The 111967-nt window shown below is 71.5% G+C and carries 106 protein-coding genes, 2 pseudogenes and 1 riboswitch (1 of these 109 cut by a window edge); of the genes and pseudogenes, 59 read left to right on the plus strand and 49 right to left on the minus strand.

Going from position 1 to position 111967, the window contains the following annotated elements:
• Nucleotides 1-467: 467 nt before the first annotated feature.
• Nucleotides 468-1109, minus strand: coding sequence for a DNA-3-methyladenine glycosylase (locus tag ACFCXS_RS11440; RefSeq protein WP_376643035.1), 642 nt, complete (start codon nucleotides 1107-1109; stop codon nucleotides 468-470).
• Nucleotides 1110-1253: 144 nt separating this feature from the next.
• Between ACFCXS_RS11440 and ACFCXS_RS11445 the strand changes: the two genes are divergently transcribed.
• The 3 genes from ACFCXS_RS11445 to ACFCXS_RS11455 all read left to right on the plus strand — a co-directional run bounded on the left by ACFCXS_RS11445 (nucleotide 1254) and on the right by ACFCXS_RS11455 (nucleotide 3331).
• Nucleotides 1254-2036: a sporulation protein gene (locus ACFCXS_RS11445; protein WP_234850249.1), complete on the plus strand. Its 783-nt coding sequence runs from the start codon at nucleotides 1254-1256 to the stop codon at nucleotides 2034-2036.
• A gap of 40 nt (nucleotides 2037-2076) precedes the next feature.
• Entirely contained in the window at nucleotides 2077-2616 is a 540-nt protein-coding gene (locus ACFCXS_RS11450) for a YbhB/YbcL family Raf kinase inhibitor-like protein (protein ID WP_376643036.1), read from the plus strand.
• Between the two features lie 208 nt (nucleotides 2617-2824).
• A complete protein-coding gene (locus ACFCXS_RS11455; RefSeq protein WP_351626267.1) occupies nucleotides 2825-3331 on the plus strand; it encodes an HNH endonuclease in 507 nt (168 codons plus the stop codon).
• Nucleotides 3332-3449: 118 nt separating this feature from the next.
• Here the strand turns inward: ACFCXS_RS11455 and ACFCXS_RS11460 are convergent, their stop codons facing one another.
• The 3 genes from ACFCXS_RS11460 to ACFCXS_RS11470 all read right to left on the minus strand — a co-directional run bounded on the left by ACFCXS_RS11460 (nucleotide 3450) and on the right by ACFCXS_RS11470 (nucleotide 5858).
• Complete coding sequence (locus ACFCXS_RS11460) at nucleotides 3450-4400, minus strand: SPFH domain-containing protein (protein ID WP_376643037.1); 951 nt, start codon at nucleotides 4398-4400, stop codon at nucleotides 3450-3452.
• Nucleotides 4401-4533: 133 nt separating this feature from the next.
• Entirely contained in the window at nucleotides 4534-4965 is a 432-nt protein-coding gene (locus ACFCXS_RS11465) for an NfeD family protein (protein WP_376643038.1), read from the minus strand.
• Nucleotides 4966-5060: 95 nt separating this feature from the next.
• Nucleotides 5061-5858 carry an ABC transporter ATP-binding protein gene (locus tag ACFCXS_RS11470; RefSeq protein ID WP_376643039.1) on the minus strand — a complete coding sequence of 266 codons (798 nt, stop codon included), beginning with the start codon at nucleotides 5856-5858 and terminating at the stop codon, nucleotides 5061-5063.
• A gap of 325 nt (nucleotides 5859-6183) precedes the next feature.
• Here ACFCXS_RS11470 and ACFCXS_RS11475 point away from each other — a divergent pair, with 325 nt between their 5' ends.
• A complete protein-coding gene (locus ACFCXS_RS11475; RefSeq protein ID WP_376643040.1) occupies nucleotides 6184-6969 on the plus strand; it encodes a hypothetical protein in 786 nt (261 codons plus the stop codon).
• 249 nt (nucleotides 6970-7218) lie between these two features.
• Here the strand turns inward: ACFCXS_RS11475 and ACFCXS_RS11480 are convergent, their stop codons facing one another.
• The 3 genes from ACFCXS_RS11480 to ACFCXS_RS11490 form a co-directional block, all read right to left on the minus strand.
• Nucleotides 7219-7461 (minus strand): chaplin, encoded by a 243-nt coding sequence (locus tag ACFCXS_RS11480; protein WP_376643041.1) that lies wholly within the window; start codon nucleotides 7459-7461, stop codon nucleotides 7219-7221.
• Between the two features lie 154 nt (nucleotides 7462-7615).
• Nucleotides 7616-8257 (minus strand): response regulator transcription factor, encoded by a 642-nt coding sequence (locus ACFCXS_RS11485; protein ID WP_362243036.1) that lies wholly within the window; start codon nucleotides 8255-8257, stop codon nucleotides 7616-7618.
• Nucleotides 8250-9395 carry a GAF domain-containing sensor histidine kinase gene (locus ACFCXS_RS11490; RefSeq protein ID WP_376643042.1) on the minus strand — a complete coding sequence of 382 codons (1146 nt, stop codon included), beginning with the start codon at nucleotides 9393-9395 and terminating at the stop codon, nucleotides 8250-8252. The genes ACFCXS_RS11485 and ACFCXS_RS11490 overlap by 8 nt, the downstream gene beginning before the upstream one ends.
• A 345-nt stretch (nucleotides 9396-9740) precedes the next feature.
• Between ACFCXS_RS11490 and ACFCXS_RS11495 the strand changes: the two genes are divergently transcribed.
• The 3 genes from ACFCXS_RS11495 (at nucleotide 9741) to ACFCXS_RS11505 (ending at nucleotide 12550) form a co-directional block, all read left to right on the plus strand.
• Entirely contained in the window at nucleotides 9741-10439 is a 699-nt protein-coding gene (locus tag ACFCXS_RS11495) for an SDR family NAD(P)-dependent oxidoreductase (RefSeq protein WP_376643043.1), read from the plus strand.
• On the plus strand, nucleotides 10436-11479 hold the full coding sequence (locus tag ACFCXS_RS11500) for an S-adenosylmethionine:tRNA ribosyltransferase-isomerase (RefSeq protein ID WP_376643044.1): 1044 nt from the start codon (nucleotides 10436-10438) through the stop codon (nucleotides 11477-11479). Before ACFCXS_RS11495 ends, ACFCXS_RS11500 begins: the two co-directional genes overlap by 4 nt.
• 342 nt (nucleotides 11480-11821) lie before the next feature.
• Nucleotides 11822-12550 carry a transglycosylase SLT domain-containing protein gene (locus ACFCXS_RS11505; protein WP_376643045.1) on the plus strand — a complete coding sequence of 243 codons (729 nt, stop codon included), beginning with the start codon at nucleotides 11822-11824 and terminating at the stop codon, nucleotides 12548-12550.
• A 91-nt stretch (nucleotides 12551-12641) separates the two neighbouring features.
• On the opposite strand, the gene ACFCXS_RS11510 is transcribed toward ACFCXS_RS11505, so the two are convergent.
• Nucleotides 12642-15164 carry an FHA domain-containing protein gene (locus tag ACFCXS_RS11510; protein WP_376643046.1) on the minus strand — a complete coding sequence of 841 codons (2523 nt, stop codon included), beginning with the start codon at nucleotides 15162-15164 and terminating at the stop codon, nucleotides 12642-12644.
• Between the two features lie 241 nt (nucleotides 15165-15405).
• Between ACFCXS_RS11510 and ACFCXS_RS11515 the strand changes: the two genes are divergently transcribed.
• Nucleotides 15406-17376: a streptophobe family protein gene (locus ACFCXS_RS11515; protein WP_376643047.1), complete on the plus strand. Its 1971-nt coding sequence runs from the start codon at nucleotides 15406-15408 to the stop codon at nucleotides 17374-17376.
• Between the two features lie 129 nt (nucleotides 17377-17505).
• Entirely contained in the window at nucleotides 17506-18732 is a 1227-nt protein-coding gene (gene serB / locus ACFCXS_RS11520; RefSeq protein ID WP_376643048.1) for a phosphoserine phosphatase SerB, read from the plus strand.
• A 106-nt stretch (nucleotides 18733-18838) separates the two neighbouring features.
• Here the strand turns inward: serB and ACFCXS_RS11525 are convergent, their stop codons facing one another.
• From ACFCXS_RS11525 to ACFCXS_RS11540, 4 genes are all read right to left on the minus strand, one after another.
• On the minus strand, nucleotides 18839-19357 hold the full coding sequence (locus ACFCXS_RS11525) for a histidine phosphatase family protein (protein WP_376643049.1): 519 nt from the start codon (nucleotides 19355-19357) through the stop codon (nucleotides 18839-18841).
• A gap of 65 nt (nucleotides 19358-19422) precedes the next feature.
• Complete coding sequence (locus ACFCXS_RS11530; RefSeq protein ID WP_376643050.1) at nucleotides 19423-19629, minus strand: hypothetical protein; 207 nt, start codon at nucleotides 19627-19629, stop codon at nucleotides 19423-19425.
• Between the two features lie 165 nt (nucleotides 19630-19794).
• On the minus strand, nucleotides 19795-19911 hold the full coding sequence (locus tag ACFCXS_RS11535) for an SGM_5486 family transporter-associated protein (protein WP_268839344.1): 117 nt from the start codon (nucleotides 19909-19911) through the stop codon (nucleotides 19795-19797).
• A 67-nt stretch (nucleotides 19912-19978) separates the two neighbouring features.
• The gene (locus tag ACFCXS_RS11540; protein ID WP_376643051.1) at nucleotides 19979-21325 is read right to left on the minus strand and encodes a CynX/NimT family MFS transporter; all 1347 of its coding nucleotides are present in this window, start codon (nucleotides 21323-21325) and stop codon (nucleotides 19979-19981) included.
• 70 nt (nucleotides 21326-21395) lie between these two features.
• Here ACFCXS_RS11540 and ACFCXS_RS11545 point away from each other — a divergent pair, with 70 nt between their 5' ends.
• Nucleotides 21396-22088, plus strand: coding sequence for a FadR/GntR family transcriptional regulator (locus ACFCXS_RS11545; protein ID WP_376643052.1), 693 nt, complete (start codon nucleotides 21396-21398; stop codon nucleotides 22086-22088).
• Nucleotides 22089-22319: 231 nt separating this feature from the next.
• Here ACFCXS_RS11545 and ACFCXS_RS11550 read toward each other — a convergent pair whose 3' ends face one another.
• The 3 genes from ACFCXS_RS11550 to fabG all read right to left on the minus strand — a co-directional run bounded on the left by ACFCXS_RS11550 (nucleotide 22320) and on the right by fabG (nucleotide 24324).
• The gene (locus ACFCXS_RS11550) at nucleotides 22320-22670 is read right to left on the minus strand and encodes a hypothetical protein (RefSeq protein WP_376643053.1); all 351 of its coding nucleotides are present in this window, start codon (nucleotides 22668-22670) and stop codon (nucleotides 22320-22322) included.
• A gap of 161 nt (nucleotides 22671-22831) precedes the next feature.
• A complete protein-coding gene (fabI, locus tag ACFCXS_RS11555) occupies nucleotides 22832-23599 on the minus strand; it encodes an enoyl-ACP reductase FabI (protein ID WP_344459382.1) in 768 nt (255 codons plus the stop codon).
• Nucleotides 23600-23604: 5 nt separating this feature from the next.
• Nucleotides 23605-24324, minus strand: coding sequence for a 3-oxoacyl-[acyl-carrier-protein] reductase (gene fabG / locus ACFCXS_RS11560; protein ID WP_376643054.1), 720 nt, complete (start codon nucleotides 24322-24324; stop codon nucleotides 23605-23607).
• A gap of 271 nt (nucleotides 24325-24595) precedes the next feature.
• Here fabG and ACFCXS_RS11565 point away from each other — a divergent pair, with 271 nt between their 5' ends.
• A complete protein-coding gene (locus ACFCXS_RS11565) occupies nucleotides 24596-26122 on the plus strand; it encodes a TldD/PmbA family protein (protein ID WP_376643055.1) in 1527 nt (508 codons plus the stop codon).
• A 60-nt stretch (nucleotides 26123-26182) separates the two neighbouring features.
• Here the strand turns inward: ACFCXS_RS11565 and ACFCXS_RS11570 are convergent, their stop codons facing one another.
• From ACFCXS_RS11570 to ACFCXS_RS11590, 5 genes are all read right to left on the minus strand, one after another.
• Nucleotides 26183-27430 (minus strand): tyrosine-type recombinase/integrase, encoded by a 1248-nt coding sequence (locus tag ACFCXS_RS11570; RefSeq protein WP_376643056.1) that lies wholly within the window; start codon nucleotides 27428-27430, stop codon nucleotides 26183-26185.
• Nucleotides 27431-27477: 47 nt separating this feature from the next.
• Nucleotides 27478-27639 carry a helix-turn-helix domain-containing protein gene (locus ACFCXS_RS11575; protein ID WP_376643057.1) on the minus strand — a complete coding sequence of 54 codons (162 nt, stop codon included), beginning with the start codon at nucleotides 27637-27639 and terminating at the stop codon, nucleotides 27478-27480.
• A 20-nt stretch (nucleotides 27640-27659) separates the two neighbouring features.
• Nucleotides 27660-29117, minus strand: a complete 1458-nt coding sequence (locus tag ACFCXS_RS11580) for a replication initiator (RefSeq protein ID WP_376643058.1) — start codon at nucleotides 29115-29117, stop codon at nucleotides 27660-27662.
• A gap of 1082 nt (nucleotides 29118-30199) precedes the next feature.
• Nucleotides 30200-30472 carry a hypothetical protein gene (locus tag ACFCXS_RS11585; protein ID WP_376643059.1) on the minus strand — a complete coding sequence of 91 codons (273 nt, stop codon included), beginning with the start codon at nucleotides 30470-30472 and terminating at the stop codon, nucleotides 30200-30202.
• A gap of 323 nt (nucleotides 30473-30795) precedes the next feature.
• Nucleotides 30796-31977, minus strand: a complete 1182-nt coding sequence (locus ACFCXS_RS11590; protein ID WP_376643060.1) for a helix-turn-helix domain-containing protein — start codon at nucleotides 31975-31977, stop codon at nucleotides 30796-30798.
• A gap of 339 nt (nucleotides 31978-32316) precedes the next feature.
• On the opposite strand from ACFCXS_RS11590, the pseudogene ACFCXS_RS11595 reads away from it, so the two are divergent.
• The 3 genes and pseudogenes from ACFCXS_RS11595 to tyrS all read left to right on the plus strand — a co-directional run.
• A pseudogene (locus ACFCXS_RS11595) lies at nucleotides 32317-32583 on the plus strand (metallopeptidase TldD-related protein); the annotation flags it as partial.
• Nucleotides 32580-33974 (plus strand): metallopeptidase TldD-related protein, encoded by a 1395-nt coding sequence (locus ACFCXS_RS11600; RefSeq protein ID WP_376643061.1) that lies wholly within the window; start codon nucleotides 32580-32582, stop codon nucleotides 33972-33974. The pseudogene ACFCXS_RS11595 and the gene ACFCXS_RS11600, both read left to right, overlap by 4 nt.
• A gap of 56 nt (nucleotides 33975-34030) precedes the next feature.
• Complete coding sequence (tyrS, locus tag ACFCXS_RS11605; protein ID WP_376643062.1) at nucleotides 34031-35299, plus strand: tyrosine--tRNA ligase; 1269 nt, start codon at nucleotides 34031-34033, stop codon at nucleotides 35297-35299.
• Between the two features lie 60 nt (nucleotides 35300-35359).
• Here tyrS and ACFCXS_RS11610 read toward each other — a convergent pair whose 3' ends face one another.
• Entirely contained in the window at nucleotides 35360-35635 is a 276-nt protein-coding gene (locus ACFCXS_RS11610; RefSeq protein ID WP_344459390.1) for a GlsB/YeaQ/YmgE family stress response membrane protein, read from the minus strand.
• 244 nt (nucleotides 35636-35879) lie between these two features.
• On the opposite strand from ACFCXS_RS11610, the gene ACFCXS_RS11615 reads away from it, so the two are divergent.
• Together ACFCXS_RS11615 and ACFCXS_RS11620 are read left to right on the plus strand one after the other, a co-directional pair.
• Nucleotides 35880-36275, plus strand: a complete 396-nt coding sequence (locus ACFCXS_RS11615; RefSeq protein WP_376643063.1) for a DUF3099 domain-containing protein — start codon at nucleotides 35880-35882, stop codon at nucleotides 36273-36275.
• A 238-nt stretch (nucleotides 36276-36513) separates the two neighbouring features.
• Entirely contained in the window at nucleotides 36514-36729 is a 216-nt protein-coding gene (locus tag ACFCXS_RS11620; protein ID WP_376643064.1) for a hypothetical protein, read from the plus strand.
• 59 nt (nucleotides 36730-36788) lie between these two features.
• Here the strand turns inward: ACFCXS_RS11620 and moaA are convergent, their stop codons facing one another.
• The 3 genes from moaA to ACFCXS_RS11635 form a co-directional block, all read right to left on the minus strand.
• Entirely contained in the window at nucleotides 36789-37778 is a 990-nt protein-coding gene (gene moaA, locus ACFCXS_RS11625) for a GTP 3',8-cyclase MoaA (RefSeq protein ID WP_376643065.1), read from the minus strand.
• 171 nt (nucleotides 37779-37949) lie between these two features.
• Nucleotides 37950-39593, minus strand: coding sequence for a cation acetate symporter (locus tag ACFCXS_RS11630; RefSeq protein WP_376643066.1), 1644 nt, complete (start codon nucleotides 39591-39593; stop codon nucleotides 37950-37952).
• Nucleotides 39590-39946: a DUF485 domain-containing protein gene (locus ACFCXS_RS11635; protein WP_376643067.1), complete on the minus strand. Its 357-nt coding sequence runs from the start codon at nucleotides 39944-39946 to the stop codon at nucleotides 39590-39592. Before ACFCXS_RS11635 ends, ACFCXS_RS11630 begins: the two co-directional genes overlap by 4 nt.
• Nucleotides 39947-40198: 252 nt before the next feature.
• On the opposite strand from ACFCXS_RS11635, the gene ACFCXS_RS11640 reads away from it, so the two are divergent.
• The 4 genes from ACFCXS_RS11640 (at nucleotide 40199) to ACFCXS_RS11655 (ending at nucleotide 44994) form a co-directional block, all read left to right on the plus strand.
• Entirely contained in the window at nucleotides 40199-41728 is a 1530-nt protein-coding gene (locus ACFCXS_RS11640; protein WP_376643068.1) for a S8 family serine peptidase, read from the plus strand.
• 56 nt (nucleotides 41729-41784) lie between these two features.
• Nucleotides 41785-43305 (plus strand): S8 family serine peptidase, encoded by a 1521-nt coding sequence (locus tag ACFCXS_RS11645; RefSeq protein WP_376643069.1) that lies wholly within the window; start codon nucleotides 41785-41787, stop codon nucleotides 43303-43305.
• 85 nt (nucleotides 43306-43390) lie between these two features.
• Complete coding sequence (locus ACFCXS_RS11650) at nucleotides 43391-43921, plus strand: hypothetical protein (protein WP_376643070.1); 531 nt, start codon at nucleotides 43391-43393, stop codon at nucleotides 43919-43921.
• A gap of 23 nt (nucleotides 43922-43944) precedes the next feature.
• Nucleotides 43945-44994, plus strand: coding sequence for a CopD family protein (locus ACFCXS_RS11655; protein WP_376643071.1), 1050 nt, complete (start codon nucleotides 43945-43947; stop codon nucleotides 44992-44994).
• Between the two features lie 72 nt (nucleotides 44995-45066).
• Here ACFCXS_RS11655 and ACFCXS_RS11660 read toward each other — a convergent pair whose 3' ends face one another.
• Nucleotides 45067-46200: an FAD-dependent oxidoreductase gene (locus ACFCXS_RS11660; RefSeq protein WP_376643072.1), complete on the minus strand. Its 1134-nt coding sequence runs from the start codon at nucleotides 46198-46200 to the stop codon at nucleotides 45067-45069.
• A gap of 111 nt (nucleotides 46201-46311) precedes the next feature.
• Between ACFCXS_RS11660 and ACFCXS_RS11665 the strand changes: the two genes are divergently transcribed.
• Nucleotides 46312-46998, plus strand: coding sequence for a TetR/AcrR family transcriptional regulator (locus ACFCXS_RS11665; RefSeq protein WP_376643073.1), 687 nt, complete (start codon nucleotides 46312-46314; stop codon nucleotides 46996-46998).
• A gap of 6 nt (nucleotides 46999-47004) precedes the next feature.
• On the opposite strand, the gene ACFCXS_RS11670 is transcribed toward ACFCXS_RS11665, so the two are convergent.
• Entirely contained in the window at nucleotides 47005-47685 is a 681-nt protein-coding gene (locus tag ACFCXS_RS11670) for a lysoplasmalogenase (protein WP_376643074.1), read from the minus strand.
• Nucleotides 47682-48764 (minus strand): sterol desaturase family protein, encoded by a 1083-nt coding sequence (locus ACFCXS_RS11675; RefSeq protein WP_376643075.1) that lies wholly within the window; start codon nucleotides 48762-48764, stop codon nucleotides 47682-47684. Before ACFCXS_RS11675 ends, ACFCXS_RS11670 begins: the two co-directional genes overlap by 4 nt.
• 278 nt (nucleotides 48765-49042) lie before the next feature.
• On the opposite strand from ACFCXS_RS11675, the gene ACFCXS_RS11680 reads away from it, so the two are divergent.
• The 5 genes from ACFCXS_RS11680 to ACFCXS_RS11700 all read left to right on the plus strand — a co-directional run bounded on the left by ACFCXS_RS11680 (nucleotide 49043) and on the right by ACFCXS_RS11700 (nucleotide 53946).
• Nucleotides 49043-50050, plus strand: coding sequence for a DEDDh family exonuclease (locus ACFCXS_RS11680; protein WP_376643076.1), 1008 nt, complete (start codon nucleotides 49043-49045; stop codon nucleotides 50048-50050).
• A 97-nt stretch (nucleotides 50051-50147) separates the two neighbouring features.
• Entirely contained in the window at nucleotides 50148-50381 is a 234-nt protein-coding gene (locus ACFCXS_RS11685; protein WP_078615365.1) for a hypothetical protein, read from the plus strand.
• A gap of 49 nt (nucleotides 50382-50430) precedes the next feature.
• On the plus strand, nucleotides 50431-51225 hold the full coding sequence (locus ACFCXS_RS11690) for an SURF1 family protein (protein WP_376643077.1): 795 nt from the start codon (nucleotides 50431-50433) through the stop codon (nucleotides 51223-51225).
• 178 nt (nucleotides 51226-51403) lie between these two features.
• Complete coding sequence (locus tag ACFCXS_RS11695) at nucleotides 51404-53185, plus strand: glycoside hydrolase family 15 protein (RefSeq protein ID WP_376643078.1); 1782 nt, start codon at nucleotides 51404-51406, stop codon at nucleotides 53183-53185.
• Between the two features lie 5 nt (nucleotides 53186-53190).
• Complete coding sequence (locus tag ACFCXS_RS11700) at nucleotides 53191-53946, plus strand: SDR family oxidoreductase (RefSeq protein ID WP_376643079.1); 756 nt, start codon at nucleotides 53191-53193, stop codon at nucleotides 53944-53946.
• A gap of 103 nt (nucleotides 53947-54049) precedes the next feature.
• Here the strand turns inward: ACFCXS_RS11700 and amaP are convergent, their stop codons facing one another.
• The 5 genes from amaP to ACFCXS_RS11725 are packed head-to-tail and all read right to left on the minus strand — an operon-like array spanning nucleotide 54050 to nucleotide 56420.
• Complete coding sequence (gene amaP / locus ACFCXS_RS11705; RefSeq protein WP_376643080.1) at nucleotides 54050-54637, minus strand: alkaline shock response membrane anchor protein AmaP; 588 nt, start codon at nucleotides 54635-54637, stop codon at nucleotides 54050-54052.
• On the minus strand, nucleotides 54634-55329 hold the full coding sequence (locus ACFCXS_RS11710; RefSeq protein ID WP_376643081.1) for a DUF6286 domain-containing protein: 696 nt from the start codon (nucleotides 55327-55329) through the stop codon (nucleotides 54634-54636). The genes amaP and ACFCXS_RS11710 overlap by 4 nt, the downstream gene beginning before the upstream one ends.
• Entirely contained in the window at nucleotides 55326-55709 is a 384-nt protein-coding gene (locus ACFCXS_RS11715) for a hypothetical protein (RefSeq protein WP_376643082.1), read from the minus strand. Before ACFCXS_RS11715 ends, ACFCXS_RS11710 begins: the two co-directional genes overlap by 4 nt.
• Complete coding sequence (locus ACFCXS_RS11720) at nucleotides 55706-55894, minus strand: hypothetical protein (RefSeq protein ID WP_376643083.1); 189 nt, start codon at nucleotides 55892-55894, stop codon at nucleotides 55706-55708. The genes ACFCXS_RS11715 and ACFCXS_RS11720 overlap by 4 nt, the downstream gene beginning before the upstream one ends.
• Before the next feature lie 49 nt (nucleotides 55895-55943).
• Nucleotides 55944-56420 carry an Asp23/Gls24 family envelope stress response protein gene (locus ACFCXS_RS11725; RefSeq protein WP_376643084.1) on the minus strand — a complete coding sequence of 159 codons (477 nt, stop codon included), beginning with the start codon at nucleotides 56418-56420 and terminating at the stop codon, nucleotides 55944-55946.
• A gap of 83 nt (nucleotides 56421-56503) precedes the next feature.
• Here ACFCXS_RS11725 and ACFCXS_RS11730 point away from each other — a divergent pair, with 83 nt between their 5' ends.
• Nucleotides 56504-57226, plus strand: a complete 723-nt coding sequence (locus ACFCXS_RS11730) for a nucleopolyhedrovirus P10 family protein (protein WP_376643085.1) — start codon at nucleotides 56504-56506, stop codon at nucleotides 57224-57226.
• Between the two features lie 195 nt (nucleotides 57227-57421).
• On the opposite strand, the gene ACFCXS_RS11735 is transcribed toward ACFCXS_RS11730, so the two are convergent.
• The 3 genes from ACFCXS_RS11735 to ACFCXS_RS11745 form a co-directional block, all read right to left on the minus strand.
• Complete coding sequence (locus tag ACFCXS_RS11735; protein WP_376643086.1) at nucleotides 57422-58225, minus strand: enoyl-CoA hydratase/isomerase family protein; 804 nt, start codon at nucleotides 58223-58225, stop codon at nucleotides 57422-57424.
• Nucleotides 58226-58373: 148 nt separating this feature from the next.
• The gene (locus tag ACFCXS_RS11740) at nucleotides 58374-58592 is read right to left on the minus strand and encodes a helix-turn-helix domain-containing protein (RefSeq protein WP_010037790.1); all 219 of its coding nucleotides are present in this window, start codon (nucleotides 58590-58592) and stop codon (nucleotides 58374-58376) included.
• A gap of 352 nt (nucleotides 58593-58944) precedes the next feature.
• Nucleotides 58945-60543, minus strand: a complete 1599-nt coding sequence (locus tag ACFCXS_RS11745) for an ABC-F family ATP-binding cassette domain-containing protein (protein WP_376643087.1) — start codon at nucleotides 60541-60543, stop codon at nucleotides 58945-58947.
• Nucleotides 60544-60816: 273 nt separating this feature from the next.
• On the opposite strand from ACFCXS_RS11745, the gene ACFCXS_RS11750 reads away from it, so the two are divergent.
• Complete coding sequence (locus tag ACFCXS_RS11750; RefSeq protein ID WP_376643088.1) at nucleotides 60817-61233, plus strand: VOC family protein; 417 nt, start codon at nucleotides 60817-60819, stop codon at nucleotides 61231-61233.
• A gap of 19 nt (nucleotides 61234-61252) precedes the next feature.
• On the opposite strand, the gene ACFCXS_RS11755 is transcribed toward ACFCXS_RS11750, so the two are convergent.
• From ACFCXS_RS11755 to ACFCXS_RS11765, 3 genes are all read right to left on the minus strand, one after another.
• The gene (locus tag ACFCXS_RS11755; protein WP_376643089.1) at nucleotides 61253-62653 is read right to left on the minus strand and encodes a hypothetical protein; all 1401 of its coding nucleotides are present in this window, start codon (nucleotides 62651-62653) and stop codon (nucleotides 61253-61255) included.
• Between the two features lie 267 nt (nucleotides 62654-62920).
• Nucleotides 62921-64048, minus strand: coding sequence for an alpha/beta hydrolase family protein (locus tag ACFCXS_RS11760; RefSeq protein ID WP_376643090.1), 1128 nt, complete (start codon nucleotides 64046-64048; stop codon nucleotides 62921-62923).
• Between the two features lie 137 nt (nucleotides 64049-64185).
• The gene (locus ACFCXS_RS11765) at nucleotides 64186-64938 is read right to left on the minus strand and encodes a class II aldolase/adducin family protein (RefSeq protein WP_376643091.1); all 753 of its coding nucleotides are present in this window, start codon (nucleotides 64936-64938) and stop codon (nucleotides 64186-64188) included.
• 285 nt (nucleotides 64939-65223) lie between these two features.
• On the opposite strand from ACFCXS_RS11765, the gene ACFCXS_RS11770 reads away from it, so the two are divergent.
• From ACFCXS_RS11770 to cobC, 15 genes are all read left to right on the plus strand, one after another.
• Nucleotides 65224-66504 carry an anion permease gene (locus tag ACFCXS_RS11770; protein ID WP_376643092.1) on the plus strand — a complete coding sequence of 427 codons (1281 nt, stop codon included), beginning with the start codon at nucleotides 65224-65226 and terminating at the stop codon, nucleotides 66502-66504.
• Nucleotides 66505-66536: 32 nt separating this feature from the next.
• Entirely contained in the window at nucleotides 66537-66758 is a 222-nt protein-coding gene (locus tag ACFCXS_RS11775; protein WP_059422310.1) for a hypothetical protein, read from the plus strand.
• A gap of 119 nt (nucleotides 66759-66877) precedes the next feature.
• Nucleotides 66878-67036: riboswitch (cobalamin riboswitch) on the plus strand.
• Between the two features lie 99 nt (nucleotides 67037-67135).
• Complete coding sequence (locus ACFCXS_RS11780; RefSeq protein WP_376643093.1) at nucleotides 67136-68107, plus strand: cobalamin biosynthesis protein; 972 nt, start codon at nucleotides 67136-67138, stop codon at nucleotides 68105-68107.
• Nucleotide 68108: 1 nt separating this feature from the next.
• Nucleotides 68109-69617 carry a cobyric acid synthase gene (locus ACFCXS_RS11785; RefSeq protein ID WP_376643094.1) on the plus strand — a complete coding sequence of 503 codons (1509 nt, stop codon included), beginning with the start codon at nucleotides 68109-68111 and terminating at the stop codon, nucleotides 69615-69617.
• On the plus strand, nucleotides 69614-73279 hold the full coding sequence (gene cobN, locus ACFCXS_RS11790; protein ID WP_376643095.1) for a cobaltochelatase subunit CobN: 3666 nt from the start codon (nucleotides 69614-69616) through the stop codon (nucleotides 73277-73279). Before ACFCXS_RS11785 ends, cobN begins: the two co-directional genes overlap by 4 nt.
• The gene (locus tag ACFCXS_RS11795) at nucleotides 73276-75273 is read left to right on the plus strand and encodes a putative cobaltochelatase (RefSeq protein ID WP_376643096.1); all 1998 of its coding nucleotides are present in this window, start codon (nucleotides 73276-73278) and stop codon (nucleotides 75271-75273) included. The genes cobN and ACFCXS_RS11795 overlap by 4 nt, the downstream gene beginning before the upstream one ends.
• A complete protein-coding gene (gene cobO, locus ACFCXS_RS11800) occupies nucleotides 75273-75881 on the plus strand; it encodes a cob(I)yrinic acid a,c-diamide adenosyltransferase (RefSeq protein ID WP_376643097.1) in 609 nt (202 codons plus the stop codon). The genes ACFCXS_RS11795 and cobO overlap by 1 nt, the downstream gene beginning before the upstream one ends.
• On the plus strand, nucleotides 75878-77263 hold the full coding sequence (locus ACFCXS_RS11805; RefSeq protein WP_376643098.1) for a cobyrinate a,c-diamide synthase: 1386 nt from the start codon (nucleotides 75878-75880) through the stop codon (nucleotides 77261-77263). The genes cobO and ACFCXS_RS11805 overlap by 4 nt, the downstream gene beginning before the upstream one ends.
• A complete protein-coding gene (cobI, locus tag ACFCXS_RS11810) occupies nucleotides 77260-78009 on the plus strand; it encodes a precorrin-2 C(20)-methyltransferase (RefSeq protein ID WP_376643099.1) in 750 nt (249 codons plus the stop codon). The genes ACFCXS_RS11805 and cobI overlap by 4 nt, the downstream gene beginning before the upstream one ends.
• A 59-nt stretch (nucleotides 78010-78068) precedes the next feature.
• A complete protein-coding gene (gene cobM, locus ACFCXS_RS11815; RefSeq protein WP_376643100.1) occupies nucleotides 78069-78887 on the plus strand; it encodes a precorrin-4 C(11)-methyltransferase in 819 nt (272 codons plus the stop codon).
• Nucleotides 78884-80122 carry a precorrin-6y C5,15-methyltransferase (decarboxylating) subunit CbiE gene (gene cbiE / locus ACFCXS_RS11820; RefSeq protein ID WP_376643101.1) on the plus strand — a complete coding sequence of 413 codons (1239 nt, stop codon included), beginning with the start codon at nucleotides 78884-78886 and terminating at the stop codon, nucleotides 80120-80122. Before cobM ends, cbiE begins: the two co-directional genes overlap by 4 nt.
• The gene (gene cobJ, locus ACFCXS_RS11825; RefSeq protein WP_376643102.1) at nucleotides 80119-81810 is read left to right on the plus strand and encodes a precorrin-3B C(17)-methyltransferase; all 1692 of its coding nucleotides are present in this window, start codon (nucleotides 80119-80121) and stop codon (nucleotides 81808-81810) included. Before cbiE ends, cobJ begins: the two co-directional genes overlap by 4 nt.
• The gene (locus ACFCXS_RS11830; protein WP_376643103.1) at nucleotides 81807-82394 is read left to right on the plus strand and encodes a precorrin-8X methylmutase; all 588 of its coding nucleotides are present in this window, start codon (nucleotides 81807-81809) and stop codon (nucleotides 82392-82394) included. The genes cobJ and ACFCXS_RS11830 overlap by 4 nt, the downstream gene beginning before the upstream one ends.
• Nucleotides 82391-83320 carry a sirohydrochlorin chelatase gene (locus ACFCXS_RS11835; protein WP_376643104.1) on the plus strand — a complete coding sequence of 310 codons (930 nt, stop codon included), beginning with the start codon at nucleotides 82391-82393 and terminating at the stop codon, nucleotides 83318-83320. Before ACFCXS_RS11830 ends, ACFCXS_RS11835 begins: the two co-directional genes overlap by 4 nt.
• Nucleotides 83310-84365: an Rv2231c family pyridoxal phosphate-dependent protein CobC gene (gene cobC / locus ACFCXS_RS11840; protein ID WP_376643105.1), complete on the plus strand. Its 1056-nt coding sequence runs from the start codon at nucleotides 83310-83312 to the stop codon at nucleotides 84363-84365. Before ACFCXS_RS11835 ends, cobC begins: the two co-directional genes overlap by 11 nt.
• Nucleotides 84366-84562: 197 nt before the next feature.
• Here the strand turns inward: cobC and ACFCXS_RS11845 are convergent, their stop codons facing one another.
• Complete coding sequence (locus ACFCXS_RS11845) at nucleotides 84563-85654, minus strand: amidohydrolase family protein (protein ID WP_376643106.1); 1092 nt, start codon at nucleotides 85652-85654, stop codon at nucleotides 84563-84565.
• 134 nt (nucleotides 85655-85788) lie between these two features.
• Between ACFCXS_RS11845 and ACFCXS_RS11850 the strand changes: the two genes are divergently transcribed.
• The 6 genes from ACFCXS_RS11850 to thpD all read left to right on the plus strand — a co-directional run bounded on the left by ACFCXS_RS11850 (nucleotide 85789) and on the right by thpD (nucleotide 91019).
• Nucleotides 85789-86889, plus strand: a complete 1101-nt coding sequence (locus ACFCXS_RS11850; protein WP_376643107.1) for a pyridoxal-phosphate-dependent aminotransferase family protein — start codon at nucleotides 85789-85791, stop codon at nucleotides 86887-86889.
• A gap of 57 nt (nucleotides 86890-86946) precedes the next feature.
• Nucleotides 86947-87483 carry a DinB family protein gene (locus ACFCXS_RS11855; protein WP_376643108.1) on the plus strand — a complete coding sequence of 179 codons (537 nt, stop codon included), beginning with the start codon at nucleotides 86947-86949 and terminating at the stop codon, nucleotides 87481-87483.
• 339 nt (nucleotides 87484-87822) lie between these two features.
• Nucleotides 87823-88329: a diaminobutyrate acetyltransferase gene (gene ectA / locus ACFCXS_RS11860; RefSeq protein ID WP_376643109.1), complete on the plus strand. Its 507-nt coding sequence runs from the start codon at nucleotides 87823-87825 to the stop codon at nucleotides 88327-88329.
• A 59-nt stretch (nucleotides 88330-88388) separates the two neighbouring features.
• Nucleotides 88389-89660 (plus strand): diaminobutyrate--2-oxoglutarate transaminase, encoded by a 1272-nt coding sequence (ectB, locus tag ACFCXS_RS11865; protein WP_376643110.1) that lies wholly within the window; start codon nucleotides 88389-88391, stop codon nucleotides 89658-89660.
• Between the two features lie 44 nt (nucleotides 89661-89704).
• Nucleotides 89705-90103: an ectoine synthase gene (locus ACFCXS_RS11870; RefSeq protein ID WP_003989364.1), complete on the plus strand. Its 399-nt coding sequence runs from the start codon at nucleotides 89705-89707 to the stop codon at nucleotides 90101-90103.
• Nucleotides 90104-90110: 7 nt separating this feature from the next.
• Nucleotides 90111-91019 carry an ectoine hydroxylase gene (gene thpD / locus ACFCXS_RS11875; protein ID WP_376643111.1) on the plus strand — a complete coding sequence of 303 codons (909 nt, stop codon included), beginning with the start codon at nucleotides 90111-90113 and terminating at the stop codon, nucleotides 91017-91019.
• A 250-nt stretch (nucleotides 91020-91269) separates the two neighbouring features.
• Here the strand turns inward: thpD and ACFCXS_RS11880 are convergent, their stop codons facing one another.
• The 5 genes from ACFCXS_RS11880 to ACFCXS_RS11900 all read right to left on the minus strand — a co-directional run bounded on the left by ACFCXS_RS11880 (nucleotide 91270) and on the right by ACFCXS_RS11900 (nucleotide 95987).
• The gene (locus ACFCXS_RS11880; protein WP_376643112.1) at nucleotides 91270-92322 is read right to left on the minus strand and encodes an aminotransferase class V-fold PLP-dependent enzyme; all 1053 of its coding nucleotides are present in this window, start codon (nucleotides 92320-92322) and stop codon (nucleotides 91270-91272) included.
• A gap of 96 nt (nucleotides 92323-92418) precedes the next feature.
• Complete coding sequence (locus ACFCXS_RS11885; RefSeq protein WP_376643113.1) at nucleotides 92419-93135, minus strand: DsbA family oxidoreductase; 717 nt, start codon at nucleotides 93133-93135, stop codon at nucleotides 92419-92421.
• A gap of 74 nt (nucleotides 93136-93209) precedes the next feature.
• Nucleotides 93210-93704 (minus strand): GNAT family N-acetyltransferase, encoded by a 495-nt coding sequence (locus ACFCXS_RS11890; protein WP_376643114.1) that lies wholly within the window; start codon nucleotides 93702-93704, stop codon nucleotides 93210-93212.
• Between the two features lie 45 nt (nucleotides 93705-93749).
• On the minus strand, nucleotides 93750-94358 hold the full coding sequence (locus tag ACFCXS_RS11895) for a DUF1349 domain-containing protein (protein WP_376643115.1): 609 nt from the start codon (nucleotides 94356-94358) through the stop codon (nucleotides 93750-93752).
• 99 nt (nucleotides 94359-94457) lie between these two features.
• Nucleotides 94458-95987: an aldehyde dehydrogenase (NADP(+)) gene (locus tag ACFCXS_RS11900; protein ID WP_376643116.1), complete on the minus strand. Its 1530-nt coding sequence runs from the start codon at nucleotides 95985-95987 to the stop codon at nucleotides 94458-94460.
• 132 nt (nucleotides 95988-96119) lie between these two features.
• Between ACFCXS_RS11900 and ACFCXS_RS11905 the strand changes: the two genes are divergently transcribed.
• The 6 genes from ACFCXS_RS11905 to ACFCXS_RS11930 all read left to right on the plus strand — a co-directional run bounded on the left by ACFCXS_RS11905 (nucleotide 96120) and on the right by ACFCXS_RS11930 (nucleotide 101231).
• Nucleotides 96120-96893: an IclR family transcriptional regulator gene (locus tag ACFCXS_RS11905; RefSeq protein ID WP_376643117.1), complete on the plus strand. Its 774-nt coding sequence runs from the start codon at nucleotides 96120-96122 to the stop codon at nucleotides 96891-96893.
• Between the two features lie 3 nt (nucleotides 96894-96896).
• Entirely contained in the window at nucleotides 96897-97370 is a 474-nt protein-coding gene (locus ACFCXS_RS11910; protein WP_376643118.1) for a GNAT family N-acetyltransferase, read from the plus strand.
• 88 nt (nucleotides 97371-97458) lie between these two features.
• On the plus strand, nucleotides 97459-97773 hold the full coding sequence (locus tag ACFCXS_RS11915; protein WP_376643119.1) for a hypothetical protein: 315 nt from the start codon (nucleotides 97459-97461) through the stop codon (nucleotides 97771-97773).
• Entirely contained in the window at nucleotides 97770-99038 is a 1269-nt protein-coding gene (locus tag ACFCXS_RS11920) for a sensor histidine kinase (RefSeq protein WP_376643120.1), read from the plus strand. Before ACFCXS_RS11915 ends, ACFCXS_RS11920 begins: the two co-directional genes overlap by 4 nt.
• Nucleotides 99035-99697: a response regulator gene (locus tag ACFCXS_RS11925; protein WP_376643121.1), complete on the plus strand. Its 663-nt coding sequence runs from the start codon at nucleotides 99035-99037 to the stop codon at nucleotides 99695-99697. The genes ACFCXS_RS11920 and ACFCXS_RS11925 overlap by 4 nt, the downstream gene beginning before the upstream one ends.
• 76 nt (nucleotides 99698-99773) lie before the next feature.
• Complete coding sequence (locus ACFCXS_RS11930; RefSeq protein WP_376643122.1) at nucleotides 99774-101231, plus strand: peptidoglycan D,D-transpeptidase FtsI family protein; 1458 nt, start codon at nucleotides 99774-99776, stop codon at nucleotides 101229-101231.
• Nucleotides 101232-101339: 108 nt separating this feature from the next.
• Here the strand turns inward: ACFCXS_RS11930 and ACFCXS_RS11935 are convergent, their stop codons facing one another.
• The gene (locus ACFCXS_RS11935; protein ID WP_376643123.1) at nucleotides 101340-102797 is read right to left on the minus strand and encodes an NCS2 family permease; all 1458 of its coding nucleotides are present in this window, start codon (nucleotides 102795-102797) and stop codon (nucleotides 101340-101342) included.
• Between the two features lie 270 nt (nucleotides 102798-103067).
• Between ACFCXS_RS11935 and ACFCXS_RS11940 the strand changes: the two genes are divergently transcribed.
• The 3 genes from ACFCXS_RS11940 (at nucleotide 103068) to ACFCXS_RS11950 (ending at nucleotide 105438) form a co-directional block, all read left to right on the plus strand.
• Entirely contained in the window at nucleotides 103068-103667 is a 600-nt protein-coding gene (locus ACFCXS_RS11940) for a SigE family RNA polymerase sigma factor (RefSeq protein ID WP_376643124.1), read from the plus strand.
• On the plus strand, nucleotides 103664-104521 hold the full coding sequence (locus tag ACFCXS_RS11945) for a hypothetical protein (protein ID WP_376643125.1): 858 nt from the start codon (nucleotides 103664-103666) through the stop codon (nucleotides 104519-104521). Before ACFCXS_RS11940 ends, ACFCXS_RS11945 begins: the two co-directional genes overlap by 4 nt.
• A gap of 83 nt (nucleotides 104522-104604) precedes the next feature.
• Complete coding sequence (locus ACFCXS_RS11950; RefSeq protein WP_376643126.1) at nucleotides 104605-105438, plus strand: pectate lyase; 834 nt, start codon at nucleotides 104605-104607, stop codon at nucleotides 105436-105438.
• A 220-nt stretch (nucleotides 105439-105658) separates the two neighbouring features.
• On the opposite strand, the pseudogene ACFCXS_RS11955 reads toward ACFCXS_RS11950, so the two are convergent.
• Nucleotides 105659-106810 (minus strand): annotated as a pseudogene (locus ACFCXS_RS11955) (right-handed parallel beta-helix repeat-containing protein); the annotation flags it as partial.
• Between the two features lie 256 nt (nucleotides 106811-107066).
• Between ACFCXS_RS11955 and ACFCXS_RS11960 the strand changes: the two are divergent.
• On the plus strand, nucleotides 107067-109283 hold the full coding sequence (locus tag ACFCXS_RS11960) for a family 43 glycosylhydrolase (RefSeq protein ID WP_376643127.1): 2217 nt from the start codon (nucleotides 107067-107069) through the stop codon (nucleotides 109281-109283).
• A 7-nt stretch (nucleotides 109284-109290) separates the two neighbouring features.
• Here ACFCXS_RS11960 and ACFCXS_RS11965 read toward each other — a convergent pair whose 3' ends face one another.
• The 3 genes in view from ACFCXS_RS11965 to ACFCXS_RS11975 are tightly spaced (at most 38 nt apart) and all read right to left on the minus strand, a layout consistent with a single transcriptional unit that may run on beyond the window.
• Nucleotides 109291-110403, minus strand: a complete 1113-nt coding sequence (locus tag ACFCXS_RS11965) for a chondroitinase-B domain-containing protein (protein ID WP_376643128.1) — start codon at nucleotides 110401-110403, stop codon at nucleotides 109291-109293.
• 38 nt (nucleotides 110404-110441) lie between these two features.
• Complete coding sequence (locus ACFCXS_RS11970) at nucleotides 110442-111599, minus strand: dienelactone hydrolase family protein (protein WP_376643129.1); 1158 nt, start codon at nucleotides 111597-111599, stop codon at nucleotides 110442-110444.
• Nucleotides 111586-111967: the end of a polysaccharide lyase family 1 protein gene (locus ACFCXS_RS11975; RefSeq protein ID WP_376643130.1), read on the minus strand. It continues 884 nt past the right edge of the window; the window shows 382 of its 1266 coding nt (coding positions 885-1266); its start codon lies beyond the right edge, outside the window; the stop codon is at nucleotides 111586-111588. The genes ACFCXS_RS11970 and ACFCXS_RS11975 overlap by 14 nt, the downstream gene beginning before the upstream one ends.

The raw sequence follows: 111967 nt of genomic DNA on the forward strand, positions 1-111967 counted from the left end.
CTGGCGTTGACTTTTGGCACGCTGTTGAGTTCTCAAGGAACGGTCGCTTCCTTTGTACTCACCCTCTCGGGCTTTCCTCCGGGCGCTTCCCTTCGGTCTTGCGTTTCCGACTCTATCAGATCTTTCCGACCCGATTTCCTCGGTGCTTTCCAGGTTCCCGCTTCCGCGTTTCCCTTTCCGGCGGTTCCGACTTTACCAGATCCTTTTCCGATCCGATTCCCTGTCGGTGGGATTTGCCGTTCGGCCCGGGCTTTCGCTCGTCGGCCTTTCGACATTCACTACGTTAGCGGATTCCCCTTGCAACTCATAATCGAGTCTGTCGGCGCCGAATTCAGGCATGCGGGCACGTCGAATTCGCCCCTGCTGAGGGGAGTCACTAGGTAGTTGGTTTGGCCGCTTCCGGCTGCTGGCGATCGCCATACCCGGTTCAACGGCTCGGGCTACATTACGCACCTCGGCAGGGCGCGTCAACTTCGGCGGCGCCTCGGGACATGGGCTCGATACGGGCTCACGGTCGGGTCGTCGGCGACCCAGAAACGCCAGGGGTGCACGGCACCCTCGCCGCCGACGCCGGTCCGGGGTCCGTTGAGCACCTGGTCGGAGGGCACGGGCGTGCCGGTCAGCATGCGGAGCGGAGTGTCTTCGGAAGTGCACGCGTCCGTGCCGTCCAGGGAGCGGTCCACGTTCAGGGCGGTGGCCAGACGGGCCGGTCCTTTGGCCAGTTCCTTGTCGTTACGGGCCGAGAGTCGACGGGTGCGGGCCAGTTCGGCGCCCTCGACGACCTCGCCTGCGCGGAGCAGGACCGCACTCGCCTTCCCCTCGGGGCCGCAGACCAGGTTCATGCAGAACCACATGCCATAGGTGAAGTAGACGTACACGTGTCCGGCCGGGCCGAACATCACGTCGTTGCGGGCCGTGCGGCCGCGATAGGCGTGGGAGCCGGGATCGTCGGCGCCGTCGTAGGCCTCGACCTCGGTGAGGCGGAGCGCGATCGGACCGTCCGGGGTGCTGCGTACCAGGATGCGGCCGAGGAGGTCGGGGGCGACATCGAGGACGGGCCGGTCGAAGAACTCCCTGGACAGGGGCGTACGGTCAGGGGTCGCGATCATGGCGTCCGAGGGTACTGGAGATGGGTGGTGCCGCGGGGTGGCCGCCGGGCACCGGCCTTGCCAGGGTGAGGCATGGAACCGGCCACGGCCGGATCGCGTTTGTATGGATCAAGGATCCACCCGTTGTGGGCGAGAGGGAGAGACATGGCGTTCAAGAAGCTGCTCGCGAGCCTGGGGGCCGGCGGGGCTTCGGTCGAGACGGTGCTGCACGAGGTCAACGTCGTCCCGGGCGGTGTCGTCCAGGGTGAGGTGCGTATCCAGGGCGGCTCCGTCAACCAGCAGATCGAGGGGCTCTCGGTCGGGCTGCAGGCCAAGGTCGAGGTGGAGAGCGGCGACCAGGAGTACAAGCAGGACATCGAGTTCACGAAGTCGCGGCTGGGTGGCGCGTTCGAGCTTCAGGCGGGCGCGGTGCACGCGGTGCAGTTCGGTCTCGAGATCCCGTGGGAGACGCCGATCACGATGATCGACGGTCAGGCTCTGCGCGGCATGAACATCGGGGTGTCGACCGAGCTGGAGATCGCGCGTGCGGTGGACTCCGGTGACCTGGACCCCGTGAACGTGCACCCGCTGCCGGCGCAGAAGGCGATCCTCGACGCGTTCATCCAGCTGGGCTTCCGGTTCAAGAACGCGGACATGGAGCGCGGTGTGATCCGGGGTACGCGGCAGCGGCTGCCGTTCTACCAGGAGATCGAGTTCTACCCGCCGCAGCAGTACCGCGGGCTGAACCAGGTCGAGCTGAGCTTCGTCGCCGACCAGAACGCCATGGACGTGGTGCTGGAGATGGACAAGAAGCCGGGGCTCTTCAGCGAGGGCAGCGACACCTTCCGCTCCTTCCAGGTGGGTCTGAACGACTACCAGGGGACGGACTGGACCGCGTACCTGAACCAGTGGCTGTCGGAGGTCGGCAGCAAGCGCAACTGGTTCTAGGCTCGGGGGCGACTGCACAAAACGATCAGGAGGTACCGAGGTGACCGAGCTCAAGCGGCGGCCGCTCCCCCACGACTTCCATCCGCCCGTCGCGTCGTTCACGGTGACGAGCGAGGACATCGAGGAAGGCGCGACGCTCAAGGACGCTCAGGTGCACGCGGCCGGCAACACTTCGCCGCAGCTGCGGTGGGAGGGTTTCCCGCCCGAGACCAAGAGTTTCGCTGTGACCTGCTACGACCCCGACGCCCCGACGGGCAGCGGTTTCTGGCACTGGGTGCTGTTCGACATCCCGGCGTCGGTGACCGAGCTGCCGGTGGGTGCGGGCAGTGGCAGGTTCGAGGGTCTGCCGGAGGGCGCCGTGCACGCGCGCAACGACTACGGCGGCAAGGAGTTCGGCGGGGCCGCGCCGCCTCCGGGGGACGGTCCGCACCGCTACGTCTTCACGGTGTACGCCGTGGATGAGGAGAAGCTCGGACCGGACTCGGACGCGTCACCCGCCGCGGTCGGCTTCAACCTGCGGTTCCACACGATCGGGCGGGCCCAGCTGATCGGTGAGTACGAGGTGCCCGCCGAAGGCTGAGCAAGCCGCCCGAAATCCCGGCGTTCATGGAACGTTTGCCCGCTCCTGGTCTTGGAATTGATCAGGAGCGGGCATTTTTGTTGCCGGGGGCCGCGGGGGTCACCCCCCGTGAGAGCAGCAGATATTGCGTTGTCCATCTCGGCGTGCCCGGCCAGAGTTGATCCCAGCCCGCCAGGGGGTGGGCCGGTGCACGGGAGGTGGGCTGGTTATGCGGGACACGCTGGTGCTGAACGCGAGCTTCGAGCCGCTGTCGACGGTGACGTTGAACCGAGCCGTCGTTCTGGTGCTCCAGGACAAGGCCGTCGTCGAGCAGGCCCACCCCGAACTGCGGATGCGGGGAGCCGCGGTCGACATACCGGCGCCTCGGGTGATCAGGCTCTGCCAGTACGTACGGGTGCCGTTCCGAAGACGAGCGCCGTGGTCGAGGCGGGGTGTGCTGGTCAGGGACCGGCACCGGTGCGCGTACTGCGGGAGGCGGGCGACGACCGTCGACCACGTGGTGCCGCGGTCGCAGGGGGGTCAGGACACGTGGCTGAACACGGTGGCATCGTGTGCGGAGGACAATCACCGGAAGGCGAATCGGACTCCTGTCGAGGCGGGTATGCCGCTGCTCCGGGAGCCGTTCGAGCCGACGCCGGCTGATGCGATGCTCCTGGCTCTGACACAGGATGACTTTGCGGCGCTGCCGGATTGGCTGGCGCTGGACGCGGCGTGACCGGTCGCCGTGGGGCCCTGGTGGTTCGTCGGCCGCGGGTTGAGTGTGGTTGTTCGCGCAGTTCCCCGCGCCCCTGAAAGGAAGGGGGGTCGCGGGGAACGTTGCGTGGTTGGTGCTGTCAGTCGATCGACGGCTTTTCGCGGCGTTCCTGGGCGGGGACGCCGCCTCCGCCGTTGCCGCCGGAGCCGCCGCCGATGCCGCCGAAGTTGCCCATGGCGCCGGAGAGGCCCTTGAGGGCGTCGCCGATTTCGCTGGGGACGATCCAGAGCTTGTTGGCGTCGCCTTCGGCGATCTTGGGGAGCATCTGGAGGTACTGGTAGGACAGGAGCTTCTGGTCCGGGTCGCCGGCGTGGATGGCCTCGAAGACCGTCCGGACGGCCTGGGCCTCGCCCTCCGCGCGCAGGGCGGCGGCCTTGGCCTCACCTTCGGCGCGCAGGATCTGGGACTGCTTCTCGCCTTCGGCGCGCAGGATCTCGGACTGCCGGACACCTTCGGCCTGGAGGATCGCGGCGCGCTTGTCGCGGTCCGCGCGCATCTGCTTCTCCATCGAGTCCTGGATGGAGGTGGGCGGTTCGATCGCCTTGAGCTCGACGCGGTTGACGCGGATGCCCCACTTGCCGGTGGCCTCGTCGAGGACTCCGCGCAGGGCCGCGTTGATCTCCTCGCGGGAGGTGAGGGTCCGCTCCAGGTCCATGCCGCCGATGATGTTGCGGAGCGTGGTGACGGTGAGCTGCTCGATCGCCTGGATGTAGCTGGCGACTTCGTAGGTCGCGGCCCGGGCGTCGGTGACCTGGTAGTAGATGACGGTGTCGATGTTCACGACCAGGTTGTCCTGGGTGATCACCGGCTGGGGCGGGAAGGGCACGACCTGTTCGCGCAGGTCGATGCGGTTGCGGATGGTGTCGATGAACGGGACGACGATGTTGAGGCCCGCGTTGAGTGTCCGCGTGTAGCGCCCGAAGCGCTCGACGATGGCCGCGCTGGCCTGTGGGATGACTTGGATCGTCTTGATCAGGGCGATGAAGACCAACACCACCAGGATGATCAGGACGATGATGACCGGTTCCATCGTCGTTCCCCGTGTCCCTTCTCCGCTTCGGCGTCTTCGGCAGATCTTATGGTTGTCGAAGATCTTGCTGGTCGAGTCTGACAGACCGTCGCGTGGCTGGCGAGGAGTTCCGCCCCCGTTACGTCCTGCGAGGTCACATGACGATCGCGGTGGCTCCTTCGATGTCCACGACATCCACTTCCTGGCCTGCTTCGTAGGCGTGGCCGGTGTCGAGAGCGCGGGCCGACCAGACCTCTCCGGCGAGTTTGATCCGGCCGCCGGAGCCGTCGACGCGTTCCAGGACGACGGCCTGTCTGCCCTTCAACGCGTCGACGCCGGTGGCGAACTGGGGTCGCTGGGCGCGGTGCCGGTTCGCGATGGGCCGTACGACGGCGATGCCCGCGGTCGAGATGACGGCGAAGACCGCGACCTGGGCGACGGCTCCGCCGCCGAAGACGCCGGTGACCACCGCCGCTGCGATGGCGCCCACCGCCAGCATGCCCAGTTCGGGCATGGCGGTCACCACGAGCGCGATGCCGAGCGCTGCCGCGCCGATCAGCCACCACAGCCAAGCGTCGATGTCCACCTGGTCATGGTAGGTCCGCGGACCGTGTCGACGACAGGGCGCCCGTGGTGTGAAATCCCGTTCTTACCCTGGGAATTGCGCGTTGGCGGGCCGGGTCAGGACAGCGGGAGGCCCTGGGCGGTCCAGCGCTCGCCCGACTGTTCGACGACGAGCGGGAGGCCGAAGCAGAGGGAGAGGTTGCGGGAGGTGAGTTCGAGCTCCAGCGGTCCGGCGGCGAGGACCTTGCCCTGGCGGATCATGAGGACGTGGGTGAAGCCCGGGGGGATTTCCTCGACGTGGTGGGTGACCATGAGCATCGAGGGGGCGATGGGGTCGAGGGCGAGGCGGCCGAGGCGGCGGACCAGGTCCTCGCGGCCGCCGAGGTCGAGTCCGGCGGCGGGCTCGTCGAGCAGGAGCAGCTCGGGGTCGGTCATCAGGGCGCGGGCGATCAGGGTGCGCTTGCGCTCGCCCTCGGAGAGCGTGCCGAACCGGCGCTCCAGGTAGTCGCTCATGCCGAGGCGGTCGAGGAAGGCGCGGGCGCGCTGCTCGTCGATCTCCTCGTAGTCCTCGTGCCAGGTGGCGGTCATCCCGTACGCGGCGGTCAGGACCGTCTCCAGGACCGTCTGGCGCTTGGGGAGCTTCTCGGTCATGGCGATGCCGGCCATGCCGATGCGGGGGCGCAGCTCGAAGACGTCGGTGCCGGGCCGGCCGAGGGTCTCGCCGAGGATGGCGGTGGTGCCCGAGCTGGGGAAGAGGTAGGTGGAAGCGAGGTTGAGGAGGGTGGTCTTGCCGGCGCCGTTCGGGCCGAGGATGACCCAGCGCTCGCCCTCCTTGACCGACCAGGAGACCTGGTCCACCAGAGCCCGGCCCTCACGGACCACGGATACGTCCTGAAGCTCCAGAACATCGCTCATGAGCGCGTTGTCTCCCCTTGCAGTGTGGCCGGTCTCGGCTGTCGCGTAAGCCTGTGGCTCGGTCCGCCGCGCCGGTGGGCGCAGCCCTCCATGAAATCTACGCCACCGGTCGACCGGGGCATTCCCTCGGGCCGGTCCTTGGAGGGGGCAAGGGTTCTTCTGATGGATTCCGCGGGAGGAGGAGCGGCGTTCGGTGCGTGGTCTCGGCGTGCCGGGCGGAAGCCCTCGTAGCGGAGCTACTAGGGCTTTTGTCCGGTGCGGTGAGAGTGCGTACCGGGCGTCGCGACGCCGCGGAGATCCATCAGAAGAGCCCTAGGGTGGAGGCATGCTCTCGGAACCACGTGCTGGACGTCTCGCAGCTTGGGGAAATGCCCTTTTGGCCGGACTTGTCTCACCGGACGACGCGGTTCTCGCCATCGTCGGCGAGGACGCGGTGCACCGGGTGGAGGGGCTGCCGGGTGAGTCGGGTCAGGTCGGGCTGACACTCGCGCTCGGGCGGTTGCGGACGCTCGGGGTGAGCGGGCTGCGGGTGGCGTTGCCCGCGCCGGGGCATCCGCTGGGGCTGAGCGGACCGCCGGAGTTCAACGCGCGGGCGCTGGAGGCCGAGGAGGCCGTGGTCTGTCACGGGGCGGCCCACGGCTTGGTGCCGGACGTGTACGAGGCCGGACCGGTGGGTGTGCAGGTCGAGGTGGTGTGGCATGTGCTGCCCGTGCGGGAGGCGCCGCCCGCGGATGTGCCGTCGCTGAGTGAGGCGGAGCGGGAACTGGCGGAGGCACTGCGGGAGGCGACCGAGGTGTTGACGCGGCTGGATGTAGCCGGGTCGGGGCCGGTGGCGGAGGCGGCGATCGATGCGTACCGGGCGCGGGCCGAGCAGGGTCGGGAGATGCTGGCTCCGGGGTATCCGCCGCGGGCGGTCCGGGTGCTGGAGCTGGCGCAGCGGGTGGGGACGCTGATCGCCGTGGCGACGGAGAGTGGGCACGGGGGTGCGGTGAGTTCGTCCGAGATCTCGGCGCGGCGGGAGGCGTTGCGGCCGGTGGAGCGGACGGCTCGGCGGGCGCAGGTCGCGGCGTACAACTCCGTTGTGGAGGAGCGGGAGCGGGGGGTGCGGTGACGGTTACCTGTGTGGTGCTCGGCGTGGGTGCTGGGGGCTGGTGGGTGCGCAGCCCGGTGTAGCGGGGTGCCGCTGCGCCCACCCTCCCCCAGGCTCTCGGCTTCGCTCAAGCAGAGGGGACCCCCATCGCCCTTGGCGGCACGCATCCCCGCAGCTAGGCGGTTGCGCACGCCCGTTGCCATGCCGAACGGCCTCCCGGTGGGGGCCGGGAGGCCGTTTCACCTCCGGCTCGGAGACGGAGGTGGGGCGTCAGTGGTTGACGGCGAGGTTGCCGAAGGCCGGGTTCAGGATGCCCACGACGTTGATGCTGTTGCCGGACACGTTGACCGGGACGTGCACCGGGGCCTGGACGACGTTGCCCGAGCCGACGCCCGGGGAGCCCACGGCCTGGCCGTCGGCGTGCGCGCTGGTGGCGGAGGCCATGCCCGCGCCGGCGGCCAGCAGGCCACCCGTCACCATCGTCACGGCCGCTGCCTTCTTCAGGTTCTTCACTTCTGAGCCCTCCTAGCGATTGCCGCGGCAGGCGCCGCAGCACGCTCTGGAGAACGGCGGAGATCCGTCGAGGTTGCGCCATCCGGGGGACGTTCCCACGACAGTATGAATCTCGGTCCGGAACGCAACCTTCCGCGTTGCCGTGGGGTGAGCGTCAGCCGGTCACGCCATGGCGAACGGCCCACAGAGCGGCCTGCGTTCGGTCGGACAGGTCGAGCTTCATCAGGATGTTCGACACGTGGGTCTTGACCGTCTTCTCGGACAGCACCAGCGCGCGGGCGATCTCCCGGTTGGAGCGGCCGTCCGCTATGAGGCCGAGGACCTCACGCTCCCGCTCGGTGAGCGAACCGGCCCGTGTGGTGCCCGTGTTGGTCTCCTCCTGCGCCAGCAGCGCGCCGGCGACCTCCGGCTGGAGGAGGATGTGCCCGGCGTGGACCGAGCGGATGGCTCCGGCGAGGGCGTCGGGGTCGACGTCCTTGTACACATACCCGGCGGCGCCCGCGCGCAGGGCCGGGACCACCGTGCGCTGTTCGGTGAAGCTGGTGACGACCAGCACACGTGCGGGGTTGTCCAGCTCTCGGAGTCTGCGCAGGGCGTCGACGCCGTCCATGCCCGGCATCTTGACGTCCATGAGGATGATGTCGGGCTTCAGCTCCTCGGCGCGGTCCACTCCTTCGGCGCCGTCCGCCGCCTCTCCGACGACCTCGATGTCGTCCTGCACTTCGAGGAAGGTGCGCAGGCCCCGGCGGACGACCTGGTGGTCGTCGACGAGCAGCACCCTGATTGCGTCAGCCACCGGGGACCTCCATCTCGATCACGGTGCCCTTGCCGGGCGCCGATTCCACGGTCAACGTGCCGCCGGCACCGCTCGCCCGGTCCCGCATCGAGACCAGGCCGAGGTGGCGTCCCGCGCGGCGGACCGCGCTCGGGTCGAAGCCGCTCCCGTCGTCCGTGATCCGCAGGACGGCTCCGCCGCCGCGGCGGTCCAGGGTCACGTCGACGTGGCCGGCGCCGGAGTGGCGAAGGGCGTTGTGCAGGGCTTCCTGGGCCACGCGCAGGAGGGCTTCCTCCTGGGAGGCGGGCAGGGCCTTCACTCCGTGGCCGGCGAAGGTGACACGGGCGCTGTGGGCCCGGTCGAGGACCTGGATCTGCGTGCGGAGGGTGGCGACGAGGCCGTCCTCGTCGAGGGCGGCGGGGCGCAACTCCACGACGGCCGCGCGCAGTTCGTCGGCCGCCTCGGCGGCCAGGACGGCCACCTGCTGGAGTTCGCCCTTGGCGCGGGAGGGGTCGCGGTCCACCAGCCGGGCCGCGGCCTGGGCGGTCAGGCGCAGGGAGAACAGCTTCTGGCTGACCGCGTCGTGCAGTTCGTGGGCGAGGCGGGAGCGCTCCTCGGCGATGGTGAGTTCACGGCTGCGTTCGTAGAGGCGGGCGTTGGTGAGGGCGATCGCGGCGTGCTGGGCGAGGATGCCGAGCAGTTCCTCGTCGTCCTCGGTGAAGCCGCAGCCGCCTTCGGGCCGCTCGCAGTTCTTGTTGGCCAGGAACAGTGCTCCGATGACCTCGTCGCCGTCCCGGATCGGCAGGCCCAGGAAGTCGACCAGGTCGGGGTGGGCCTTCGGCCAGCCCTCGAAGCGGGGGTCCTGGCGGACGTCGGCGAGGCGCTCGGACCTGGCCTCGTGCAGCATCGCGGCGAGGATGCCGTGCTGGCGCGGGAGGGGGCCGATGGCCTTCCACTGCTCCTCGCTGACGCCGTCGACCACGAACTGGGCGAAGCCGCCGTGGTCGTCCGGGACGCCCAGTGCGGCGTACTGCGCGTCGAGCAGCTCGCGGGCCGAGGCGACGATCGTCTTGAGGACGTCGCGCACCTCGAGGTGCCTGCTCATGGCCAGCAACGCGGAACTGACCGCGGCGAGGCCGGACCGGGGGCCGTGACTCATGACCTCACGGTACCGGCGGGCTGTGACAGCGCGGATCGGACCGCCGGCGGCGGGGCGCCCGGTCGGTGGGCCCAGGTCGCGCGGCCGAGAGGCCGGACCCCGAGGCCCACCACCCGGTCGGTGGGCCTAGGTCGCGCGGCCGAGAGGCCGGACCCCGAGGCCCACCACCCGGTCGGTGGGCCCAGGTCGCGCGGCCGAGAGGCCGGACCCAGGGGCCCGGGTCCCGGGGCGCCGGGCCCGCGACGTAGGGCGAAGGGACCCGGTGGAGTGCGGCCGGCGTCCGAAGCGGTCCGGGCGGGCCCGTTCCTAGGTTGAGGGCAAGCGATCACGACGAGGGAGCTGACCATGCCGGTTGCGATCATCACCGGGGCCTCGAAGGGCCTGGGCCGTGCCCTTTCCGAGGCTCTGGCCGGGCGGGGCTGGGACCTGGTGCTCGACGCCAGGGGGGCCGGGACGCTGGCGGACACGGCCGAAGCCCTGTCCGCGCACGGGACACGGGTGACAACCCTGCCCGGGGACGTCACGGACGCCGTTCACCGTTCGGAGCTGGTGGCGGCGGCCCGGCGGCTGGGCGGGGTCGACCTGCTGGTGCACAACGCGAGCGCGCTGGGTGCCGAGCCGCTGGTCAGGCTGGCGGAGCTGCCCGTGGACGGGCTGCGCCGGGCGCTGGAGGTGAACCTGGTCGCGGGGCTCGGCCTGGTCCGGGAGGCGCTGCCGTTGCTGCGGGCCGCGCGCGCGGGCGCTGTCGTCGCGGTCAGCTCGGACGCGGCCGCCGAGGCGTACGAGACCTGGGGCGGGTACGGGGCGTCCAAGGCGGCCCTGGACCATCTGATGGCCGTGCTCGCCGTGGAGGAGCCGGGGCTGCGGGTCTGGGCGGTGGATCCCGGGGACATGGCCACGGACCTGTACGCGGCGGCCGTACCGGACGACCGGGAGGCGCGGCCCGAGCCGGCGACGGTGGTGCCGGCGTTCCTGCGGCTGCTGGACCAGCGTCCGGCGAGCGGGCGGTACGCGGCTCCGGCGCTGCTGGACGAGGCCCGATGACACTGCGGGTGCGGGTGCCGGAGGAGCTGTCGGCGCGGGTGCCGGTCGAGCAGCGGGGCCCGGGGCTGGAGCGGGACGCCGTACGGATGCTGGTGTCGCGGGGCGCCGAGGTGGCGCATCACACGTTCCCTGAGCTGCCGGGGCTGCTGCGGGCCGGGGACCTGCTCGTGGTCAACACCTCGGCGACGCTGGCGGCGGCCGTGGACGGCTGGACCGGGCACGCGCGCGTGGTGGTGCATTTCTCGACGCGTGGGGACGACGGCCGCTGGGCGGTGGAGCTGCGGGAGCCCGACGGGCGGGGCACCACGCGTGCGCGTGCGGGCGGGCCCGCGGGCAGGGAGGTGTGCCTGCCGGGGGGTGTGCGGCTGGTTCTGGAGGAGCCGCTGAGCGGGCGGAGCGAGCGGCTGTGGTGGGCGCGGGTGTCGGGGGCCGGGGTGCCGGGGCTGCTGCGGGAGTACGGGCGGCCCGTTCGCTACGCCTACACGGAGCGCGACCAGCCACTGTCCGTCCACCAGACGGTGTTCGCGCTGCCGTCGGCGGACGGGACGGGCAGTGCGGAGATGCCGAGCGCGGCGCGGCCCTTCACGGCACGGACGGTGACGGAGCTGGTGAGCCGGGGGGTGCAGTTCGCGCCGGTCACGCTGCATACGGGGGTGGCCTCGGCGGAGGCGCACGAGCCGCCGTACCCGGAGCGGTTCGCGGTGCCGGAGCCGTCCGCGCGGCTGATCAACGCCGCGCGCGCCGGTGGGGGCCGGGTCGTGGCGGTGGGGACGACCGCGGTGCGGGCGGTTGAGTCGGCGGCGGGCGCGGACGGCGCCGTGCGCGCCGTTGCGGGGTGGACGGATCTGGTCGTCACGCCGGAGCGCGGGGTGCGGGTGGTGGACGGGTTGCTGACCGGGCTGCACGAGCCGGAGGCCTCGCATCTGCTGATGCTGGAGGCGGTCGCGGGGCGGGTGGCGGTCGAGCGGGGATACGAGGCCGCGCTGCAAGGCCGCTACCTGTGGCACGAGTTCGGGGACGTGCACCTCGTGCTGCCCTGAAAAGGCCTCACACAGAGCATCGCTTGTGCAACGCGTCGTAAGACTGATCTCAGGGCGATGTGAGCCCTCGCATAGGACCCACGTCACGTACGAAAGTGCGTAGGAGACAAAGCCCCACCTTTTGAGCGGCGCAGACGGCCCAGTCTGCCCCGATTTGACCCTCCCTGATCCACTATCTCCTTTCGTACGTCACACCTTTGCCACGCCATTTTGCGGCCGCTAAGAATTGCTGACGTCGCTCAGCGCCGTGGGTTCACCTCCGCGGCGTTCGTGTCGGAAACACACCGAGTCCAACGCCGGACGCCGAGCGACTCCCGCGCTATTCGAAGAGGTCCACGCAGCATGCCCAAGAACATCTTCAGCCGTGTTCAGAGTCGTAGCCTGACCCGTCACCACAAGATCGCCATGGCGGGTGTCGCCACCCTCGGCGCCGCCGCCATCGGGTTCTCCGCGGTGCCGAGCGGTGCCTCGACCAAGACCACGACCGAGGCCGCTCAGCCGGCTGCGGTGGCGTACAGCAACCAGCAGATCAAGGACGTCAAGGCGAGCGTCACGGACCAGATGGCCGGCGCCACCCTGAAGGCCGAGCAGATCGCGGCGCAGAAGAAGGCCGCCGCCGCGACCGCCGCCAAGAAGAAGGCCGCCGCCGCGGCGGCGAAGAAGAAGGCCGAGGCCGCGCGCCAGGCCAAGGAGGCCGCGAGCCGCGCCGCCAAGCGCGCCGAGGCCAAGAAGGCCGCCGTCAAGACCTACCCGAACAACCTCGACGGCTGGATCCGCGAGTCGCTCGCCATCCTGAAGAAGCACGACATCCCGGCGTCCTACGACGGCATCCACCGCAACATCATCCGGGAGTCCTCGGGTAACCCGAAGGCGATCAACAACTGGGACATCAACGCCATCAACGGCATCCCGTCGAAGGGTCTGCTCCAGGTCATCCCGCCGACCTTCAAGACCTGGCACGTCCCCGGCACGTCCTGGAACATCTACGACCCGGTCGCCAACATCACCGCCGCCTGCAACTACGCGGCCGACAAGTACGGCTCGATGGACAACGTCGACAGCGCGTACTGAGGTCGGCGCGGACCTCTGCTCGCTGTACGGAACGCCGAAGGGCGGCACCCACCTGACGGGGTGCCGCCCTTCGGGCGTCGTGGAGCGGGGACTACTTGCGCATGACCTCCGGCTCGTGGCGACGCAGGAAGCGGGCCACGAAGAAGCCGCAGATCACGCCGAGGACGAGGAGGGCGCCCATGTCCATGGCCCAGGCCCCGACCGTGTGCTCCCACAGCGGGTCGTTGTCTCCGGCCGTCTCGGGCGGGCTGATCTTGTTGAAGTCCAGCGTGGCACCGGAGGCGGCGACCGCCCAGCGCGACGGCATCAGGAACGAGAACTGGTTGACGCCGATCGAGCCGTGCAGAGCGAACAGGCAGCCGGTGAAGACGACCTGGATGATGGCGAACATCACCAGCAGCGGCATGGTCTTCTCCGCGGTCTTCACCAGCGAGGAGATGATCAGGCCGAACATCATCGCGGTGAAGCCCAGCGCCATGATCGGCACGGAGAGCTCCAGCAGCGTGGCGTTGCCGAAGACCAGGCCCTCCTCGGGGATCTCCCGGCTGGAGAAGCCGATCACGCCGACCAGCAGGCCCTGGAGCACGGTGATCATGCCGAGCACGAACACCTTGGACATCAGGTACGCCGAGCGCGAGAGGCCGGTCGCGCGCTCCCGCTCGTAGATGACCCGTTCCTTGATCAGCTCTCGGACCGAGTTCGCCGCACCGGCGAAGCAGGCGCCGACCGCGAGGATCAGCAGGACGGTGGTCGCCGTGCCGTTCGGGATGATCCGGCCGGTCTGCGGGTTGGCCGGGTTCGGCAGCAGGCCCCGGTCGGCGTCGATGAGCAGACTGACCGCGCCGAGCACGGCCGGCAGGATCACCATCAGGGCGAGGAAGCCCTTGTCGGAGGCGATCACCGAGACGTAACGCCGGACAAGCGTGACGAACTGCGACATCCAGCCCTGCGGCTTCGGCGGCTTCATTGCCTGCATCGGCGGAACCTGTACGGACTGCGGAGCGACGGCGTCGATGTCCGCGGCGTACATCTGGTAGTGCTGCGAGCCCTTCCAGCGGCCCGCCCAGTCGTAGTCGCGGTAGTTCTCGAAGGCGGAGAAGACATCGGCCCAGGTGTCGTAGCCGAAGAAGTTCAGCGCCTCGTCGGGCGGGCCGAAGTAGGCGACCGAGCCGCCCGGCGCCATCACCAGCAGCTTGTCGCAGATCGCCAGCTCGGCCACCGAGTGGGTGACGACCAGGACCGTGCGGCCGTCGTCGGCCAGGCCGCGCAGCAGCTGCATGACGTCGCGGTCCATGCCCGGGTCGAGGCCGGAGGTCGGCTCGTCCAGGAAGATCAGCGACGGCTTGGTGAGCAGTTCCAGGGCGACCGAGACACGCTTGCGCTGGCCGCCGGACAGGGACGTGACCTTCTTGTCCTTGTGGATGTCGAGCTTGAGCTCGCGCAGCACCTCGTCGATGCGGGCCTCGCGCTCGGCACCGGTGGTGTCCGCCGGGAAGCGCAGCTTGGCCGCGTACTTGAGGGCCTTCTTGACGGTCAGTTCCTTGTGCAGGATGTCGTCCTGCGGGACCAGACCGATGCGCTGGCGCAGCTCGGCGAACTGCTTGTAGAGGTTCCGGTTGTCGTACAGCACCTCGCCCTGGTTGGCGGGGCGGTAGCCGGTGAGCGCCTTGAGCAGGGTCGACTTGCCGGAGCCGGAGGGGCCGATGACCGCGATCAGCGACTTCTCCGGGACGCCGAAGGAGACGTCCTTGAGGATCTGCTTGCCGCCGTCGACCGTGACGGTCAGGTGACGTGCGGAGAAGGACACCTCACCGGTGTCGACGAACTCCTCGAGCCGGTCGCCGACGATGCGGAACGTCGAGTGGCCCACGCCGACGACATCGGCCGGTCCGAGCAGTTGCGAGCCGCCCTTGGCGATCGGCTGGCCGTTGACGTACGTGCCGTTGTGGGAGCCGAGGTCGCGGATCTCCATGCGCCCGTCGGGCGTCGCGTGGAACTCGGCGTGGTGCCGGGAGACCTGCAGGTCGGAGACGACCAGCTCGTTCTCCAGGGCACGGCCGATGCGCATCACGCGGCCGAGGGAGAACTGGTGGAACGTGGTCGGGCTGCGGTCGCCGTGGACCGGCGGAGCCCCCGCGGCACCGCCGGAACCCTGCTGCTGCGGAATGTGCGCGGCCTGCTGCGGCTGCTGCCAGCCGGCCTGGGGGGCCTGCTGCTGCGGCGGCTGCTGGGCCGGAACCTGCTGACCCCAGCCGGGGTTCGCGCCCTGCGCCGCGTACGGCTGCTGCTGGGGCTGGGCCTGCGGCGTGGCGACGGAGGCCGCGGCGCCGGACAGGTTCAGGCGCGGGCCGTCGGTCGCGTTGCCCAGATTGACGGCCGAGCCGGCGCCGAGCTCCATCTGATGGATGCGCTGGCCCTGCACGAATGTGCCGTTGGTGCTGCCGTGGTCCTCGATGACCCAACTGCGGCCGTTGAAGCTGACCGTGGCGTGACGCCAGGAGACCCTGGCGTCGTCGAAGACGACGTCCCCCTGCGGATCACGTCCGAGGGTGTATGCCCTGGACGGATCGAGCGTCCAGGTACGTCCGTTTGATTCCAGTACGAGTTCCGGCACTCCATGCCCCACTGAGTTGTCCCCCGAGTTACCCCCGACATGGGGAGTCTAGGGATGTCGAACATCGGGGGGAACTATTTCAGTAGCGGCCCCCTGACCGAAAGTCGGGCCTTGTGAAGACCGCGTTCGGACGCATCGGCGGATTCCGTTGACGGGGTTGAAACCGGGCCGGAGAGTGGTATTTCGACGCGAGGGGGACATGCGTGGTGTTCCCGTCGTGCAGCGGATCGGGGGGTCTGCCATGAGTGCTGCCGCAGGGGCCGGGACGGCGAAGGGTCACGGGCGCGTGCCGTGGGGGGACGTGCTGGTGTCCGCCGTGGCCGCCGTGAGCTGGGCGTTGATCGGAATGGCGGGGACGGCGGCGCTGGGGTTGCGGCTGCTTCAGGCGGACACCGCGGGGTCGTTGGGACCGATGACCGCGGCAGTGGTGGCCCTCGGGGCGGGTGGTTCGGTCACGCCGTCCGGGGATGTGTCGGTGTTCGGCCTGTCGGGCGCCGAGGCGGACACGGCCATCGAGATCACGCCACTGGGGGTGAGCCTGGTCGGGGCGGTGCTGCTGGCCTGGTTCTTCCTGCGGTCCCTGCGCGGGGCGGGAGTTGTGATCGCACCGTCCGAACTGCTCGCGCGGGCGGGGTCGGTGGTGGTGCTGTTCGTGGCGATGCTGGGCGGGCTGGCGTGGGCGGGGCACGACGTCATCACGATCGACGGGGGGTCGCTGGGGCTGGACGACGTCACCGGCGGGAGCGGCAGCGTGCAGATCCCGGGGCTCGGGGACATCGGGGGGCTGCTGCCGGACCGGCTCGGCGACCTGGTCGACGCGCAGGCCGCCGTCGGCTTCACGGTCGACACCGCCCCGACCCTGCTCGGTGGGTCGGGCTGGTCGGCCGGGGTCCTCCTCGTCGCCCTGCTGGCCTCGCGCCGTACGCCGTTGCCGCGGGGCTGGGAGACCGTGCACCGGGCCGTGCGGCCGGCCGTGTCCGCGCTGGTGACCGTGCTGCTGGTGGCGGTGGCGGCGGGATGCGCCGCGGCGGCGTACGCGGCGGTCGGCGACGGCCATCCCCGGCGCATCGTGGGTGCGGCGCTGCTCGGGGCGCCGAACGGGGTGTGGCTGGGGGTGCCGCTCGGTCTGTTCGTGCCGTGGGACGGTCGCGCGACGGGTGAACTGACCCGGTTCCTGCCCGGCCCCCTGGACGAGCTGCTCGGCGCCGGGGCCGACCGGCCGGTGACGCTGGGCCGGCTGGCCGAACTGGACGGTCGGGTGTGGCTGCTGGGGGTGGCGGCGGCGCTGATGATGCTGCTGGCGGGCGTGCTGGCAGCGGTACGGACGCCGGTCGGGGCGGCGGACGGCACCCTTCGTTTCGCCGGGCGGTGTGCGCTGGGGGTGGGTGTCGCGACCGCCCTCGCCCTGCCTTTGCTGGCCTGGCTCACGGACGTGTCCGTGACCGCGTCCCTGTCCGTGCTCGGCTTCGACGCCTTCGGTGCGGGCATCCAACTGCACGGCGACCTCGGCGCGGCCCTGCTGCTGGGCGGAGTGTGGGGCGCGGGGGCGGGAGCGGCCGGGGCGCTGCTCGCGTGGGGGTGCGGTGCTGCGGGGCGCAGGGCTACGGCGTCGGCTCGGGGTGAGGGGCCGGCCGGAGCCGGTGGGGCAGCGGGGTCGCCGGGCACGGTGTGGGCCGGGCGCGAGGCTCGGGCCGGAGAAGCCGGGCAGGTGCGGGCCTGGGGTGCCTCCGGAGCGGCGGGGCGAGGCGATGGGGCCGGGCAGGGGTGGCCGGGGACCGGCGGCGCGGTGCCACCCGGATACGCCGCCGGGGCCGGGCAGCCCGGGGAGCGAGGCGGGTGGGTGCCGCAGGGTGAGGGGGCCGGGCCGTACGCGCCCGGTATGCCGTACCGGCCGCCCGATCCGGGCACCAACCCCTACCTCCGGGTGCCGGAGGAGCTGCGCGAGCCGCGGGACGCACGGCCTCCAGGGGCGGAGCGCCCCTCCGGCGCCGAGCCCGGGCCCGGGTGCGACGCCGGCCGGGACGACGAGCCCCCGGCCCCGGGCGACGTCTACAGCGCGCCCACCGTCGTACGGCCGGTAGGGCCGCCACCGCGTGGCCCGCGGCAGTCGCCCGGGCCGCGCAACGGCAACGGGCCGCCCGCGCGTCCGGACGACGGCCCGCCGCCTCCCCCGCCCCCGCCCCCGCCGCGGAAACCGCGGGGCGGGAGGTGACCGGTGAAGGCGCTGGGCACCGAACCGGTACGTAGAATTCACGTCATCCACGCGCCATGCAGTGTTCGTTGTCCGCCAGACGGACCTCGGGGGTGACAGGTGCCGCGCGCCGGATACGGTGGAACCACCATGAGCGCTTCGCAGACCTCGTCTTCCGACGTCCCTGCCGACGTCCCCACCCTCCTTGTGAAGATCTTCGGCAAGGACAGGCCGGGCATCACCGCCGGCCTCTTCGACACCCTGGCCGCCTACTCCGTCGACGTCGTCGACATCGAGCAGGTCGTCACCCGTGGCCGGATGGTGCTGTGCGCGCTCGTGACCGAGCCGCCCCCGGGCGTCGAGGGAGATCTGCGGGCGACCGTCCACAGCTGGGCCGAGTCGATGAAGATGCAGGCGGAGATCATCTCCGGCCTCGGCGACAACCGGCCGCGCGGTCTGGGCCGCTCCCTGGTCACCGTCCTCGGGCATCCGCTCACCGCCGAGGCGACGGCCGCGATCGCCGCGCGGATCACGAAGACCGGCGGGAACATCGACCGTATCTTCCGGCTCGCCAAGTACCCCGTGACCGCCGTCGAGTTCGCCGTCTCCGGCGTGGAGACCGAGCCGCTGCGCACCGCCCTGGTGACCGATGCCGCGCGGCTCGGTATCGACGTGGCGGTCGTCGCCGCCGGTCTGTACCGGCGGGCGCAGCGCCTGGTCGTCATGGACGTCGACTCGACGCTCATCCAGGACGAGGTCATCGAGCTGTTCGCCGCGCACGCCGGCTGCGAGGACAAGGTCGCCGAGGTGACGGCGGCCGCGATGCGCGGGGAGCTGGACTTCGAGCAGTCCCTGCACGCGCGCGTGGCGCTGCTGGAGGGGCTGGACGCCTCGGTCGTGGACAAGGTGCGCAGCGAGGTGCGGCTGACACCGGGCGCCCGCACCCTGATCCGTACGCTGAAGCGGCTCGGCTACCAAGTGGGCGTGGTGTCGGGTGGATTCACCCAGGTCACGGACGATCTGAAGGAGCGGCTCGGGCTGGACTTCGCCCACGCCAACACCCTGGAGATCGTCGACGGCAGGCTGACGGGCAAGGTCACCGGCGAGATCGTCGACCGTGCGGGCAAGGCGAGGCTGCTGCGCCGGTTCGCGGCGGAGGCGGGTGTGCCGCTGTCGCAGACGGTGGCGATCGGCGACGGCGCCAACGATCTGGACATGCTGAACGCGGCCGGTCTCGGTGTCGCCTTCAACGCCAAGCCGGTGGTGCGCGAGGCCGCGCACGCCGCGGTGAACTTCCCCTTCCTCGACACGGTCCTGTACCTGCTGGGCGTCACGCGCGAGGAGGTCGAGGCGGCGGACACCCTCGACATCGTCTGATCGCCTTCTCGACTCGCGTCGATCCGACCAGGAGGGGCCCGTCGCCGCACCGGCGCCGGGCCCCTCTGTCACGTGGTCATGCGGTCACGCGGTCACGCGGAGGTCGTCACTCGGCCGGCGCCCAGTAGTCCCGCAGCGTGGCCACACCCGGCTCCAGGCTCTTCCACGCGCCGCCGAACGACAGCACGGCGAAGGCGGCGGCCGGGAAACCGCGGCGGGTCATGCGCTCCCTGGCCTCGTCCTCGCCCGAGCCCGCCAGGATGTCGGCGAGTCCCTGGATCCCCGGGTTGTGCCCGATCATGAGGACGTTCTGCGCGTCGTCGGGGGTCTCGTTGAGCAGGGCGATCAGCTCGCCCGGCGAGGCCTCGTAGATCCGCTCCTCGTAGACGGTTTTCGGCCGCTGCGGGAACTCCTGGACGGCGAGCTTCCATGTCTCCCGGGTCCGGACCGCGGTGGAGCACAGCGCCAGGTCGAAGGCGATACCGGTGTCGGTCAGCCTGCGCCCGGCCTCCGCCGCGTCCATTCGGCCCCGGTCGGCGAGGGGACGCTCGTGATCGGTGACCTGTGGCCAGTCGGCTTTCGCATGGCGGAAGAGGACAATCCTGCGGGATTCTGCGACGCTCATGAGATCCAGCTTCGCATGAAACACGCCACCTGGCGCAGGGAGTTGACCACCGGCTTCGGCCGTGATCAGCGGGCTGTCAGCTGCTGGATCCGCTCGAAGAGGTGGGTGATCACCGGCTCACCGGTGGCCGCGTGCGCGTCGGAGGGGTTCAGGATCAGGGCGAGCAGCGCGGAGAAGGCGAGCACGGGCAGGGCGAGAGCCCACCAGGGCAGCCGCCCGGCGGCACCGGCCCGGGTCGCCGGGTGGAGCCGGGTGTGCGTAGGGGCCGACATGGGTGCCTCCGCTCTTCGAGTGGTCGGTGACCGTCCCGCGGTCACACACTTGAAGCTACGGAATCAGCGGCAGCCGACCCATCCGGTGATCCACCCACTTGACCCTGACCCTCACCCCCTAGGGGACAGGGGGGTTACCCCCACCCATGGCCGGGCGGGCGCCGGTCATGGCGAGGCGATGGTCGCGATGACGGCGATGACGACGAAGATCGCGAAGAAGGCGCCGAACACGAGCAGCATCTTCTTCTGACCGTGCTGGGGATTCGGGTCGAGCACTGGCATGGGGAAAGTGTCCCACCCCGGCGGATGCCGGACGCCGCGGGGGTGGCCTCCCTCCCCCGGGCGTGGCTCAGCGGGCCGCCTCGTCCTCCACCGTGCGGTCGCGGCCGGCCAGGAAACCGACGGCCATCTGCGGGATCATCAGGGCGCTCATCAGCGCGATCGGCAGGCCCCAGCCGCCGCTGTGCTGGTAGAGGACGCCCACCAGGAGCGGTCCGGGGATGGAGATCAGATAGCCGGTGCTCTGTGCGAACGCCGACAGCTGGACCACGCCCGGGCCGGTCCTGGCCCGCATGCCGACCATGGTCAGGGCGAGCGGGAAGGCGCAGTTGGCGACGCCGAGCAGCAGGGCCCAGGCCCAGGCACCGGCTGCGGGCGCGAGGTACAGCCCGGCATAGCCGGCGAGGCCGCACAGTCCCAGGGCCAGCACGATCGGGCCCTGGTGGGGCAGCCGGGTGGCCAGGCGGGGTATGACGAAGGCGAGGGGCACGCCCATCACCATGGTGACCGCCAGCAGCAGCCCAGCGGTGCCGGCGGGCACACCGGCGTCCCGGAAGATCTGCGCCATCCAGCCCATGGTGATGTAGGCGGCGGTGGCCTGGAGCCCGAAGAAGACGGCCAGGGCCCAGGCGGTCCGGCTCCGTGCCATACGCAGCCGAGGCGTCTCCACGCGCGCGTGCTCCGTCGGAGCCGGAGCCGGGCTCCGCGTCGGCGTCGCCGCCTCTGCGGCCTCCTCCCCCGCCCCGGGTGGCGTGACGTGTCCCCGGACGAAGGGCAGCCACGGCAGGACGGCCGCCACGGCCAGCCCCGCCCACAGGGCCAGGCCGGTCTGCCAGCTGCCGCCGAGGGCGTCGGTCAGGGGCACCGTGACCGCGGCCGCGACGGACGTGCCGAGGGCGAGGGCCATCGAGTACAGGCCGGTCATGGAACCGACGCGGTCGGGGAACCAGCGCTTGACGATGACCGGCATCAGGACGTTGCTGACCGCGATACCCATGAGGGCCAGGGCGCTCCCGGCCAGGAAGCCGGGCGTGCCGCCGGCGAACGGGCGTATCAGCAGGCCGGTGGCGATGGCGGCCATGCCGGCGCACACCACCGCGCCGGGCCCGAAGCGGCGTGCGAGCCGGGGGGCCATGACGCCGAAGACGGCGAAGCACAGCGGCGGCACCGAGGTGAGCAGCCCGGCGACGCTGCCGCTCATGCCGAGCCCGTCGCGGACCTCTTCCAGGAGGGCGCCGAGGCTGGTGATGGCGGGACGGAGGTTCAGCGCGGACAGCACGATGCCGAGGACGAGCAGTCGCGTCGTCCACGCGCGCGGGGAGGCGCCGCCCGGTGTCCCGGGCTCGCGCGTGGCCGGGCTGCGTACGGTCGGGGGTGTTGTCGTCCGGGTTTCCTCACGAGGCATGAGACCCATCATAGAATCATAGGATGATTGACTGTCCACTCCCTGGCTGCCCCCGGGCGCCCCGGTCGTGCGAAGGTGTGCCATGCCCTTGAGCCATCCCCGTCGCTCGGCCCTGTCCGAGCAGGTCATCGCCGCGCTGCGGGCCCAGATCACCTCGGGCGAGTGGCCGGTCGGATCCCGGATCCCGACCGAGCCGGAACTGGTCGAGCAGCTCGGTGTCGCCCGCAACACGGTCCGTGAGGCCGTGCGCGCCCTGTCGCACAACGGGCTGCTGGACATCCGCCAGGGTTCCGGCACGTACGTCGTGGCGACGAGCGAGCTGGCGGGCGTGATGCAGCGGCGGTTCGCCGAGGCCGACCCCCGGCACATCGCCGAGCTGCGCTCCACGCTGGAGTCGGCCGCCGCCCGGCTGGCCGCCGAGCGGCGTACGGAGAAGGACCTGAAGCAGCTCGACGCACTGCTGCTGCGGCGCGAGGAGGCCTGGGAGTCGGGCGACAAGGAGGCGTTCGTGACCGCGGACGCGACCTTCCACCTGGCCGTGGTGTCGGCCTCCCACAACGATGTCATGACGGCCATGTACGCGGATCTGGGCGAGGTGCTGCGGGACTGGCTGCGCGAGGACGTCGGCGAGAGGCTGACCCCGGAGACGTACATGGACCACGGGCGGCTGCTGGAGGCGATCCGCGCGGGCGAGACGGACACGGCAGCCGCGGAGGCCGCCCGCTACCCGTTCCTGTGCCGCCCGGGCGGGATCGGCTCGCCCAGCCGCGACTGACCCACACGTCGACGTCAGCTCCCCGCCGGTGACCGACCCACACGTCCGGCTCAGCACCCCCGCCGGTGACCGACCCACCCGTCGGCTCAGCACCCCCGCCGGTGACCGACCCACCCGTCGGCTCAGCACCCCCGCCGGTGACCGACCCACCCGTCCGGCTCAGCTCCCCCGCAGGTAACCGACCCACCGTCCGGCTCAGCTCCCCCGCCGGTGACCGACCCACCGTCCGGCTCAGCTCTCCCGCCGGTGACCGACCCACACGTCGGCGACTTCTTTCCAGCACCGTCCCGTCAGCCGCACCGTCTGCGCGGGGCCGGCCTCGATCGGAGCGCTGTCGGTGTCGATGTCCCACCAGCGCGCGCACTCCACGTGCAGGCTCACACGGTCGGTCTCCGGATACGGGTTGTGGCAGTACACGAGCACCTTGGAGCCGGTCACACGGATCCGGCAGGCCGCGCCGAACGGGTCCGGGGACGCGCGCTCACCGGCGGGCACGCGCGCGTGGGGCACCGCCTCGTACGCCAGGGTCAGCAGCAGCACGACGGCGAGGGACACTGAGGCCGTTCGGCGGGACAAGCGCACAAGGGGACCTCCTCGGCCGTGCTGGGGAGGGGCTCGCGTGGTGAACGCGTACTCAACAGTGCCCGGTCAGAGGCCTCCCCCGCCCGGCCGGCTGAGCCGAACGGGCGACGCCCCGCTCCCCGCGCGCGGCGGGAGACGGGGCGTCGGAGACGTGCGGGAGATCAGGCTCCGATGGCGTGCAGACCGCCGTCGACGTGGACGATCTCGCCGGTGGTCTTCGGGAACCAGTCGCTCAGCAGGGCGACGATGCCGCGGCCGGCCGGCTCGGGGTCCTTAAGGTCCCACTCCAGCGGGGAGCGGCTGTCCCACACCGAGGCCAGCTCGCTGAAGCCCGGGATGGACTTGGCGGCCATGGAGCCGATCGGGCCCGCCGAGACCAGGTTGCAGCGGATGTTCTGCTTGCCCAGGTCACGGGCCATGTAGCGGCTGGTGGCCTCCAGCGCGGCCTTGGCCGGGCCCATCCAGTCGTACTGCGGCCAGGCGAACTGCGCGTCGAAGGTGAGTCCCACGACGGAACCGCCGTTCTGCATCAGCGGCAGGCAGGCCATGGTCAGCGACTTCAGGGAGTACGCCGAGACGTGCATGGCGGTGGCGACGGACTCGAACGGCGCGTTCAGGAAGTTGCCGCCGAGGGCGTCCTGCGGGGCGAAGCCGATGGAGTGCACGACACCGTCGAGGCCGCCCAGCTCCTCGCCGACGAGGTCGGCGAGCCGCCCGAGGTGCTCGTCGTTGGTCACGTCCAGCTCGATGACCTTGGTGGGCTTGGGGAGCTTCCTGGCGATGCGCTCGGTCAGCGTGGGCCGCGGGAACGCGGTGAGGATGACCTCGGCGCCCTGCTCCTGGGCCAGCTTCGCGGCGTGGAAGGCGATGGAGGCCTCCGTCAGCACACCGGTGATCAGGATGCGCTTGCCCTCGAGAATTCCGCTCATGGTGATCAGTGACCCATTCCCAGTCCGCCGTCAACGGGGATGACGGCTCCAGTGATGTACGAGGCGTCGTCGGAGGCGAGGAACCGCACCGTCGCGGCGACCTCCTCGGGCTGGGCGTACCGGCCGAGCGGAACCTGCTTCACGATGTTCTCGCGCTGCTCGTCGGTGAGCGCCTTCGTCATGTCCGTGTCGACGAAGCCGGGTGCGACGACGTTGAAGGTGAGGTTGCGCGAGCCCAGCTCACGGGCGAGGGAGCGCGCGAAGCCGACCAGGGCGGCCTTGGAGGCGGCGTAGTTCGCCTGGCCGGGGCCGCCGTACAGACCCACGACCGACGAGATGAGGACCACGCGGCCCTTCTTGGCGCGCAGCATGCCGCGGTTGGCGCGCTTGACGACGCGGAAGGTGCCGGTGAGGTTGGTGTCGACGACCGAGGTGAAGTCCTCCTCGGACATGCGCATCAGGAGCTGGTCCTTGGTGATGCCGGCGTTGGCGATGAGGACCTCGACGGGGCCGTGGGCCTCCTCGATCTCCTTGTAGGCCTGCTCCACCTGCTCGGCGTCGGTGATGTCGCACTTGACGGCCAGGCAGCCCAGGTCCGCCAGGGCGGCCGGCGGCTCGCCCGAGCGGTACGTGATGGCGACCTTGTCGCCGGCATCGGCGAAAGCGCGGGCGATGGCGAGGCCGATGCCCCGGTTGCCTCCGGTGACGAGAACCGAGCGGCTCAACGGATCACCCTTTCGATAGCGGTCTGGATATCCGCCCTGGCACCTGGACGACAGGCGGTGATGACAGGCGGCTTCCTCGAAAACCTATCGGTCCGGGCAGGCCCGCGGACAATCGGGCACCGACAGTGGCGTAGGGGACTACCTGTCGGGTCTCTACAGAAAGCCGCGAACCCGGCTCGGGAAAGTCGTGGCCCGCGCGGTGGATGGGCGACATGATCGGAGCAGTCACGACGCACGGCAACCACGGTCACCTCGACAGAAAGAGACGGCGGTGCCTCATACCATCGACGAGGCCTTCACGGCCCTCCCCCTACGCGCCCTCGCCGACGCGGCCCTCGCACGCGCGCGTGCGCTGGGCGCCGAGCACGCGGACTTCCGGTTCGAGCGGGTGCGGGGCGCCTCCTGGCGGTTCCGGGACGCCAAGCCCGCCGGGTCGTCGGACACCACCGACCTCGGGTACGCGGTGCGGGTGGTGCACGGCGGTACGTGGGGCTTCGCGTCCGGCGTCGACCTCACCATGGACGCCGCCGCCAGGGTCGCCGGGCAGGCGGTGGCGATGGCCAAGCTGTCCGCCCAGGTGATCAAGGCGGCGGGGTCGGACGAGCGCGTGGAGCTGGCCGACGAGCCGGTGCACGCCGAGAAGACGTGGATCTCGTCGTACGAGACCGACCCCTTCTCCGTGCCCGACGAGGAGAAGGCCGGGCTGATCGCCGAGTGGAGCGCGCGACTGCTGGCGGCCGACGGGGTCGACCACGTGGACTCCTCGCTGCTGACGGTCCACGAGAACAAGTTCTACGCCGACACCGCCGGGACCGTGACCACGCAGCAGCGGGTGCGGCTGCACCCGGTGTTCAACGCGGTGTCGGTGGACGAGTCGAGCGGCGAGTTCGACTCCATGCGCACCCTCGCGCCGCCGGTGGGACGCGGCTGGGAGTACCTGACGGGCACCGGCTGGGACTGGGAGGGCGAGCTGGAGCGGATCCCGGAGCTGCTCGCCGAGAAGATGCGCGCGCCGAGCGTGCGCCCCGGCCTGTACGACCTGGTCGTCGACCCGTCCAACCTGTGGCTGACCATCCACGAGTCGATCGGGCACGCCACCGAGCTCGACCGGGCGCTCGGCTACGAGGCCGCCTACGCCGGCACCTCCTTCGCCACGTTCGACCAGCTGGGCAAGCTGCGCTACGGCTCCGAGCTGATGAACGTCACCGGTGACCGCACCGCCGAGCACGGCCTGGCCACCATCGGGTACGACGACGAGGGTGTCGCCGGCCAGTCCTGGGACCTGGTCAAGGACGGCACCCTCGTCGGCTACCAGCTGGACCGGCGGATCGCGAGGCTGACCGGCTTCGCACGGTCCAACGGCTGCGCCTACGCCGACTCCCCCGGACACGTGCCGGTGCAGCGCATGGCGAACGTGTCGCTGCGGCCGGACCCGGCGGGGATGTCGACCGAGGATCTGATCGGCGGCGTGGAGCGCGGCATCTATGTCGTCGGCGACCGGTCCTGGTCGATCGACATGCAGCGCTACAACTTCCAGTTTACGGGTCAGAGGGCATACATGATCCGGAACGGCCGCCTTGAAGGGCAGGTTAAGGACTTTGCATATCAGGGGGTCACCCCCCAGTTCTGGGGCTCCATGGAAGCAATCGGAGGCCCCCGGACTTACGTACTAGGAGGGGCCTTCAACTGCGGAAAGGCCCAGCCGGGGCAGGTCGCTTCCGTGTCGCACGGATGCCCGTCCGCATTGTTTCGGAGTGTGAATATTCTGAACACTGCGAACGAGTCCGGCCGCGCCTGAGAGGTCGGCCGATCCGGCCCGAAATCTGCACCAGGTCGACATGCGATCACAGCGAACCACCTACGCCACGTCGTCCCAGTCCTCGATGTCGTCCTCAGAGGGCGTCAGCGAGGGCGGGACGATGAGTCCCTTGAAGGGCTCCAGCTTCAGTCCCAGACGGTTGTGCATCGTCCGGGCGCCACGGTCCATGGCCCGGCGGACAAGGTGGCCGTACACCAGCTCTGTGGTCCGAGTGGTGCGGTGACCGACCCAGGCCGCCACCTCGAAGAGCGGGATGTGAGTGTGGATGGCCTCGGAGACGAAGAAGTGCCGGAAGCTCTTCGGGGTGTACTGCGGAGTCCCGGCCAGCTTGGCCGCCGCCTTGAACTGGTCCAGGAACCAGTCATACGAAGGGTGGCGGTCGTTCAGCCGGGGGGATTCGAAGAACCAGCCCCGATCTCCCCACGTCCCGAACGCGTCAATGTGATCGTTGAAGATCTCGTTGATTGATTCGGGTACCGGAGTCTTGCGAGCCTGTTCGAAGGCACGATGTTTCGTGCCCCGCTTCACACCGCGCCTATAGCCGGAGATCTCTTGGCAGCCATAGGCCGAGACCTGGTGATCCACGGCGAGTACGCTTCGCTCCCAATTCATTGACTCGTCAGAGAGTGCCAGAGCCTCCCCCGGGCGCACGCCACAACCCGCCATGGCCCAGAAGCCGGCTCGGATCAGCTTCGGAGCTTCCGCGATGATTCCAAGCACCTCTTCCATGCTCGGGATGTCTTGGTCGGTGACGGGGGTGAGTTGCTGCCCCGAGCGCCGACGCGGATTGGCTTTCTTACACGGATTACGGCCGATGATTTCGGCGGCTACCGCGTAGTTGAAAACGGACGACAGGACGTTCTTGCGTCCATTGATTCCGGTTTCCTTGTAGCCGCGTTCCTTCTGGTCCGCCTCCCATTCCAGAATCGTCGTAGGGGTGATACTGCCGATGGGTTTGTTCCCGAAGAAAGGGCCGTAGTGGTTGTCATAGACGCTCTGGTAATTCCTCTTTGAGGACTCTTCCAGAGTTCCCGCCTCAACCCACTCGTGCCACACCTGCTCGAACGTCCGCTGTCCCGCCTTGGGGTTGATGTAGGTCCCCAAGTCCTTGTCCCGCTCGACCTTGACCGCGAACGCTTCCGCGTCTTCGAGCTTCTTGAAGGACACCTGTCGGGGCTTGCCTGCCCTGCCCCCGGGCTCCCGGTACGTCACCCGGTACGGCTTGTGAGGGCACGCGGGTTTCTTGCGCCGGGGGCAGGAGCAGTCTTCCTTCTTGATGGTCGCCACGCGTGTTAACCCTTCACATGTTGATTGGTCGGTGACTGATCGTCAGCCTACCCTTGCTGCATACGCTCCTCAACCCAGGTGTGCAGATCACGAGTTCGGAACCGGACATGCTTGCCGACCTTGAGGAACGGGATGCCCCAGCGCCGGTACGAGTCCATGAGGACACGCTTGGTCACTCCGAGTTCCGCCGCTGCCTCATCCGGCGTCATGAGCAGGTTGCTACCGCCCCTCACAGCTCCCACCCCCGCCCCTCGTCCTCTATCGCTTCCCGAGCGAGTTGGCGGCTCATGACGTGGTCTTCTGCGATTCCGGCAGCGACCAGGGAAGCGCCGGCGGTGTAGCCAGAGCCGACGAAGCGCCAGTTCGAGTCCGTGACGACGGCAGGACTGTCGGTCGGTTCTGTATCGCCACGCCGGTACTCGGCCCGCGCCTCGCGAAGGGCCATGTACGTGGTGGAGTAGCGGCGGGATTTGGTGAGGATGTGCCCCCGGTAGCCGAGCGTGTGAGCCCAGGTGCGCAGCCAGAGGTGTTCGAGTTCCGGCAGGCCGCCCAGGCGCCAGCACGTAGCCATCAAGGCCCGCACGTGCGGCGTGACAACGGCCGCATGGATGTCGTCCAGGCTGGCGACGCGGTAGTCCAGTCCCGCGCCGGTTTCGGCTGTTCCCTTGGAGACGTACTTGGCCACGTAGGCAGCGACCGCGTCATCAGTGGGTCCCTCGTCATCGGCGAAGGACCAGATGGGCCGTACGGACAACTGTGCGCCGAATACGAGGAGTTCGGTTCCGTAGGCGTCTGATTCCGGGACGCGCACGTTCGCCGATGCGGCAGCCGTGTGTACGGCGTCGGTGAGCAGTTCGGCCGTGGCCCAGTCGGGGGAAGGGTCGCCGGGACCTGCCGGACCGTCCAGGCGTACCACCCCGTGGAAGTGGATGGCTGCGCGCTTTTGGTACTCGGCGACCTTGGCGAAAGACACCACCAGGTGGTCACGGAGCTTCGAGCGCGGGATCCCTGCGGCGGAGGCGAGGTGCCGCCGTACGGCGGTGGTGAACCGGTCCCACAGGCGCCCGGTGTGCGCGTGCCACAGCACGTGGGCCACGTGGTCGTAGCAGTCCGGGCACAGGGGACGGCCCAGCGCCGTGTCATTCTCGGCGTGCACCAGGCCGCAGCCGACCGGGCGCCCGTGTTGGCACTCTCCACCGTCCCGGCGCGGTCGGCATCGCTCACCGTCGAGGAAGCGATGGACCGACCCGAATGAGGGCGCCGTCAGCGTGACGAACAAGCGGGGCTGATTGCGCACCGCATCGGGCACGTTCTTGCCACCGGTCAGGCCCGCGCGGATCAGCTGATAGGTGTCGCCCGCATGCAGATAGGAGCACGGCTCGCAGACCGACGTACGGCGGTTGCGGCAGCGCACGGCCAGCCGCTCACCCGGCTCCCCGGCAGTCGAATAGGAAGAGATCAGCTCACCCGTCAGCGCATCGCGGGTGCCTGTGGAGCCGGACAGATAGATCGGATGGGCACAGCCCCCGATTGCCTTGATCTGCTCCAGCCAACGCGGAAATAGGGGGTCGTTTGCCAGACGGATGATATCCCGATCGGCATCGGAGAGCGTCCGCAGACGCTTTTCACGCTCCAGGTCAGCGGAGCAGATATTCGAAGTGGTCACCTCGTGCGAGGTGTTGAACACAGGGCACCTCCAAAACGGACGGACAGGGAGGAGCACGAGCAGAGACGTAGGCGTGAGTCATGTCTGAAATCTCCTTGGCTTTGACTTAGCTTGAATTGATGCAGAGTCAGAAATGAGAGCGTGTGTCGAGGCAGCGTGAGAGAGCACGAAGACAAAGAAGGCAGAAGAAGGCTGAAGGCGTGATATCTGCTGAAGAAAGTCTGTGTCTATGTCTGTGTCTGAGATTCGCTGAAAGAAGGCTCGCCGCTCGAACGCCCATGATCCCAGAGGCACCCGGGGGACGCCAACGAATTACGGCCGCAGGCAGAGCACTTGAGGCCCGGCCGGAGAGAACCCCATGGGGACCGTGCCGGGCTGCCTGGGGAGTCTGGTCAGCCGGTTGCGCCCCGGACCATGCGCCCAGCGGGAGACGGAAGCGGGCAGCGGTGCGGGGCAGGTGTCGGAATCTGTCTTCACTTCCTCCAGGCGCGCCTTCGGCGCGCCGTCGGGGCGGCTTGCCGCACCCCGGCCCGGCATGCGGCCTTCGGCCGGTCCGGTCCGGGGCGCCGCCGCCCCGGCGCACACCGGGCGACCCGAGAGCGTGAGCCAGCTCCTCACAGCCCACCTTGCCCGCCCAGTCCCCGTGGACTCATGGACCGTGACTCACGCCCTCCAGACGCCCACGGCACCGATCCGGCCCACGGTGTTCACCGACCAGCATCAGGCCCGCTACGGCCACGCGTGCGCATCCTCGTGCCCCCAGAACAGGCCACACTGCGCAAACCCTCTGTGGCTGGGGCCGACGGCCTCCGAGGATTTTAGGCAGCCACCATGGGGCGAGCCTCGAAGAACAGGGGGCCGATCGGGCTATTGCGGGCAGGTCCAAAGACTGCCCGATCCCCTGGCGAGCGTAAGGCCCCCTGTTCACTCGCCCCATGGCAGCTCCAGCCCAAAATCCTCTACGGCCGGCGGCGTGCCCACAGTGCGCTATCACGGACCACAGGCCCAGACAGCAGAGAGCCCCGCCCATGCGCCGGGGGGAGACGCACAGACGGGGCAGCCGACTCGCTGAGCTTGATTCGCCGTCCTCAGCGAGCCGGGGTCTATTCCTCGCGACTCACGCAGGTGTGATCGGTCACGACACGGCCGTCCGGCGCCGTTTGAACGTGCGCAGGTGACGCCATCAGATGCGCCGCTACCTTCTGCACCACGTCAGCGTTCCACGTCCCCAAGGCCACCATCGGACGCCCGTCCGGCGCTACGCGCGGAGCCAGCCAGCCAAGGTCCCGCTTCGGAATCCCGATCGCCAGCAGTGCCTGACACAGCGCCTCATGCGCGTCAGCAGCGGCCTTCTTGCTGCTCTTGTAGATCTCCATGGGGATCACTGCCCCGCCTCCCTCGGCGCGCAGGCCGTGTGCCAGTAGGCCACGATCGGAGACGAGTCCCGGCGAGCCAGCATCCCCCGACGACAGCTCTCAAGGCTCTTGATCGGCTTTCCGCACGCCGGGCACGTCTCACCAGCCGGGGCGTAGGTCGTGTACTCCCACTGTCGCGCGTCGGCATCGACCGTGGTCGTGCTCTCACGGACAGCTGTCTCTTCTGCTCTACCTTGGGTCGCCATAGATATGACGCTATGTAACGGTAGGAACACACCTCAATGGCACTTTGATGGGGGGCTAGCCCGAAGTGCCACACCGAGTCACACCGGTACGCCGATCGCGTCAGCCAGGTCCCGCATCTCCTGCGTGAGGGTGCGCCGACTCGCGATCACTCGGCCGAAGATGTCCCGCGCGTAGCGTTGGTTAGGCAGCCACTGTGGAGCGTCCGCGCGGATGCCCTGCAAGACCTCAACCGTCTTCGCGTAGTCACGCGAGCGGGCATGCGCCTCCGCCACGTCCAGGAGGTGACGGTTGCGGTTGTTGGAGGTGGGCCGCATGCCGCTGGTCGGGATGCGCTTCGAGAGCTTGAGCACCAGGTCAGGCTTGTCGACGATCATGGCATTCTCGGCCCGCTTCAGAGCCACCGTGACCGGTCCGAACGCCTGCAAGAAGTCGTCGCGAGGGGCGAACTCCCGCCCCATCGCGACGGCCGCCGAGTTGGCGTAGCGCAAAGCGTCTTCGGCCTCTCCAGGCCGGTTGTCCCGGATTGCAGCAGCGGAGGCCCGCAGCAGCAGCCAGCCCCAGGCGCTCAGCTCCGCCGGGGTCGCCCGCGAAATTCGGGGCTCGACCTCATCCGCCCACCGCGTTGCCAGCTCCCGCGCCTCAGCCAGCCGACCGCGCCTCAGCAAGAGCCAGCATTGTGTGCTCACCGTCGCCGCCGCCTGTAGCCGATCCGACGACTCCTCCAGTGACCGGGACAGTGCGATGTCGGCCGCCTCGAACTGTCGAGTCTGCGTGAGCAGCCAGCCTGTGAGCTGTGAGAGCCGGAGACGTACGGCCCGCCCCTCTGGGCCACTCTCGGCGATCAGATCAGCATCCCGCAGCAGGGGCGGAAGGATCACACTCAGCTCTGCGAAGCGATCACCGGAGAAGAGCGGCAGGGCTGATTCCAGCGCGTCCCGCACACCGCCCACGGTCGGCTCTTCCGTCGCACCGTCCGCCCGTACCGGAGCCACGAGCGCACGCCGGACAGCCTCCCAACGATCACCAGCGCCAGGCGCCGTCTCGGGATCTTCCTCATGATCAGCAATGAGGTTCGTCGTCGGCACCCGCAGTGCCGTCGCCAGCCGACGCGCAGTCTCCAGGCGCGTGTCAGCCCGCTCCCCCTGCTCCAGCTTCCGAATCAAGGAAAGGGACACGCCTGTCTCGCTCGCTAGCTGACGCTGCGTCATGCCACGCCGCTTGCGCACTTCCTGAAGCCGCTTGCCAATGTCGGCACTCATGATTCGAGCGTACGGCGCCCGCCGTCCGTCCGGGCAGCCTTCACCGCTCGTCACTCCCGCAGGCTGCCTTGTCACGCGACTGGAGAGTCTGAGGTCAGGGCGATATCCGCATCCCAGTCCGGAGCACCGATGGGTAGTCTCTGATCCGATCTGGAGCCAGCCTCCAGGACCCACGCCAGGTAGCCCCGAGGCAGGTCCCGTAGGTCGACACCAGGTCATCACCAGACCCCGTACAGTCCGGTTTCACCCCGTATGAACAGGGATTGAGGGCAGACCGTGAATAACCGCCTGACCTGCACAAACGCCGATCAGAGAGGTATGCCCCCTGACCCTGCGGTGAACTTCCAGTTCACCGGGCAGCGCTTCTACCGCATCGAGAACGGGCGGCTCGCCGGGCAGCTGCGCGATGTCGCCTACCAGGCGACGACCACCGACTTCTGGGGGTCGATGTCCGCGGTGGGCGGGCCGCAGACCTATGTGCTCGGCGGCGCCTTCAACTGCGGCAAGGCCCAGCCGGGGCAGGTCGCGGCCGTCTCGCACGGCTGCCCCTCTGCGCTCTTCAAGGGCGTCAACATTCTGAACACCACGCAGGAGGCCGGTCGATGAGCCCTCTCACGAGCAAGCCGCACGAGGTGGTCGAGCGGGCCCTGGAGCTGTCCCGGGCGGACGGCTGTGTCGTCATCGCCGACGAGCAGTCCACCGCCAACCTGCGCTGGGCGGGCAACGCGCTGACCACGAGCGGCGTGACGCGCGGGCGCACGCTCACCGTCGTCGCCACCGTCGACGGCAAGGAGGGCACCGCCTCCGGGGTGGTGTCACGGTCCGCCGTGACACCCGACGAGCTGGAGCCCCTGGTGCGGGCCGCCGAGGCCGCCGCGCGCGGCGCCGGGCCCGCCGAGGACGCGCAGCCGCTGGTCACGGGCGTGACGCAGTCGCCGGAGTTCACGGAGGCACCCGTCGAGACCTCCTCCGCCGTGTTCGCCGACTTCGCTCCGGCGCTCGGCGAGGCCTTCGCACGCGCGCGTGCGGGCGGCCGCGAGTTGTACGGCTTCGCCAACCACGAGCTGGTGTCGTCGTACGTCGGCACGTCCACCGGACTGCGGCTGCGGCACGACCAGCCGAACGGGACGCTGGAGCTGAACGCCAAGTCGCCGGACCGGACCCGGTCCGCGTGGGCCGGGCGCTCCACGCGGGACTTCAAGGACGTCGACCCGGCGGCCCTGGACGCGGAGCTGGCCGTGCGCCTCGGCTGGGCCGAGCGGCGCGTGGAGCTGCCCGCCGGGCGCTACGAGACGCTCCTGCCGCCGACGGCCGTGGCGGACCTGCTGATCTACCAGATGTGGTCGGCGTCGGGCCGGGACGCGGTCGAGGGGCGCACGGTGTTCTCCAAGCCGGGCGGGGGCACGCGGGTCGGCGAAAGGCTCACCGACCTGCCGCTGACCCTGCGCAGCGACCCGAACGAGCCGGGCCTGGAGTCGGCGCCGTTCGTGATCGCGCACTCCTCCGGGGGCGACCAGTCTGTGTTCGACAACGGGCTGCCGCTCGCTCCCACCGAGTGGATGCGCGAGGGCGAGCTGCGGCACCTGACGACCAGCCGGCACAGCGCGGGCCTGACCGGCCTGCCGGTGGCACCCGGCATCGACAACATCGTCCTGGACGGGGGCGAGGACCGTTCCCTGGAGGAGATGGTCGCGAACACCGGGCGCGGGCTGCTGCTGACCTGCCTGTGGTACATCCGCGAGGTCGACCCGGCGACGCTGCTGCTGACGGGACTGACCCGGGACGGCGTCTACCTCGTCGAGAACGGCGAGGTGACGGGCGAGGTGAACAACTTCCGGTTCAACGAGTCGCCGGTGGGGGTGCTGGGCCGGGCGACGGAGGCCGGGCGGACCGAGAAGACGCTGCCCAGGGAGTGGAGCGACTGGTTCACCAGGGCGGCCATGCCCGCGCTGCGGGTCCCGGATTTCAATATGAGCTCTGTCAGTCAGGGCGTATAACCTCGTAGGCGGCTGTCACCCGACTGCCCGAAGATCATCGAGGAGACACGAGAACCGTGACGGACATCGTCGACGAGCTGAAGTGGCGCGGGCTGTTCGCCCTGTCCACTGACGAGGACGCTTTGCGCAAGGCGCTCGCGGACGGTCCCGTCACGTTCTATTGCGGCTTCGACCCGACGGCACCGTCGCTGCACGTGGGGCACCTGGTGCAGGTGCTCACCGTGCGCCGGCTCCAGCAGGCCGGTCACCGGCCGCTGGCGCTGGTCGGCGGTGCCACGGGCCTGATCGGCGACCCGCGCCCGACCGCGGAGCGCACGCTGAACGACCCGGAGACGGTCCGCGGCTGGGTCGACAGGCTGCGCGGCCAGATCGAGCCGTTCCTGGACTTCGAGGGCGAGAACGCGGCCGTCATGGTCAACAACCTCGACTGGACGGAGAACCTCTCCGCGATCGAGTTCCTCCGCGACATCGGCAAGCACTTCCGCGTCAACAAGATGCTGACGAAGGACTCCGTGGCCCGGCGCCTGGAGTCCTCCGAGGGCATCAGCTACACGGAGTTCAGCTACCAGCTGCTCCAGGGCATGGACTTCCTCCAGCTCTACCGGCGCTACGGCTGCACGCTCCAGCAGGGCGGCAGCGACCAGTGGGGCAACCTCACGGCGGGCCTGGACCTGATCCACCGCCTGGAGCCCGACGCGACCGCGCACGCGATGGCGACGCCGCTGATGACCAAGGCGGACGGCACGAAGTTCGGCAAGACCGAGGGCGGCGCCGTCTGGCTCGACCCGGAGATGACCACGCCGTACGCGTTCTACCAGTTCTGGCTGAACGTGGACGACCGGGACATCTCGAAGTACATGCGCATCCTGTCCTTCCGCTCCCGCGATGAGCTGGAGGAGCTGGAGCGGCAGACCGAGGAGCGTCCGCAGGCCCGGGCCGCGCAGCGTGCCCTCGCCGAGGAGCTGACGACGCTGGTGCACGGCGCCGGCCAGACGGCCGCCGTGATCGCCGCGTCGAAGGCCCTCTTCGGGCAGGGCGAGCTGGCGGAGCTCGACGAGCGGACGCTGGCCGCGGCCCTCTCCGAAGTGCCGCACATCCAGGTCGCCGAGCTCGGCCCGGCCGTCGACCTCTTCGCCGAGGTCGGCCTCGTGGCGAGCAAGTCGGCCGCGCGCCGCACGGTCAAGGAGGGCGGCGCCTACGTGAACAACGTCAAGGTCGCCGGCGAGGACGCCGTCCCCGCGAAGGAGGACCTGCTGCACGGCCGCTGGCTGGTGCTGCGCCGGGGCAAGAAGAACCTGGCCGCGGTCGAGGTCACGGGCGGCTGAGAGCGCACGGCGAAGGGGGCGGTCTCCGTTCGGAGGCCGCCCCCTTCGCCGTGCGCCCCGTCATGCCCTGCTCCTGTCTCCTCTGGCCGCCGTCCAGGCCCGGTCGCCCAGACCGACGAGGATGATCGCCATCACCAGCTGGAAGACGTGCCGCCACCAGTCGATTCCCGATGTGGCGTCGACGCCGGCCGCCCGGGCGATGGCGTTGCCGGCGATGCCGCCGATCATGCCCAGGATGACGGTCAGCCACAGGGGAAGGTGTTGCTTGCCCGGAATGATCGCCTTCGCGATCAGACCGAGTACCAGTCCTACGATGATCGCCCACAACCAGCCCATCACTGCCTCCTCGTGCGGCTCGACGTGAGCACTACGGCCAGTGTCGGCCCAGTTGCCGTACGCCGCATGCCGACGCGGACCGTACGCGGGACGGCGCAGGCCGTTCGCCCCGCGGTGCGCAACCCGGTCTCGTGGCGGGCGCAACCGCGGCGTAACGTAAGAGCTGTCCCGGTCAGGTTCCCCGGCCGGCCGGGGACGGCCACGGGGCGGGTGAGAGTCCGATACGGGCGGATGGTGGAATGCGATGCGGAAGCAGCATGGCGGCGGCAACGTCCAGGTTTTCCGGATCACCGGCGCCCGGACGGGGCTGCAGGAGGACGTACGCGGGCGGCAGCGCCGGTACGTGATCTCGATGACGGTCCGCACGATCTCCGTGATCCTCGCGGCCACCCTGTGGAACGTCGAACGGCACGTCGCCATAGTGGCGTTGGTGCTCGGGCTGGTGCTGCCGTACGTCGCGGTGGTGATCGCCAACGCCGGGCGTGAGAATGCGCCGTCTCTGCCGTCGACGTTCGTGGTGTCGCGGTCGCGTCCGACGATCGCCCCGCCGGGTACGGGTGACGGGTCGGAGGAGTCGGTTGCGGAAGATGCCGTGCCCGGGCCGGGGGCGGGTGCGCGGAGCGAAGCGCACGAGCGTTAGGCGCGTCCCGGCGCCCTTCGGCGGGAGAACGCACCGGAGCGGGAAGGGAAGTCAGCTTCCCGCCAAGCTCAAGAAAAGCTCAGATCAATCATGTTGTTCCAGTGCCGGGGTCGGGGTTACCCGTGACATACTTCGTACGCGCTCCGCATCCCCCGTCGGAGCGACGGACCGACGCCGGGCAGCTCCCCCCGTGGCTGCTCGGCGTCGCCTTTTCTGTGTGCTGTGGTGAGACGAACCTGTGAGTGACGAGACGCCCATCTGTTCCGCGAAGGGCTGCCGTGTCGACGCCGTGTGGGTACTGGCGTGGAACAACCCGAAGATCCATACGCCGGAGCGGCGCAAGACGTGGCTGGCCTGTGAGGAGCATCGCGAGCATCTGTCGCAGTTCCTCGGGGTGCGCGGGTTCTTGAAGGACGTGGTCCTTCTGAAGGAGTGGGAATTGCGGGACGTGTGACGCTTCCGGGTGCGGGTGCGTCGTGGCTTGTCGCGCGGCCCCCGCGCCCCTGAGTGTCTCTACCCGCCGATCGCCGACATGGGCCTGGTCGGCTGTACGAACGTCGGGTCGTCCAGGCCCGCTCCCGCCTTCTTGCCCCACATCGCCAGGCGCCAGATGCGGGCGATCTCCTCGTCCGGGGCGCCCGAGCGCAGCGCGGCGCGCAGGTCCGTCTCCTCCTGGGCGAACAGGCAGGTGCGGACCTGTCCGTCGGCCGTGAGGCGGGTGCGGTCGCACGCCGCGCAGAAGGGGCGGGTGACGGAGGCGATGACGCCGACGACATGCGGGCCGCCGTCCACCAGCCAGCGCTCCGCCGGGGCCGAGCCGCGCTTCTCCTCGCCCTCGGCGGTCAGCTCGAAGCGGGTGCGCAGGGAGGCCAGGATGTCGCCGGCCGTGATCATGCCGTCGCGCTTCCAGCCGTGCTGGGCGTCCAGCGGCATCTGCTCGATGAACCGCAGCTCGTATTCGTGCTCCACGGCCCAGGCCAGCAGGTCGGGGGCCTCGTCGTCGTTGAGCCCGGGCATCAGGACGGAGTTGACCTTGACCGGGGTCAGGCCCGCGTCACGGGCGGCGTACAGGCCCTCGATGACGTCCTTGTGGCGGTCGCGGCGGGTGAGGGTCTTGAAGACGTCCGGGCGGAGCGTGTCCAGGGAGACGTTGACCCGGTCCAGGCCCGCCTCCTTCAGGGCGGCGGCCGTGCGCTTGAGGCCGATGCCGTTGGTCGTCAGCGACATCTGCGGGCGCGGCCCAAGAGCGGCGACGCGCTCGACGATGCCGACCAGGCCCGGCCGCAGCAACGGCTCGCCACCGGTGAAACGGACCTCCTCGATGCCGAGGGAGGTGACCGCGATGTCGATCAGGCGGACGATCTCGTCGTCGGTGAGCAGGTCCGGCTTGGCCAGCCACTGCAGGCCCTCCTCGGGCATGCAGTACGTACAGCGCAGGTTGCACCGGTCGGTCAGCGAGACCCTCAGGTCGGTGGCCACCCGGCCGTAGGTGTCGATGAGCACGTGGGCCCCCTCCCTCGTCGCGGATCACGCGTGCGGCTCTGCTTGTCCGGCACCTGTGAGCCTACGTGACCCCACCGGCAACGCCACAGACCCGATCCCACGACGCGGAACGCGGCCGGGCCGCGGGTACCTGGAGGTTCCTACGACACGGCCGCGCGGGTGGAGTGGTGCTCAGTGGGCTCCGGTGCCGGTCAGGGACCGGACCTCCAGCTCCGCGTACTTCTTGGCGTCGGGCTCCTCCTTGGACAGGACCGTGCCGAGCCAGCCCATGAGGAAGCCGAAGGGGATGGAGATGATGCCCGGGTTCTTCAGCGGGAACCAGGCGAAGTCGACCTCGGGGAACATCGCCTTGGGGTCGCCGGAGACGACGGGCGAGAACAGCACCAGGCCGACGGCGACGATCAGACCACCGTAGATCGACCAGAGCGCGCCCTGGGTGGTGAAGCGCTTCCAGAACAGGCTGTAGAGGATCGTCGGGAGGTTGGCGGAAGCGGCGACCGCGAAGGCGAGGGCGACGAGACCGGCCACGTTCAGGTCGCGGGCCAGGGCGCCGAGGCCGATGGAGACGACGCCGATGAAGACGGTCGCCCAGCGGGCCGCGCGGACCTCCTCGGCGCCGGAGGCCTTCCCCTTGCGGATGACGTTGGCGTAGATGTCGTGCGCGAAGGAGGACGACGAGGCCAGGGTGAGGCCGGCGACGACGGCGAGGATCGTGGCGAAGGCCACCGCCGAGATCGTGGCGAGCAGGATCGCGCCCCACGTCGAGTCGACACCGCCCAGGTGCAGGGCGAGCAGGGGTGCCGCCGTGTTGCCGGACGGGTTGGAGGCGATGATCTCCTCCTGCGAGATGAGCGCGGCGGCGCCGAAGCCGAGCGCGATCGTCATCAGGTAGAAGCCGCCGATGATGCCGATGGCCCAGTTCACGGACTTACGGGCGGCCTTGGCGTCGGGAACGGTGTAGAAGCGGATCAGGATGTGCGGCAGGCCGGCGGTGCCCAGCACCAGGGCGATGCCCAGGGAGATGAAGTCCAGCTTGGAGGTGCCGGTCGCGCCGTACTGGAGGCCGGGCTCCAGGAAGGCCGCGCCCTTGCCGCTGTTCTCGGCGGCGGTGCCGAGCAGGTCGGAGATGTTGAAGTTGAACTTCAGCAGCACCAGGAAGGTGATCAGGATGGTGCCGCCGATGAGCAGCACGGCCTTGACCATCTGGACCCAGGTGGTGCCCTTCATGCCGCCGATGGAGACGTAGACGATCATCAGGAGACCGACCAGGGCGACGATGAGGATCTTGCCGGCGTCGGAGGTGATGCCGAGCAGCAGCGAGACGAGGACGCCCGCTCCGGCCATCTGCGCGAGCAGGTAGAAGATCGACACGACGATCGTGGAGGTACCGGCGGCGGTGCGCACGGGGCGCTGGCGCATGCGGTACGCGAGGACGTCGCCCATGGTGTAGCGGCCGGAGTTCCGCAGCGGCTCGGCCACCAGGAGCAGGGCGACGAGCCAGGCGACCAGGAAGCCGATGGAGTACAGGAAGCCGTCGTAGCCGAAGATGGCGATCGCGCCCGCGATGCCGAGGAACGACGCGGCGGACATGTAGTCGCCGGAGACGGCGAGTCCGTTCTGGAAGGCGCTGAACTGGCGGCCGCCGGCGTAGAAGTCGGCGGCGTCCTTGGTCTGGCGGCCCGCCCAGATGGTGATGCCGAGGGTCGCGAGGACGAACAGCGCGAAGAGGGTGATGATCAGCGGGCGGTGCTCGCTGGCCTCGTTCGCGGCGAGGAAGTGCTGCTGGGCGAGGACTGTCTGCGGTACGGAGCTCATGCGCCGCCCTCCATCCGGGTCTTGATGGCCTCGGCCTTGGGGTCGAGCTTCGCGGCGGCGTGCCGCGAGTACCACCAGGCGATGAGGAACGTGGTGACGAACTGGGCGACGCCGAGGACGAAGGCGACGTTGATGTTGCCGAACAGCTTGGTGCCCATGAAGCCGCCCGCGTAGTTCGAGAGCAGGACGTACAGCAGGTACCAGGCGATGAAGCCGACGGTCAGCGGGAAGGCGAAGGAGCGGTAGGAGCGGCGCAGTTCACCGAACTCCGCGCTCTCGTGCACCTCGGCGAACTCCTCGGGTGAGGGGAGCTTGTGTTGCTCTTTCGAGGGGGGCGGTGCGTCGGTGGCCACGAAAGTCTCCTCGTAAGGACGGCAGCGGTTGTGAACGTGGGCGGAGGCGCGTGTCCTCGCGCTCCTTGTTCAACGTCACGGCGGCGCGGGAGAACCGGTTCAAACGCCCGGCGTTGTTTCCGAAGTCGTTTCGACAAAGCGTTGCTGGCCAGCGAGAGGCCGGGATAGCTTCACCCTGCACCACGTCATGTACCTGCCCGGGCACCACCTGTGTCTCGGGCCGGTTTCGTTTCCGGAGGATGTGGAGACCCCATGTCTCACTCGCGTTCCAGACGCCGGCTCGCTCTCGCCGTGCCCGTCGTGCTGTCCCTGACCGCCTCGCTGGGCTTCCTGCCCGCCGCCGCGTCGGCGGCTCCGCAGGCGGAGCCGTCCGTCCGGACGGCGGACGGGCCCAAGCTGGCGTACGTCGTCAACACCAAGGTGGACCGCCACGCGATCGCCTCGGTGAAGAAGGCGGTCGGGAAGGCCGACGGCTCGGTCGTGGCCGCCTACGAGCGGATCGGCGTGCTCGTCGTCCACTCCTCGAACCCCGGCTTCGCCCAGGAGATCCGCAAGGTCCGCGGGGTGCGGTCCGCAGGCGCGACACGGACCACGCCGCTGGCCCCGGCGGGGACGAAGGAGGAGGGCGCGGTCGAGTACCTGACGGCCGCCCAGGCGAAGCGCACCGAGGCCGCCTCGGCGACGACGCCCGAGAGCGAGCCCCTGGAAGCGGACCAGTGGGACCTGCGCGCGATCGGCGCCGACAAGGCCGCGCGGATCGACCCGGGCAGCCGCAAGGTGACCGTCGCCGTGATCGACACCGGCGTGGACGACACCCACCCCGACATAGCCCCGAACTTCTCCGCGTCCCAGTCCGCCAACTGCGCGGGCGGCAAGCCCGACACCAGTGAGGGCGCCTGGCGGCCGTACACCGCCGAGGACTACCACGGCACGCACGTCGCGGGTGAGATAGCCGCCGCCCGCAACGGCGTCGGCGTCGCGGGTGTCGCTCCCGGCGTGAAGGTGTCCAGCATCAACGTGACCGACCGGGCGAACGGCCTCTTCTACCCGGAGAGCGTCGTGTGCGCGTTCGTGTTCGCCGCCGACCACGGCGTCGAGATCACGAACAACAGCTACTACGTCGACCCGTGGCTGTACAACTGCATGGACGACCCGGACCAGCGGGCCATCGTCGACGCGGTCAACCGGGCGCAGCTGTACGCGCAGAAGAAGGGCACACTGAACGTCGCCGCGGCGGGCAACTCCAACCACGACCTGGACTCGGACGCGATCGTCGACGACTCCAGCCCGGACGACTCCACGCCGGTCGAGCGCACCATCGACCCGCACGAGTGCTTCGACGTGCCGAACCAGCTGCCGGGTGTCGTCACGGTGAGCTCGACGGGCGTCGACAACGTCAAGTCGTACTTCTCGACCTACGGCAAGGGCGTCGTCGACGTCGCCGCGCCGGGTGGTGACCGCCGCTACCAGATCCCGGACACGCCGTCGAAGGACGGCCGCATCCTGTCCACCCTGCCGGGCGGCACGTGGGGCTTCCTGCAGGGCACCTCGATGGCCTCGCCGCACGCCTCCGGCGTCGCCGCGCTGCTGAAGTCGAAGCACCCCTGGGCGTCTCCGGCCCAGTTGCAGGCGCTGCTGAAGGCGCAGGCCGACGAGACCGCCTGCCCCGCCTCCTACGACCAGGACGGCGACGGAACGCAGGACGCGGTGTGCAAGGGGGGCAAGCGTCTCAACGGCTTCTACGGCCACGGCATCGTCAACGCGCTGCGCGCGGTCAAGTGACCCGGCCCGCCCTCGAGACCTTCGCACGATCAGCTCGTGCACGAACTGGAGACAGCATGACTGCGCCGTACGCGCGCCACCGTCGCGCGGTCGCGATCCCGGCCGGGATGGCCGTGGCCACGGCCCTCGCGTTCCTGCCGAACACCGCGGCCTCGGCCACCGAGGAGGCCCCGGCCCCCACCGCGGCCGAGGCGACCTCGCTCAGTTACGTCGTCAACGTCAAGCCTGGGCACGGCACTTCGGCACATGTGAAGAAGGCCGTCGCCAAGGCGGGCGGCACGATCGTGACGTCGTACGACCAGATCGGCGTCCTCGTCGTCCACTCCTCGGACGCCGGCTTCGCCAAGACGATCCGCACGGTGCGCGGCGTGCAGTCGGCGGGTGCCACGCGGACCGCGCCGCTGCCCTCGGCGTCGACGGGTGACCTGGGCGCGCCGAAGGCGCTGAGCGCGGCCGAGGTCGCCGCGGCCGACGCCCCCGCCGGGCAGGACCCGCTGCAGCCCCAGCAGTGGGACCTGCCCGCCATCAAGGCGGACAAGGCGCACGAGAAGACGCTGGGCAGCAAGAAGGTCACGGTCGCCGTGATCGACACCGGTGTGGACGACACCCACCCCGACATCGCGCCCAACTTCGACCGCAAGGCGTCGGTCAACTGCGTGTCGGGCAAGCCGGACACGGCCGACGGGGCCTGGCGGCCGGGCGCCGCGGAGAGCCCGCACGGCACCCATGTCGCCGGCGAGATCGCCGCCGCCAAGAACGGCGTCGGCATGACGGGGGTCGCGCCCGGGGTGAAGGTCTCCGGCATCAAGGTGTCCAACCCGGACGGCTTCTTCTACACGGAGGCCGTGGTCTGCGGCTTCGTGTGGGCGGCCGAGCACGGGGTCGACGTGACGAACAACAGCTATTACACGGACCCCTGGTACTTCAACTGCACGAACGACCCGGACCAGAAGGCGCTGGTGGACGCCGTCGGCCGGGCCTCGCGGTACGCGGAGAGGAAGGGCGCGGTCAACGTCGCGGCGGGCGGCAACGAGAACTACGACCTCGCCTCCGACGAGATCACCGACCCGTCGTCCCCCAACGACAGCACCCCGGGCGACCGGGTCGTCGACCCCTCGAAGTGCCTGGACATACCGACCCAGCTGCCGGGTGTCGTCACGGTCGCCTCGACGGGCGCGAAGGGCATCAAGTCGTCCTTCTCCAACCACGGGCTGGGCGTCATCGACATAGCCGCCCCGGGCGGCGACTCGACCGCCTACCAGAAGCCGGACGCGCCGGCCACGAGCGGTCTGATCCTGGGCACGCTGCCGGGCGGCAAGTGGGGCTACATGGCCGGTACGTCGATGGCGTCCCCGCATGTCGCGGGCGTCGCCGCGCTCATCAAGTCGACGCACCCGCACGCCTCTCCGGCCCTGGTGAAGGCCCTGCTGTACGCGGAGGCCGACGCCGCGGCGTGCACGGACCCGTACGACATCGACGCCGACGGCAAGATCGACGCGGTGTGCGAGGGCTCGAAGAACCGCAACGGTTTCTACGGCTGGGGCATCGCGGACGCGCTGGACGCGGTCACCAAGTAGAGCAAGTAGAGCTCGTGTGAAGGTGATCCGGGCCGGGCGGGGTACCCGTCCGGCCCGCTTCATGCCTGCGGCAGGATTCCTTGTCATGGACGTGTACGAGGATCCGGCGACCTGGACAGCCCGACCCGTGCGGCCGCAGTGGCAGTTGGCCCTGCGGTTCGCCGGCAGTGTGGTGTGGTTCCCGGTGGTGTGTGTGCTGTGGGCGGCGGTGTTCGCCGTGTTCCTCGTCGTCGGCATGTTCGCGGAGGTCGTCACGACCTTCAGCAAGACCCTCGAACGCGGCTACCTCGACACGCTGGGCTGGACGATGGACCGCGTCGGATGGCTGGCCTCCTGGTGCGTGTCCTGGCGGGAGCTGCGCCACGAGGGCGACGTCGCGTACTACAAGGCGCGCGTGGAGAAGGTGGTGGGCAAGTGGACCGCCAAGGCCTCCGCGCCGATCGAGCCGAAGAAGCCGAGGCCGCCCGTGGAGTGTGCGATACCCATGCGGCACTACCGGGGGGTCGGCGGGTGGTACGTCGCGGAAGTCGCGCTCGCGCAGGGGTGGGAGCTTCGGCCGACGGACGAGGACAAGGAGGTACGGCTGCGGTGGGCGGCCGCGTCCCGGGTTGATTGAGTACGGCCGACTTGCCCGGCTGTATGGAGGTTGGTGAAGATCCTGGGGTGACTTCGCCAAGACCGATACCCGGGGTGACCGATTCGCGCGGCCCGCTGCGGCCCCCCGGTGCGGGCCGGGCCGTCGCCGTCCTGGTGCTGGTGACACTGGCCGCGCTGACCCCGCTGCTCGGCCCGTCCGCCGCGCTGCGCGGTACCGGGGAAGCCGAGGCGCCCGGCGCCGGCGGTATCGCCCTGCTGCGCACGGTGCTGTTCGCGGCGCTGTGCATACCCGTCGGCGAACTGTTCGTGAACCGGCTGGCGCGATCGCTGCCCGGCCCGGAGGCCGCTCCCCCGTCTCTGCCCCGCAGCTGGTCCCCCTTCTCGGCCGCCGCCGGATTCGTGGCCGCCCTCGGGCTCGCCGCCGTCGTGGCCACCGGCAACCTCGTGCCGGGCGGCGGGGCGCACATCGACGCCGGGGGGCTCTACGCCTCCCGGGACGGCAAGCTCGCCCTGCTGGAGGTCAACGCGTTCCTGGTGGCGGGGCTGTGCGCCGTGTCGCGCCGGCCGGTCACGCAGGTGTGGCCGGCGGCCGCCGTGATCGTCGCCGAGGCACTGCGCGCCCACCCCACGACCGAGCACACCCCGCTGATCGGCGCCGGACTGACGCTGGTTCACCTGTCCTGCGCGGCGCTGTGGGTGGGCGGCCTGGTGCACGCGCTGCGCGTCCTGCGGCTGTGGCGCGGCCGTCCCGACCCGGCGGCGGGAGCGGCTCTGCTGGGCCTCTACGCGCGCGTGGCGGTCGTCCTGCTCGCCGCCCTCACCGCGACGGGAGTGTGCAGCTCCCTGCGCCGGATGCCGCCGGAGACGATCCTGGAGCAGCTGACCGGGACGGCGTACGGGCGCACGCTGCTCGCCAAGGTGCTGCTCGTGGCGATCGTCGCCGCCCTCGCGGTGTGGGCCCGGCGACGGCTGCGCCGGGCCGCCGACCCGCTGACCGCGTGCACTCCGGCCCGGGCGGAGGTCGTCGCCCTGGGCCTGGCGGTCGCGGTGTCCGGGGTTCTGACGGCGCTCCCGGTGCCCATCCGCTGGTGAGGGTCGCGAAACGGCGCGCGGACCGCGATGTGCACTGCGCCGATGGCCTGTCGCTGCGCGCGGAGGCGGAATTCAGGCCTCCTGTGCGGCGCCGGTCATCAGGGCGAGCACGCTGTGCGGCGCGTGGTCGTCGATCATGAGCCTGTAGAAGCCGTCGTCGTCCGCTTCCACATCGGCGGCCCGGGCGAACATGGCTTGTTCGTGGGCGGCGAGGGCGGCCTCCGCATCTCCGGGGTGCGCCGCGAGGGCCCGGCCGAGTTCCGCGCCGTCCTGCATGGCCAGGTTGGCACCTTCGCCGTTCGGCGCCCGCAGGTGGGCGGCATCGCCGATCAGGGTCACCCCCCGTACGCGGTCCCAGCGGTGTCCGGCCGGGAGCGTGAAGACGGGGCGCAGGACCGGCGGGGTGTCGCTGTCGGTGATCAGGGCGGTGAGTTCGGGAGCCCAGCCGTCGAACTCCTTCGCGACCCGTTCGGTGAAGACCGCGGCATCGGTGGTGTCCAGGTCGGCGAACCAGTCCTGGGGCTTCCTCAGTTGCGCGTAGGTGTGCAGCGTTCCGCCGCCCTCCCGGTGGGCCAGCAGCCCCCGGCCCGGCGCGAGCGCGAACAGCGAGCCGGCTCCGACCGCCTCGGCGGAGGCGCAGTGGCGGGTTCCCGCGTCGAAGAGGAACGTCTCCACGCTGCAGACGCCGAAGTACCGCGGAGCGGCCGTGGAGAGCAGCGGCCGTACGCGCGACCAGGCGCCGTCCGCACCGACGAGCAGGTCCGCGACCACGGTGGTGCCGTCGGCGAAGCCCACCCGGTGGCGGCCGTCGGCGAGGGTCCGCACGGTTGTGGCCTTGTGGCCCCAGCGGACGGTACCGGCGGGCAGGGAGTCGAGCAGCATCTGCCGCAGCGCTCCGCGCGGTACCTCCGGGCGCTCACCGGTTCCGGTGTCGGGCAGGTCGAGCAGCACGTCGCCCGCCCGGTCCATGACCCGGTACGCCTCGCGGCCGGGCAGGACCAGCTCGCGGAACTCCTCGATCAGCCCCGCCGCTTCCAGGGCGGCCTGCCCGCTGCGGGGATGCAGGTCGAGCAGGCCGCCCTGGCGGCGGGCGTCCGGCGCGCGCTCCGCCTCGTGGACCGTGGCCGGGATGCCGTGCACGTGCAGGATGCGGGCCAGCGTCAGGCCGCCCAGACCTGCGCCGACGATGGTGACCGGTGTCGTCATGGTGTCCTCCCCATCCCCTTCGCGGGGTGTAGCGGCATCCTCGTTGGATCGCCACTCCAATCACGCTAACACGGAGTTGGATCGACGCTCCATCCGTGGGATGCTGGGGTCATGGAGCAGAGAGCGGCGAAGGGGTCCGCGCGGGCCCCGCGGCGGACGGACGGTCTGTCGAGGAAGCTGATCATCCGGACCGCGATCGAGATCCTGGACAGCGGCGGCGAGAAGGCGCTGACGCTGCGCGCGCTCACCGTGCGCCTGAGCACCGGCTACGGGGCGATCTACCACCACGTCGCGGACAAGAGCGATCTGCTCGCCACGGCCACGGACGACGTCATCACCGGCGTGCTGTCCGGCGCGGTCGCCGACGCGGACCCCCGCACCGGTCTGCGCCGCCTCGCCCTCGGCCTGTTCGACGCGATCGACGCCCACCCCTGGGTGGGGGCGGAACTCTCCCGCCGGCCGTGGCGGCCCGCACTGCTGGACTTCTACGAGAGCATCGGCCGGCTGCTGGACGCCCTCGCCGTTGCGGAGGAGGCCCGCTTCGACGCGGCCGGCGCGCTCGTGAACTACGTTCTCGGCGTCGCCGCCCAGAACGCCGCTAACGCGAGGCTGCTCGCGGGCGGCGACACGGACCGGGAGACCTTCCTGGAGGACGCCGCCGCGCAATGGGCGCAGATCGACCCCGCCCGGTACCCGTTCGTGCACGCGGCGGCGGCCCGGCTCGGTGAGCACGACGACCGCGAACAGTTCCTCGCCGGAGTCGACATCTTCCTCGCCGGTATCGCGACCCTGCGCTAGCGGACCTCAGACGGCGCGCATCTCGCCGTACGTGACGGCCGGTGCCCTGCGGGCATGGAGCGCCCCGAGCGTGCCGACCGTCAGCAGGGTCTGCGCGGCGATGTACGTGAGCATGATCCAGAAGTCCGGCGCGGGCAGTTGCGGCCACCCGGCCACACCGGTCGCGATGAGCGTGTCGGACAACAGGAACAGCGCCCCGCCGAGCCCCGCGAAGAGACCGATCCGGATGGCGGACCGGTAGGCCATGGCGGTGAGCAGGAGGCTGTAGCCGGCGACCGGCACACGCAGGTCAGCGGGCAGGTCCGGCCAGAGCAGCGCCACGGTCGTCACGAGGGCGGCGGCGTAGCCGAGGGCCAGGACGCCCGCACGCGCGCGTGGGACCGCGTTCCGGCTGCCGTACGTCGCGAAGAGCACGAGCCAGCACACGTGGCCCGCCGCGAAGGAGGCCATACCCGCGAGGAAGGCCGGCTCGGCGTCCGACAGCAGCAGGACGTCGCCGCCCCAGCCGAACAGCAGGGCGGCGAGGAGCGGTCGGGGCGCCTTGCGCAGGGCGGCCCACAGGGCCAGGAGCGGCATCAGCAGGGGCTTGGCGACGGTGTGCCCTGCGTCGGCACCGGTCGCGAGGCAGACGAGGTCGACGAGGACGGCGAGGCCGAAGGCGGCCAGGAGCAGACGCGAGCGGTTCACGCCGACGCGCTCTTCCCGGCCGGAGCGGTCCCGGCCGGAGCGGTCCCGGCCCCGGCGACCGGTACGGCCGCGGGGTCCGGTACGGCCGCGGGGTCCGGTACGGCCGCGAGGTCCAGGGTGCCCCCGGAAACCGGCCCGCTCCCGGAAACGGGCGCGGTCGTGTCGGGCGGGGACGGAGCCGGGGCGGTCGCGTCGGCCGGGGACGGGGCCGGGGCGGCGGTCGGCGACGGAGTCGGCGCGGGAGTCACCGGTCCCGGTCCCCAGCCCGGTCCGCGGAACACGCGCCCCGCGCGCTCGCGCCAACCGCGGGCCGCTCGCAGGTCCTTGGCGATGGCCACGTACTCGTGCGTGGCGACCTTGAGCAGGTTGTACGTGGTGATGTTCTTGGTCAGTCCGTACCGCGGCCGCTCGGTCTCCGCGACGAAGGACCCGAACAGCCGGTCCCAGACGATGAGGATGCCGCCGAAGTTGCGGTCCAGGTAGCCGCCCTGGGAGGCGTGGTGGACACGGTGGTGGGAGGGGGTGTTGAAGACGAACTCGAACCAGCGGGGCATCTTGTCGATGCGCTCGGTGTGGATCCAGAACTGGTAGACGAGGTTCGCGGAGGAGCAGAACGCGAGCGCGGCGGGGTGCACGCCGACGGCGACGAGGGGGACGTAGAACGGCCATACGGTCAGGGTCGTCCACGGCTGGCGCAGCGCGGTGGTCAGGTTGAACTTCCGGCTGGAGTGGTGGACGACGTGGCAGGCCCACAGGATGCGGACGACGTGGTGGCCGCGGTGGGACCAGTAGTAGAAGAAGTCCTGCCCGAGCAGCATCAGCGGGACGGTCCACCACAGCACGGGCACACGCAGCGGCGTGAGTTCGTAGAGGGCCGTGTAGATCGCCAGGATCGGGATCTTCCACACGAAGTCGAAGGCGAGGCTTCCGAGCCCCATGCCCACGCTCGTCGCGGCGTCCTTCGCCTCGTAGCCTTCCGCGTCCTCGTCGGGATGGAGGCGGTAACTCACCATTTCGACCACGGTGAGCAGCACAAAAGCGGGGACGGACCACAGCACGACATCGGGCAGGTTCGGCATGCAAGCACCGTAGGACCGGAGTCCCGCCCCGGCCAGACGTTGTTACCCACAAGTATTACCGACGGTACACGCTTGCTTCTTGGCGATCTCCGCCAATCCGGTACGGGGCGAATTCAGACATCGGGCAGGGAGACGCCCGGCTGATCGACTGAGGACCGATCAGACGTACACCCCTCGAACGGACAGACCGGACAACACGCCTGAGGGGGTGTCGGAAGGGCCCGGCCGGCACACCTGACGGACGGCGGTGTCAGTCGCGGCCCGTATCCTCAGTGACCATGCTGGAAGACCTGACGACCGCAGTGTTCTCGGCCACGCCGTGGCCGGCCGCGTATCCCAAGGGGTACGCGGTCGTTGACGTGGAGACCACGGGCCTGGCCCGGGACGACCGCATCATCTCCGCGGCGGTCTACCGGCTGGACGAGCGCGGCGAGGTCGAGGACCACTGGTACACGACGGTCAACCCCGAGCGCGACCCGGGCCCCGTGTGGATCCACGGACTGACGAGCGAGGCGCTCGAGGGGGCGCCCCTCTTCCCGGACATCGCCGAGGAGTTCACGGCCCGGCTGGCGGGGCGGGTGCTGGTCGCGCACAACGCCGTCTTCGACTGGCAGATGATCGCCCGGGAGTACGCGCGCGCCGAGCGCGAGGCGCCGGTGCGCCAGCGGCTGTGCACCATCGCGCTCTCCAAGGAACTCGGCCTGCCGTTGCCCAACCACAAGCTGGAGTCCCTCGCGGCACACTTCGGCGTCGTCCAGCAGCGGGCGCACCACGCCCTGGACGACGCGCGCGTGCTGGCGGAGGCGTTCCGGCCGAGCCTGCGGGCGGCGGCGGCGAACAACGTACGGCTGCCGTTGCACGAGTGCCGGCCGCTCACCGAGTGGGCGGACCGTCCCGCCGCACCCCGCATCGGGCAGCAGGCCGGCCCCGGAGGAGGGGGCTACGGCGGCTACCGGCCGAGCAGTTGGCGCCCGTCCCGCAAGCGCCCGGCCTGCCCCTACCCCAACCCCGGGCGCTACGAGGCGGGCGGGCGGCTCAAGCAGGGCATGCGGGTCGCCTTCTCCGGTGACACCTCCACCGAGCGGGACCTGCTGGAGGACCGTGCGGCCGAGGCCGGGCTGCACGTGGCCACGAGCCTGTCCCGCCTGACCAGCCTGCTCGTCACGAACGATCCGGACTCGGGCACCTCCAAGGTCGTCAAGGCCCGGCAGTTCGGCACGCCGGTCGTGGACGAGGCGGCCTTCGGGCAGCTCCTCGCGGATGTGGAACCGGCGTCCCAGGCATGACCCACCCCGCAGGGGTGACCGTACGGACGGGTGATTGCCGGGCGACTCGCCCGGCGCCCGCTCGCTCGCACGGGGGCGACGGCTCACCCTGTGGCGCATGGCGACCTGTGAGGTATGTGGCAATCAGTACGGAATGACCTTCGAGGTGCACGCGCAGGGCGCGGTGCACGTCTTCGACTGCTTCTCCTGCGCGATCCACCGCATGGCCCCCATCTGCGAGCACTGCCGGGTGCAGATCATCGGTCAGGGTGTCGAGGTCGAGGGCCACTGGTACTGCGGCGCCCACTGCGCCCGCGCGGAGGGAAAGGCAGGAATTGTCGACAAGGTCTGAACCCGCACCCGACTGAATGCACCCCACGACCGAGTTGTACGGTCGTGGGGTGTACCGCTTCCTGATGTCCCGGCAGTGGGTGATCCTCACGCTGATCGCCCTGCTTCTCATCCCCACGATGATCAGGCTGGGCATCTGGCAGATGCATCGCTACGAGGAGCGCACCGCCCGGAACCAGCTGGTCACCGATGCGCTGTCGGCCGACCCGGTGCCCGTGGAGAAGCTGACCGCCCCAGGGCACACCGTGACCAGCGCCGAGCGGTACCGCACGGTGACCGCGAAGGGCCGCTTCGACACCGAGGACGAGGTCGTCGTCCGGCGCCGCACCAACTCCGACGACGAGGTCGGCTACCACGTGCTCACCCCGTTCGTCCTCGACGACGGCAAGGTGCTGCTGGTCAACCGGGGCTGGATCCCCTCCGACGGCCCGAGCCAGACGACGTTCCCGAAGGTTCCCGCGCCGCCGAGCGGCGAGGTCACCGTCGCGGGGCGGCTGATGCCCGACGAGACGACCGCGGCGAGCGGCATCAAGAACCTCCAGGGCCTGCCCGACCGGCAGATCATGCTGATCAACAGCGAACAACAGGCCCGGCGCCTGGACGCCGGCGTCCTCGGCGGTTACATCGCCCAGACCTCCCCCGAACCCAGGGGCGACGTCCCCGAGCTGCTGGGCAACCCCGGCAAGGAGGACGCGGCGCTGAACTACGCGTACGCCATCCAGTGGTGGCTGTTCTCCGCGGCCGTCCCGGTCGGCTGGGTGGTCCTGGCCCGCCGCGAAGCCCGTGAGCGGGCCCAGAAGGCGGCTGCGGAATCCACGACGGAGTCCGAGCCGGCAGCGATGTAGGAACCGCAACCCGGCGCCGGTCAGACGGCGTGCGACGCCCCGCGCGACGCCATGGCCGGCGGCCGTGTGACCCTCGGCCGCACCCGGCCCGGCACCGGCGGCGCCTGCCACCCAGGACACATCACTCCCCCGGCCCCCGCCCTGATTGCCGCGCCGACTTGCCGGGAACCCGCACTGGGTGCCCAGCATCGAGGACTACGCGCTCATCGGCGACGAACAGACCGCGGCCCTGGTCGGTACGGACGGATCCGTCGATTGGCTGTGCCTGCCCCGCTTCGACTCGGCCGCCTGCTTCGCCAGACTGCTCGGCGACGAGGACAACGGCTTCTGGCGTATCGCCCCCGTGGGGGCGGACCGCTGCACCCGGCGCGCCTACCGCCGCGACACCCTCGTCCTGGACACCGAGTGGGAGACCGGGCAGGGGGCGGTCCGGGTCACCGACCTGATGCCCCAACGCGACCGCGCCCCCGACCTGGTGCGTGTCGTCGAGGGCCTCGACGGCGAGGTCACGCTGCACAGCGTCCTCAAGCTGCGCTTCGACTACGGCTCGATCATCCCCTGGGTGCGCAAGGCCGACGGCCACCGCGTCGCGGTGGCCGGACCCGACTCGGCATGGCTGCGCAGCGAGCCCGAGGTGACCAGCTGGGGCGAGGACTTCGGTACGCACGCCGAGTTCACCGTCAAGAAGGGGGAAAAGGTCGCCTTCGTCCTGACCTGGCACCCCTCCCACGAGGACCGCCCACCGCTCGTCGACCCGTACGACGCCCTGCGCCACAGCGTGGAGGACTGGCGGACCTGGGTGTCGCGCTGCCGCTACGAGGGGCCGTACCGGGACGCCGTCGTCCGCTCCCTGATCACCCTCAAGGCGCTCACCTACGCCCCCACGGGGGGTATCGTCGCCGCCCCCACCACCTCGCTGCCCGAGGAACCGGGCGGGGTGCGCAACTGGGACTACCGCTACTGCTGGCTGCGCGACTCCACCCTCACCCTGAACGCGCTGCTCGCCGCGGGTTACCAGGAGGAGGCGGAGGCCTGGCGGAACTGGCTGCTGCGAGCGGTCGCGGGCGACCCGGCGGACCTGCAGATCATGTACGGCGTGGCGGGCGAGCGCCGGCTGCCCGAGTTCGAGCTGCCGTGGCTGTGCGGCTTCGCCGAGTCCGCCCCGGTACGCGTCGGGAACGACGCCGTGAAGCAGCTCCAGCTGGACGTCTACGGCGAGGTCATGGACTCCCTGTCGCTCGCCCGCGAGTCGGGCCTGTCCGCCCAGCCGGACGTGTGGGCACTGCAGACGGCCCTGCTGGACTTCCTGCGCACCCACTGGCAGCAGCCGGACGAGGGGCTGTGGGAGGTGCGCGGCGGCCGGCGCCGGTTCGTGCACTCGAAGGTGATGGTGTGGGTGGCCGCCGACCGTGCCGTACGCACCCTGGAGCGCCATCCGGAGCTGGACGGCGACCTGGACGGCTGGCGCGCGCTGCGCGACGAGGTGCACGAGGAAGTGTGCGAGAAGGGCTACGACGCGGAACGCAACACCTTCACGCAGTCCTACGGCTCACGCGAACTGGACGCCGCACTGCTGCTCATCCCGCGCGTCGGATTCCTGCCGCCGGACGATCCACGGGTGATCGGCACGATCGACGCGGTCCGCGAGGAACTGTCCCGTGACGGCTTCGTGCGCCGCTACAGCACGGACGACACGGGCATCGACGGGCTGCCCGGCGGCGAGGGCGCCTTCCTGGTGTGCTCGTTCTGGCTGGCGGACGCCCTGTTCATGACGGGCCGCACGAAGGAGGCCCGGGAGCTGTTCGAGCGGCTGGCGGGGCTCGCCAACGACGTCGGGCTGCTGTCCGAGGAATTCGACCCGGTGACGGGACGGCACCTCGGCAACTTCCCGCAGGCGTTCAGCCACATCGGGCTGGTGAACACCGCCCTCGCCCTGTTCGGTGAGGACGGGGCAGGATAGGGACCATGGATCTTGGACTGAAGGACCGGGTGTACGTCGTCACCGGAGCCACGCGGGGCCTCGGCAACGCCACCGCGCGGGAGCTCGTCGCGGACGGGGCGAAGGTGGTCGTCTCGGGGCGTGACGAGAAGAGTGTCGCCGAGGCGGCCGCCGAGCTGGGGCCGAACGCGGTCGGGGTGGCCGTCGACAACGCCGACCCGGAGGCGGCGGCCCGGCTGATCGCGGCCGCACGGGAGAACTTCGGCCGTTTCAACGGTGTCCTCGTCAGCGTGGGCGGGCCGCCGGCCGGGTTCGTCGCGGACAACACCGACGAGCAGTGGCAGACGGCGTTCGAGTCGGTGTTCCTCGGTGCGGTGCGGCTGGCCCGCGCCGCCGCGGCCGAGATGGAGGCCGGGGGCGTCATCGGGTTCGTGCTGTCCGGGTCCGTGTACGAGCCGATCCCGGGGCTGACCATCTCCAACGGGCTGCGGCCGGGGCTCGCGGGATTCGCCAAGTCGCTCTCCGACGAGCTGGGGCCACGCGGCATCCGGGTGGTCGGTGTCCTGCCCGGGCGGATCGACACCGACCGGGTACGGCAGCTGGACGCGCTGTCGGCGGATCCCGAGGCCACCCGGGCGGCGTCGGAGTCGCGAATTCCGCTGCGCCGGTACGGGGCGCCCGAAGAGTTCGGACGGGTGGCGGCGTTCTTGTTGTCGCCGGCCGCTTCCTACCTGACCGGAGTGATGGTGCCCGTCGATGGTGGAGCGCGCCACGGGTTCTGACCGTTGACGCCCGCGGGTCGCGGGGGCTGGTCGCGCCCACGCGGCGGAGCCGCGTGTCGATCCAGCCCCGCGCCCCCCTGGGGCGTGTCCCTGAAGCGTGTCCTCAACTCACTCTCTCTGCGCCGTGCTTGACGCCCCGCAGGCGCACCTCCGCCGGAAGGGACTCAAGACCCGCCGATGTCTTCGCGTGGGCCAGGGCGCCGGTCGTGAAGTCGGTCAAGGCCGTTCCCGGATCGACATGCGGCTCCAGTGCGAGGCGTACGTGGGCCTCGGGGGTGCTGCGCCCGCCCTTCAGGTGGGCCTGGGCTCCGTCCACGCCGTCGATGTGGTCCGCCTCCTGGGTGAGGGCGCTCTCCAGGGCCCGGCCGCGCAGGAGCGCGCCCTCGCCGTCGCCTGTGTCGACGAGGACCTCGGCCAGACGGCGCCGGCGCAGGACGGCGACGAGCCACCACAGGGCGAGCAGCAGCAGGACCGCGAGGGCGGCGATGACGACCGGCCACCACCAGCCGTCGTCACGCCAGCGGGTGCGCTCGGCGTTGCTCAGCAGCACGTCGTGCTTGCTGTCGTGGATCCACCACGAGGGCGCCGAGACGCCGAGACCGACGGCGAGGACGGAGCCGCCCAGCACCAAGAGGATCAGGCCCACCAGGCCGAGGAACACACGGTTGACGATCCCGAGCACCGCTCTCACTCCTTCCGGCCGGGGCGCCGGACACGCACCGACAGCGACGGCGGCCGGGACAGCCCCAGTCCGCGGACCGCGTCGGTGAGTACGTCGTCCAGATCGGTTCGTACATCGTCCGCTTCCCTGAAGTGCGACACGGCGCGGACGTCCGCCCGCCTCCGGCGCACCCGTACCCGTGCCGACTGCACGCCGGCCACCTCCATGGCCCGGTCCCGCAGCGCGGTGGCGGCGGCGTCCCGGTGCAGTCCGGCGCGGACCTCGGCGTGCGTGCGCCGCATCGGGAGCACGTTCCGCAGGCCGGGTGTGGCCGCCAGGATCAGCAGCCAGAGCCCGAGGACCGCGGCGATCCCGGCGCCGACCAGCACCCAGGTGTCGTCCAGGGGCCGTTCGGCGAGCTGCTGGGCCAGTTCCCGGCGCCAGTACATGCCGGGCCGGCCGGCGCGCACGGAGACGATGTCGTAGAGGAACAGCCCGACGAGCCCCAGAAGCAGCAGGGCGACGATGCCCGCGGGGATGCGGCGCGCCGACCAGAAGCGGCCCTCGCGGCCGCCCTTGCCCTCGAGTTCGGGCGGTGGCCCGGAGGAGGGCGACGACTCGTCCCGGTCGGGTCCGTCGCCGTTCTCCGTCTCCTGTTCGTCGAGGACGGGCAGGCGCTGCGTGCTGTCCTCGGGGGGCTGAGTGCCCTGGGGTTCGCTCATTGCGTCCTCCCCTCTACCGCGCGGAGCGCCGCGTCCAGGTGCAGCCGCTCCACCTGGACGACGACCTCCGGCACCTGCATGCCCGCCAAGGCGCTCACCTGCTCGACGACTCGGTGACGCACCTCGCGGCAGCGGGCGCCGATGTCGCAGGGGTAGCCCAGTTCGAGCTGGATCCGCACGTGCGCGACCTCGCGGTGGACGACGACGGACGCGGAGGGCCGGCCGATGCCGGCCGGTAGCGTGCCGACGGCCTCGTGCGCCGCCTGCGAAGCGATTTTCGCGACGACCCGGTCGGCGATCCGCGTCGCGCCGCGCTCGCCCGCCGGAACGACGGTCAGGGGTCTGTCGAGCTCGCCGGCCCCCGTACTCACGGGCGTCACCGCCGCCGTTCACGTTCGCGAGGACGGAAGAAGTCGCCGAACTCCAGGTCCCCGTCCACGAACCGGCCCACGACGAAGCCGACGGCGCCCAGTGCCGCCACCAGCAGGAAGGCGCCGAATCCGCCGAAATATCCGGCGAAGGCCAACGCCATGCCGGCGATCATGCCGACCACGGCCATGCTCATGCGCTCCTCAGCTCCTCAGCCGCTGTGTCGTTGTCCGATGACCCGTGCCTCACTGGATTCGGCGCTCCGGTTCCTCTTCCTCTTCGTCGGGCAGCTTCACGTCGCTCACCGCGATGTTGACCTCGACGACCTCCAGCCCGGTCATCCGCTCCACGGCGGTGATGACGTTCTCCCGTACGTCGCGGGCCACATCGGCGATCGACACGCCGTACTCGACCACGATCTCCAGATCGAGGGCCGCCTGCACTTCGCCGACCTCGGCCTTCACCCCGCGGCTCACTCCCGACTTCTGGCCGCCGGGCACGCGGTCGCGCACTGCTCCGAACGTGCGGGACAGGCCGCTGCCCATGGCGTGCACACCGTCGACGTCGCGTGCGGCGAGGCCGGCGATCTTCTCCACGACACCGTCCGCGATGGTCGTCCGCCCGCGGGAACCGGCGTCTCCCCCGCTGTGCTTGGCCAACGGGCTTCTGCGTACCGCCGCGGTCTCGGTCTCCCCGCCCCGGTTCTGCGTGATGTCAGTCATCGCCGTACGTCCTTTTCGTCGTCCTTCGACCACGGTATGCATGGTTGCGTGGAAGCGCGCCTTTGATGCGGCAGGCTGGAGTAATGACGGCCGAACGATGGGCACAGGCAGTGAGACATCAGCTGGGAATCGGCAGGCTTCTGCCGTTGGGTGACGCGCGGGACGGCGCATGGATCGCGGAGCGGGCAGTCGAGGCGGTGCTGCGGAGCGCGGTGTGGGACGCGCCGGGACTGCGCCTCGACGCGCTCCGAGTCGAGGTCGCCGATGCGGCGGACACCGCGGAGCCGGCCGTACCCGCTCCACCGAGTGCTCTGCCGCCCGGTCCGCTGCGGGTGACGGCGGAGTTCGCCGCGACGGCCTCACAGCCCCTGCCGGCGACGGCGGCTCTGCTGCGGGAGACTCTGGCGGCCGCGGCGACCCGGCGGCTCGGGCTGACGGTGACGGAGGTGGACCTGCGGGTGACGGGGCTGCTGGACGAGGAGGGGCCCGGGGAAGCCGGGATTGCCGCACGCCTTCCCGCGCCCCCGAGTGCCGCGCCGGCCGGGGGCGACGACGAGGGCCGGGTGGCCGCCGCTGCGCTCGGCGTCCCGGGTGTGCTCCATCTGACCGGCACGCTGGGCCACCCCGTGCACATCGAGCTGTTGTTCCCCGAGGGCGCCGCGCTGCCCCACCGCCATGTCCGGCTGGAGCTGGCGGTGGGTTCGGACCAGCGGGCCCGGGACGTGGCCCGCGAGGTCCGGACGACGGTCAGGCGGACGCTGTCGGATCACCCGACGGTGGCGGTCGTGGTGAGCGCGATCGGCTGACCGCGTCTCCGCTCCCGGCCCGGGGTGCCTGCCGCGGGGCCCGAGGGCGGGACCGCCCCGGTCCCGGCCTGGGCGGTGCCGCGGGGCCCGAGGGCAGCGGCGGCCTGTCGGCGCGCAGGCCGCCGGTGAACGGGACGCCGGCGGCGGACGGCCGGGGCCGGTCGTTCACCTGGCGAGGCTCCTGCCCCGCGCGGCTCAGTCCTCGACGCCCGCGAGGTCCCGCAGCCTGCGGGCCTGCGACTGGCGCTCGGCCGCGCGCTGCTCCTCGTACGTGCGGTCCTGGGCACCGCGCAGCAGGGCCTTGGTCTCGATGACCGCGTCGCGGGGGGCGGCGAGCACGGCCGAGACGAGGTCGCGGACCGTGTCGTCCAGCTGACCGGCGGGCACGGCGAGGTTGGCCAGGCCGGTGTTCACGGCTTCCTCGGCCGTGACGAAGCGCCCGGTCACGCAGATCTCCAGCGCGCGGGCGTAGCCGACGAGTCCCACCAGCGGATGCGTGCCCGTCAGGTCGGGCACGAGTCCGAGGCTGGTCTCGCGCATGGCGAACTGCACGTCGTCGGCGACGACGCGCAGATCGCAGGCGAGGGCGAGCTGGAAGCCCGCCCCGATGGCGTGCCCCTGGACGGCGGCGACGGAGACGATGTCGCTGCGCCGCCACCAGGTGAACGCCTCCTGGTATTCGGCGATGGTCGCGTCCAACTCGGCGTCGGCGCCGCGTGCGAGGTCGATGAACGACGGTTCGCCGTCGAAGCCCTCGGGCGTGAACGCCTGTCGGTCGAGCCCGGCCGAGAAGGACTTGCCCTCGGCCCGCAGCACCACGACGCGGACGGAGCCCGGCAGCTGCCGCCCGGCCTCGGTCAGCGCGCGCCACAGAGCGGGGCTCTGCGCGTTGCGCTTGTCCGGGTTGGTCAGCGTCACCGTGGCGATCGTGTCGTCGACGGTGAGCCGTACGCCGTCCTTGTCGAGTACGGGAACGAGGTCCTTGTCGGGCGAAGCCATGGGACGCCTCCGATGTGTGCGGTCCTACGAGCCCGTACGACGGCTGCGCCGTCGTGTCGGGCCACGCTTAAGTGACTGCACAGTAACCACCCGGCCGATCAGTCGACCGACCGGGTGGCCACCATCGGAGCCGAGGGGCCACCCGGGGTCAGGCCGTGGCCTTTTTGCCCCGGGTCGCCCCGCCACGCCCTCGCAGCGTGACGCCCGACTCACTGAGCATGCGGTGCACAAAGCCATACGAGCGGCCGGTCTCCTCGGCCAACGCCCGGATGCTCGCACCGGCGTCGTACTTCTTCTTCAGGTCTGCCGCGAGCTTGTCGCGCGCGGCGCCGGTCACCCGGCTGCCCTTCTTCAGAGTCTCGGCCACCCGTGCCTCCTCATGGGAAGTGCGCTCTGGTCTCCTCATGATCACCCCTCCGGGCCGTCCTGGCCACCCATTCGGCAAGGTCCGTGAGACAAGGTTGTGACGACGGGAGCACATCCCCACATCCGGAATGCCGAATTCCGAAGAGTCGTGTCCGTACGACCGAATGGATTGTTCCGGAAAATGCCAGGTCAGAAAGGCGGCGCGGCCGAGCCCGGCAGAATCGGGGGCTCGGCCGCGAAATCGATGTAGGACACACCTCGGTACGAGGAGATCTCACACAGATGATGGATCACCGCTAGGCCGAATGATCCATACGCCGTTGATCACGTATTCGATCAAGCGCCGGTGTCGCTCAGGCCAGGGCGACGAGATCCGCGTAGTCGGCGCCCCACAGGTCCTCGACGCCGTCCGGCAGCAGGATGATCCGCTCCGGCTGGAGCGCCTCGACCGCGCCCTCGTCGTGCGTGACGAGGACGACAGCGCCCTTGTAGGTGCGCAGCGCGCCGAGGATCTCCTCGCGGCTGGCGGGGTCGAGGTTGTTGGTCGGCTCGTCGAGGAGCAGCACGTTCGCCGAGGACACCACGAGGGTGGCGAGGGCGAGGCGGGTCTTCTCACCGCCGGAGAGGACACCGGCCGGCTTGTCGACGTCGTCGCCGGAGAACAGGAACGAGCCGAGCGTCTTGCGGACCTCCACCAGGTCCAGGTCGGGGGCGGCGGAGCGCATGTTCTCCAGGACCGTGCGCTCCGGGTCGAGGGTCTCGTGCTCCTGCGCGTAGTAGCCGAGCTTGAGGCCGTGGCCCTCGATGACCTTGCCGGTGTCGGGCTGCTCGGCCCCGCCGAGGAGGCGGAGCAGGGTCGTCTTGCCGGCGCCGTTGAGGCCCAGGATGACGACGCGGGAGCCCTTGTCGATGGCCAGGTCGACGTCGGTGAAGATCTCCAGCGAGCCGTAGGACTTCGACAGGCCCTCGGCCATGAGCGGGGTCCGGCCGCACGGGGAGGGCTCGGGGAAACGCAGCTTGGCGACCTTGTCGGACTTCCGCTCGGCCTCAAGGCCGGCCAGCAGCTTGTCCGCCCGGCGGGCCATGTTCTGGGCGGCGACGGTCTTGGTCGCCTTGGCGCGCATCTTGTCGGCCTGCGAGTGCAGCGCGGAGGCCTTCTTCTCGGCGTTCTGCCGCTCGCGCTTGCGGCGCTTCTCGTCGGCCTCGCGCTGCTGCTGGTAGAGCTTCCAGCCCATGTTGTAGATGTCGATCTGGGCGCGGTTGGCGTCGAGGTAGAACACCTTGTTGACGACCGTTTCGACGAGCTCGACGTCGTGGGAGATCACGATGAAGCCGCCGCGGTAGGTCTTCAGGTAGTCGCGCAGCCAGACGATCGAGTCGGCGTCGAGATGGTTGGTGGGCTCGTCGAGCAGCAGGGTGTCCGCGTCGGAGAAGAGGATCCGGGCCAGCTCGATACGGCGGCGCTGACCGCCGGAGAGGGTGTGCAGGGGCTGGCCGAGCACCCGGTCGGGCAGGTTGAGCGCGGCGGCGATGGTGGCGGCCTCGGCCTCGGCGGCGTACCCGCCCTTGGTGAGGAACTCCGTCTCCTGACGCTCGTACTGCTTGAGCGCCTTCTCGCGGGTGGCGCCCGTGCCGTTGGCGATGCGCTGTTCGTTGTCGCGCATCTTGCGGAGCAGGACGTCCAGGCCGCGCGCGGACAGGACGCGGTCGCGGGCGAGGATGTCGAGGTCGCCGGTGCGGGGGTCCTGCGGGAGGTAGCCGACCTCGCCGGAGCGGGTGATGGTGCCGCCGGCGGGGATGCCCTCGCCGGCCAGGCACTTGGTGAGGGTGGTCTTCCCCGCGCCGTTGCGGCCGACCAGGCCGATGCGGTCGCCCTTGGCGATGCGGAACGAGGCGTTTTCGATGAGGACGCGGGCACCGGCGCGCAGCTCGATACCGGAGGCGGAGATCACGGACAGACTCCAGGGCGGATACGGGGGCGGGATGGACGAATCAGGGGGTGCCGCGCGTAGCGCGCCGTTGGAAGGGCGGCGGCGGGCGACGGGCGGACGTTCCCGCCGTCTAATGCGCGAGGAGAATGGCCATGGGGGACAGTCTAACGGGGGCGTGCAACCACTTTTTCTGTGTGCGGGTGTTCGATCACCGGCGGGCCGGACCCGGGGCCGTTGCCGGTGGCCGGTGGAACACTGAGGGGGACGGCCCCGGGACCCGAGGAAGTGATCGCCATGGCAGGCACGTCCGGCGGACGTCCGAGCGTCTTTCCGACGCTGTTGTACGCGGACGCGAAGGCGGCGATCCGGCAGCTCACGGAGGCCTTCGGCTTCACGGAGCTGTCGGTGTACGAGGGCGAGGACGGCTCGGTGCTGCACGCCGAGCTGGCCCAGGGCAACGGCGCGGTGATGGTCGGCACCAAGGGCCGGGGCGGCCTGTTCGACACCGCCATGAAGAACGCGGGCACCACGGGGGTGTACGTGGTGGTGGACGACGTGGACGGGCACCACCGCCACGCCGTGGAGCACGGCGTGGAGGTGGTGATGCCCCCGACGGACCAGGACTACGGCTCGCGGGACTACATGGCCCGGGACCTCGAGGGCAACGTCTGGAGCTTCGGGACGTACGCGCCGGAGATCACGACGGGCTGACGCCCAGGCCCGGCGGGCCCTAGTTGCCGCCGGTGTGCACCTGGAAGGCGGCCCGGCGGACCGCCTTGGCCAGGGCCGGGTCGGGGTGTGCGGCGGCGAGGGCGACCAGCACCTGCACGGTGCGCGGGTGCCCCACGGCGCGTACCTCGTCAAGGAGCCTCGGGATGGTCGGCTGCACCGCCGACTCCAGGTGGCGCACCAGCAGCGGGGCCTCACCGTGGTCGGCGACGGCGGCGGCGGTGTCCACCCACAGCCAGGTCGCCTCCTCGCGGGTGAGGACCTCGTGGGCGTCCTCGGGGTCGGCGCCGTCGTGCTCGGCCAGCCACAGCAGCGCGTACGGCCTGAGCGTGGGCTCGTCGAGCACGCCGCGGACGTCCGGCTCGGCGGGGGCGCCGACCACGCGCAGCGCCTCGAAGGCGAGGCCGCGCAGCAGGGCGTCCTCACCCCGGGCGGCACCGAGGAGTTCGGTGACGGCGCTTTTGACCGGGCGGGCGGCGAGCCAGGCGCGGTACTCGGCGCGGGCCGCGTTCGGGCGGAGCTGGGCGCAGCCGCGGAGCATGTCGTCGGCGGCCTGCTCGATGTTCCCGGCGGGGCTCTGCGCGGCGACGCAGATCTGCTCCAGCTTGACCCAGACGGCCCAGTTGCCGAGCGGGGTGAGGGTGGCCTGGCCGTCGCCGTAGGTGAGGGCGCCGACGGAGGCGAGGGCACGCAGGGCCCAGTCGAGCAGCGGCGCGAGCGGGGCGTCGGTGGGCTCCGGTTCGGCCGGCGGCTCGGGCTGGGGGCCGTAGGGGATCTCGCAGCGGGCGGTCCGCAGCTCGGTGACGCGCTGCTCCAGGAGGTCGAGGAGCTGCTCCATGGGGACGGGCCCGGCGGACAACTGGAGGAAGGAGAGCGCCTGCGGCATGGCCGAGACGACCTCGGCGACGGCGGCGGGCTCGTGCTCCGCGGGCTCCGGGTGGGCGAGCGACCAGGCGTCGAAGAGCGCGACCCAGCCGCGCAGCACGGCGCTGTCGTCGCGGTCCCAGGCGCGCAGCCGCCAGCCGGGGCGGGCGCTGTCACCGTGCACCTCGACGAGGCCGGCGAGGCGGGCGGTGTCCCAGTCGGCTCTGACCTGAGCCGGGGTCAGGCCCAGATCGCGGGCGGCCCGTTCGGCGGTCGCCTCGGAGAGGGTGGCCTTGCCGTCGTCGGTGGCGCTGTCCCGGCCGGGGCCGAGCGCCGCGTCCGCCCAGCGGGCGACGCGGGCCGCGTCGGCAAGACCTGAGCGAGCCATTCTGGCCAGCTCCGCCGGTGCCGGGGTGCCCTCCGGGGGGCGCGGCGCGGGGCGGCGCGAGCGCCGCTGGTTCATCGCTGGAGGGGCGGCGGCCAGGGGTCGCGGGCGGACGAGTCGGAGCCTGGAGTCGCGCGGGATACGGGACGTCACGGGGGCAGTCTTCCGGTTGACGGTCCGAAAACCCAAACGGAATGTCACGGCGGGCGACGGGGATGGCCAACGCACCGGCTCCCGGGAGTGGTCGTAGGCCGGGAACCGGCCAGTGGTACGACGCTAAACGGAATCGTGGCGACCGGTCCGCGGGGAGCGGCGGAAGAGGTGGTTGAGGGGTGGTTGCGACGGGACGAAGGGGGCGTGAACGCGGGGTGGGTGCCAGTGCGCCGGAGGGGGCGCGTCGGCGGGTGTCCCCCGGAGGCGTCACACAAGGGGCGTCAGGAAGCGCCGGAGCGCCTCCTCGTAGCCGTCCGGGTCGGCGTTCCACATGGCGCCGTGGGGGGCGTCGGCGACGGTGCGGAGGGCGACCAGGTCGGGGCGGGCCTCGGCGAGCCGGCGCGACGGCTGCCAGGGGGCGACGGTGTCGTCCGGTCCGTGGAGCACGAGCGCCGGGACACGCAGTCCGCCGGCCGGGACCGTGCCCGCGCCGCGGTCGCCGGTCAGACCGGTGCGGCCCTGGGCGGCACGGACGGCGAGGGGCAGCAGCGCGCCCGGGGTGCGGCGGGCCGAGGCGAGGGCGCGCAGGGTGGTCTCCCAGTCGAGCACCGGGGAGTCCAGCACGAGCCCGCAGACGCGGTCGCGCAGCCCCGAGTGCGCGGCGGCCCTCAGGGCCATGGTGGCGCCGGTGGACCAGCCGTGCAGCACGACCTGCCGGGCCCCGTAGCGCACGGCGTAGCGGATGGCCGCGTCGAGGTCGCGCCACTCGGTCTCGCCGAGGTGGTTCAGGCCGTCGGGCGGGCGCGGCGCGCCCAGGTCGCCGCGGTAGGCGAGGGCGAGCACCGGGAAGTGGCTGCGGTGCAGGAATCCCATGACGTTCAGGGCGAGTTCCCGGGTGGTGCCCAGGCCGTGCACGGCGATCACCCAGGTGGTGCGCTTGCCCGGCACGAACCACGCGGGCAGGGCGCCGAGTTCGCCGGGGACGTCGACGTCGGCGTGTTCGAGTCCGAGGGCGGTGCCGGGGTTGCCGACGTACACGTTCGGCGTGAGCCAGACCTTGTCCCCGGACCTCAGCGTGCCGTGCGTGACGCCCTCCAGGCGGCGCACGACGGTGTCGGCGGGATGCTGGGTGCCGGTCACGACGGGGCCGACGACGGCGTGGGAGCCGTCGCCGGACAGGCCGTAGCGGCCGGGGCGCAGGGCGGCGAGGTCCCGGGTGAGGCGGATCTGCCCGGCGGCGGTGCCGTGCACGGTGAGCCGGGGCTCGGTGGGCAGGGGCCTGCCGGGGGGCGCCTTGAGTGCGGCGTCGCTGGCGAGCCGGCCGGCGGCCACAGCGGCGGCACCGGCCCCGATCACGGCGGTGACGGCAGCGGCCGTCGCTCTGACAGTGCGCACGGCACCAGTGTCCCGGCGGACGGCGGGGGCGACCAGTGGGGCGGAGCCGGGGAGTGATCTCCGCCGTCCCGGCGTGCGGCCCGGGCGGCCGGTGGGGCCGGGCCGGGTCGTGGGTCCGCGGCGGTCGTGCGGAAGGCTCAGCCGCGCTGGCCGTAGCCGCGCAGGCGCTCCTCCACCTCCGTCAGCTGCTCCCGGGACAGCAGGCTCGGGGTCAGGCCGGGCACCGAGGAGGCGGTGAGCCACAGGCGGCACATCCACTCCAGCTGGGCGGTGCGGTCGTAGGCCTGGGCGAGGGTGGTGCCGTGGGTGAGGGTGCCGTGGTTCCGGAGCAGGCAGCCGGAGCGGTCGGTGAGGGCCCGGAGCATGTTCTCGGCCAACTCGTCGCTGCCGTAGGTGGCGTAGGGGGCGACGCGGACGGGGCCGCCGAGCGCGGCGGCCATGTAGTGGATCAGCGGCAGCTCGGTCACGAGCGTCGAGACGGCCGTGGCGTGCACGGCGTGGGTGTGGACGACTGCCAGCGCACCGGTCGTGCGGTAGACGGCGAGGTGCATGGGCAGCTCGCTGGTCGGGACGAGGGTGCCGAGGACCTGCCGGCCGTCGAGGTCGACGCCGGTCACGTCCTCCGGCGTCAGCCGGTCGTAGGGGACGCCGGACGGCGTGACCAGGACGGTGTCCCCGACGCGCACCGAGACGTTGCCGGACGTGCCGACGACGAGTCCGTCCGCGACCGTCCGGCGGGCCGTGGTGACGAGGTCGTCCCAGGCACGGGACTCCTCGGGGCGCGCGGCCCGACGGCGCGGCTCCCCCGCACGCGCCGCGCCCCCCTGCACGTCCGCCGCGTTCCCCCGCACGTCCGCCGTGCGCCGCTCGTCGCCCCGCTGCTCAGCCATGCCGCGATCCTGCCAGGCGGCGCTTCGCGGCGCCGCGGAAGGCGGGGGCTTCGTACACAACGGAGGCGTCACCCGGCCGGGTGACCGGAACCTCTTCGAGAGGCCGCTCGATCGGGTCAATCGGTTCGCCTGCGGCGGCCGGTCCCCGGGGCCCCGGGACGCCGCCCCGGGGCGGAATCCCGACCGCCCGTTGCGGTCACCCCTGCGCCCCTCCCAGTTCATCTTCCGTTCACCCAGGTTCCCTACGTTCATCGAGCCAACAACCTCGAACGATTGCCTGGGTAAATGGAAAGCTTCTCGCTGATCCTCGCGATTGTGGTGGTAACCGCACTCGCGTTCGATTTCACGAACGGTTTCCACGACACCGCGAACGCGATGGCCACGACCATTTCCACGGGCGCCATGCGGCCCAAGGTTGCGGTGGCCATGTCCGCGGTCCTCAACCTGGTCGGCGCCTTCCTGTCCGTCGAAGTCGCCAACACGATCTCCAAAGGCCTCGTCGACGAGGCCGGCATCCGTCCCGAGGTCATCTTCGCCGCCCTGGTCGGCGCGATCCTCTGGAACCTGCTGACCTGGCTGGTCGGTCTGCCCTCCAGCTCCTCCCACGCCCTCATGGGCGGTCTGATCGGCGCCACGATCGCCTCGGCGGGCGTCGGCGCGGTGCACGGGGACGTGCTGGTCACCAAGGTGCTGATCCCGGCGATCGCCGCCCCGCTGGTCGCGGGCATCGCGGCGATGCTCGCCACACGGCTGACGTACTCCCTCGGCAGCAAGACCGACGGCAACGCGTCCAAGAAGGGCTACCGGGTCGGCCAGATCGCCTCCGCGGGCCTGGTCTCGCTGGCCCACGGCACCAACGACGCGCAGAAGACGATGGGTGTCATCACCCTCGCCCTGGTCGCCGGCGGGGCCGTCGCGCCCGACTCGGACCCGCCCATGTGGGTCATCCTCTCGGCGGGTCTCGCCATCGCGCTCGGCACCTACCTGGGCGGCTGGCGCATCATCCGCACCATGGGCAAGGGACTGACCGAACTCCAGCCGCAGCAGGGCTTCGCCGCCCAGACCTCCGCGGCAACCGTCATCCTGGCCTCCTCGCACATCGGTTTCTCCCTCTCCACGACGCACTCCGTGTCCGGTTCGGTGATGGGTGCCGGGCTCGGCCGCAAGGGCGGCGTGGTCCGCTGGTCCACCGCGACGCGGATGTTCGTCGCCTGGGGTCTGACGCTCCCGGCGGCGGCCCTGGTGGGTGCTCTCGCCGAGTACGTCACCGGCTTCGGCAGCTGGGGCACCGCGGTGGTGGCCGTCTTCCTCATTGCCTCCAGCGCGGCGATCTGGAAGCTGTCGCGGCGTGAGGTCGTCGACCACACCAACGTCAACGACACCGAGGACACCGCGGACGCGGAGCCGGCCGGTGTGGTGACCACGGCGATCGCAGCGGTCACGCCGCCCCCGGCGGCCGGCACGGCCACGGCCACGGCCTCGGCCTCGGCCTCGGAGGACCCGGTCCCCTCGTTCCCGTCGCAGGCCACCGCCGAGCGCACGCCGACCACGCCCACCACGGTCTGACCGGCCACCGGTTACAAGGAAGAGTCTCCGATATGAAGATCGACTGGGCGGCCCTCGGCTCCGTCTTCGGCGTCAGCCTCGTGGTCACCGTGGCCCTCGTCGGCCTGTTCACCCTCGGCATCACCGGCCTGTCGCGCCGCGAACGGGCAGTGGCGCAGGGCGGGTCCGCGGGACTCGCGGTCACCGGCGCGTACGCGTGCTTCGCGGCGTGTGCGGCGGCCGTGGGGTACGGGATCTATCTGATCGTGGCCTGAGGGCCCGACCGACCGCACGTCGTGTCCGCCGGGCGGCACGGGACTTCGCTCCTGTGCCGCCCGGTCGTCGTGTGGAGGCAGGGGCGGTGTGGGGTTCTCCACACTCTCCCCCCGCAGGTCAACGGCAAGTTGACGGCGGTTCCCGGCCATGGTGGACTGCCGGGGCCAGTACGGCGGCAGGAGAGGAAGCCGGTGCGAGTCCGGCGCGGTCCCGCCACTGTCACCGGGGTAGCAATCCCCGGGAGCCAGGAACTCTCACCGCCGGTCTCGTCGAACCAGGGCGTGGACACCCTGAGTGAGGACACATATCGCCATGCGCGGCTGCCGATCGAGGTTCAACACCCCACCCCTGCCCGCCCTCCTGGCCGGCTGAGCCCATGGGTGCCGGTCGCGTCTTCGCGTACGGCGCCGCCGCCGGTCTGATCGGTGACCTGCTGCTCGGTGATCCTCGCCGGGGGCATCCGGTCGCCGCGTTCGGGCGGGCCGCGAGTGCCGTGGAACGGGTGTTGTGGCGGGACCACCGCGGGTGGGGCGCGCTGCACACCGCCGTGTGTGCCGGCGGGGCCGTCGCCCTCGGGTCCGTCGCCGCGCGTGCCGTGCGGCCGTCCGCCGTCGCCTCCGTCGCGCTGACCGCAGCCGCCACCTGGGCCGTCGTCGGGGGCACGTCGCTGGCCCGGGAGGCACGGACCATCGGGCGTGCCCTGGAGGCCGGGGACGTCGAGGCGGCCCGGGCCCGGCTGCCGCATCTGTGCGGGCGGGACCCGCAGGCCCTGGACGCCGACGGCATGGCCCGGGCCGTGGTCGAGTCGGTCGCCGAGAACACCTCCGACGCCGTCGTGGGAGCGCTGGTGTGGGGGGCCGTCGGCGGAGTGCCGGGGCTGCTCGGGTTCCGGGCCGTCAACACCCTGGACGCCATGGTCGGGCACAAGTCGGCCCGGTACCGCCGGTACGGGTGGGCTTCCGCGCGGCTGGACGACCTCGCCGGGTGGCCGGGAGCGCGGCTGACCGCCGTGCTCGCCACCCTGGCCGGTCCGGACCCGCGGGGGGCCGTGCGGGCATGGCGGGCCGACGCGGCGAAGCATCCGAGTCCCAACGCCGGGCCCGTGGAGGCCTCGTTCGCGGGGGCGCTCGGGGTGCGGCTGGGCGGGACGCTCTCGTACGGCGGGCGGGTGGAGCATCGGCCCGTGCTGAACACGCAGGGGCGGGCCGTCGGCACGCACGACGTCGAACGGGCCGTGCGGCTGTCGAAGCGCGTCACCTGGCTCGCGCTCGGGGTGTGCGCCGGAGCGCGGTTGCTCAAGAGTGCGCAGTCGCTCAAGGGTGCGCGGTCGCTGAAGAGGGGGAATTGACATGAGCGGTGGGCTTCTCGTCGCCGGAACCACCTCCGACGCCGGCAAGAGCGTCGTGACCGCCGGGATCTGCCGGTGGCTGGTGCGGCAGGGCGTCAAGGTCGCGCCCTTCAAGGCGCAGAACATGTCCCTGAACTCCTTCGTGACCACGGAGGGGGCCGAGATCGGGCGGGCTCAGGCCATGCAGGCGCAGGCCTGCCGGGTCGAGCCGACCGCGCTGATGAACCCGGTGCTGCTCAAGCCCGGTGGCGAGCAGAGCAGTCAGGTCGTGCTGCTGGGCAAGCCGGTCGGGGAGATGAGTGCGCGCGGCTACCACGGCGGCCGGCAACAGCGGCTGCTGGGGACGGTGCTGGACTGCCTGGAGCAGTTGCGGGGCACGTATGACGCGGTGATCTGTGAGGGGGCCGGTTCTCCCGCCGAGATCAATCTGCGGCGGACGGACATCGTGAACATGGGGATCGCCCGGAACGCCGGGCTGCCCGTGCTCGTCGTCGGCGACATCGACCGGGGCGGTGTGTTCGCCTCGTTCTTCGGGACGGTGGCACTGCTGTCGCCCGAGGACCAGGCCTGTGTCGCCGGGTTCCTCGTCAACAAGTTCCGCGGTGACGTCTCCCTTCTGGAGCCGGGCCTGGACATGCTGCACGGGCTCACGGGGCGGAAGACGTACGGCGTGCTGCCGTTCCGGCACGGGCTCGGGATCGACGAGGAGGACGGGCTCAGAGTCTCCCTGCGCGGGACCGTGCGGGAGTCCGTCGTCGCCCCGCCCGTCGGAGAGGACGTGCTGCGCGTCGCGGTCTGCGCCGTGCCACTGATGTCCAACTTCACGGACGTGGACGCGCTGGCCGCCGAACCGGGCGTCGTGGTGCGGTTCGTGGACCGGCCGGAGGAACTGTCCGACGCCGACCTCGTCATCGTGCCCGGCACCCGCGGGACGGTACGGGCGCTGGAGTGGCTGCGGGAACGGGGGCTCGCCGAGGCCCTGGCCCGCCGGGCCGCCGAGGGGCGGCCCGTCCTCGGTATCTGCGGCGGCTTCCAGATCCTCGGCGAGCACATCGAGGACGACGTCGAGAGCCGCCGAGGGCACGTCGACGGGCTCGGGATCCTGCCCGTGCGGGTGCGGTTCGCCCGCGAGAAGACCCTCACCCGGCCGCAGGGCGAGGCCCTCGGGGAACGTGTCGAGGGATACGAGATCCACCACGGGGTCGCCGACGTCCAGGGAGGCGCCGCCTTCCTGGACGGCTGCCGGGTCGGCCAGACCTGGGGCACGCACTGGCACGGCTCACTGGAGTCGGACGGCTTCCGGCGGGCCTTTCTGCGCGAGGTGGCGGCCGCCGCGGGCCGCCGCTTCGTGCCCGCGCCGGACACCTCGTTCGCCGCGCTGCGCGAGGAGCAGCTCGACCGGCTCGGCGACCTGATCGAACAGCACGCGGACACCGACGCGCTGTGGCGGCTCATCGAGTCCGGCGCGCCGCAAGGACTGCCCTTCATTCCACCGGGAGCACCCGCATGAGCACAGTGTTGTTGTTGTCGACCGCCGACACGGACCTGCTGGCGGCCCGGGCCGCCTCCGGTGCCGACTACCGGATCGGCAACCCGACCCGCGTGGACGTCCGGGAGGAGCTGCCCGCCCTGCTGGACGGGGCGTCCGTCGCCGTCGTCCGGCTGCTCGGCGGCAAGCGGGCCTGGGAGGACGGGCTCGCCGCGCTGAAGGCCTCCGGCGTCCCCACCGTGCTGCTCGGCGGCGAGGCCGTGCCGGACGCGGAGCTGATGGCCGAGTCGTCCGTCCCGGCCGGTGTCGTGGCCGAGGCGCTGAAGTACCTCGTGGAGGGCGGCCCGGACAACCTCACCGAACTCGCCCGGTTCCTCTCGGACACCGTGCTGCTGACGGGCGAGGGGTTCGACGAGCCGCGGAAGATGCCGGAGTACGGCGTCCACGGCGAGCGGGAGCTCGTGCCGGGCCGTCCGACCGTCGGCGTGCTCTTCTACCGGGCGCACGAGCTGAGCGGCAACACCGGATTCGTGGACACCCTGTGCGACGCGATCGAGGCGCGGGGCGCCAACGCGCTGCCCGTGTACTGCGGTTCGCTGCGCGGGGCGGACGCGGGCCTGTACGAGATCCTCGGCCAGGCGGACGCCCTGGTCGCCACCGTCCTCGCCGCGGGCGGCACGCACGCCTCGCAGGCCTCGGCGGGCGGCGACGAGGAGGCCTGGGACATCGGCGCCCTCGCCGAGCTGGACATCCCCGTGCTCCAGGGCCTGTGCCTGACGTCCTCGCGGCAGGCCTGGGCGGACTCGGACGCCGCCCTCTCCCCCATGGACGCCGCGATGCAGGTGGCCATCCCGGAGTTCGACGGGCGGCTGATCACCGTGCCGTTCTCCTTCAAGGAGCGGGTCGACGACGACAAGGCCGACGTGCCCGTCTACGTCGCCGACCCGGAGCGTGCGGGACGCGTCGCCGGCATCGCCGTACGGCACGCGCGGCTGCGGCACAAGGAGAACGCCGAGAAGAGGCTCGCGCTGGTCTTCACCGCCTACCCGACCAAGCACTCGCGGGTCGGCAACGCGGTCGGGCTCGACACCCCGGCCTCGGCGGTGCGGGTGCTGGACGCGCTGCGGGACGCCGGGTACGTCGTCGAGGGGCATCCGGACGAGGGTGACGAGCTGATCCACCGGCTCATCAACGCCGGTGGGCACGACGTGGAGTGGCTGACGGAGGAGCAGCTGGCCGCCGCGCCCGCACGGGTGCCGCTGGCCGACTACCGGGCGTGGTTCGAGAAGCTCGACCCGGAGCTCAAGGACGCCATGACCGAGGCGTGGGGCGAGCCGCCGGGCAGTCTCTACGTCGACGGCGACGACATCGTCCTGGCGTCCCTGCAGTTCGGGAACGTCGTCGTGATGATCCAGCCGCCCCGCGGCTTCGGCGAGAACCCGATCGCGATCTACCACGACCCGGACATGCCGCCGTCGCACCACTACATGGCGGCCTACCGGTGGCTGGAGAACAGTTTCGGCGCCGACGCCGTCGTCCACATGGGCAAGCACGGCACCATGGAGTGGCTGCCCGGCAAGGGCCTCGGGCTCAGCGGGGGCTGCGCCCCGGACGCGGTCCTCGGGGACCTGCCGCTGATCTACCCGTTCATCGTCAACGACCCGGGTGAGGGCACGCAGGCCAAGCGGCGCGGGCACGCCACGGTCGTCGACCACCTCGTGCCGCCGATGGCCCGCGCCGACACCTACGGCGACCTGGCCAAGCTGGAGCAGCTCCTCGACGAGTACGCCCTCGTCTCCGACCTGGACCCGGCGAAGGCCCCGACCGTGCGCGCCCAGATCTGGACGCTGGTGAAGGCGGCCGAGCTCCACCACGACCTGCATGTCGACGAGCAGCCGGACGACGCGGAGTTCGACGAGTTCGTCATGCACATCGACGGTTATCTGTGCGAGATCAAGGACGTGCAGATCCGGGACGGACTGCACATCCTGGGCGGCGGTCCGGTCGGTGAGCCGCGCGTCAACCTCGTGCTGGCCGTGCTGCGCGCCTCGCAGGTGTGGGGCGGTCAGGCCAACGCGCTGCCCGGGCTCAGGGCGTCGCTGGCGCTGCACTTCGGGCTGGTGGAGAAGGAGCTGCTGGCCGAGCCGGGCGCTCCGGTGAAGGTGCCCGTCGAGCTGACGGACCTGGTGGACGGCCCGGCCCGCAGTGCCGCCGACGCGATCGACCTGCTGGAGCAGCTGTGCCGGCGGATCGCGGAGGGCATGGAGGAGCGCGGCTGGGCGGTCGCGGAGAGCGCGCCGCTGGTCCGGGAGGTCCTCGGCACCGAACTCCCCGACGCGGTCGCCGTGCTGGAGTTCGCCTGCACCGAGGTCGTGCCCCGGCTGGAGAAGACCACCGACGAGATCGGGCACATCCTGCGGGCGCTGCGGGGCGGTTACGTCCCGGCCGGCCCGTCCGGTTCGCCGACCCGCGGGCTGGTCAACGTCCTGCCGACGGGCCGGAACTTCTACTCCGTCGACCCCAAGGCCATCCCGTCCCGGCTGAGCTGGGAGGTCGGGCAGTCACTCGCGGACTCGCTGGTGCAGCGGTACCTGCAGGACACCGGCGAGTACCCGACGTCCGTCGGCCTGACGGTGTGGGGCACCTCGGCGATGCGCACCCAGGGCGACGACATCGCCGAGATCCTGGCGCTGCTGGGCTGCCGGCCGGTGTGGGACGACGCCTCGCGGCGCGTGACCGGGTTCGAGGTGGTCCCCCTGGCGGAGCTCGGCCGGCCGCGCATCGACGTGACGGTCCGCATCTCGGGCTTCTTCCGGGACGCGTTCCCGCACGTCGTGGGGCTGATCGACGACGCGGTGCGCGCGGTGGCCGAGCTGGACGAGCCGGCGGAGTCCAACTACGTCCGGGCCCACGCCGACCAGGACACCGCCGAGCACGGCGACCGCCGCCGGGCCACGGCCCGCATCTTCGGCTCCAAGCCGGGGGCCTACGGGGCCGGTCTGCTGCCGCTGATCGACGCCCGCAACTGGCGCTCCGACGCGGACCTCGCCGAGGTGTACGCGGTGTGGGGCGGCTACGCCTACGGGCGGGGCCTCGACGGGCGGGCCGCGCGCGGGGACATGGAGACGGCGTTCAAGCGGATCGCCGTCGCCGCGAAGAACGTCGACACCCGTGAGCACGACCTGGTCGACGCCGACGACTACTTCCAGTACCACGGCGGCATGGTCGCCATGGTGCGGCACCTGACGGGCGAGAGCCCCGAGGCGTACGTCGGCGACTCGGCCACCCCGGATCAGGTGAAGACGCGCACGCTCGGCGAGGAGACGCACCGCGTCTTCCGCGCCCGTGTGGTCAACCCGCGCTGGATGGCGGCCATGCGGCGGCACGGCTACAAGGGCGCCTTCGAGATGGCGGCGACCGTGGACTACCTGTTCGGGTACGACGCCACGGCCGGGGTCGTGGACGACTGGATGTACGAGAAGCTCAGCGCCGAGTACGTCTTCGACCCGGAGAACCGGGACTTCATGAAGAAGTCCAACCCCTGGGCGCTGCGCGGCATCACCGAGCGGCTGCTGGAGGCCGCCGACCGCGGCCTGTGGGCCGAGCCGGACGCGGACACGCTGGAGCGGCTGCGCGCCACCTATCTGGAACTCGAAGGCGACCTGGAGGGCGACGAGAAGTGACCACCCCCTTTCCGTTCACGGCCGTCGTCGGCCAGGACGACCTGCGGCTCGCGCTGCTGCTGAACGCGGTGTCCCCGGCGGTCGGCGGTGTGCTGGTGCGCGGCGAGAAGGGCACGGCCAAGTCGACGGCGGTGCGGGCGCTGTCGGCGCTCATGCCGACGCTGGACGTCGTCTCCGGCTGCCGCTTCTCCTGCGACCCCGGCTCCCCCGACCCCGGCTGCCCGGACGGGCCGCACGAGCCGGGGGCGTTCGAGACCCGGGCGGCGCGCATGGTCGAACTGCCCGTCGGCGCCTCTGAGGACCGGCTGGTCGGCGCACTGGACATCGAGCGGGCGCTCTCCGAGGGCGTGAAGGCCTTCGAGCCGGGCCTGCTGGCCGACGCGCACCGCGGGATCCTCTACGTCGACGAGGTCAACCTCCTCCACGACCACCTGGTCGATCTGCTGCTGGACGCGGCCGCGATGGGCGCCTCGTACGTCGAGCGCGAGGGCGTCTCCGTGCGGCACGCCGCGCGGTTCCTGCTCGTCGGCACCATGAACCCCGAAGAGGGCGAGCTGCGGCCGCAGTTGCTCGACCGGTTCGGGCTGACCGTGGAGGTCGCGGCCTCGCGGGAGCCCGACCAGCGGGTGGAGGTCGTCAGGCGGCGCCTGGCCTACGACGACGACCCGGCCGCGTTCGCCGCGCGCTGGGCCGAGGAGGAGGCCGCCGTACGGGCGCGGATCGTCGCCGCCCGGGAGCTGCTGCCGTCCGTGCGGCTGGGCGACGGGGCGCTGCGGCAGATCGCGGCGACCTGCGCGGCCTTCGAGGTGGACGGTATGCGCGCCGACATCGTGATGGCGCGGACCGCCACCGCGCTGGCGGCCTGGGCCGGGCGCACGGACGTGCTCGCCGAGGACGTCCGGCAGGCGGCGCTGCTCGCGCTGCCGCACCGGCGGCGGCGCAACCCCTTCGACGCGCCGGGGCTCGACGAGGACAAGCTCGACGAGACCCTGGAGGAGTTCGGCGGCTCGGACGACGACGATCCCGACCCTGACCCGGGGCCGGACGGGCCCGGCGGGGGCGGCGGACAGCCGGAACCCGACGACGCGCCCCAGGGCGACGGCGACACCGCGGCCCGGCCCGAGGCCGGCGAGGGCGGGCAGCCGCAGCCGTCGGGCGCCGGCGAGCAGTCGCCCGCACGCGCCTCCGAGCCGTTTCGCACCAAGGTGCTGAGCGTGCCCGGGATCGGCGAGGGTGCCGCCGGGCGGCGCTCGCGGGCGCGGACCGAGCACGGGCGGACGACCGGGGCCCGCCGGCCCCGGGGCGCGCTCACCAAGCTGCACCTGGCGGCGACCGTGCAGGCGGCGGCCCCGCACCAGCGGGCGCGCGGCCGGTCCGGGCCGGGCCTGGTGGTGCGCCGGGACGATCTGCGGCAGGCCACCCGCGAGGGGCGCGAGGGCAATCTCGTGCTGTTCGTCGTGGACGCCTCCGGGTCGATGGCGGCACGGCAGCGGATGAGCGCCGTGAAGGGCGCCGTGCTGTCGCTGCTGCTCGACGCCTACCAGCGGCGCGACAAGGTGGGCCTGGTGACCTTCCGCGGCACGGACGCGGAGGTGGCGCTGCCGCCGACCTCGTCGGTGGACGCGGCGGCGGCCCGGCTGGAGACGCTGCCGACGGGCGGGCGTACGCCGCTCGCCGCGGGGCTGCTGCGGGCGCACGACGTGCTGCGCGTGGAGCGGCTGCGCGATCCCGCGCGGCGGCCGCTGGTCGTGCTGGTGACGGACGGGCGCGCCACCGGCGGCCCCGAGCCGGTCGCTCTGGCCGGGCGCGCGGCGCGGCTGTTCGCGGCCGACGGTCTCGCCTCGGTCGTCGTGGACTGCGAGTCCGGACCGGTGCGGCTGGGGCTCGCCGGGCAGCTCGCGGGTGAACTGGGCGGCACCGCCGTGACATTGGACGAGCTGCGGGCGGACAGCATCGCCGGGCTCGTGAAGGACGTGCAGAGGAGGGCCGCGTAATGCCGCAGGGACAGCCGAGTGTGGTGCCGGACGACGGACTGACGACCCGCCAGCGCCGGAACCGGCCGCTGGTCGTCGTCCACACGGGCGTCGGCAAGGGCAAGTCCACCGCCGCCTTCGGGCTCGCGCTGCGGGCCTGGAACCAGGGGTGGCCGATCGGGGTGTTCCAGTTCGTCAAGTCGGCGAAGTGGAAGGTCGGCGAGGAGAACGCGCTGCGGGTGCTCGGCGCCTCGGGCGAGGGCGGGTCCGTCGACTGGCACAAGATGGGCGAGGGCTGGTCCTGGGTGCAGCGCGACATCCAGGGTGACAACTCGACCAACGAGGAGAAGGCCCGGGAGGGCTGGGAGCAGGTCAAGCGGGACCTGGCCGCCGAGACGTACAAGCTGTACGTGCTCGACGAGTTCGCCTACCCGATGCACTGGGGCTGGGTGGACACGGACGAGGTGATCTCCGTGCTGCGGGACCGGCCCGGGACCCAGCACGTCGTCATCACCGGGCGGAACGCGCCCGGGAAGCTCGTGGACTTCGCCGACCTCGTGACCGACATGTCCAAGGTCAAGCATCCGATGGACGCGGGGCAGAAGGGCCAGAGGGGCATCGAGTGGTGAGTGCTTCCGTCCCACGGCTGGTCATCGCCGCGCCCTCCTCGGGCAGCGGCAAGACCACCGTCGCCACGGGGCTGATGGCCGCGTTCGCCGCGCGGGGGCTCGCCGTGTCCCCGCACAAGGTCGGGCCGGACTACATCGACCCCGGGTACCACGCGCTCGCGACCGGGCGGGTGGGACGGAACCTCGACGCGTACCTGTGCGGGCCCGAGCTGGTCGGGCCGCTGTTCCTGCACGGGGCCCAAGGGTGTGACATCGCCGTCGTCGAGGGTGTGATGGGGCTGTACGACGGGGCCGCGGGCGAGGGGGAACTCGCCTCCACGGCTCATGTCGCGAAGCTGCTCGGGGCGCCGGTGGTGCTGGTCGTGGACGCGTCGTCGCAGTCCCGGTCGGTGGCGGCGCTGGTGCACGGGTTCGCCTCGTGGGACCCCCAGGTGCGGGTCGGGGGCGTGATCCTCAACAAGGTCGCCTCGGACCGGCACGAGGAGCTGTTGCGGGAGGCGTTGGATCAGGCCGGGGTGCCGGTGCTGGGCGCCTTGCGGCGGGCTGCGCAGGTGTCCACGCCCTCTCGGCATCTCGGTCTGGTTCCTGTGGCCGAACGGCAGGGTGCGGCGGTCGAGGCGGTTGCTGCGATGGCCGCGCAGGTCGTGGACGGTTGTGACCTGGGGGCGTTGGAGGCGCTGGCACGTGCTGCCGGTGCCGTACCAGGGGGCTCCGCCCCCTGGACCCCCGCCTCGCCCGCCCACCACCCGACACGGTCGGATGAAGCGGACGAGCAGCGCGCGCCCGTCGTCGCCGTCGCCGGTGGGCCCGCCTTCACCTTCTCCTACGCCGAACACACCGAACTTCTCGCCGCCGCCGGGGCCGACGTCGTCACCTTCGACCCCCTGCGGGACGAGGAACTGCCCGGCGGGACCGCCGGGTTGGTGATCGGGGGCGGGTTCCCCGAGGTGTACGCCTCGGAGCTGTCCGCCAACGAACCCCTGCGCAAGGCCGTCGCCGAGCTGGCGGGAAGCGGTGCTCCCGTCGCCGCCGAGTGTGCCGGGCTGCTGTATCTGTGCCGGGAGCTGGACGGGCTGCCGATGTGCGGGGTGCTGGACGCCGGGGCGCGGATGACCGAGCGGCTCACGCTGGGCTACCGGGACGCCGTGGCCGTGGGCGACAGTGTGCTCGCGGCGGCCGGGACACGGATGCGGGGGCACGAGTTCCACCGGACCGCCGTGGAGCCCGGCTCGGGGGCGGAGCCCGCCTGGGGGGTCCGTGGGCCCCGGCCGCGGGTCGAAGGTTTTGTACAGCGCGGTGTGCACGCGAGCTATCTGCACACGCACTGGGCGTCCGAGCCCGGTGTCGCCCGTCGGTTCGTGGAGAGGTGCCGGACGTCATGAGCAGCAGGCTGGTCGGAGTCGGGGTCGGGCCCGGGGATCCGGAGCTGGTGACCGTCAAGGGCGTCAACGCCCTGCGGGAGGCCGAGGTCGTGGTGGTGCCCGTGATGGCCGCGCCCGACGGAAAGGACGGCGGGGAGCGCGGCCGGGCCGAGGCGACCGTGTTGCACTACGTGCCCGAGGAGAAGGTCGTCCGGGTCGTGTTCGCGCTGAACGAGCGCAGCGACCGGGCCCGGCGCGAGGCGGCCTGGGACGCGGCCGGCGAGCGGGTCGCCGAACTGCTGCGGCGGCACGCCTCGGTGGCCTTCGCGACCATCGGCGACCCCAACGTGTACTCGACGTTCACCTACCTCGCACAGACCATCGCCGAGCTCGTGCCGGGGACCGTCGTCGAGACGGTGCCCGGGATCACCGCCATGCAGGACCTCGCCGCCCGGTCGGGGGCCGTGCTGACCGAGGGCACCGAGCCGCTCACGCTCGTGCCCGTCACCGCCGGGTCGGCCGTGCTCAAGGACGCGCTGGCCGGACCCGGGACCGTGGTCGCCTACAAGTTCGGGCGGCAGGCGCACGAGGTCGCCGAGGCGCTGCGCGAGACCGGGCGGCTCGGCGACGCCGTGTGGGGGTCGGCGCTCGGCCTGCCGGAGGAGTCCGTACGCCGGGCCGCCGAGCTCGACGACACGCCCCTGCCCTATCTGTCGACGCTCATCGCACCCGCCCGGCGCGAGGGCGGACGGGGCGGAAAGCTCTGACGCAGCCCGTCCGCCCCAGCCCCGCCCCCCTTCACCCCTTGCACGAGAGGACCCATCCCATGGCCGACGCCCCCGCCGGCAAAGTGACCTTCGTCGGCGCCGGCCCAGGCGCCGCGGACCTTCTGACGTTCCGCGCCGCGCGTGCCATCGCCGAGGCCGACGTCGTGATCTGGGCGGCCAGCCTGGTCCAGGAGGAGGTCCTGGAGCACGCCCGCGAAGGCGCGGAGATCCTCGACTCGGCGACCATGTCCCTGGAGGACGTCGTCGCCGTGTACGAGCGGGCCCGCGCCGAGGGGCTGAAGGTGGCCAGGATCCACTCCGGTGACCCGGCCCTGTGGGGCGGCACCCAGGAGCAGGTCGACCGCTGTGCCGAGCTCGGCATCGCGACCGAGATCGTGCCCGGGGTGTCCTCCTTCTCGGCCGTCGCGGCGCTCGCCCAGCGCGAGCTGACCATCCCGGAGGTCGCGCAGTCGGTCGTGCTGACCCGGCTCGGCGGCGGCAAGACGCCCATGCCGCCCGGCGAGGAGGTCCGGGAGTTCGCCAAGCACGGCACCACCATGGCGGTGTTCCTCTCCGCCGCCCGCAGCGGGCAGCTCGTGCGGGAGCTGCTGGAGGGCGGCTACCCGACGTCGACGCCGGTCGTGGTGGCGTACCAGGCGACCTGGCCGGAGGAGCTGGTCGTGAGGTGCACGATCGGCACGCTGGAGGAGACGGTCAAGGAGCACAAGCTCTGGAAGCACACCCTGTTCCTGGTCGGCCCGGCGCTGGACGCGCACGGCACGCGCTCGCACCTGTACCACCCGGGTCACTTCCACGGGTACCGCAAGGCCGACCCGGAGGCCCGCCGGGCGCTGCGCGAGCGGGGAGCGAATACGTGATCACGGTGGTCGGCACGGGGACGGGGGCGGCGCCTTCCGACGACGTCCTCGCCGGTGCCGAGCTGGTCGTGGGCGGGCGGCGGCATCTCGACGCCGCCCGGCCGCCGGAGACGGCCGAGCAGGTCGTGCTCGGGCCTCTCGCGCCGGCCCTCGACACCATCGGCGAGTACGTCGCGAAGGACCGTCCCGTTCTGGTGCTGGCCTCCGGCGACCCCGGCTTCTTCGGGATCGTGCGGGTGCTGGCGGAGCGGTTCGGGCCGCAGCGGCTGGACGTGCGGCCCGGGGTGTCGTCGGTCGCCGCCGCGTTCGCGCGGATCGGGCTGCCGTGGGACGACGCCGTGGTGGTGAGCGCCCACGGGCGGGAGCTGCGCACGGCCGTGAACGTGTGCCGGGCGCAGCCGAAGACGGCCGTGCTGACCGGTCCGGGCGCGGGTCCGGCGGAGCTGGGTGCCGCCTTGCGCGACGCGGCGCGGGTGCTGGTCGTCGCGTCCGGGCTCGGCTCGGACGCGGAGCGCGTGGAGCGGGTGACGCCCGCCGAGGCCGCTGCCCGGGACTGGGGCACGGCGGTGAACGTGGTGCTGTGCCTGGACCAGGCGCGGGAGCTCGGCCCCGTGCGGACGGTCGCGGGGCCCGGGGAGCGGCCCGCAGGCTGGGCCCTTCAGGAGGCGGGTTTCGCCCACCGGGACTCGATGATCACCAAGTTCGAGGTGCGGGCGCTGGCCCTCGCACGGCTGGGGCCGCGCCCGGGCGACCTGGTGTGGGACGTGGGCGCGGGCTCGGGGTCCGTGGCCGTGGAGTGCGCGCGGCTCGGTGCGGCCGTCACCGCCGTGGAGAAGACCGCGGACGGCGTGGAGCGCGTCCGCGCCAACGCCGCCGCGCACGGCGTGGACGTGCGGGTGGTGCGGGGCGCGGCACCGGAGGCGCTGGCGGAGCTCGCCGAGGAACCCGACGCCGTGTTCGTGGGGGGCGGCGGGCGCGAACTGCCCGCGATCGTCGCCGCGTGCGCGCGGCGTGCCCGGCGCACGGTGGTCGTCGCCATGGCGGCGCTCGACCGGGTGCCTGCCGCGCGCGAGGCCCTGACGAGCGCGGGTCTCACCTGCGACGGCGTGCTCCTGCAGTCGTCGCGGCTCACGCCGCTGCCCGGGGACGTGACCCGGCTCGCGGCGACCAACCCCGTTTTCCTGCTGTGGGGCGTCCGGCCCCCGGCAGCTGTCGAAGAAGGAGTCACCCAGTGATCGGCCTCATTTCCGCCACCGCGGCGGGAGCGGCTGCCCGGGACCGGCTGGCCGCCGCGTGGCCGGACCGCACCCGGGTGTACGAAGGTCCCGTCGGGGACGCCGTACGGACCGCGTTCGCGCAGTGCGAGCAGCTCGTGTGCTTCCTGGCGACGGGCGCGGTGGTGCGGCTGGTGGCGCCGCTGCTGTCCGGCAAGACCGAGGACCCGGGCGTGGTGTGCGTCGACGAGGGCGGGCGGTTCGCCGTGTCCCTGCTGGGCGGGCACGCGGGCGGCGGCAACGAACTGGCCCGCGAAGTGGGTGACCTGCTCGGTGCCGAACCGGTCGTGACGACGGCCACGGACGCCGTGGACCTGGCCGGCCTGGACACCCTCGGCCTGCCCGTGGAGGGCGATGTCGCCGGGGTGTCGCGGGCGCTGCTGGACGGCGAGGCCGTGGCGCTGCGGGCCGAGGTGGCCTGGCCGCTGCCGCCGCTGCCGGTGACGGACGAGGGGGCGTACACGATCCGGCTCACCGACCGGCTCGTGGAGGCGGCCGGGCGCGAGGCCGTGCTGCGTCCGCCGACCCTGGTCGTCGGGGTAGGGGCGTCCAGGGGCGCACCTGTGGAGGAGGTCCTCGGGCTGGTCGAGGAGGCCCTGCGGGAGGCCGGGCTGTCGGTGGCGTCCGTCGCCGGACTCGCCACGGTCGACGCCAAGGCCGAGGAGGCCGGCATCGTCGAGGCCGCGCGGCGGCTCGGGGTGCCGCTGGTGACGTACTCCGCGCAGGAGCTGGCCGGGGTCGACGTGCCCAACCCGTCCGACGCGCCGCTCGCGGCCGTCGGCACCCCGTCCGTGGCGGAGGCCGCCGCGCTCGTGGGCGGAGGCGAACTGCTCGTCCCCAAGCGGAAGTCGGCCGCGAGCCCGGCGATGGCGACCTGTGCCGTCGTACGGCGGCCGGGGCGCGGACGGCTCGCGGTGGTCGGGCTCGGCCCCGGCGCGCGGGACCTGCTCACGCCCCGCGCGAAGGCCGAACTGCGGCGCGCGTCCGTGCTCGTGGGACTCGACCAGTACGTCGACCAGATCCGTGATCTGCTGCGGCCCGGCACCCGGATCCTGGAGTCGGGGCTCGGCGCCGAGGAGGAGCGGGCGCGCACGGCGGTCGAGGAGGCCCGCAAGGGTCAGGCCGTCGCGCTGATCGGCAGCGGGGACGCGGGCGTCTACGCCATGGCCTCCCCCGCGCTGGCCGAGGCCTCCGACGACATCGACGTGGTCGGAGTGCCCGGGGTGACGGCGGCGCTCGCGGCCGGTGCGATCCTGGGCGCCCCGCTGGGCCACGACCACGTGTCGATCAGCCTGTCCGACCTGCACACGCCGTGGGAGGTCATCGAGCGGCGGGTGCGGGCGGCGGCCGAGGCGGACATCGTGGTCACCTTCTACAACCCCCGTTCGCGCGGCCGTGACTGGCAGCTGCCCAAGGCGCTGGGCATCCTCGCCGAGCACCGGACACCGCAGACGCCGGTCGGTGTCGTGCGCAACGCCTCGCGGCCGGACGAGTCCAGCCGGCTCACCACCCTGGGCTCCCTCGACCCGGCCACGGTCGACATGATGACGGTCGTGACCGTGGGCAACACCGCCACCCGGGACATCGCGGGCCGCATGGTGACCCCGCGCGGCTACCGCTGGCAGACAGCGCAGGAGGGCGCCGAGTGAACCGCGTCGTCCATCCCATCGAGGTGGAGTCCTACCGGCGCATGCGCGCCCGGCTGGACACCTCGCACTTCCCGCCGCTGACCCGGGCGGTCGTGGAGCGGGTCGTCCACTCCGCCGCCGACCTCGACTACGCCGGCGACCTCGTCATGGACGAGGCCGAGCTGGAGAAGGCGCACGCGGCGCTGCACGCCGGGGCGCCCGTCGTCGTGGACGTGGCGATGGTCGGCGCCGGGATCACCCGGCGCGAGACCGTCTGCCGTCTGAAGGACGCCGAGTCCGGTCCCGGTCTGACCCGGTCCGCGCACGCCATCCGGCTCGCCTACGAGCAGGTCGGCCCCGGTGCCCTCTGGGTGATCGGCAACGCGCCGACCGCGCTGGAGGAACTGCTGACGCTCGACGCCGACCCGGCGCTCGTCGTCGGACTGCCCGTCGGGTTCGTCGGAGCCGTCGAATCGAAGGCCGCGCTGCGCGAGAGCGGGCTGCCCGCCGTGAGCAACGTGTCCGAGAAGGGCGGGTCGGCGGTCGCCGCCGCCGCGCTCAACGCCCTGCTGTACCACCCCACTTCCGCCGAGGAGAAACTGTGACCACCGCGCCCGCCCTGCTCATCGCCGGCCACGGCACCCGGGACGACGCCGGAGCCGAGGCGTTCCGCGACTTCGTACGGCGGCTGGGGGCCCGGCACCCCGAACTGCCCGTCGCGGGCGGCTTCATCGAACTGTCCCCGCCGCCGCTGGGCGAGGCCGTCACCGAGCTGGTCGACCAGGGCGTGCGGCGCTTCGCCGCCGTCCCGCTGATGCTGGTGTCCGCCGGTCACGCCAAGGGCGACATCCCGGCGGCCCTGGCCCGCGAGAAGGAGCGGCACCCGGGCATCTCGTACACCTACGGGCGTCCGCTCGGCCCGCACCCGGCGCTGCTGAACGTGCTGGAGCGGCGGCTGGACGAGGCCCTGGGGTCGGCGGGCCGAACGCCCGGCGACCGGGCCGACGTGACGGTGCTGCTGGTCGGGCGCGGCTCCACGGATCCGGACGCCAACGCCGAGGTGCACAAGGCGGCCCGGCTGCTGTGGGAGGGGCGCGGGTACGCGGGCGTCGAGACGGCCTTCGTGTCGCTGGCGGCGCCGGACGTACCGAGCGGTCTCGACCGCTGTGTGCGGCTGGGCGCGCGCCGGATCGTGGTCCTGCCCTACTTCCTGTTCACGGGCATCCTGCCGGACCGGGTGCGGCACCAGACGGAGGGCTGGGCCGCCGCGCACCCGGAGGTCGAGGTGCACTCGGCCGACGTCATCGGGCCGGAGCCGGAGCTGCTGGACCTCGTGTGGGAGCGGTACGAGGAGGCCGTCAAGGGCGATCTGCGGATGAACTGCGACTCGTGCGTGTACCGCATCGCGCTGCCGGGCTTCGAGGACAAGGTGGGCATGCCGCAGCAGCCGCACTTCCACCCGGACGACGACGACCACCACCACGGGCACGGACACGGGCACCACCACGGCGCTCACTCGCATGCGCACTGAGAGCGGGCACGATCTGCGGCACCACGGGGACGCGGAGGTCCGGGACGACGGCGGTTCGCTCGTCGACCTGGCCGTGAACGTCCGCGCGGACACACCGCCGGTGTGGCTGCGGGAGCACATCGCCGCGTCGCTCGGCGGGCTCGCGGCCTACCCGGACGGCCGGGCGGCTCGGGCGGCGGTGGCCGCGCGGCACGGGCTGCCGGTGGAGCGGGTGCTGCTGACGGCGGGCGCGGCGGAGGCGTTCGTGCTGCTGGCGCGGGCCCTGAAGGTACGCCGGCCGGTCGTCGTGCATCCCCAGTTCACGGAGCCGGAGGCGGCGCTGCGGGACGCGGGGCACACGGTCGGCCGGGTGCTGCTGCGGGAGGAGGACGGCTTCCGGCTCGACCCGGCCACCGTCCCCGAGGACGCGGACCTGGTGGTGATCGGCAACCCGACGAACCCGACATCGGTGCTGCACCCGGCGGACACGATCGCCGGACTCACCCGTCCCGGGCGGGTGCTGGTGGTGGACGAGGCGTTCATGGACGCGGTGCCGGGCGAGCGCGAGGCCCTGGCCGGGCGGGTCGACGTGCCCGGCCTCGTGGTGCTGCGCAGCCTGACCAAGACGTGGGGGCTGGCCGGGCTGCGGATCGGGTACGTGCTGGCGGCGCCGGAGACGATCGAGGACCTCCAGCGGGCGCAGCCGCTGTGGCCGGTGTCGACGCCGGCGCTGGCCGCGGCCGAGGCGTGCGTGGGGCCGCGGGCGGTGGCGGAGGCGGCCCATGCGGCGCACCGCGTCGCCGCGGACCGCACCCATCTGCTGGCGGGCCTCGCCCGTTTCGCCCCGGCCGGGCTGCGGGTGGCCGGACCCGCCGAGGGCCCCTTCGTCCTGGTCCGCCTGCCCGGAGCGTCCACCGTCCGCAGGCGCCTGCGCGACCTCGGCTGGGCCGTGCGCCGCGGGGACACCTTCCCGGGACTGGACGAGGAGTGGCTACGGCTGGCGGTACGGGACCGCAGGACGACCGACGCGTTTGTGGAGGCGCTGGAGCGGGCGCTGGAGGACTGAGGGCCGGGCGGGCCGGGGAGGCCGGTCGTGGCGAACGGCTTCTTCCCGGCCTCGCGGGAGCCCTCGGCCCGAACCGGCGACGGGCGCCTCGCCCATCCGTGTTCGCCGATCACACCCACCAGCCCACGTAAGGGTCTTGCCGCATGAGGCCGGCTTGTGCCGGGAGATCGCCGGGAGAACGTCCGCCCGGGCAGCCCCTAGCCGACCACGCGCCCGTTCAGCACCACCCGGCGCGGCGAGGTCAGCACCCGTACGTCGGCCCGCGGGTCCTCGTCGTAGACGACCAGGTCGGCCGGGGCGCCCTCGTCCAGGCCGGGACGGCCGAGCCAGGCCCGGGCCGTCCAGGTGCCCGCGGCGAGTGCCTCGACGGGCGGGATGCCGGCCGTGACGAGCTCGCCCACCTCGGCCGCGGCCAGCCCGTGGGCGAGACCGCCGCCGGCGTCGGTGCCTACGAAGACGGGGATGCCGGCGTCGTAGGCGTTGCGCACCGTGTCGTAGCGGTTCTCGTGGAGCCGGCGCATATGGGCCGACCAGCGCGGGAACTTGCTCTCGCCGCCGTCGGCGAGCTGCGGGAAGGTGGCGATGTTGACCAGGGTCGGGACGATGGCGACGCCGCGTTCGGCGAACAGCGGGATGAGGTCCTCGGTCAGGCCCGTCGCGTGTTCGATGCAGTCGATGCCCGCCTCGACGAGATCCTGGAGGGAGTCCTCCGAGAAGCAGTGCGCGGTCACGCGGGCGCCCAGGCGGTGGGCTTCGGCGATGGCCGCTTCGACGGCTTCGCGGGGCCAGCAGGCCGAGAGGTCGCCGAGGTCGCGGTCGATCCAGTCGCCGACCAGCTTGACCCAGCCGTCGCCGCGGCGGGCCTCCTGGGCCACGTAGGCGACCAGGTCCTCCGGCTCGATCTCCCAGGCGTAGTTGCGGATGTAGCGACGGGTGCGGGCGATGTGCCGCCCGGCGCGGATGATCTTCGGCAGGTCCTCGCGGTCGTCGATCCAGCGGGTGTCGGAGGGCGATCCGGCGTCGCGGATGAGCAGGGTGCCGGCGTCCCGGTCGGTGAGGGCCTGCTTCTCGGCGACGTCCTCGGGGACCGGGCCGTGCCGGTCGAGCCCGACGTGGCAGTGCGCGTCGACGAGGCCGGGCAGGGCCCAGCCGACGACCGTGCGGACGTCGCGGGCGCCGGCGGGACGGTCGTAGGAGACGCGGCCGTCGACCACCCACAGCTCGTCCCTGACGTCCTCGGGTCCGGCGAGGACCCGCCCCTTCACGTGCAGCACCACCTGATCGCTCATGCACCGCACCTTAATCAGCCGGCCGCGCCGCATCGACGGGGCCCGGTGTCCGCGGGACGCGCCGCGCAGGGGGCCGGGGGGCGCCGGTTACCCTCGATGCGGCCGAACCTGCTGTGAGTGAAGAGAGCATTGCCGTGACGCATCCGTTTCTGGACCTGGCCCCGCTCGGCGCGGACCGCTTCGCCGCGATCGAGGACCGTGTGGCGCGGTTGCTGAGCACCGGGCAGGACGTCGTGATCATGCAGGGCGAGGCGCTGCTGCCGCTGGAGGGCGCGATCCGCGCCACGGCCGGTGAGGGCACGACGGCGCTGAACGTCATCACGGGGCCCTACGGCCAGACCTTCGGCGACTGGCTGCGGGACTGCGGGGCCACGGTGATCGACCTGGCGGTGCCCTTCCACACGGCGGTCACGGCCGAGCAGATCCGGCAGGCCCTCACCGAGCACCCGGAGATCGACTTCGTGTCCCTGGTGCACGCGGAGGCGGCGACCGGCAACACCAACCCGGTCGCGGAGATCGGCGAGGTCGTGCGGGCGCACGGGGCGCTGTTCTACCTGGACGCGGTGGCGTCGATCGGGGCCGAGCCGGTGCTGCCGGACGCGTGGGGCGTGGACCTGTGCGTGATCGGGGCGCAGAAGGCGATGGGCGGTCCGGCCGGGGTGTCGGCGGTGTCGGTGAGCGAGCGGGCCTGGGCGCGGATGGCGGCCAACCCGAAGGCGCCGCGACGGTCGTACCTGTCGCTCCTCGACTGGAAGGAGCGCTGGATCGACGGCGGCCGCAAGGCGCTGCTGCACGCGCCGGCGCAGCTGGAGATGCTGGCGCTGGAGGCCTGCGTGGAGCGGATCGAGGCGGCCGGCCTCGACGCCGTGATGGCCCGGCACGCGTCCGCCGCGGCGGCCACCCGGGCCGGGGCGGTCGCGCTCGGTGGCGGACTGGAGCCGTACGTGTACGAGGCGCGGGACGCCGCGCCCGTCGCCACGACGCTGCGGGCGCCGTCCCAGGTGGTGGCGTCGGAGCTGGTCCGGCGGGCGCTGGAGGCGGATCCGGCGGTGCCGCTCGCCGCCGGCGGGGGTGCGCTGGCCAAGGAGATGATCCGGGTCAACCACTACGGCGCGGACGCGACGCCGGGCGCGGTGCGGGCGGGTCTGGCGGCCCTGGGTGCCGCGTTGGCCGAGCAGGGCCTGCCGGTGGACGTGGCGGGCGCGCTGCGGGCCGCCGAGGAGGCGTGGCGGTAGTCGTCGGCGGGGACGCGCCGGGGCACCGCTGTCGGTGCCCCGTGCCATGCTCCCCGTATGACCACGAACACACCCGCTGACGCCCCCACCCTGCCCGACGGCCGCCCCGTGCCCCGCCTCACGGGCGACGAGCGGGCCATGCTCGAGAGCTGGCTGGACTTCCACCGGGCCACGCTGGAGCTGAAGTGCGCGGGGCTGGACGACACGCAGGTGCGGATCGCCGCGGCCGAGCCGTCGTCGCTGACCCTGCTCGGGCTGGTGCAGCACCTCGCCGAGGTCGAACGGAACTGGTTCCAGCGGGTGGCCGGCGGGCTCGCCGTACCGCCCGTGTTCGAGGACGCGACCGGGTACGCGCTGGATCCGGCGCGTGGGCTCGACGAGGCGCTCGGGATCTGGCGGCGCGAGATCGCGCGGGGCCGGGAGCTGTGCGCCGGGCTGCCGCTGGACCACATCGGGCGGGTGGCCGAGGGGCCGGTGCCCGGGATGGAGGTCAGCCTGCGCTGGGTGCTCATCCACATGATCGAGGAGTACGCACGGCACAACGGTCACGCCGATCTCCTGCGGGAACGCATCGACGGAGTAACCGGGGCCTGAATTGCACGTGCATTCCGCAACATCCCACATGTAAGCTGGCACACAATTAAGAATTTCCTCAAGAAAAGCTTCCCGTATTCTTCTGCCCGCTTTTTCCGGCCCTAAACGCGCAGATTTTGAGGACGCCAGGAGGGGAAATTCTGGCAGACCTCGCGGGGCTTACACGGTTGTGACGCGTTACACATCGTGACCACTTTGCCCGGTATTACCCGGACAATACCGGGCATAGCGCCGCCTCTGCGCGTGATCCCTCGCGCTCGCGCGATAACACAGACGAGGTCCATATGTAACCCCGATCGACGATGCAATTTTGAATTTCGCTGGGTAAGTTCAATTTGCATGACTGCCGTACAAGCAGATCCGCAAATCGACCGCCCCACCGTGGCTGACGGAGCCGCACTCTGGCGGATGGCGAAGGACTCGAAGGTTCTCGACCTGAACTCGTCCTACAGCTATCTGCTGTGGTGCCGGGACTTCGCCGCCACCTCGGCCGTCGCCCGCGACGAGCAGGGCGAGCCGATGGGTTTCATCACCGGGTACGTGCGTCCGGACAGGCCGCACACCCTGCTGGTGTGGCAGGTGGCGGTGGACGAGGCCCACCGCGGGCGCGGACTGGCCGCCGCGCTGCTCGACGGCCTGGTCGCGCGGACCGTGGCCGACCTCGGGGTGACGGCGGTGGAAACCACCATCACCCCGGACAACACCGCCTCGCAGCGCCTGTTCACGTCGTTCGCCGAGCGTCACGGCGCACGGCTGGAGCGCGAGGTGCTGTTCGACACGACCGTGTTCCCCGACGGGCCGCACGACCCCGAGGTCCTGTACCGCATCGGCCCGCTGCCCCACTGAGACTTCCCGCCCCGCCCCACCCCCGCAGACTTCCCCCACGTACCGAGGAGCGATTCGTCGTGACCATCACCCAGCCCGACCTGAGCGTCTTCGAGACCGTCGAGTCCGAGGTGCGCAGCTACTGCCGCGGCTGGCCCACCGTCTTCGACCGTGCGGTGGGCAGCCGCATGTACGACGAGGACGGCCATGAGTACCTCGACTTCTTCGCCGGAGCCGGGTCACTGAACTACGGGCACAACAACCCGGTCCTGAAACGCGCGCTGATCGACTACCTGGAGCGGGACGGCGTCACGCACGGGCTCGACATGTCCACCACGGCCAAGCGTACGTTCCTGGAGGCCTTCCAGAACCTGCTGCTGCGCCCGCGCGACCTGCCGTACAAGGTCATGTTCCCGGGCCCGACCGGCACCAACGCCGTGGAGGCCGCGCTGAAGCTGGCGCGCAAGGTGAAGGGGCGCGAGTCGATCGTGTCGTTCACCAACGCCTTCCACGGCATGTCGCTGGGCTCGCTGGCCGTCACCGGCAACGCCTTCAAGCGGGCCGGCGCCGGTATCCCGCTGGTGCACGGCACCCCGATGCCGTTCGACAACTACTTCGACGGCACCGTCGAGGACTTCCTGTGGTTCGAGCGGCTGCTGGAGGACCAGGGCTCGGGCCTCAACAAGCCCGCCGCCGTGATCGTCGAGACCGTGCAGGGCGAGGGCGGCATCAACGTGGCCCGGCCCGAGTGGCTGCGTGCCCTGTCCGAGCTGTGCGAGCGGCAGGACATGCTGCTGATCGTCGACGACATCCAGATGGGCTGCGGCCGTACCGGTGCGTTCTTCTCCTTCGAGGAGGCGGGCATCGTGCCGGACATCGTCACCGTCTCCAAGTCGATCAGCGGCTACGGCCTGCCCATGTCGCTGTGCCTGTTCAAGCCCGAGCTCGACGTCTGGGAGCCCGGCGAGCACAACGGCACCTTCCGCGGCAACAACCCCGCGTTCGTCACGGCCGCCGCGACCCTGGAGACCTACTGGGCCGACGGCTCCGCGATGGAGAAGCAGACCCGCAAGCGCGGCGAGCAGGTCGAGCAGGCGCTGATCTCCATCACCGAGGAGAACCTGGCCGACGTGAAGGAGTACCGGGGCCGCGGCCTGGTCTGGGGCCTGGAGTTCCACGACAAGGAGCGCGCCGGCAAGGTCGCCAAGCGCGCCTTCGAGCTCGGACTGCTCATCGAGACGTCCGGCCCCGAGAGCGAGGTCGTCAAGATGCTCCCCGCGCTCACCATCACGCCCGAGGAACTGGACGAGGGCCTGAGCACACTGGCCCGTGCCGTCCGCGAGACCGCCTGACACCGAACCGAGAGCACCACTCACCTAGGAGGCATCGCAGCACCGTGATTGTCCGTTCGTTCAAGGAGATCGAAGGTACCGACCGGCACGTGAAGGCGGCGTCCGGTACGTGGGAGAGCAAGCGCATCGTCCTCGCCAAGGAGAAAGTCGGCTTCTCCCTGCACGAGACGGTCCTCTACGCGGGTACGGAGACGTCGATGTGGTACGCGAACCACATCGAGGCCGTCGTCTGCACGGAGGGCGAGGCCGAGCTGACCGACCACGAGACCGGGCTGACGCACACCATCACGCCCGGCACGATGTACCTCCTGGACGGGCACGAGAGGCACACGCTGCGGGTGAAGCAGGACTTCCGCTGCCTCTGCGTGTTCAACCCGCCCGTGACCGGACGGGAGGACCACGACGAGAACGGCGTCTACCCGCTGCTCACCGAGGAGGTGTGACGTTTCCATGACCGCCACCACCGACACCACCACCGGTATCCCGGACCTCTATCCCAGTCGCGGTGCCGTCGAGGCGCTGACCCCGCGCCAGGACCCGGTGGTCTGGGGCGCACCCGACGCCCCGGGCCCGGTCGACCCGGCCGACCTGCTGTCCTTCGAGCGTGACGGCTTCCTGGCCATCGACGAGCTCATCACCGAGGACGAGGTCGCCGTCTACCGGAACGAGCTGAACCGGCTGGTGCACGACCCGGACATGCGGGCCGACGAGCGGTCGATCGTCGAGCCGTCGTCCAAGGAGATCCGCACGGTCTTCGAGGTGCACAAGATCAGCGAGGTGTTCGCCAGGCTGGTCCGCGACGAGCGGGTCGTCGGTCGGGCGCGGCAGATCCTCGGCTCGGACGTGTACGTCCACCAGTCGCGGATCAACGTCAAACCGGGGTTCGGCGCCAGTGGCTTCTACTGGCACTCGGACTTCGAGACGTGGCACGCCGAGGACGGTCTGCCGCGGATGCGCACGGTGTCGGTCTCGATCGCGCTGACCGAGAACTACGACACCAACGGCGGACTCATGATCATGCCGGGGTCGCACAAGACGTTCCTCGGCTGTGCGGGTGAGACGCCGAAGGACAACTACAAGAAGTCGCTGCAGATGCAGGACGCGGGCACGCCGTCGGACGAGGCGCTGACCCAGATGGCCACGCAGCACGGCATCAAGCTGTTCACGGGCAAGGCCGGTTCGGCGACCTGGTTCGACTGCAACGCCATGCACGGCTCCGGCGACAACATCACACCGTTCCCGCGCAGCAACGTGTTCATCGTGTTCAACAGCGTGGAGAACACGGCGGTGGAACCCTTCGCGGCCCCGGTACGGCGCCCGGAGTTCATCGGCGCGCGGGACTTCACAGCAGTGCGGTGACCGCCCTCCCCCGGCCGGGGGTCCGGGGGTTGCCCCCGGAGAAACACGGCATCGGCGCGCGGGACTTCACACCGGTACGGTGACCGCCCTCCCCCGGCCGGGGGTCCGGGGGTTGCCCCCGGAGAAACACGGCATCGGCGCGCGGGACTTCACAGCGGTGCGGTGACCGCAATCTGCGGTGGCGTGGCCGTGTGACAGAGCTGCCGGGTGGGGCCTCCTCGTGTGGGACGGGAGGCCCCACCCGGTTTTTTCATGCCGTCAGGCCGTCCAGGAGCCGGTCGACGTCCGCCGCGGTGTTGTAGAGGTGGAACGCCGCCCGCAGGTTCCCGGCCCGGTCGGAGACCTCGATGCCCGCCCGGCTCAGCTCACCCTGCCGCCGGCCGAGCCCTGGCACCGACACGATCGCCGAGCCCGGCGCGGCGATCGGCTCGTGGCCCAGCTCCGCGAGCCCCGCACGGAAGCGGTCCGCCAGGCCGACGTCATGGGCGTGCACGACGTCGACGCCGATCTCCTCCAGCAGTTCCAGGGACGCGCGCAGTCCCGCGTAGGTGAAGAGGGCGGGACTGACGTCGAAACGCCGTGCGGAGTGGGCGAGTTCCTCGACCGGCCCGTAGCAGCTGTCCCAGGGGCGTTCCCCGGCGACCCAGCCGGCCAGCAGCGGTGTGAGCCCGCCGAAGTCCCGCGGGGCGACGAAGAACGCGGCCCCGTGCGGGCCCATGAGCCACTTGAACCCGACGGCGGCGAGGAAGTCGTCGGCGTCGGCCTCCATCGGCAGCCATCCGGCCGACTGGGAGGCGTCGACGTAGGTGCGGGCGCCGTGCGCCCGGGCCGCCTCGCGCACCGCGGGCAGGTCGGCGAGACGGCCGTCGGCGGACTGCGCGGCGCTGACCGCGACGAGCGCGGTGCCGGGGCGGACGGACTCGGCGACCCGCTCCAGGGGCACGGCGCGCACCTTGAGGTCGCCGCGCGCGTGGAACGGGTTCACCAGGGAGGAGAAGTCGGCCTCCGCCGTGAGGACTTCGGCACCGGCGGGCAGCGAGGCGGCGATCAGCCCGCCGTACTCGGCGACCGAGGCACCGGTCGCGACCCGCTCGGCGGGGACACCGGCCAGCCGGGCGAAGGACGCGCGGGCGGCCTCCACGTCCTCGTACAGGGGACCCAGGGGCGTGCCCTCGGCGCGCATCCGCACCGCCCGCTGCACGGCGTCGACGGTCCGGGCGGGCAGGAGCCCGTTGCTCGCGGTGTTGAGGTAGGTCTGCTTCGGGGTGAACTCGGCACGGACGAGGTTCTCGAAGGTCTCCATGGGTCCACTCTGCGTCCCCGGGATCTCCCCGTCCATTGCCGATTTCTGCGCAATGCCGCTAAGAAGCGCTTATGGGTGCGCTCCGACCTGCGCGTTTCAGTGCTGGGGCACGGCACAGCCGTCCGGGCCGCAGGCGTCCGCGTCCTCGCCGCCGTCGACGATCTTCAGGGGCGAGTGCTCGCCGTACGCCTGGGTCAGGGCCCGGGCGAAGACCTCGGCGGGCTGGGCGCCGGAGACGCCGTACTTCCGGTCGAGGACGAAGAAGGGCACGCCGTTCGCCCCGAGCTGCGCGGCCTCGCGCTCGTCGGCGCGGACCTCGTCGGCGTACGCGTCCGGGTCGGCGAGCACCGCGCGCACGGCCTCGGCGTCCAGCCCCGCGGCCGCGGCCAGCTCCACCAGCCGCTCGTCGTCGTTGAAGACGGAGCGCTCCTCGGCGAAGTTGGCCCGGTAGAGCAGGTCGAGCAGCCGCTCCTGACGGCCCTGCTCCTTGGCGAGGTGCAGCACGCGGTGCATGTCGAAGGTGCTGCCGTGGTCGCGGCCGCGGGTGCGGTAGTCGAGGCCTTCGGCGGCGGCCTGGGCCCCGAGGTTGTCCTCGCCGGCCTCGGCCTGCGCGGCGCTCATCCCGTACTTCTTGGTGAGCATCGTGATCACGGGCTGGATGTCGGCCTTGGCGCGGCCCGGGTCCAGCTCGAAGGAGCGGTGCACCACCTCGACGTCGTCGCGGTGCGGGAAGTCCCGCAGCGCCTTGTCGAAGCGGGCCTTGCCCACGTAGCACCAGGGGCAGGCGATGTCGCTCCAGATCTCGACGCGCATGTCTCGGCTCTCTCCAGGTCGTACGGGTACGGAGACTCCCTCCGCCGGATGGATGAACGTTCAAGCAGCGGGGTTCATTCCCCGGGCAGGGCGAGCCGCATCCGCAGGTGGTGAGCGCCCGGCTCGACCGGTTCCGGGATCCACGCCTGCCGCCGGTAGAACCCCTGGGCCCGCGCGTTGCCGACGTGCACGTCGAGCACGGCCGTACGCCTGCCGTCGGCCCGCCACTCCTCCACGCAGGCCGCGTGCAGCGCGCTGCCGACTCCATGGCGCCAGCGGTCGGGGTCGACGTGGAACTGGAAGAGCTTCACGGTGTCCGCCGGGGCGTCCTCGGGGGTGCGGAAGGAGGCCAGGCCGACGATGCGGCCCGCCTCCACCACGCACAGCACCCGGCCGTCCGGCCGGGTGAGGGCGCTGCGCCAGGAGGCGGACCAGTCGGTGCCGTCCTGGGGCAGCCCGTCGGGGTAGTACGTGGCCCGGGCCCGGGCGTGCAGCGCGACGACGTCCGCCAGCTCGGCGGGCAGGACGGTGCGGATCACACGGCCGTGGGCCACTCGCTCGTCGATCATGCACCGGAGGACGAGACCGGCCGGGCCGCGGTTCCCGGCCCGGCCTCAGCTGCCGTCGCGCAGATCGTCCGGCCAGGACGGCCTGAACTCGATGTGGTCGTACGTCACCACACAGCCCTCCCCCATCGGGGACTGGGCCATGAAGCCGACCAGTGCCGCGTCCGTCTCCTTCTCGTCGCCGAGGGTGAACAGCCGGACGAAGGTCCAGCGTTCGCCGTCACGGGAGGCGTGGAAGGCGAAGGCGCGGCCGGTCCGGCTCACCCGGAGCCAGACCGAGCTGCCGTCCACGGCGAAGGAGTTGGCGTCGTCGGAGTGCCCCCTGGTGACCACCGTGCAGACGGTGGGCACGTCCGGGGAGTACTCCAGGCAGAGCTTGGCCCAGGCCCGCTCCCCCACGTGGACGTAGAGCACCCCGGCGTCGAAGGCCGCGCCGAAGCCGACGGTGACCTTGGCGATCAGCTGGAAATCGCCCTCCGGCGCCCCCAGCAGCCGGGGCGCGTCGGAGGCGGGGTCCAGCCCTTCACCGGTGGGCGGCACGAACCGGTCCTGCCGCGCCCCGGCCCACCCGGTGAGCACGCCGTCCTCATAGGACCAGTGGCCGTCGGGCCCATATGTGCGCAGGCCGAAGGGAAGTTCGGAAAATTCCAGATCCATTCAACCGAGTCTTTCAGCTCCGGCCTTCAGGGGCGCGGGGAACTGCGCGATCAACCACAACGGACCGCGAGCCGACAGTCCACCGCACCCCTACGGCGATCAGCGCTCCAGACGCCCGTTGAACCTACGGGGCAGTCCCAGCGGGTTCTCGTCCCGCAGCTCCGCGGGAAGCAGCGCAGACGGCGCGTTCTGATAGGCGACCGGCCGCATCCACCGCTCGATCGCCGTACCGCCCACCGACGTGGACGTGGACGTCGTCGCCGGGTACGGCCCACCGTGATGCTGAGCCGCCGCGACGGCGACACCCGTCGGCCAGCCGTTGACCAGCACACGCCCGGCCAGCGGCGTCAGTTCCGCGAGGATCTCCGCGCCGCGGCCCTGGCCCGCCGCCTCCTCCTCGGACAGCTGCACCGTCGCCGTCAGGTTCCCCGGCAGCCGCGACAGCACCGCCTTCACCTCGGCCTCGTCCTCGTAGCGGGCCACCACGGTGACCGGCCCGAAGCACTCCTCCAGGAGCAGGTCGTGCTCGCCCTCCGCGGCCAGCCGGCTCGCCGGCACGGTGAGGAAGCCCGCGCTGACGGTGTGCTCGCCGCCGGCGCCGGGGGTGACCGGGGAGTCGACGTCGGGCAGTTCGGCCCGCTCGGCTACGCCGGCCACGAAGTTGTCGCGCATGCGGTGGTCGAGCAGGACCCCGGCGTCGGTGTCGCTGACGGCGTCCGTCAGGGACTTCAGCAGGGCGTCGCCCGCGGCCCCGGCAGGCGCCAGGACGAGACCCGGCTTCACACAGAACTGGCCGACGCCCAGCGTCATCGAACCGGCGAGCCCGGCACCGATCGCCTCGGCCCGCTCGGCGGCCGCGGCCTCGGTGACGACGACCGGGTTCAGGGAGCCCAGCTCACCGTGGAAGGGGATCGGCACGGGGCGGGCCGCCGCGGCGTCGAAGAGCGCGCGGCCACCGCGCACGGAGCCGGTGAAGCCGGCCGCCGCGACCAGCGGGTGCCTGATCAGCTCGACGCCCGCCTCGAAGCCGTGGACCAGGCCCACGACGCCCTCGGGGATGTCGTGCCGGGCCGCGGCGCGGCGCAGCACCTTGGCGACGTACTCGGACAGGGCCGGGTGGTCCGGGTGGGACTTGACGACGACCGGGCAGCCGGCCGCGAGGGCGCTCGCGGTGTCGCCGCCCGCGACCGAGAAGGCGAAGGGGAAGTTCGAAGCCGAGTAGACGGCGACGACGCCCAGCGGCACCTTGTAGCGGCGCAGGTCCGGGATGGGCGGGGTCGCGGTGTCGTCGGGGTGGTTGATGACGACGTCGAGGAAGGCGCCCTCGTCGACGATGTCGGCGAAGGCCCGCAGCTGGTAGCAGGTGCGGGCGAGTTCGCCGGTCAGCCGGACCGGGCCGAGCGCGGTCTCGGCGTCGGCGGTCTCGACGAGACCGTCCTTGGCCGCCTGCAGCTCGTCGGCGGCGGTGCGCAGGAAAGCCGCGCGGACCGTGCGGTCGGCGAGGGCTGCGCGGGCCTCGTGCGCGGCGCGGACGGCGGCGTCCACCTCCTGGGCTGTGGCCTCCACCGCAACCTGTTCACGCTGCTTCCCGGTTCGGGGGTCGACACTCCAGACTGGTGCTGCTGCCACCGCGGGTCCCTCCACACATGTAATGCCGCAGTACTGGGTCACCCACCAGGGACGTTCGATATACTGAACGCTGTCTCTGATGATGAATATGCTGTGGAGACTATTTCCCGGCCAACGAAGGGGTCAAGGGCGATGTCGGCTGGCGAGACGGGCGGCGGGGCGCAGGTCAAGTCCGCGGTACGAACGGTTGAACTGCTCGAATACTTCGCCGGACGCCCCGGCATGCACTCCCTCGCGGCGGTCCAGGAGGCCGTCGGGTATCCCAAGTCCAGCCTCTACATGCTGCTGCGCACCCTGGTCGAGCTGGGCTGGGTGGAGACGGACGCGACGGGCACGCGGTACGGCATCGGGGTGCGGGCCCTGCTGGTGGGCACCTCCTACATCGACGGTGACGAGGTCGTCGCGGCGGCCCGCCCGACGCTGGACCGGCTCTCGGACGACACGACCGAGACGATCCACCTCGCCCGTCTCGACGGCACGAACGTCGTCTATCTGGCCACCCGCCAGTCACAGCACTACCTGCGTCCCTTCACCCGGGTCGGCCGCCGGCTGCCCGCGCACTCCACGTCCCTCGGCAAGGCGCTGCTGAGCACGTACGCGGACGAGCAGGTCCGCAAGATGCTCCCGGAGACGCTGCCCGCGCTGACCGAGCACACGATCACCGACCGGGAGAAGCTCATCGAGGAGTTGCGCCAGGTGCGGGAGCAGGGCTTCGCGGTGGACCGCGAGGAGAACACGCTGGGGCTGCGCTGCTTCGGCGTGGCGATCCCGTACCGCACCCCGGCGCGGGACGCGATCAGCTGCTCGGTACCGGTGGCTCGGCTGACCCCGGCGCACGAACAGCTGGTCAAGGACGCGCTCTTCGACGCCCGGGACCGGCTGACACTGGCCACCCGTAGGCTCTGAGGCATGAATGTCGAGCTGCGCGCGGTCCACGACAGCGATCTGCCGGTCTTCTTCCGGCAGATGAACGACCCCGAGTCGCTGACCATGGCGGCCTTCACCCCGGAGGATCCGGCCGACCGGGCCGCCTTCGACACCCGCTGGTCCCGCATGCGCTCCTCGCCCGACGTCGTCGTCCGGACGGTCCTGGCCGACGGGGACGTGGTCGGCAGCGCGGGGGTGTACGGGGTGCCGGGTGAGCGCGAGGTGACGTACTGGGTCGACCGCGCGTACTGGGGCAAGGGCATCGCCACGCAGGCTCTGCGGGCGCTGCTCGCCGAGGTGCCCGAGCGCCCGCTGTACGCGCGGGCGGCGTCGGACAACGCGGGATCGCTGCGCGTGCTGGAGAAGTGCGGGTTCCGGGTGACGGCGGCGGCCCGCGGGTACGCCCCGGCCCGGGGTGCCGAGATCGACGAGACGGTGCTCGTCCTGGAGGGCTGAGGCGCTCAGGCCCTCTCCTCCGCCCGGCGGAGGCGGATCGTCGCCGGGCAGGATGCGCCCGCGGCCTCTCCCGCGGGAGCCTGCTCGCATGGCGCAGTCACCCGTTCCCCGTGCCGCTCCCGGCTCCGGCCGCACCCGGCGGATCCTCCGTGCCGTCGCCGTCGTCTCCTGTGTGCCGTACCTCGCTCTCAAGGCCGCCCGGGCCGGCTCCGGTGGCGTGGCGTGCTGGGGCGGGTGGCTGTCGCCGGCCTCCGTCGCGGGCCCGGCGGACCTCGCCGACCGCCCCACGCAGCTGAGGCACCGCGCCTACGCTGGCCGGATGCTCGTCGGTCTGCTCGTCGCCGCCATCGGCGTCCACCGCTTCGCGGAGCGCTCGGCCGGGGCCGCGCGGCGTTCGGCGTGAGCGGTGTCGCCCGGCTGCTGTTCGGCCGGCGGGCGCGGCTGCGCTGGATCCATCTGGTCCTCGGCGGCGCGCTGGCCGTGCCGTACGTCCTGGTCGGCTCGGTGGTCATCGGCCCGGCCACCGGCTTCGCGGACGTCTTCGGCTCCCTCCCCCTCCAACTCGCCTCGTTCGCCGTGGGCCTGCCGCTCGCGGCCGTCACCTCGCTGTTCCCGCTGACCCGGCCGCTGGAGTCGGCCGCGGTGCGCTGGCTGGGCGGTGTGGACGCGGACCGGCTCGCCCCGGGGCCCGCGCGCACGCGGGGCGAGAAGGGCCGTACGGCTGCCTGGTTCACGCTGCATCTCGGGTTCGGCGGGATCATCGCGGGGATGTCGCTGGCGCTGCCGCCGTTCGCCGTCACGCTGATCGTGCTGCCGGTCCTCGCCGCGGTGCGCGGCGACCGGCTCGGGCTGCCCGAAGTCCTCGACCACGCCTGGGCGCTGACGCTCGCCCCGGTCGCGGGCACGGTGTCGCTGGTCGCCCTCGCCGGCTGCGCGGCGGGCTGCGGAGCGCTGCTGGCCCGCTGGGCGCCCCTGCTGCTCGGCCCCACTCCCCGGGAGCGGCTCGCCGCCGCCGAGGCACGGGCGGCCGACCTCGCGGTGCGCAACCGGCTGGCGCGCGAACTGCACGACTCCGTCGGCCATGCCCTGAGCGCGGTCACCCTGCAGGCCGGTGCCGCCCGCCGGGTCCTGGACTCCGACCCGGAGTTCGCCCGGGAGGCCCTCGCCGCGATCGAGGACACGACCCGGCGCACCGTCGGTGAACTCGACGCCGTGCTGGGCGTGTTGCGTGAGGGCGACGCCCCCGGCACGGCGCCGGCGCCGACCCTCGCCGCCGACCTCGACGGGCTGCTGCGGCGCACCCGGGCGGGCGGACGGCGGGTCAGCGCCGCCGTGGACGCCGACCCGGAGGCGCTTCCCCCGCTGCTGTCCCGGGAGGCCTACCGCATCGTGCAGGAGGGGCTGAGCAACGCCCTCAAGCACGCCGGTGAGCGCGCCCCTGTGGAGGTGCGGATCGCGGTGGCGGGCGGGGACCTGGAGATCACCGTGGAGAATCCGGTGACCGGCCCGGCCCCCTCCCGCGCGGGCGGTGGCCACGGGCTGCGCGGCATCGCCGACCGGGCCAGGCTGCTCGGCGGAACCGCGACGGCGGGACCGACCCCGGCACAGACCTGGCGGCTGCACGCACGCCTGCCGATGACGCCCACGCCGACGAGAGGACCCGCATGACCCGCCCGGCCCCGATCCGTGTCGTCCTCGCCGACGACGAGCGCATGGTGCGCACCGCGCTGCGCGCCATCCTCTCCGCCGAGCCGGACCTGGACGTGGTGGGCGAGGCCGCCACCGGCGCGGAGGCGGTGTCGGTCGTTCGGGAGCTGCGGCCGGACGTCGTCCTCATGGACGTGCGGATGCCGCAGACCGACGGGATCCGCGCCACCGAGCAGATCCTCGCCACGCTGGACGACCCGCCCCGGATCGTCGTGGTGACGACCTTCGAGAACGACTCCTACGTGTACGACGCGCTGCGCGCCGGAGCCGCCGGGTTCCTGCTGAAACGGGCGGACGCCGACGCGCTGGTGCAGGCGGTCCGGCTGGTGGCGCGCAGCGACAGCCTGCTGTTCCCCGCGGCCGTACGCAGCCTCGTGACCGAGCACGCCCGTGCTCATCCGGCCCCGCCCGAGTGGGTGGCGAAGCTCACGGGACGCGAGGGGGAGGTGCTGCGGCACATGGCGCGAGGGCTGACCAACGCGGAGATCGCCGGCCTGATGGAGGTCGGCCCGGCCACGGTGAAGTCCCACGTCGCGGCGGTCCTGGCCAAGACCGGCACCCGCGACCGCACCCAGGCGGTGATCGCCGCGTACGAGGCCGGCTTTCTGAACGGCGGATGAGAAAACCGTCCCTCCGGATGAGAAACCAGGACGGACGGGAACGTTCCGCCCGGCGCGGCTCGTCCTCCTGTTCGGAATGAACAAGACGATCAGGCGCGCTTCGGTCTTCTCGCTGCTCCTGGTGTTGGCTCTGCTGGTCAGGGCGACCTGGGTGCAGTTCTACGAGGGCCAGGCGCTGGCAGACGACAAGGACAACCGGCGGAACGCGATCGAGACGTACTCGGCGCCGCTCGGGAACATCATCGTGGGCGGCCGGTCGGTCACCGGCTCGACGCCGACCAAGACGGGCGACCTGAAGTACAAGCGCACGTACACGGACGGCCCGCTGTACGCGGCGGTGACGGGTTACGCGTCGCAGGCGTACGCCCCGACTCAGCTGGAGGGCATCTACACCGACCTGCTCAACGGCACGGACAGCCGGCTCAAGTCCGTGATGGACACACTCACCAACCAGCGCGCCGAACCGGGCAACGTGGTCACGACCATCGACCCGGACGTGCAGAAGGCCGCCTACGACGCGCTCGGCGACAAGAAGGGCGGCGCCGTCGCCATCGACCCGAAGACCGGGAAGATCCTCGCGGTGGTGTCGACGCCGTCGTACGACCCCTCCTCGCTGACCGACGCCGAGACCGCGGGCACGGCCTGGAAGAAGCTCACGACGGACCCGGAGAAGCCGCTGGTCAACCGTGCGCTGCGGCAGCCCCTGCCGCCCGGCTCGACGTTCAAGCTGGTGGTGGCGGCGGCCGCGCTGGAGGACGGGCTGTACTCGTCGGTGGACGAGAAGACGGACAGCCCGGACCCGTACACGCTGCCGGGCACCAGCCGGGACCTGACCAACGAGAACCCGAACGCGCCCTGCACGAACGCGACCATCCGGACGGCGCTGGAGTACTCCTGCAACAACGTCTTCGCCAAGATGGCGGTGAAGCTCGGCCAGGACAAGGTGAAGGCGATGGCCGACAAGTTCGGCTTCGACGACGACAAGCTGGACGTGCCGGTCAGGGCCTACACGAGCGTGTACCCGTCGGACATGTACCCGTCGCAGACGGCCCTGACGGGCATCGGCCAGTTCGACGTCACGGCCACCCCACTGCAGATGGCCATGGTGTCGGCGGCCATTGCCAACGGCGGCAAACTGGTGTCGCCGCACATGGTCTCGCAGATCACCGACAGCGGTGGCGATGTGCTGCAGGACTACGACGACGACTCCGGCACGAAGGAGATCGTCAGCTCCTCGACCGCCGAGCAGTTGCGGTCGGCGATGCAGACGGTCGTGAACAAGGGCACGGGCACGAACGCCCGGGTCCCGGGCGCGACCGTCGGCGGCAAGACGGGTACGGCCCAGCACGGCGAGAACAACAGCCAGGTGCCGTACGCCTGGTTCACCTCGTACGGCAAGTCCGGCTCCTCGGGCAAGGAGGTCGCCGTGGCGGTCGTCGTGGAGCAGTCGAACGCGGCCCGCTCGGAGGTCAGCGGCAACGGGCTCGCGGCGCCGGTCGCCAAGGCGATGATGCAGGCGGCGCTGAAGGACTGAGCCTTCGCCACTGAACCTCCGCCGCCGACAATCCGTCTCTACGGACGAGACGGGCCGCCCCCTTCCCCCCCGGGGGCGGCCCGTCCTCATGTCATCGCGGGCCCGGTGTCACTTCGCGCCCAGGAGCTGTTCGATCGGGTCGATGGCGAAGTACACGAGGAACAGCGCCGAGGTCCCCCACAGCAGCCAGTGCACCTCCCTGGCCTTGCCGAGCACGGTCTTGATGACGACGTAGGCGAGGAAACCGGCGCCGATGCCGTTGGTGATGGAGTAGGTGAACGGCATCACCGCGATGGTGAGGAACGCCGGGATGGCGATGTCGTAGCGGTCCCAGTCGATGTGCTTGACCTGGGTCATCATCAGGAAGCCGACGGCGACCAGGGCCGGGGCGGCCGCCTGCAGCGGGACGATGGTGAGCAGCGGGGTGAGGAACAGCGCGAGAGCGAACAGGCCGCCGGTGACGAGGTTGGAGAAGCCGGTGCGCGAGCCCTCGCCGACACCGGCCGCGGACTCGATGTAGGAGGTCGCCGAGGAGGCGGAGGCCGCGCCGCCCGCGACCGCGGCGGCACCGTCGATGAGCAGCACCCGGCCGAGGTTGGGGACCTTGCCCTCCTCGTCGAGCAGTCCGGCCTCGGCGCTGATGCCGACGACCGTGCCCATGGTGTCGAAGAAGTCGGACAGGATCAGTGTGAAGATCAGCAGGACGACGGTGATGACACCGACGCCGGGGGCGCTGAAGGCACCGAGCAGGTCGAAGTGGCCGATGAGCCCGAAGTCGGGGGCGTCGACGAGGTTGTCCGGCCAGGAGGGCGTGGTCAGGCCCCAGGACTTGATGTCGGCGAGGGAGTTGATCACGATCGCCAGCGCGGTCATGGTGACGATGCTGATCAGGATGGCGCCCTTGACCTTGCGGGCGAGCAGCCCGATCGTCAGCAGCACCCCGAGGCAGAAGACCAGCATCGGCCAGCCGGCGAGGGTGCCGGTGCCGCCCAGCTGAACGGGCACGGTGGTGTTGGCGGCGTCGGGGATACGGCTGACGAACCCGGCGTCGACGAAGCCGATGAAGGCGATGAACAGGCCGATGCCGACGCTGATCGCCTGCTTGAGCGGCTGGGGTATCGCGTGCATGACGGCCTCGCGCAGGCCGGTCACCACCAGCACGCAGATCAGCAGGCCTTCGAGGACGATCAAGCCCATCGCGTCGTCCCAGCTCATCAGCGGGGCGATCTGGAAGGCGACCACGGCGTTCAGTCCGAGTCCGGCGGCGAGCGCGAGGGGCAGGTTGCCGCCCACGCCCATGACGATCGTCATCACCGCGGCCACCAGGGCGGTGGCGGTGGTGAGTTGCACGGCGTCCAGCTGGTGCCCGAACTTGTCCTTCGCGCTGCCCAGGATGATGGGATTCAGGACAAGGATGTAGGCCATGGTGAAGAAGGTGGCGAAGCCGCCGCGGATCTCCCGGCCGAAGGTGGAGCCCCGTTCGGAGATCTTGAAGAACCGGTCGACGCTGTTCGCCGCTGGTGGCGCGGCGTCGGACCGGTCGGCCACCTTCTGCGATTCGGACATGGCGCGTACTCCTTGATGCCTGGGTGATCGGTGTGCGGATGCTGGCTGGATTGTCGTCGCGTTGAACCACGTTCAGGTTTTCTTCGTGTTACGAAATCGAAGTCCGGCCCGCCATACGTCGTTCGAAGCCCCGTACGAACTGTTCGACGATCGCTGCTACGCTTCCCGATCTCGTCCGGGCCTCCCCCGGATGATCACATGTCATCTACATGACACCCACAGGGTGCCCCGTCCGGGAGTGCCCGTAGCCGCCGGGAGGAGAGGTCACCCGTGGGCACGGTCGTCGACGACGCCGCCTCCGTGGAGTTCCACGCCTTCTTCGAGCGTCACTACGCCGAACTGTCCCGCCTCGCCCACCTGCTGACCGGCGAGTCGGACACCGCCGACGACCTGGCGGCGGACGCGTTGCTGGCGCTGTGGCACCGCTGGGACCGGGTGCGCGCGGCCGACCATCCGGCGGCGTACGCGCGCGGTGTGGTCGCCAACCTGGCCCGTACCCGGATCCGCAGCGCGGTGCGCGAGCGGCGGCGCATCGCCCTGTTCTGGTCGCAGCGCGAGGAGAACACCGAGAACCCGGACGTCGCGGGCGTGGTCGACGTGCAGGAGGCGTTGCGCCGGCTGCCGTTCCGCAAGCGGGCCTGTGTGGTGCTGCGGCACGCGTTCGACCTGTCGGAGAAGGACACCGCCCTGGCGCTCGGTGTGTCGGTGGGTACGGTGAAGAGCCAGACCTCGAAGGGAATGGCCGAACTCCAGCGGTTGCTGGGGACGCAGGGCGTGCCGCAGCGGATGCACGCGACGCTGGGCGTTCCCCGCTGCTCGCCGGCTGTGGAGGGTGTGCGCACCGGTGAGGGCGGAGGGAGGGACCGATGAGTATGCGGCGGGACGTGCACGAGGAGGTGCGCGCCCGGTTGCACGAGGCGGCCGGGGCGCACGAGCCCGACCGGGAGCGCATGCTGGCCCGGGTCGAACGCGGCATGGCCGGTCCTGCCGGCTCCGGCCACCGGACGGCGCGTCCGCCGGTGTTCGGCTGGATGCGGGTGGCGGGGGCGACCGCCGCGGTCGCCGGCGTCCTGGCGGTGGGTGGCTACGCGGTGGCGTCCGGGGTGAAGGAGGAGACCGCTCCGCGGCAGCGGGAAGTGGCGACCTCGCCGACCCCGGCGCCCACGCCGTCCCCCGAGGCGACGAGCCGGGCTCCCGAACCCCCGGTGACGGTGAAGCCCGCACCGAGCCGGTCGCCCGAGCGCCGCGCGTCCGGGCCCTCGCCGTCGGGGACGCCGAGTGCCCCGGCCACCGAGCGTCCGCGCACCGCGGCGGAGGACGGGCCGCTGTGGTCGGACGGCTCGGTCGACCCGCACAGCAACGACTTCTGGGCGCAGAGCGACATCACGCTCAGGACCCGCGAGCAACTGACCGCGCTGACCGTGCGGTTGCGGGTGGCCCAGACCGGCGGGGTCTCCGACGCGGGCGCCTGGCGCTCCCTGCCCGAGGACGACTTCACCCTCTCGGTCGCCGAGCGGGACGGCTTCCTCGTCTACACGTGGACCCTCAAGGAGGGCCGCACGGTCCCGGTGGGCGAGTGGGTGTTCGCCGGCCAGTTCGGCCACGCCCGCGGCGGTCGCGACGCGGGCGGGGACCACTACGCGGTGACGGGCACGGCCGGTGCGCGGCAGCTGTCGGTGGGCGGTGGTTTCGCCGCCGTGGACGACGGCGACGGCGACTCGTGAGAATGCGTGAAGAGGCGGCAACCCTTTCCTCACCGGTGGCGACCACTACGCGCAAGACCACCCCCCATCTGAGGAATCGGTACATGACTGCACCAGCAGAACAGCGCGTCCGCCACCGCCGCGGCGTCACCAAGCGGCGGACGGTGATCGCCGCCTTGTCGGCACTCGGCATCACGGGTGCGGCGATCGTCACCACGTCGATGCTGTCGACGGCGGGCGCGGCGTCCTCCTGGCCCACGGACAAGGGGAAGACCCCCGTGTCCGAGACCATCCCGGTCTCCGGTGTGCGCGACGGCGGGATGAAGATGTTCTACGGCACCGGCGCGCTCGGCCAGGACAACCAGGACGAGGGGCAGGACCCGATCTTCGAGCTGGCCGACGGCGCGACCCTGAAGAACGTCATCATCGGTACCCCGGCGGCGGACGGCGTGCACTGCAAGGGCAGTTGCACGTTGCAGAACGTGTGGTGGACCGACGTCGGCGAGGACGCGGCCAGCTTCAAGGGCAAGTCCTCGTCCGCGGTGTACAAGGTGATCGGCGGCGGCGCGAAGAACGCCGAGGACAAGGTGCTGCAGTTCAACGGCGCCGGCACCTTGAACGTGTCGGGCTTCCAGGTGCGACACGCCGGCAAGCTGGTCCGTTCCTGCGGCAACTGCAAGACGCAGTACAAGCGCACGATCGTGCTCAGCGACATCGACGTGACCGCCCCGATGAACTCCATCGTCGGGGTGAACGCCAACTACGGCGACACGGCGACGCTGTCGAAGATCCGTGTCCACGGCGACAGCAAGAAGAAGATCAAGACCTGTGTGCGCTTCGAGGGCAACAACACCGGCAAGGAGCCCAAGGAGCTGACGCCGCCCGGCCCGGACGGCAAGAGCTGCGTGTTCAAGGCCTCCGACATCAGCTACCAGTAGGTCCTTGCCCCCAGTGACTCCGGTCGGCCCTCGTCCCCCCTTGGGCCGACCGGAACGCCGGGTGTCCGGCCCCCCAGCCGGACGTCCCGGCACCTCGGCCCTCCGGAGCCCCCCTCCGGACGGCCGGACGGTACCGGCCGAGCCCCCCTCGGCCGGTCGGCAGGGCGCCCCCGTCGCTTCGCACCGACGGGGGCGTCGCCGTGTGCAAAGGGCTTTCCTGGTCCATCGTCGAGCCGATGCCCGGGGAGCCGGTCGTCAGGAACGTCGTCGCGGGCAGGGAGCCGTCCGGCCGCCGTGCTGCGCGTGCGCCGGTCGCGTCCGTCGACCTGAAGGGCGGGGTGGTGACGCCGCCGTCCCAGTTGTTGCCGGCGGAGACCGTCTCGGGGCCGAGCTTCGCCGCTCCGCCCCTGTCGCCGACGGCGAGGTTCTCGCCGAGGCGGGCCGTGCCGGTCTCGAAGAGGAAGCCGCTGCCCGCGTCGGCCCAGGCGGTGTTGCGGTGCAGTGCGACGGCGCCGGTGTCGGAGTTCCCGGTGAAGCCGTGCAGCGTGTTGTCCCAGGCCGCGTTGTTGCTGACGAGGTGGGCGGCGGACGCTCCCCCGCCGCCCAGCTCGAAGCCGTTGCCGCTGCCCTCGAAGGCCGTGTCCTTCCACCTGTTCCGGCCGTTGCCGAAGGCCCAGGAGTGCTCGATGGTGACCGGCGAGGAGAACTGCCACAGATCGAGGCCGTCCTCGGAGTTGTCGTACAGACGGGCTCCGGTGATCCGGTTCCCCGTCCCGGAGCCGAACTTGACCGCGATGCCGTCGGCGTTGCGGCCGTGGCCGGCCGGGTCGTAGTTGCCGTGGCTGTCCAGGTTCCGCACGAGGTTGCCGATGGTGCCGTCGCCGCGGAGAGTGAAGCCCGAGTCGCCGTTGCCGGCGGTGACCAGGTTCCTGAAGACCCCGCCCACCGAGGAGGTGACGACCAGACCCTGGGCCGGAGAGTTGACGAAGGCCAGGTCCTCGACGGTCCAGTGGTCGCCGTCGATCGCGGCCAGCCAGGAGCCGGCGGGCAGTTTCGAGCCGTCGATCCGCACCTTCTCACCGTGGTGGGCCCGCAGCGTGATGGGCGCGGCACGGGTGCCGTTCGCCGTGGACGTGAGGGTGGCGGCCGGACGGTAGGTGCCGCCGCGGACCTGGATCACGGTGCCGGCGGTGGCGTTCCGCACGGCGTGCTCGAGCTGGGCCGTGCTCGCGACGGTGACCGTCGTCGAGGTGGCCCGCGCGCCGCCGGTCGACAGCCCGAGGCAGAAGCCGCCGGCCCCCGCGGCACAGGCCACGGCTGCGGCGATGGAGAGCGTGCGGGTCCTGCGATGACGTCCGGCGCTCGGCAGCACGGAGCGTTCCTTTCCTGGGGGCCGGGGACGGAAAAGGGACGGATACGGGACGGAGGGGCCTGCTCCGGCCCGTTTCCGTCCACCAGTCGCCGCTGCCGGGGAAAGGGTTGCCGCCGTCACGTGCGCCGTGTTTCCGGTGTTCCGAAAGTTTCGGAAACGCCGGTCTCACGCACACCCGTTGACGCCCTGGGTCCCTCCGGTGAAACTCCGAGGGCTGTTATCCAACAGAATCCCCCACACTCCGACAGGAAGTGTCATGCGCCCCCGCATCGCCCGCACGCTCCTGCTCCCGTTCCTGGCCCTCACCGGCCTCCTGGTGACCCTCCTCGCCGCGCAGCCCAGCACCGCCGACCCCGGAGCCCCACCTGTGAAGCACAGCACGTACGCCGGCTATCTCTTCGCCTACTTCACCGGTGAGGGCACCGCCGACGGCGAACAGATCCGCTATGCCCTCAGCCGCGGCAACGACCCGCTGCACTGGCGTGAGCTGAACGCCGGGAAGCCGGTGCTGACGTCCACGACCGGCGAGAAGGGCCTGCGCGATCCGTTCGTGATCCGCTCCCCCAAGGGCGACAAGTTCTACCTCATCGCCACCGACCTGCGGATGTACCAGAACTCCAGCGGCAGCTGGGACGACGTCCAGCGGCACGGCAGCAAGTCGATCATGGTCTGGGAGTCCACGGACCTCGTCCACTGGACCGACCAGCGCCTGGTGAAGGTCTCGCCGGACAGCGCGGGCAACACCTGGGCCCCGGAGGCCTACTGGGACGACAAGCTCGGTGAGTACGTCGTCTTCTGGGCGTCGAAGCTGTACGCCGACGACGACCCGGACCACAAGGGCGACACGTACAACAAGATGATGTACGCGACCACGAAGGACTTCCGCAGCTTCAGCAAGCCGAAGGTCTGGAACGACCCGGGCTACTCGGTGATCGACTCCACGGTCGTGAAGTACAAGGACGAGTACTACCGCTACACCAAGGACGAGCGCGACCCCAGCTCCTCCAGCCCCTGCTCGAAGTTCATCACCGGCGAGAAGTCGACCTCGCTGACGTCCACGAAGTACGACCTCGTGGCCGACTGCATCGGCAAGGGCGCCATGGACCGCGGTGAGGGCCCGACGGTGTTCAAGTCGAACACCGAGAACAAGTGGTACCTGTTCATCGACGAGTACGGCGGCCGCGGCTACGTGCCCTTCGAGACCACCGACCTCGCTTCGGGCAAGTGGACGCCGTCCACGAACTACCAGCTCCCGGCGAGCCCCCGGCACGGCACGGTGCTCCCCGTGACACAGCAGGAGTACGACCGGCTGCTGGCCTCCTACCCCTCCACCCCCACCTCGGTCGTGGACGCGACGGCGAAGCACCAGAAGGGCTACGCGATCGTCACGGACAGCGCCTCGAAGGTCGTCCTGCCCATGAAGCCGGACGCCGGTCTGCGCGACCTCGCCCCGAAACTGTGGGTCGGCGAGGGCGCGAAGCTCAGCCCGAAATCCGGTACGCGCCGCGACTTCCGCACACCGCAGAAGTACACGGTCACGGCTGCCGACGGCACCGAACGCACCTGGACGGTCGAGGCGGTGCCCACCCGCAGTCCCGTGCTGCCCGGCCTGAACGCCGACCCCGACGTGCACTACCTGAACGGCCGGTACTGGATCTATCCGACGACGGACGGCTTCCAGGGCTGGAGCGGCACCAGGTTCAAGGCGTACTCGTCGAAGGACCTGGTCAACTGGAAGGACCACGGCGTCATCCTCGACCTCGGTCCCGACGTGAGCTGGGCCGACAAGAACGCCTGGGCACCCGCGATCGCCGAGCGGAACGGCAAGTACTACTTCTACTTCTGCGCCGAGCAGCAGATCGGCGTGGCGGTCGCCGACTCCCCCGCCGGCCCGTTCAAGGACGCCCTCGGCAAGCCGCTGGTGGCCAAGGGCGGTTCGCTCAAGGGCCAGATGATCGACCCGGCGGTCTTCACGGACGACGACGGCCAGGCCTACCTGTACTGGGGCAACGGCCACGGGTACGTCGTGCCGCTGAACGACGACATGGTGTCCTTCGACGCCTCCAAGGTGAAGGACATCACCCCGGACAACTTCCGCGAGGGCTCCTTCGTCATCAAGCGGAAGGGCACGTACTACTTCATGTGGTCGGAGGACGACACCCGCAGCGAGAACTACCACGTGGCGTACGCGACGGGACCGTCCCCGCTCGGCCCGTGGACCAAGCGCGGGACGATCCTTCAGAAGCGGCCCGAGTACGGCATCCTCGCCACCGGCCACCACTCGGTGGTGAACACCCCCGGCACCGACGACTGGTACATGGTCTACCACCGCTTCGCCCTGGGCGGCCCCGGCCTGCCCGGCGGCGACGGCATGCACCGCGAGACCACCGTCGACCGTATGGAGTTCGCGGCGGACGGCACCATCAAGCCGGTGGTGCCGACGCTGGAGGGGATCAAGCCGGTCAGGCGCTGAGGCCGGCTCAGTCCATCGTCGCCCCGATCGTCGTGCTGCCCGTGGTCAGGAAACTGGTCGCGGGCAGCGCGCCGCCCGACTGGCGGGCGTTGTAGGTGGTCGAGGCGTTGGTGGAACGGAAGGCCGGGGTCGCGATCCCGGAGTCCCAGTTGTTGCCGGACGACACCACCGACGAGCCCCTGCTCACCGACCCGCCGCCGTTGCTCACGGCGAGGTTCCTGCCGAGCCTGGCCGAGCCGGTCGCGAAGTAGTAGCCCGACTTGGCGTTGGCGTAGGCGGTGGTCCGGTTGATGACGATGGCGCCCTTGTTGCTGTTCTCGGTGAAGCCGTTGCCGGCGTTGTCCCAGGCCGCCGAGTTGTTGATGACGTGGGCCACCACCTCCCCGTCCCCGCCCAGTTTGTAGCCGTTGCCGTCGCCCGCGAAGGCGGAGTCGCTCCAGCGGTTCTTGCCGTTGCCGAACGCCCAGGTGTGCTCGACGGTGACCGGCGAGGAGAAGGACCAGAAGTCGAGCCCGTCGTCCGAATTGTTGTACAGGCGGGCCCCGGTGATGCGGTTGCCGGAGCCGGAACCGAACTTCACGGCGATTCCGTCGGCGTTCTCGCCGTGCGTGGCCTTGTCGTAATGGCCGTAGGAGTCGAGGTTGCGCACGGTGTTGTTCACGGTGCCGTCGCCGGTGAAGGTGAAGCCGGAGTCGCCGCCGTCGATGGTCTTGATGTTGTTCCAGTTGGTGCCGGTGCAGGACTGGCAGACGACCGCGCTGTCCGGGGAGTTCTGGAAGGTGAGGTTCGAGACGTTCCAGTAGTCGGCGGTGAGCTTGAGGATCCAGCCCCCGGCGGGCAGGTTCGAACCGTCGATCTTGACGGTCTCCGAGCCGTACGCCGTGAGGGTGACCGGCGACGAGGAGGTGCCGTTGGCCGTGGACTGGAGGGTGGCCGTCGGGCGGTAGGTGCCGCCGCGCACCTGGATGACGGTTCCCGGCGCGGCGTTCTTGATCGCGTTGGCCAGGTCGGTGGCGTTGGCGACGACGACGGTGGCTGCCTGGGCCTGGGTGGGGAGTACTGCGAGGCCGGTGCCCAGGGTGAGGGCGGCCAAGGCGGAGAGAGCGCTGTGACGAGACATGGGGGAGCGATTCCTTTCCCGTGCGGGTGGGGGGTGGTTCACAGGACGGAGTCGAGCCAGCGGAAGACCTCGTCCTGAAGGGGGTCGGTGAAGACGTGGCCGAGCTCCGGCCAGGTCTTCAGCCGCAAGCGCTCCTCGGCGTGGCGGGACCGCCAGACGGCGCGCAGCTTGTCGTGGGCGACGCGCACGCCGTCCGCGGGGAACAGCGGGTCGAGCCCGCCGTTGAGGAAGAGCATCGGCCTGGGGGCGGCGATGCTCGCCACGTCGGGGATGTCGAGGTGCCGGGCGAGGCCGGGGTGGAGCATGTGGAACGAGGACTGCCCGCGCAGTGTGTTGTTGCCGGGCACCATCATGTCCTTCAGGCCGGTCATCCAGCAGACGCTCGCGGTGGCCGCGACATGGTCGCTGAGGGCGGCGGTCTGCCAGGCGCGGTAGGCGCCCATGGAGAAGCCGACGGCCGCGACCCGCCGGGCGTCGACCCGGTCGAGCCCCGCCAGGAAGGCGGCGGCCCGCTGGTCCTCCCGGGCCATGAGCCCGGCGAGCGAGGAGCCGAGATTGTAGAAGTTCGAGGCCAGGGCCTGCTGCTGGTCGTAGGCGAGGAGGCCGCGGTCGCCCCAGCCGAGGGCGTCCAGGCACAGCACCACATAGCCGCGCCGGGCCAGTTCGTCCCCGACGAAGCGCCCGCTGAAGTACTTCTCCGCCCACGCCCCGGCGGAGGCGAGACGCGTGTCGTCGTACCAGGGCCGGACGAGCTTCTCCTTGCCGATGTCGAACTTCGCGCCGTGGTCGTGCAGGAGCAGCACGGCGGGGAACGGCCCGGGTCCGTGCGGGGTGAGCAGGGCGCCGCGGACCCGTTCGTAGCGGGTGAGGGAGACGGTGACCAGTTCGCGGGTGTAGTCCCGCGTCCGGGAACGGCCGCCGAACTCCGGTGCGTAGGGCGTCCCGTCCTGCCGCTCGACGAGGAGGTGCTCCTCGACGGTGGCCCGGGCGGCACGCCGCCAGGCGCGGAAGTCGCGGATCGGGGACCGGCCCCAGGCGAGCGGGAAGGTCAGGGCGTCCTTCAGTGCCGGGTGGAAGTCGGGCAGCGGGCCGTCCACGACCGCCGCCTCCGCCCCGCTCACCGCTCCCCCGCCCAGCAGCGCGGTGCCCGCCCCGACCACGAACGTCCGCCGTCCCAGGGCTTCATGGGCGTCCATGGGGCCTCCCGGCTCCGGCGTGCCGCGTCACGTACCGCTCGACCGCCGCCGGGGAGGTCAGGGCACGGTGGTCGTAGACGTCGGCGGGGTTCCAGCCGACGTCGTTCCCGAGCCCCAGAGCGCTCGCCACGGCGTCGAGCCGGGCGGGCCGGCCGTTGAACCAGGAGCCGGTGTCGTGGAACTCCGCGCCCCCGTAGGCGGCGACGGCGAGCGACGGCGCCCCGCCGGGATACCGGAAGACGTTGCGCTCGGAGAAGATCGCCGACTCCACGCCGACGCCCAGGGCGTAGAGCGGCGCCCGGCCCCGGTGGACGTTGTTGACGACGTGCACCTGCCCGAAGCGGACCCGGGGGGCGCGCTGCACGATG

The organism is Streptomyces sp. NPDC056373 (assembly GCF_042262425.1).
Classification (GTDB): Bacteria; Actinomycetota; Actinomycetes; order Streptomycetales; family Streptomycetaceae; genus Streptomyces.

Excerpts from the sequence above, each read along its gene's own strand:
- cobN (WP_376643095.1), top strand. The coding sequence starts at position 69,614 with ATGAGCACAGTGTTGTTGTTGTCGACCGCCGACACGGACCTGCTGGCG.
- ACFCXS_RS11540 (WP_376643051.1), bottom strand. The coding sequence starts at position 21,325 with ATGATGGGTCTCATGCCTCGTGAGGAAACCCGGACGACAACACCCCCG.
- ACFCXS_RS11640 (WP_376643068.1), top strand. The coding sequence starts at position 40,199 with ATGTCTCACTCGCGTTCCAGACGCCGGCTCGCTCTCGCCGTGCCCGTC.
- ACFCXS_RS11535 (WP_268839344.1), bottom strand. The coding sequence starts at position 19,911 with ATGCCAGTGCTCGACCCGAATCCCCAGCACGGTCAGAAGAAGATGCTG.
- ACFCXS_RS11895 (WP_376643115.1), bottom strand. The coding sequence starts at position 94,358 with ATGGATCTGGAATTTTCCGAACTTCCCTTCGGCCTGCGCACATATGGG.
- fabI (WP_344459382.1), bottom strand. The coding sequence starts at position 23,599 with ATGAGCGGAATTCTCGAGGGCAAGCGCATCCTGATCACCGGTGTGCTG.
- ACFCXS_RS11655 (WP_376643071.1), top strand. The coding sequence starts at position 43,945 with ATGGAGGTTGGTGAAGATCCTGGGGTGACTTCGCCAAGACCGATACCC.
- ACFCXS_RS11455 (WP_351626267.1), top strand. The coding sequence starts at position 2,825 with ATGCGGGACACGCTGGTGCTGAACGCGAGCTTCGAGCCGCTGTCGACG.
- ACFCXS_RS11935 (WP_376643123.1), bottom strand. The coding sequence starts at position 102,797 with ATGTCCGAATCGCAGAAGGTGGCCGACCGGTCCGACGCCGCGCCACCA.
- ACFCXS_RS11680 (WP_376643076.1), top strand. The coding sequence starts at position 49,043 with ATGCTGGAAGACCTGACGACCGCAGTGTTCTCGGCCACGCCGTGGCCG.
- ACFCXS_RS11505 (WP_376643045.1), top strand. The coding sequence starts at position 11,822 with ATGCCCAAGAACATCTTCAGCCGTGTTCAGAGTCGTAGCCTGACCCGT.
- ACFCXS_RS11970 (WP_376643129.1), bottom strand. The coding sequence starts at position 111,599 with ATGGACGCCCATGAAGCCCTGGGACGGCGGACGTTCGTGGTCGGGGCG.
- cobC (WP_376643105.1), top strand. The coding sequence starts at position 83,310 with ATGCGCACTGAGAGCGGGCACGATCTGCGGCACCACGGGGACGCGGAG.
- ACFCXS_RS11845 (WP_376643106.1), bottom strand. The coding sequence starts at position 85,654 with ATGAGCGATCAGGTGGTGCTGCACGTGAAGGGGCGGGTCCTCGCCGGA.
- ACFCXS_RS11915 (WP_376643119.1), top strand. The coding sequence starts at position 97,459 with ATGGCGCAGTCACCCGTTCCCCGTGCCGCTCCCGGCTCCGGCCGCACC.
- ACFCXS_RS11650 (WP_376643070.1), top strand. The coding sequence starts at position 43,391 with ATGGACGTGTACGAGGATCCGGCGACCTGGACAGCCCGACCCGTGCGG.
- ACFCXS_RS11905 (WP_376643117.1), top strand. The coding sequence starts at position 96,120 with ATGTCGGCTGGCGAGACGGGCGGCGGGGCGCAGGTCAAGTCCGCGGTA.
- ACFCXS_RS11645 (WP_376643069.1), top strand. The coding sequence starts at position 41,785 with ATGACTGCGCCGTACGCGCGCCACCGTCGCGCGGTCGCGATCCCGGCC.
- ACFCXS_RS11780 (WP_376643093.1), top strand. The coding sequence starts at position 67,136 with ATGGGTGCCGGTCGCGTCTTCGCGTACGGCGCCGCCGCCGGTCTGATC.
- ACFCXS_RS11890 (WP_376643114.1), bottom strand. The coding sequence starts at position 93,704 with ATGATCGACGAGCGAGTGGCCCACGGCCGTGTGATCCGCACCGTCCTG.
- ACFCXS_RS11475 (WP_376643040.1), top strand. The coding sequence starts at position 6,184 with ATGCTCTCGGAACCACGTGCTGGACGTCTCGCAGCTTGGGGAAATGCC.
- ACFCXS_RS11700 (WP_376643079.1), top strand. The coding sequence starts at position 53,191 with ATGGATCTTGGACTGAAGGACCGGGTGTACGTCGTCACCGGAGCCACG.
- ACFCXS_RS11615 (WP_376643063.1), top strand. The coding sequence starts at position 35,880 with ATGCGGAAGCAGCATGGCGGCGGCAACGTCCAGGTTTTCCGGATCACC.
- ACFCXS_RS11925 (WP_376643121.1), top strand. The coding sequence starts at position 99,035 with ATGACCCGCCCGGCCCCGATCCGTGTCGTCCTCGCCGACGACGAGCGC.
- ACFCXS_RS11685 (WP_078615365.1), top strand. The coding sequence starts at position 50,148 with ATGGCGACCTGTGAGGTATGTGGCAATCAGTACGGAATGACCTTCGAG.
- ACFCXS_RS11585 (WP_376643059.1), bottom strand. The coding sequence starts at position 30,472 with ATGGAGATCTACAAGAGCAGCAAGAAGGCCGCTGCTGACGCGCATGAG.
- ACFCXS_RS11930 (WP_376643122.1), top strand. The coding sequence starts at position 99,774 with ATGAACAAGACGATCAGGCGCGCTTCGGTCTTCTCGCTGCTCCTGGTG.
- ACFCXS_RS11735 (WP_376643086.1), bottom strand. The coding sequence starts at position 58,225 with ATGGCTTCGCCCGACAAGGACCTCGTTCCCGTACTCGACAAGGACGGC.
- ACFCXS_RS11770 (WP_376643092.1), top strand. The coding sequence starts at position 65,224 with ATGGAAAGCTTCTCGCTGATCCTCGCGATTGTGGTGGTAACCGCACTC.
- ACFCXS_RS11590 (WP_376643060.1), bottom strand. The coding sequence starts at position 31,977 with ATGAGTGCCGACATTGGCAAGCGGCTTCAGGAAGTGCGCAAGCGGCGT.
- ACFCXS_RS11525 (WP_376643049.1), bottom strand. The coding sequence starts at position 19,357 with ATGAGCGTCGCAGAATCCCGCAGGATTGTCCTCTTCCGCCATGCGAAA.
- ACFCXS_RS11725 (WP_376643084.1), bottom strand. The coding sequence starts at position 56,420 with ATGACTGACATCACGCAGAACCGGGGCGGGGAGACCGAGACCGCGGCG.
- cobM (WP_376643100.1), top strand. The coding sequence starts at position 78,069 with ATGGCCGACGCCCCCGCCGGCAAAGTGACCTTCGTCGGCGCCGGCCCA.
- ACFCXS_RS11950 (WP_376643126.1), top strand. The coding sequence starts at position 104,605 with ATGACTGCACCAGCAGAACAGCGCGTCCGCCACCGCCGCGGCGTCACC.
- ACFCXS_RS11495 (WP_376643043.1), top strand. The coding sequence starts at position 9,741 with ATGCCGGTTGCGATCATCACCGGGGCCTCGAAGGGCCTGGGCCGTGCC.
- ACFCXS_RS11855 (WP_376643108.1), top strand. The coding sequence starts at position 86,947 with ATGACCACGAACACACCCGCTGACGCCCCCACCCTGCCCGACGGCCGC.
- ACFCXS_RS11630 (WP_376643066.1), bottom strand. The coding sequence starts at position 39,593 with ATGAGCTCCGTACCGCAGACAGTCCTCGCCCAGCAGCACTTCCTCGCC.
- ACFCXS_RS11880 (WP_376643112.1), bottom strand. The coding sequence starts at position 92,322 with ATGGAGACCTTCGAGAACCTCGTCCGTGCCGAGTTCACCCCGAAGCAG.
- ACFCXS_RS11660 (WP_376643072.1), bottom strand. The coding sequence starts at position 46,200 with ATGACGACACCGGTCACCATCGTCGGCGCAGGTCTGGGCGGCCTGACG.
- ACFCXS_RS11720 (WP_376643083.1), bottom strand. The coding sequence starts at position 55,894 with ATGAGCATGGCCGTGGTCGGCATGATCGCCGGCATGGCGTTGGCCTTC.
- ACFCXS_RS11600 (WP_376643061.1), top strand. The coding sequence starts at position 32,580 with ATGAGCCCTCTCACGAGCAAGCCGCACGAGGTGGTCGAGCGGGCCCTG.
- ACFCXS_RS11610 (WP_344459390.1), bottom strand. The coding sequence starts at position 35,635 with ATGGGCTGGTTGTGGGCGATCATCGTAGGACTGGTACTCGGTCTGATC.
- ACFCXS_RS11765 (WP_376643091.1), bottom strand. The coding sequence starts at position 64,938 with ATGGCTGAGCAGCGGGGCGACGAGCGGCGCACGGCGGACGTGCGGGGG.
- ACFCXS_RS11440 (WP_376643035.1), bottom strand. The coding sequence starts at position 1,109 with ATGATCGCGACCCCTGACCGTACGCCCCTGTCCAGGGAGTTCTTCGAC.
- ACFCXS_RS11960 (WP_376643127.1), top strand. The coding sequence starts at position 107,067 with ATGCGCCCCCGCATCGCCCGCACGCTCCTGCTCCCGTTCCTGGCCCTC.
- ACFCXS_RS11470 (WP_376643039.1), bottom strand. The coding sequence starts at position 5,858 with ATGAGCGATGTTCTGGAGCTTCAGGACGTATCCGTGGTCCGTGAGGGC.
- ACFCXS_RS11665 (WP_376643073.1), top strand. The coding sequence starts at position 46,312 with ATGGAGCAGAGAGCGGCGAAGGGGTCCGCGCGGGCCCCGCGGCGGACG.
- ACFCXS_RS11730 (WP_376643085.1), top strand. The coding sequence starts at position 56,504 with ATGACGGCCGAACGATGGGCACAGGCAGTGAGACATCAGCTGGGAATC.
- cobI (WP_376643099.1), top strand. The coding sequence starts at position 77,260 with ATGAGCAGCAGGCTGGTCGGAGTCGGGGTCGGGCCCGGGGATCCGGAG.
- ACFCXS_RS11445 (WP_234850249.1), top strand. The coding sequence starts at position 1,254 with ATGGCGTTCAAGAAGCTGCTCGCGAGCCTGGGGGCCGGCGGGGCTTCG.
- ACFCXS_RS11785 (WP_376643094.1), top strand. The coding sequence starts at position 68,109 with ATGAGCGGTGGGCTTCTCGTCGCCGGAACCACCTCCGACGCCGGCAAG.
- ACFCXS_RS11530 (WP_376643050.1), bottom strand. The coding sequence starts at position 19,629 with ATGTCGGCCCCTACGCACACCCGGCTCCACCCGGCGACCCGGGCCGGT.
- ACFCXS_RS11675 (WP_376643075.1), bottom strand. The coding sequence starts at position 48,764 with ATGCCGAACCTGCCCGATGTCGTGCTGTGGTCCGTCCCCGCTTTTGTG.
- ACFCXS_RS11460 (WP_376643037.1), bottom strand. The coding sequence starts at position 4,400 with ATGGAACCGGTCATCATCGTCCTGATCATCCTGGTGGTGTTGGTCTTC.
- ACFCXS_RS11545 (WP_376643052.1), top strand. The coding sequence starts at position 21,396 with ATGCCCTTGAGCCATCCCCGTCGCTCGGCCCTGTCCGAGCAGGTCATC.
- ACFCXS_RS11490 (WP_376643042.1), bottom strand. The coding sequence starts at position 9,395 with ATGAGTCACGGCCCCCGGTCCGGCCTCGCCGCGGTCAGTTCCGCGTTG.
- ACFCXS_RS11775 (WP_059422310.1), top strand. The coding sequence starts at position 66,537 with ATGAAGATCGACTGGGCGGCCCTCGGCTCCGTCTTCGGCGTCAGCCTC.
- thpD (WP_376643111.1), top strand. The coding sequence starts at position 90,111 with ATGACCGCCACCACCGACACCACCACCGGTATCCCGGACCTCTATCCC.
- cobO (WP_376643097.1), top strand. The coding sequence starts at position 75,273 with ATGCCGCAGGGACAGCCGAGTGTGGTGCCGGACGACGGACTGACGACC.
- ACFCXS_RS11750 (WP_376643088.1), top strand. The coding sequence starts at position 60,817 with ATGGCAGGCACGTCCGGCGGACGTCCGAGCGTCTTTCCGACGCTGTTG.
- ACFCXS_RS11945 (WP_376643125.1), top strand. The coding sequence starts at position 103,664 with ATGAGTATGCGGCGGGACGTGCACGAGGAGGTGCGCGCCCGGTTGCAC.
- ACFCXS_RS11965 (WP_376643128.1), bottom strand. The coding sequence starts at position 110,403 with ATGTCTCGTCACAGCGCTCTCTCCGCCTTGGCCGCCCTCACCCTGGGC.
- ACFCXS_RS11500 (WP_376643044.1), top strand. The coding sequence starts at position 10,436 with ATGACACTGCGGGTGCGGGTGCCGGAGGAGCTGTCGGCGCGGGTGCCG.
- ACFCXS_RS11515 (WP_376643047.1), top strand. The coding sequence starts at position 15,406 with ATGAGTGCTGCCGCAGGGGCCGGGACGGCGAAGGGTCACGGGCGCGTG.
- ACFCXS_RS11710 (WP_376643081.1), bottom strand. The coding sequence starts at position 55,329 with ATGAGCGAACCCCAGGGCACTCAGCCCCCCGAGGACAGCACGCAGCGC.
- ectA (WP_376643109.1), top strand. The coding sequence starts at position 87,823 with ATGACTGCCGTACAAGCAGATCCGCAAATCGACCGCCCCACCGTGGCT.
- ACFCXS_RS11910 (WP_376643118.1), top strand. The coding sequence starts at position 96,897 with ATGAATGTCGAGCTGCGCGCGGTCCACGACAGCGATCTGCCGGTCTTC.
- ACFCXS_RS11575 (WP_376643057.1), bottom strand. The coding sequence starts at position 27,639 with ATGACGCCGGATGAGGCAGCGGCGGAACTCGGAGTGACCAAGCGTGTC.
- ACFCXS_RS11885 (WP_376643113.1), bottom strand. The coding sequence starts at position 93,135 with ATGCGCGTCGAGATCTGGAGCGACATCGCCTGCCCCTGGTGCTACGTG.
- serB (WP_376643048.1), top strand. The coding sequence starts at position 17,506 with ATGAGCGCTTCGCAGACCTCGTCTTCCGACGTCCCTGCCGACGTCCCC.